Raw genomic sequence first — 107,375 nt, 5'->3', positions numbered from 1 at the left:
GCCGCCGAGCATGTTGGCCGTCGTGTTGCCGGCGCCGTACAGCGCGTTGGCCGCGCTCAGCTGGTTCTGGACGTCCTGATTGTACTGGGCCGCGATCACAGGCGCTTCCGCCGCCGCCACGCCGCGGCCATACGCCATCTGGTTGGCGCCGCTGAAGTCGCGCCCGGCAGCTGCAAACTGGCCGTTGATGGACGTGCCGACATCGTTCTGGATCTGCGCCAGTTGCGCCGCGAGCGCAGGATTGTTGCCGATAATGCTGCCATTGGCGTAAGGCGTCAGCTGCCCCTGCAACGTCTGCAGATTGGCCAGGGCCGCCGGCGCCTGCGCCAACGCGTTGCCGCCATTGAGCAGCGACTGCGCATAGGCCCCGATGCTGCCGGCATAGGGATTACCCTGCGCCGCGTTCTGCTTGAGCGTATCGAGCGCGCCAGTCTCGGCGCTGGTCAGCCCGGTATTGTTCAGGCCATTGCCGACCTGAGACAGGATGTTCTGCAACATCGGCTGCGCCGGCTGCCACGGCTGCGTCTGGGATTGCTGGGTCTGCGTGCTGGATGATTGTCCGCCCATTGGCGAGGAGCCTTCTTTTCTGAGAATCAATTGCCTAGCTGTTGATCGGATCAGCAGCTAACGCATCTCGAGCAAATGCCGGGATGGTTGAAGACTTCCATTTCACCAATAAGCCGGTCGCGACACGAGAGTGCGAACGCTGCGGCCATCTTGAGCAGACTGCGCCGAGGATCTTTCTGATTCCTGATCGACCGGACTGGTGTTTGTAGGCTGCGGAGCAGAAGTACCGCCCGCATGGCGGCCACTTACCCGCTTTTCGGCCCAGTCTCTGAGATAGCCGGCGGTCTTTCCTGCTAAGAACGGATTCGCCTTCATCGCGCTTGGCTTGAGTAACTGATCCAACGGTGTTGCAGGATCAGCCGTAAGAACAGATCTGGCACCACCTGCGCCGGCAAAGTGCGCGAGATACAAATTTCCGGGCGTCGTCGGCAGTCCCCACCTCTGAAGTTGTCTGCCGTTCTCGTGCAGGTACGCTTCCGTCATCTCGCGGGAAAGGTCGGGGTTGTTGCGGAGCGCTAGAAGTTCCTCCCGGCTTCCCCTGATCTCCGGGTGATAGCGAGCCATCAGCTCAAGCCAAGTCCCATCAATGAACTGTCCAAGTCCCGTAGCAGAGGATCGCGGGTTTTTAGCATTTGGGTTTCCACTGCTTTCAGCTCCGACGAATCTTTCCGTCAATGCTGACGGCGCAAGATGGTTATCACCCGCGGCAACTGGCTTGGAGACTTGCGGGCCCGCAATACCTTTCCGCGCTGTCGAGTCAAACGACGGAGGCGCGCTCGCACCTGTGGCTCCAGATGGCGCGTTTAGCCCCCTTGCCCAACCCAGCCGCTGCTGCTGACCTGAGTAGCCGCCCTGCTCCTGCTGCAGGCCGCGCATCCGGTCGATCAGCGCAGCCTGCGGATTTACCTCAGATCTGATATCGAAGCCGGGCCCTGCGGCGTTGCCTTGCTCCGGTACTGCCGGCTGCGACGGCATCAAACCCTGGAACGCCTTGAGCAGACCCTCGCCCCAGCTGCCATAGGTCTGCGGATCGAACTCGCTGTCGTCAAATCTCGGCATCACCTCGTCTCCTTTTCCATGATCACGTGTGTCTGCGCGTAGCCCTCGAGCACGCGCTGCCAGCCTTTGCGCCCGAAGATGCGGACGCGTTGGCAGCCTTCTGCCTTCGCGTAAGCCTCGATGCCGCCGATCAGCGGCAGCCAGCGATGCCGACGCCGGCCTTCGCAGGCGACGATCACGCACACCTTCCCTGCGTCGGTCTGTTCGATCCGGGTCGTCGCCACCGCATCGATCGCGACCTCGCCCTCGTCCCTGCTTAGCGCCAGCCACAGCAGCGCGCGGCCCTGGCGAATGTCACGCTCGACGTCAGCGAAGGCCGACAGGCCCGTGCGCGAGATGGCGCACTGCAGCCGCTGCGCCACCCGCGGCCAGATCAGTCCGACCTGGTCGGGATCGACGCAAGCGAGCTCAGCCGAGCAGCGCATAGAGAAACGTCCGCGTCGTGACTGCACTGCTGGCGTGGGTGAGCGTGAACGAGCCGTTGGCGACCGCGCTCACATAGATCGTCCCGTTGCCGAGCTCGGCCGCCGCGCTGGCGGTCACCGGCGTAAGGATCGGGGTCGAACCGGCTGCACAGTTCTTGTCGGCGACCACTGTCGCCGTCGTGCCCGCCGCCAGGGTGACGCTGCCGACGGCGTTGGAGCGCCCGGCGGCGAGCTGCTGCAGCGCCAAGATGATCTTCTTGAGATCGGTCTCGGTGATGCCGGGGACGTAGGCCGTCATAGCGTGCCGCTCACGGTGAGGTCCGGCACCACGCCCGCACAAAAGCTCCATGACGCGTCGGCCGGAATCCTGATCTTGAAGCGGGCATAGCGTGTGTCCTTGCGCAGGTCGCAGCGCCCCGTCCGCGTGTTGACCGAGACCTCTGCCCCCGCGACAGCAGCCGCCGACGGCTTGTCGCGCGAGGAGACCGATCCGAACAGCGAAGTCGCGTCGGTGACCGGCCGGAAGCCGCGGATCATGATCCGATTGTCGTCGGTGCCCTGCTCTGCGCTCTCCATTGTCGCCTCGAGATTGTTGCCCCGGAAGAAGCCGAGCACATGATTTGCCGAGAACTGCGCGATCTCGGGCTGGACAGCCGTCGCGTAGGCGTCGAGGCTCAGGGCCATTGCGTCGATCGACGACGAGATGCTGTCGAGATTCTCGAGCGTGAGGCCGGTCTGCGACATGCCGAGCAGATATTCGCCGGTTGCCGCGATCGAAAAGAAGCGGTCGAGCAGGAAATCATAGCCCAGCAGCTTGTCATAGGTGCCGACCGCGCCGGAAATCGACCTGTAGGACCAGAACACCCGCGTCGAGCGCGGATCGGCCGCCCCGATCAGCAATTGCAGATTGCCCTTGTCGAGATCGGCAAGGAAAGTGCGGTCGACCTTCTCGCGGCCGATCGGCTGCGGCAGGCCGCCGGGCTCGATCTTGTGAAAGCCCTGACCGGCATAGAAGAAGATCCGCTCGCCGGCACGGATGATCGAATACGGCGCGTAGAGACCCTTGTCCTGGGTGATGCGATCGATCTGAAAGATGATCGGCGATCCCGGCACGTAGGACATGCGCCGGATCGCCTGGTCCTGGAAGATGACGCCCGCTTCCCCGCCGGCAACGCCGCGGACGATGCCGCCGTCGGGAAAGTCCTGATGATCGGACCCAGCCGTCAGGCCGTCCCATGACGTCGCCGAATTGAAGTTGTTGAGACCCGACCATTGGACGCGATAGGGCGTCGACAGCAGGCCGGAGAGCACCAGGAAGCGTCCGACGACGCTGATATAGGCGGCCTGCGGCGGCGCGCCCAAGGCGTTATCGAAGACGGTCGACGATGTCAGATCGAACACCTGCAGCAGCGCATTCGCCTGGGTGGCGAACACGAGATTGCCGGTCTGTGCGAACTGCCACTGCGCTGCCGCGGACAGCTGCGCATAGCTGGTGCCGCCCTTCGAGACATCGAGCCAGGTGAAGTCCGTATTGTTGAGGCGGTAGAGCTTCGTCGATGTCGCGGCGAAGGTCACGACGGTGCCGTCCGATTTCAGAGCGTAGAACGCACCGCGGCACGGCTCCGGCAGAGCCGACGTGTAGGCCGAGAAGGACGGAAAGGGGCCATAGCCATCGCCGCGCGGAACGACGTTCTGAATGTTCCGGGTGGCCTGACCTTCATAGTCGCTCACGTCGGGCCGATATTCGCCAAAGGCAAGAAGAGGCATGTCACCTCCAATCATCGATTGCCGCCGGCGAACATCCGCCGCGGTCAAGAGAAAACAGAAAAGATCGGTAACGCAGATGGTGCCTGGGCCTTCAAACGGCTGCGTGCATCAGGCTTGAACAGATGATGACCACGACGAGGACATCATTCGCCCGTCCAGGGCGGCGCCGAAGGAGACAACGCATTCCACGAGATCGACGATGCCGAAACACCGAGCCAATGGTCGGCCACAGCTGGCGCCGGCAACCAGGCCTGCTCAGGATCGGTGCTGCTGCTCCAATCGATCGTCCCCACGCCGAGAGGATACCAGGCCTCGAAGCCGCGCCCGTAGCCGACGTCGTATCCGACGAGCTGATATGAGGTCTTCTGACCAGTCATTGCGCCAAGGAAGGCCGATGATTGGCCGTTGACGGTATGAGCCCGCCCCGCGGCCTGCATCGTGCCGGCCGTCGTGATGGAATTTCCCGCCGCGACGAAATCGCCGCGGGCGGCGAAAGCACCGAACGAATACAGGACCGAGGTGCCCGCCGTCAGCCAGCCGTTCTGCGCGGCGAGAAGACCGATGCGCGCACTCGCCGAGCCGCCGGCATAGACGAGCGCCGCGGTAATCTGAGTGAGTGCAGACTGGAAGCTGGCTGCGCGGCCTGCAAGCGTGACGGCGGCCGGACCCGCAACGAAGATCGTATTCGTTGCGGAGCCGCGCGGGAGTTGCGCGATCGCCAGCCTGCCGACGGCGTCGAATCCGAGCAGTGACATCAGTAGTACTCGTCGATGATGATGATGCCGGAACCACCAGCGCCGCCAGTCGTGCCGTTCGAACCCGCAGAACCGCCGCTGCCCGCTGCGCCGACCGAATACGCGTATGTCGCGGCCGGAGCAGCAATGTACTTCTCAACGTATCCTCCGGCGCCACCCCCGGCAGCACCGCGCCCGCCCGAACCGCCGTCGGTGCCTCCGCCTCCTCCGCCGCCGCTGCCGCTATTTGTCGCCGCCGCACTTCCCGCGGAGCCGATCCATCCGCCTGCTCCACAGCCGCCGAATGCAGAGTTGGCGCCATTCCTGCCTTGAAGCACCGCACCTGTTGAGCCGCCCGCACCATCGGTCGGCGTGCTGTGACTACCTCGGATATTGAGGTCACCGCCCGCCGCGCCACCACCACTCGCGTAAGCGTTGCCGTACGGGCCGCCGTTTGCTCCTCCTGAGGCGGTCAGGAACGACGAGCCGAACGTCGTGTCACCGCCGACGCCACCAAATGTCGCTCCCGTCGTGCCGCCGCCGCCCCCACCGCCCCCGCCGCCGACCATGCGGACCAGCAGCGCCTTGCATCCGGCTTTGAGAGTGTAGGTGCCAGATCCTGACGTCAGGACGGAGCGCGTCCAGTTGCCGGGACCTGCAGCCGCGGCGATATTGCTCCGCGCCTGCGCCTGCTGTGTGCTGGTGAAGGCGTTCGCCTCCTCGATCGAGATGAGATCTTCCTTCAGCGCGACGATCGCGACTTGTGGCGCAGCCGAAAAATTGATCTTCGCCGTCGTTCCGGCCGAGGTGAACAGAATCGTCGTCCGAGCGAAGGTGCCGGTCGACGAGGCGTAGGCGCCCTCGCCGATCTCCCATTGCGTCAGGTCGGCACTCTCGGCCCTGTATTTGTAGAGCCGGCCATTGACCGCGCCGGCTGCGGCCGGGCTCTGATAGCCCTGGACGGCCGCGGCATAGGTCCAGTCCGTCGTGCCGCCGGCGGTGGGCAGGAACCTGCAGATGTCGAGAAAAGCTGCCATGTCAGGTGATCGTCAGGATGCCGTTCACTTGGTCGAGGTCGACCGTGAACGTATTGCCGTTGGTAAGCGTGACCGAGGTGCCGTAGTCCCACCAGCCGATCAGTGGCTTGGTCGCCGATGTCGCGTTGTAGAGCACGGCGTATTGAAAGGGCCCGATCGAACCGCCGGCCGCGGTCCACGACGGATCGCTGCCGCCGATGAAGCGGAAGGTGCCGGAGGTCTGTCCGCCGGTGATCGCACCGATCGAGACGCCGCCTGCCGTGTAGCCGTTCCCGGTCGCCAGGTCGGCCGGCGTGTTGTAGACCGTATTGGTCGCGACCGGCGCCGTGCTGGTGAGATAGATCCTGTAGACATGCGATGTCCCGGTGAGCATGTCGTGCAGGGCGTGCGCGACATCCTGGACGAAGCAATTGAACTTGTTGAAGGCAGCCATGTGATCCTCTGTGTTGGACGGCGTCTCAGACGACCTGGCCCGATAGCCGCATCGCCATCGGACCGGCGTTGAAGGTCGACGTCAGGCCAAGAGCATTGAGATCGGCGAGCGCGCTGGTGAAGCCGAGCCCCCAGGTCTGAATCCGTCCGTCCTCTTTGAGATACGGCGCCGACTCCAGGAGAGCGCCGTAGAGATAGAGATCGGGTGCCAGCGTGAGCAGCCAGTTCGAATCGTTCGATGCCAGCGGCGGAATGGTCCGTCGGTAGACCATCTCGATCGTGTAGGCGGCGTCAGGCCGCGGCGCGAGCTCGATCTGGTCGCCGAAGACGGAGAAGTAGCGGGGCTGGCCAGTGACGTCCGAGACGCGAAAGCGATACTCGCCGAGTTGCACGCCGGACCTGAACTCCAGCGCAGGCTGGCCGCGCACGCTGGTCAGCCGTATCCGCCGCATCGACTGGAAGTCGGACGGCAGCGCGATGAACTCCGGCTCGCTCGCGCCGAGATCGACGACCGCAATGGCCCGCTGCTCCATCTGCCGCACGAACAGCTGCCGGTTGAACTTGGCTTCGGCGAGCTGGATGAAGCTCGGGATCCGCGCCACCAAGGTCGCGTCCTGGTCGCGCGCCAGGTATTCGGTCACTGCGGACTGCAACGAGGAATAGTTCGAGATCAGCGGCATGACGGCTCCGCCCTCCATCCACTCTGCAGCGCAGGCTTGTCGGTGCGCAGATAGGCCCAATCCGGATCATTCAGCTTCGTCTGCACGATCGCGTCGAACTCGGGCGTGAACAGGCGAAGCCGGGTGTTGCCCCTGGCATATTCCTCGTTCAGCCATTTGACGTAGATGACGTTCGGAATGCGCGCGACGTGGCGGCCCCAGTCGCTGTGCTGCTCGTCGCGGCGCGCTTCGCTGTTCCAGTCCAGGATGGGCGCGACATCCTGGAGATGCTCGATCACGAGGCCGGAGCCGTCGCGATCGAGATGCGGGCGAATGGTCAGCCCATCCATCACGACAGCTCCGTGATCCACAGCGTGCCGGCCGTCGCCGTGACCAGGCCATTGCTGGCCGCCTTGATAGCCGCGATGTTCTGCCCGGGCGTCACGGTGACGTATTCGACCGTGTTGGCCGGGAGAAAGACGTCGGACACGGTCGCAGTCTGGGCGCCGTCACCGATCCGGTAGCAGCAGGCCGAACTCGCGGCCAGGCGAAGCTGGAACGTGCCCGGACCGAACTTGTTGGTGGCCCCGACGCTGCCGTCGTAGGCGATGGTCTGCGTGCCGCCGATCCGGGATGAGGGCTGTTTGGGAAAGAACGACATCTCAGGCTCCCCTGACCGCAAGCGAAAAATGCATCGGCACTGATGTTCCCGACGCGCCGGAGGGCGACAGGGCGATGACATCGTCTTCGTTGAGGTAGACCGGCGACGCCGGCACCACCGAGAACAGCTGCCCCGCCGCGGAGCCTGACTGCGGGACAGCGAAGCTTGCGACCGGCGCCCCGTTCACCGTCACGGTGACAGTGCCGTCGGCCGTGGTGATGGCGCCGCCGAGGATGCCGGCGACTTTGAGCAGCCTGCCGCGGAAGGGCGCACGGACATAGGCGGCGACGGGACTGGCGCCGCAGGAAGGCGTGTAGGCCGTCAGATCGGCCGTGTTCAGGGGACGATTGCCGGGAAGCGGCATGAATGAACCTCCAAAAGAAACAGGCGGCCCGAGAGCCGCCTGCAGGTCAGGGTGATGAAAGATCGGACTATGCGGTGGTGTTGTCGAAGATGCCGCCGCTGGCCTTCTCGTTGCGCGCGACCAGCGCGTATTCGGCGAGGATCTGGCGCCGATCTGAATCGCCGGTCTTGGCCAATGGAATCGAGATCATGTTGCGACCGTTGAGATAGGCCACCGCCCACTTGTCCATCTCAAGCACGAGCACATCGCGCGCGCGCTGGAAGCGGCTGGCGACCACCTTCAGCTTGCCGAAATCGGACTCATAGGCATCGACGGAGGCGACGATCTTCTTCGACTTGGCCTCTTCGATCGCCGTCGAGCGGCCGGTGAAGGTCGAGAACACCTGCTTGTTGAACGCGCCGGTCAGGATCGTGCCCGGCTTGCCGCCGTTGATCCAGATCGACGACAGCACCGTCTTCAGCCGCGCCTCGGTGAAGGCGATCTGAGTACCGTCCGTACGGGTGCCCGAGCCGTCGGCCGCGGCCGGATCGGCCGCGCCGCCGGCGCTGCCCTTCGACGTGTTGGAGACGATCCATGACAGGATCGAAGCCGTCTTGCGCGGCGTCGTCGTGTTGCCGATCAGCTTGGCCTGGTTGGTACCGCAAAGAATGGTCTCGAGATCGCGCTTGAGCTCGAGACCCTTCAGCATTTCCTGATAGGCGAGCTCGTTGTCGCGACCGGCATGGTCGACCGCCTGCTGGGTGCCGGAGACGCGCGCGACCTTGTAGGAGATCTGGCACTGGTTTCCGAGCCGAACGGTCGGCGTGGTCACGTTGGTGTTGGGATCGTCGCCTTCGAGCTGGGCATTGGTGCCGTCGGCAGGCGCGAGCGCCTGGGTCTGCCACTCGTGATTGACGGCGGTCGCCTTCTCCTTGTCGACGCCGCTCATGAATGGGGTGTCGACCGGATCGATGCGATAGATCATGTCGCTGAGATCTTCGCGATTGCCGACCGCCTGATAGGTGACAAAAGTGGACGTAGGTGTGGTCATCGATGATCCTTGTTGATGGTTCGCCCAACGGAAGGCGTACGCCGCAATCGCACCGCCGTTGCGGTGGTCACGAGCGGACGTTTCGCCGATCGGCGCTGCGCAGTTCCGAAAATGGTCGAAGTCGTTCAGGTCCCGCCGGCGCGATGGCGCGGGAGATCGCTCCCGGTTCGGCTCGCGCGAGACGTCAATGCCGTAGCGCCCGTTGCGTGCAGGGTCGGCAGAACCGCCCATCGCGCACTCACCGCGTCTAACGCGGTGAAGCTCGACAGCACGGCACAGTCAATCGAAGCCGGGGATGTCCGCGGCTCGCAAAAAAGCCCGCGGCGGGGTCTCCGGCGCGGGCTTCATGTAAGTCTTTTGATGTTGCCTTTATGAAGGTGATTTGCCCGACGTGTCAATGGATCATGAGATGAACGTGAACGAGACATCGAGCTCCTCGCAGAGGCCCCCGACGCTGATCATCGTCTGACGGCGTGGGCGCCGGACCTGACCGTGCAGATCGAGAAGAGCGCGATCGAGATGAGGCTGGAAACGGTAACGAACGCACCCGCCGTCGCACCCGTCGTGACATCAAGACCAAACGAGAAAGACATAGCGATTGCTCCTGCAAACAATCACGAGCCACAGACTACAACGAGGGCCGGCCGCTATGCTGGGTGACTGCTGGTCCAAGTGCAGAGTAGCGAGGTCGCGCCTCTCTCTCCAGCATCAGAAACATGACATTCAGTTCCGCCAAAGTGGCCGCAAAAACAGCGAAACAAACGACACCTTCGCTGCCTTCCGGTACGACCGTCCCGAGCGACGCAAGGATGGCACCGCAGTAGAGCAGAACAAATTGGAGTAGGACGTCAAAAAGCCAGAGGCCATTTTCGAATCAAGTCGCTTACGGTGTCTTCCGACTTCTCACGGCTTCGGCTCCCGAGCAAATCTACTTTGCCGTGCGGCTAACCGGTCGTCTCACGGGGTGGCTCGTCGCGGCGCGGTCCAACCGCGAACCGACGGGATCCGCTGGAGTATCTCAAAACGATTCTTCACACCACTCCACCAATGCTTGTCCGCAGGACCATCCTCGCGCATTATTTCTGCTCATGGATATTTGGATGGTAATCTCTGCAATCTCTCATGGATCATAGATGACTTTCCCGAGGCGGTGCCGCGCGGCGAGCGCATCGACATCGTCTTGACTGGCGGGGTAGGCCTCATAGATGATCTTCGTCTTGAAGAAGACGTCGTACCGTGGATTGAGCGTCCACGCGACCCTCGAATAGATTCCGAACTGATCGTAGAGGTTCTGACCATCCGCCTCGTATAGGGACTGTCCGGCGGACCCTCGAACTGGGGCTTCACCGCTCTCTCTGCGTAGAACGCCTGCTCCGCACGAATGGCGGCTCTACTCTTTTGTTCCTGCTCGGAAGACGTATCCGGACAGGATATCCGCCGCAATCTCTTGCCGCGCCCATCTTCAGCGTCGCCAACCGATACACAATCCGTCCGCAGGTCATCTACGACGCGCCACGCAACGATGGAGCCACTCGTCACATAGGCCTGGTCCGACGAGATCAGCAGAAAGCTTGCGCACGCGGCCATACAATAATCGTAGACGACGACCGCTGCATGGCGGTCTCGTAGCAGGCGAGACAGGGTCATAGCCGTCGCAGCCTGTCCTCCGAAACTTCTGACCACGAATAGACCACCATATTGGAGATCGTGTATGGTGGAAAGATCCATGCCGTCATCGATCCAGCCGTCGAAACAAACGATACGCCGGTCAGGTCCGGAGGCAATCGGACGCTGCAGCGGCCCCCGGCAATACTCGACAGCAAGGTGCTCGAGATCCCAATTGGCCTCGCTTTGAAGCGGATCAGCCTTTCCTGGTGGGACGATGATCAGAACCATCGCCAGAACGACTAACCAGCGAGCAGTCGCAAGGGTCCATGAGCCGAATGGCATTCGGCATCCTTCCTGAATTCACCTTGAGGAGGATCGATCACCAGGATTGGCAGCCATGAGCCTGGTCAGCAGGTCGAGCAGACCCCCACTTCCGATCTGGGCGCCAGAAACCTGCGGCTGGCTCGACGTGCCGAGGCCGAACAGCACGGCCGGGCCCGCAGCGCGCGCGGCCATCGCGTCCATCTGTCCGCTCCCGCCCTTAGCCGCCAGTCCATCAGTTGGCTGCAGCTTTGCTGCCAGAGCAGGCGCCATCATCTGGAACGATCGGCTGGAGACACCTTGAGAGACCGGGGAAGGCGACTCCGGCCGGAGCGGCGCCTCGTTACGACGATAGAACCACGGCGATTTCTCGATCCATTTCGGCGCTGGCGGCGGCACATAGACGGGCCGGCGGTTTCGATAGAGATCCTCGAAACTCGGAACGGTCCAACGGTCGGCGTATCCGGAGGATCACCAGCGAAATTCGGATCAGGGACAATCGGCACGGAATGCAATGAAGCCTTGTCTCTCATTTTCCTACCTTCAAAAGAGCCTTGATGTTGATGACAATCCGGCGAGCTTGCCGATCATGGATCATAGATCACGTCGCGCGCGCCGAACTGGTTGGCCAATGCCGTCGCCTCCTCTTGCGACTGAGGATAGGCCTCGTAATTGATATCCGCCTTGAACAGACGCTTGAGCGAGGTCGGACTCAACATCCATCCGATCTCTGGAAAACGTCCTGTCTGATCGTAGAGCCGCTTCAAGCGCTTTCGGACATATTCGCTGTCCGGCAGCGGCTCGAAATGATACCGATCGACGACCCTGTCCTGATAAAATTGTCTGAGCACCGGAGCATCGCTCGCAAAAGAGAGACGCCATTCCTTTCCGTTCGGACACTCCGCACGCCACAATTTCGGAACGCTGGAATCATGCGGCTCACGAAACGTGACCTGGCAATCCGATAAGAAGTGCTGCCATACCACGATCGTATTCTTCACGACGTAGGTTCTCGCCGACGCCACGAAGTAATACTCCGCACAATGGTAGGCGCAGACGTCGAACACCACCACGGTTGCGTTGCGGCTGCGCAGCAGATCGGAGACGCTCATCGCGGTGTCGCGCTTGCCACCATAGCCGCTCAACACGAATAGCCCGTTATCAGCGATCTGGTTCACCGTCGACACGTCGACATCGAGGCCGGTCTTCGCGCTGAAGCAGACGATCGTTCGGTCAGGACTGATCGCCGTCGGTTGCGGGACGTCACCGCGACAATATTCAACGGCGCGATGATAGGCCTCGGGATTCGGTTTCGCGTCCTGGGCGGCCAGTCCGGTCGCATACAGAAGGAGAAAAATGGAGCCGGCCCACCGAAGCAATTTGCTGACCATCCGTGGCCCTCTGAACGGTCGCCGTCCTCTCTCCTGTCGTCCAGTCGCGCTCCAGCGCAGCCCACAACCTCGGTACTCGTATCGTGGCATTGTCGCTTCTCATCGTTTGCATTCTGGAGCCTGAACGGCCAAAAGGTGCGTGTTTCCGGAAACCTCCCTCCCAGCCACGTTCCTTGAAGTATGAGGTAACAGCCGTATTTGCTGAAGGAGAGGTTGTCGTTGGCACTCTCAAATTCCGGATACGGTAGCGAGAACGTTCGCCCACCAGCGCGATCGATACGCACGATTCCGCGCGTCGTGTGCCGGCAAAATTCTCCAAAAAATCGGACCGAGAACTTTCGCGAAGCTTAGAACAAACAAAGAACATGTCAATACAGCTTTTGATTGTTCTCCGTCAAACCACCCTACAGCACGCCGAACCGTTTCCTGCGCTCCGCCGTCCGCGCGAGCTCCCTCAGCTCCGCCTCCGCCAGCTTGCCGTTGGCGATGATCGCGCCGAGATGGTCGCGCACTTTGCCGACGATGTTGATGGCGAGGAACAGCTTTTCGCGGCCGGCGACGTCGTCGATCTGGGTCTGCCGCCAGGCCGCGCTGTAGCTCGCCTCCAGCACGTCGAAGGCGCCGGCGAGCAGTTCGTCGTCGAGCAGCGCCTTGGCGCGAGTCCCCCGCGCCGCCGTCTGTTGCAGGATGCTCTCGTCAGTCATCGTGCCGCTCCTTCTGCTCATCAGACGCGCGATTGGCATGAGCTGCAGTTGCAAGGCCCACGGCCGCTTCGGCAATCTTCAGCTCGTGAGCCGCACGCACCTGTTCGCGCTTCTGCGCCGCCTCGATCGACTTGAGGTGCGCATCGAGCAGCGCGATCTTGGCATCCAGCCCGGCCTTGATCTTGGCCAGCTCGATCTCCGCCTGCATCTTCACCTGCTGATGGACCATGTCGTTGTGCGTCTGCTGCTGCGCCAGCTCCGCCTTGTGCGCGGCGATCGCCTGCTCGGTCTGCAGACGCGCCTGCGCCGCGAGCAGCTTCGGATCGGGTGGCGGCTGCAGCGGCGCCGGCGGCGGATGCAGCGGCCGGCCGGTCTGCGGGTCGACCGCGGCCGGATCATTGAAGAACCGACCGGGATTCTTGTGCCCCATGATCCGCGTCAGCTCGGCCGCCGTGTTGTAGAGCTCGCGATCGCCGACCAGGTTGATCTTGCCGGCCATCGCCAGCTCCTTCTGGACGTTGGCAATCGCCATGGTCTGCGCGAACTGCTGCGCCTTGCCGCCAGAGCCGAGCCCGACCTCGATCGTCATGTCGTCGCGCGTCTTCCAGCTGCGCGGATCGATTTGGACCCAGGCATTACGCAGCCGTACGGTCTGGCGCTGCTGACCGTGCTTGCGGATCGTGCCATGCAGCAGGCCGAACATGTCTCGCACGCCCTCCGCCATGATCCGCGCGATCAGCTTGATGCGCATCTGCGAGGCGGAGAATACTTGCGCAACTGCCGTCGCCGACTGGTTCTGCAGCGCGTTGGCGTCGATGCCCTGCGCCTGCTTCGAGAGCCCCGAGCGGCTCTCAAGCTCGGCATCGATATATTGCAGCATCGGATAGATCGAGCTGGTGATGTCAGGCACCACCTGCCAGTTCAGCCCGCCCGCCGTCTTGGTGCGAACCACACCGCCTGGACGCGAGACCAGGAGATCGTCCAGCGTGTTGGGGCCGGCGTTCGCCTCGGCCACCTCGACGCGGGGATTGTTGTGCAGATAGAGATTGTCCAGCGCGCCGCGCTTCAACGCCGTCTTTTCGCGCTGCAGCGGCATCACCAGATCGGCGATCGAACGCCCGAAGAAGCGGTGCGTCATCGGCACCGGCGTGGTCGCGGCGAACGGGATCGCGTCGAACGGCGTGATGCAGTCCTGTCCATCCTTGCGCAGGATCTCGCCCTGGTCGCCACCGGTGATGATCTGGTACAGGCACGGCCTGCCGTCGCCTTCATAGTCGATCCGGACATAGTGCTCGGTGATGCGCACGAGCCTGGTGCCCGAATTCGATGCGCTCGACGATGCCCGTGAATGCTCGTCGACCGTATCGCGCGCAAGCGTTTCGACCTGCGTCGTCCCGGTGTAGTCGCCGAGCGACTTGATCTGCGCAGGGTCGAACCCTTCGGCAATCAGCTGAGCCTCCGTTTTGGTGACGATCTCGTGGAAGCAGTAGTTGCAGTCACGGATCGAGCGCGCGCCGCGCTCGATCCCGAACTCCTCCGGCGGCACGCCCATCACCCGCGCATGGGCGAATTTTCGCGTGGTGACGATGGTGACGTCGTGCGTGATCGGTTCCGGCACCGGTTGCAGCGGCGCCGGCGGCAGAGGCATGGTCATGGTCATGGACTCGTTGATGCTGGAGAATGGACAAATCGAGCCGGCGCCTAACGGCTTTCGCCCCGTGACGCTTCGGTCAGGAGGTAGTCCTGAATCATCCCGAGCAGACCGCCAACGGGAGTACCGGCCTGCCCGCTCGCGACGGTGCCGCCTCTTGAGGGAGATTCGCCTACGCCGGGAAAGCCTGCAGCAGAGGCACGAGCCGCGTCTCGGATGTAGGGAATGGCCGAAGCTCCGGCGGAAAACGCTCGATCGGCCTCGTTGCGCGAAACTGTCCCAGCTGACGGTTCGTCACGACCGCCAGGGTACCCGGACGCCCAGGGAGCGATTCTCGAACCGAAGTCGTTTCTGTTCAACGAGGAGCCGGCATAAGGCACGGGTGGTTCGGAGGCGGGCTCCGTTCTTATCCGCCCGCTCTGAAAAGTCGGCATGGATGCTGAAGGTGGCTTTTCCGACCTTACACCCAAAATGTACTTCTTGATGAATTCTGCGATCCGTGCCGGCGCGACCGTATAGTTCGCACCGAACCCCGGAATGGCGACGCCCGCCCCGATCGACGAAACTTTTGCGTTCCAAGGTTCAGGGATGCCGTATGTGTCCGGAATCGTGGCGTTGACATTCAAGGACGGCATGTTGACCGAAGCGCCGTATCCTAGAGTATCTTCGGAGGTCATGCCCCTTCTGAGATGAATGAGGTGAGCCCCTCCTCCGCCCATGCCGACGCCTCTCGTCAAGGTGACACTCGGCGCAGCTGGCGCGCCCGGATTCCAATAATATGCACCTCCCCAACCGATGAACGGCAGCTCGAGAGAGATGCCATCCGGGCGAAGGTTGCCTTTCTCGTTGACCGACACTAAATTATCCTCATCAAGCGGAATGAACATCGACTGTGATCTATAATTCTGTTTCCCCTTGCGAACATGTCCTACACGGCAATCGGCATCCTTCTGATCTGGACGATCGTCCGCCTGACGCTGTCGGCGCGATGGCTGAATGATCTTCGCATCATCCACAACCACATTGCTCCAGACGCTTCAGACATGAAGTACATGATGCCGAGTTATTACAGACGATGGTGGTTGCTGAGATTTCGTTTCTCGGCAATGGACCCGACGAAACTGACGGAGCCCGGTCGTGACCGTCTGAAGACCGCAATATGGAACGAGCGTGCGATATGGGCGTGGTCGGCCATCGGGCTTCTGTTGATCTTGGTGCTCGGCGCGCTGGGCTGAGCATCGTGTCGGAAAACTGCAGGCGGCCGCCTCTGAAGCGAACGGGAGACATCGGCTGAAGGCAGGGCTATCGACCGCGTTCGGCTCTTTCCCGCGATACCAGCCGTCAGGACCAAGTCGTCATCGGTCCTTCACTCCGCGACCGCGCGATACGCCGCCCAGCCGAAGGAGAGCAGTACAAGACGGCCAAACACCGGATTGCCGGCGGCAAAGAATCTCAGAAGAACAGGCAGGCTGCGCAGGGCAAGCCCATAGCTCTGTCGCCCTCGGCTCGGATTTCTGCTGGAGCCGTCGGCTCGAATGCGTGGGCCAAGAATGGATAGCGATGTCCCATCGTCCTGAAACTGCGGAGGAAGTGCGCCGTGGATGACGATCGGCTTCCTGTCATGATCGCATCTACTCAGCTCACGCGAGCCGATGCGCGTCGGCGCCTGGCACCGAGGCTCCACCCGACACCATCAAGCCGGTCGCCGACGGCGCTCTTCCTGAAGACTGGTGTAGGCCGTCTTCTCCCCCGCGCACGCTATGCGCAACGATCCTCATCGCCCCGTCGGAGTCCATGACCGACTGCGCCAGCAGCGCGAATTGGTCCTCGCTGAGATCGTAATACGTCTCGCGGCTCTCCTCCTCGCGTTCCTCCCACCACACCTTGACGACACCGACCTTTGAGAGGAGAGCATCCTTGATGAAGGAATACAGGATCATGAAGCCGGGGTTCTGCTGCATGAAGACGTGATTGACGTAATCGGTCTCCTGCGCCGCGGCGGCCTCGTCCTCCGGACCGACGGGCTCGAACCGCACAACCTCGTCGGATCCGGCGAAGATGTCCATCAAATGCGGCATCAGTCCTTCTACCGTATCGGCGACATCGGTCGAGACCGCCCGCGAGCGCCCCTCCTGCGCCGGCATGTCCTTGCGCATGTTGCCGAGATAATAGTCCATCGCATCGGCGCGCTCTTCCGCCAGCCGTGCGGCGGAGATGGCGGCCAGTGCATCCGCCTTCTCGGCGGCGAGCATCGTCTTGAGGTCGGCGTTCGACATTTTCGGCATGGTCAGAACCGTATCGTTGACATGATGTGAGCGATGAGATGGGCCGACTGGTGCCGGGCACTGGAGAGCGGCATCAACGGGAAGGCGCCAGACGCGATCGCCGCGAGGCCTGCTCGCAGACGCGCCGCAAATCAGCGCGACGGGCCCCATGGCGAGCGCCGACGCCGAGTCCCGGCCCAATCCTCCAAACCAGGCGATGCCTCTCCAAACGCCGGAATCTCGAACGGATAATCCGGCATTGCATTCCCGGTGAGCACACCGCCCGAGCCTGCCGACTCCGGCAACGGCAAGAACGGCTGATAGGGCGAGAGCGGCGCGGTCACATTGCCGGTCGACGCCCAGCTTCCGAAACGATCGTCGAACGATGGCGCTTGATCCCCGACGGGCAATTGATTGGGAGCAGTCCCGGACGGTCCGAGGCTTGCTGTTGGCAGCATCTGATCTGCGCGGCGGGAGCGCAGGATGCGGATGGGAGACTTGACCGGATCGGGGCCGCCTCCACTCGCGGCGAGGTCGGCCGGGTTCGGCGGCTCTCCTGCCCCTCCAGGAAACAGCAGAGACGGCGGTGGGGACCCTGGCTGAAGCGGCTGAGCGCCAGCCGCCTCCGCAGTCCCGCGTCGCGCGAGCTCACGCAGGAGCGGTGATTGTGACGCCGCGGCATCGCTGGTCGCAGGGGACCATCGGCCGAAGCGGTCGTCGAACCAGGCGGGAGCATCATGAGCAGCCGACGGCGCACGCGATCCGACGGGACCGACCCGGTTGTCCGGAGTCACCGGTACGTCCCCCGCGGGACCATCGGCCAGATCAGGCGCGGACCACTCGTCTTTCTCCCAGGCCTTATCCTCGAACGCACGCTTGGCATAGTAAGGCGTCGACTTGATCTGCTTGTTCACATACGTTCGATCGTGTGACAGGCCGTTGTAGAGCGAGTAGATGTTTTCGACGCTGGGATCGTCCAGCCGCTTTGCGATCCCTGCCAGCAGCTTCGCGGTGAGCTCGATGTTGTCTCGCGGGGAGTGAACGTCAGATCCGGGAATGAGCTTCTGCCAACTGGAATCGATGTTGCCTGGCAGAATCGTGCGAGCAATCACGTCATGATCGAGTTGGAACAGCGATCTCACCGCCCGGCCTACAGCCTCGCCCGGATAACCGTATTCGCCGCCTCTCGAGACTTCCGTGTAGATCACGGCTCTCACGAGATCGGGGTTTACCCCATGGCGCCCGGCGGCCTCCTCGATCAACTTATTGTACGTCTTGACTTGCTGAGCACCCCACCGATGGTTCTGCAAAATATTATTTATGGCAGGTCGCTTATCCTTCGGAATGTCGGAGAACTTCTGGCTTTCGAATTCGAACTTGGTATCCGGCACATCATCCAGGAGCGCCCGCTTTCTATCTTCCGCAGTTCGCAAATAGGTCGTCATTCAATTCCCCTGGAAACGTCCATGCATGACTTTGATGAAGAGGCTTGAAACGAGGAGGATGGCATAGAGCGCTGCGGCCACAGTAAGGATCTGGAGTAGATGGGACACGAGGAGGCTCTCCCGCGCCTTCATAAAAAGAGCCAAGAACTGCACCCATCCGCACTCGTCGCAGCGGTAGTAGATGTCGTACCAATAGGTTTCGAGCACCAGATAGAGGTGGACAGGCGGCGCAAGTGCCGCAGGTGCGAACAGTACAAACCACCAATTCAGCCGAGCTGTCAGCTTCACGCCAAACCTTCCTGACACGGCCGCCAGGGCAAGCAGAAGGATCGCAATCAGATAGCCAGTCACGACGACCGCCAGCGCAAGCTGCGGAAGGTTCGAAACAACTGAAAACTGAAGCGGAAACCAAGCGGCGAGAATGAGCGTTACGGAGCCATACTTTAGAAGCTTGAACAGAAGCTGCATGTCGGCCTTCACGAAGTTCGGAGTCAGCGGGCGTGTCAGGAACAAATAAAGAACGCCGACGATTCACGATTGTCAATGACGATCGCGAAGAGTGCGGCACGCAGGACGTCGTGGACCACCGGCTTTCCAACCCCTACGCCAGCTCTCGGCGCCGTTACCGCCACCCCGCATCCTGATATCGAATGGGACGGTTGAAGCTTGCGGCTCGCCCCGGAGCTTCGTAGCAGACCGCCATCAGTCCGAGCGCATCGGCGGCATGCGACGACCAGTCGTGCTCGGGGCCGAGCCCGACATTGCGTGTCTCATCCCGGCGCTCGTGATAGAAGCCGAGCGCCTCGCGCCCGGCTTCGGTCGCTGCCTCGTTGAACCAGAGCTGCGGACCGAGTCGTCGCAGTGCCTCGATCCGCATCATCGCCGCACCCGTGCCCTGGTTCTTGAGCGGCGGTTCGACAGCGAAGCCGGCGTCGCGCAGATGGTCGGCATAGCGCTTGCCGGTCACGGCGTTGGTCGCGAGGCCATCATGCGGAAGATAGAGGATCGCGTTCTGATAGCCGCGCGTGCGGAGCCAATTGACGTGGAAGGCGAGGACCTGGCCGACCGCCTCATAATAGTCGAGCACGCGAATTTCGTTGCCGACCCACTGCGCGATCCAGATCGTGAAGGCGTCGGCCGTGGCGCCGGCGCCCCCGATATCCACGAAGGCGCGCAACGGCAGCAGCGGATCCGCCGCCACCCTGCCGATCCGCCCGTCGCGCTTCGCTTGCGCCAGCAGATCGGCGAAATAGGCTCCTTCGAACGCGCGCACGTAGTCGCCCTCCCAAATGTGCTCGTAGCGATCCGGATAGAGCGCAAGGTCGAGCCGCCGCTCTTCCTCCAGCACCGCCGGAAGCCACGGGTTGTCGCGCCAATTCGCCTTGACCACGACCGCCCCATCCGGCTTGCGGCTGCGCAGGAAGTCGTCGACGGCATCCGACTTGCGGCGCGGATTCCAGCTCGCCCACAGCTCCGAGCGCGGCGCGCGGATCGTCGGCCGCAGCAGCGACAGCGAGCGCGCGCTCAGGGTCTGTGCCTCGTCGATCCAGGCGATGCGGAATCCCTCCAGCGACTTGATCGACTCCGCCGTGTGATCCTGCATCCCGCGAAAGATGATGAGCCCATCGCCCGGCGTCGCGATGCGATCGCTGAACGGCCGGAAGCCCTGGCCGAGGCCCAGCGTTGCGATCTTGCCCTCGATCAGCCGCTTCGAGGATTGCGCCAGCGTCCGCTGCGCCTCGCGGATGCAGACCGCGAGCGTACCCCGCTCGGCCTGGCAGGTCTCGACCAGCAGTTCGCCGAAGAAGTGCGACTTGCCCGAGCCACGGCCGCCGAACGCGCCCTTGTAGCGGGACGGCGCGAGCAGCGGCTCGAACACTCTCGCGGTGGGAATCTTGAGGGTGGACAATGGAAGGCCTCGCAGCAGTCGGTCTGCAGTTCGGCGCGGTGGATCATCGCGCTCGCGACAGTGCAGGGATCAGATCAAGTTGTCGCCAAGACCCACGCCGCTCAGACAGCATGTTCGGTAAAGGCGCTCCCTAGACAGCCGCGCTCATGTCGCGATGACCATTTTCTTGAGAAGCTCTTTGGGCGATAAGATGCTCGGTGCCCGCGCTCCGTTCCGCAGCAATTGCCATCACTCATCCACCTGCTCCTCATCGTGCTCATCCGGATGCACGATGACCCGCTCGATGCGGTGGATCAGCTCCAGTGCACCGTCCTCACCGTTCTGTAGCGCTTGAGGCGCTTTGCCCCAGCCGCGATCGAGGATGGCATTGGCGGCCGACACGCGGGCCGCATGGGTCGCCTTGGGCGAGCGCATCACACCGACCAGCGTGTTGATCGCCGTCTTGGTGTGGCTGCGCGCCATCGAGCGGATTTCAGTGATCGTCTTCGACATGGTCGCTTCCGGAATCTTGCAAAGTGGATTTGGAACGTGGTCACGACAGCGCATCGCCGGCGGCGATCGCGACGAGCCCTACCAGGGCGAGCGAAATCAGATAGACGGTCATCGTCCTGTCCCGATCGGTTGAAAACAGAAAGGCGCGGCGGATCGCGGCCAACGCGATCGCTTCGGGCGCGAACCTTATCCCTCGCGTGAGGGACCGCTGCGGGCACGACGACGATCATCGTGCCCGCGACCACCCCGTTCGCGCGGGACGGTCAACATCCGGATGACTATGAGAGCACACGCTGCCGAACAGCAAAATGAGGTGATCCGGAAGCAGTCGCGCCAGCATCCCCGAACAGGAGCCCACCGCTGTTGGCGGGCTGCGGCCACCGCAATTTCGGAAATTTCGATGCTGACATTTTGTCAGTGATTTGCCCGACGTGTCAAATTTGATCGAAATGCGGCGATCGGGTTTTCCGATTTCGATAACCACCGCGCGAATTCCTTTCCTGAAACATAAAAAGCCCGCTGCCGACTGATCGGCGCGGGCTCTATGATTTTTTCGACGTTGGCAAAATGCGCCTGATTTGCCCGACGTGTCAAGCGCCCAAATGCGCGCCGATCATCAGTTCATTTCGCAGCTCGTCGGGCTGAGCCGGAAGGAGGTTTCTTGATGTATGTCGTCGCAGTCGTTCTGGCCGCCTTGTCCGCGCTGTTCTACGCGGCCGCGCAGCATCAGCTCGGATCGGTCGGTGCCGACGTCTGCAGCTACGGCAGCCTGTTCTGCGATAAGCCACACTACATGATGACGGGTGCGCTGCTCGCGGGCCTCTGGGGCAAGTTCGTCAGCATGCGATAGCAGCGTCGACGATCAGTTCTTGATCGCGTAGAGCGGCGTTCGCACGGTCAGCTGATAGACCGGCTTCGGCGCCCATGCGATCTGCGCCGTGATGCCGAACAGGCGATTGTCGTCGTCATCCATGCGATCGAGATCGAGCCTGACCAGTGGCTGCGTGTAGGCCGCGATCGGCGCGAGGGCGAGCAGCTGCGCACCGCCGAACGACTGCAGCCCGACCCGCGCGGAGACCTTCCAGTTGTTGTCCCACTGATAGAAGCCGCCGACATAGCCGGCGGTGGTGTCGCCGATCCGCGCCAGAACGGTGTCGATCTCCGTGTGAGCATATTGGATGCCCGCCAGCCAGCCGCGCATCTCGTCGGGGTCGAGCGCGTATTTCGCCTCGACCACCGTATTGAACGACGTTGTCGCCAACGGCGAGTCCGGCACCGACCGCGTCAGCGTCGACTGCAGCGTCAAGGTCGGAAATGCGCCACCGTTCTGCTGATAGACATCGGCCTGGAAGCCGAGGAACCAGCTCGTCACCGCGACGTCAGACCAACCGGACAGGCCGTTGTAGGACGCGCTGCCGGTGAAGCCGCCATAGAGCGAGAGCGCGTCGCCGAGATCCGCCGTGAGCGGAACGTCGACGCCGACGCCCTGGTTGGTCGGAACCGAGAGCTGCGGGCGTCCCGGCAAGGTTGGCCGGTCGAGCAGCTTGCGCAAGGTTGCGAGCTGGGACAGCGTTCCGAACAGCGAGGTGTCGCCGAGGCCCGTCGACAACGCAGCGCCGGGCAGATAGGCGTAGTTCGTGCGGAAATCGATATAGACGTCGGCAAGACCCGCCGGCTCATCCGCCTCATCGTCCTTGGCAAGGGCACTGCCGCTCATGACCAGTGCCGCGCCCGCGACAAGAGCAGATATCCGCCGCTGCGTCCGACCGCCGCGCAGCCGCCATTCCTCGTGTGCCATGAGACTTCCCCCAGCACCGAAAATACGCCGGTCAAGCGCGATCCTTCAAGTGCTGATCGCGCGAAGCCGACCGGGGTCAGGGGAAAGCTGCCGCGCGTCTCATGCCGACGGCGCCGGCTTCGCGCCTGCCGCTCGCGTGGCCATGACATGGCGCAGCACGCGCGACAGCTCGTCGACCGAGTAAGGCTTCTGGATCAGGCTGAAACCGTGGCGGTCACCGTCAGCGAGGACATGACTGTAACCGCTGTTGAGCACGATCGGGATCATCGGCAACCGCCGGCGGATTTCCTGGCCGAGCGTCACCCCGTCCATGCCGGGCATCACGACGTCGCTGAGCACGAGATCGAAGCTCTCGGGATTCTCGTCGATCATCCGCAGTGCATCCGTTCCGCTGCGCGCAAGCACCGTCCGGTAGCCGAGGTCCTCGAGCAATTGCGTGGAAAATTCGCCGATCTCCGGGTTGTCCTCGACGACCAGCACGCTCCAGCGCGCAGCGAGCTGTTCGGCATCCTGCTCGCTCCGCTCGCGCGGTCCCAGTGGTTTGTCCGTCAGCGGAAGCAACAATGTCAGCGTCGTGCCCTTGCCGAGCTCGCTGTCGACCAGCACCCGTCCGCCGGACTGATGAACGAAGCCGTACACCTGGGACAGACCGAGGCCGGTACCGCGCCCCACGCCCTTGGTGGTGAAAAACGGCTCGAAGATCCGGTCGATCTGATCTGGAGGAATGCCGGATCCGGTGTCGCTGACCGCAATGGAGACGAACGACGACTGCCCGGACTGACCGCCCTCCCGGACGATCTCGCCGCGAATGCTCAGGACGCCCCGCCCCTCCATCGCATCGCGCGCATTGGCGACGAGGTTCACGAGCGCCGTCTCGAACTGATTGATGTCGACGTCGACCGGAAGCGGGCGCAAAGCGAGATCGAGCTCGATCACAGCCGGTGCGCCGAGCACGGTCTGCAGCATCTCCTCGATCCGCTCGATATGAACAGCGGCATCGAAGACGCGGCGCTCCATCGGCGTCCGCCGCGCGAAGGCGAGCAACTGTCCGGTGAGCTTGGCGGCGCGATCCGCCGTGTCCGAGATCGCATCCACGTAGCGCCGCATGCGCTCCGGGGACAGCTGGCGCCGGCGCAACAGGTCGGCCGACGACCGGATCACGGTCAGCAGATTGTTGAAGTCGTGCGCGACGCCGCCGGTGAGCTGGCCGATCGCCTCCATCTTCTGGGCCTGGCGGAACGCCTCCTCCGCCTTGCGCCGTTCGGTCAGCTCGACCGCCTCGGGCACGATGGCGGCCACCTGTCCGGTCTCATCCCGCACCGGCCGCATCTGGAAGTCGAACCAGCGTGAGCCGCCGACCGGCAGTTCGAGCTGCAACTCCTGGCGGGCCCCGTCGCCGCGAGCGACGGCGTCAACCAGGGATCTGATCACCTCGGGCATGCCGGGCGTACCCGCAAACCACGGCGTCTCCCAGAATGGCAGCCCTGCGACCTCGTGCAGCGGCGCAGCGATCGCTTCGAGCGAGGTCGCATTGGCGTCCAGAAGCGTCCCATCGGACGAGAGCAGCGCTTGGAACGTGTAGCTCGCCTCGAAGATCGTCCGCAGCCGCGCCTCCTTGGCCTGCAGCTCCGCGGTACGCTCGGAGACCTGCGTCTCCAGACGCTCGTTCAGCTCACGCAGCGTGATCTCGGCCTCGTGCCGCACCCGCGACAGATCGATGTTGGCGCGCACCCGCGCCAGCAGCTCGCGCGCGCTGAACGGCTTGGTGAGATAGTCGCTCGCCCCGGCATCAAGTCCCTCCACCTTGGCCTCCTCGCCGGCGCGCGCCGACAGCATGACCACAGGAATGTCGCGAAGCTGCGCATCGCCACGCAGCACTCTCAGCAGGCCGAAGCCGTCGAGCCCCGGCATCATAACGTCGGTCAGCACCAGATCGGGGCGGCGCCGTCGGACGGCCTCGAGGGCCGCGATGCCATCGCTGACCGCCTCCACGTCATAATCCTCGCCGAGCAAACGGCGGACGTAGTCGCGCATATCAGGATTGTCGTCCGCGAGCACCACGCGATCACGGGCCGATGCCGTCGCGGAGCGAACTCCGAGGTCATCGGATGACGACGGGTGAGGAAGCTCGAACCGCCCACCGCCGTTCAGCCATCCGAGCGCCTCCTCGATGTAGGCTTCGGCACGCACGTTGGTAACGGCCAGGACACGGGAAGGTCCGATCTGGCCCGCCGGCAGATGCGCCGAGCCTAGCGGAATTCGCACTGTGAAAACCGAGCCGCCGCCGAGTTCGCTGTCTACGGCGATCTCCCCGCCATGAAGCCTCACCAGTTCCTGAACGAGAGCGAGACCGATGCCGCTGCCCTCGAAGGATCGGCCGCGCGCACCTTCGATTCGACGAAACCGTTCGAACAAATGCGGCAGCTCACTGGGCGGAATGCCGGTGCCGGTGTCGCGAACCTCGAGCTCGGCATGATTGCCGTCAGTGGACAAGCCGATCGACACCGCGATTTCACCTTCGAGAGTGAACTTGAACGCATTCGACACCAGATTGAGAACGATCTTCTCCCACAAGTCGCGGTCGACATACACCGGCTCGGACAGGGGCGTGCGGTCGATGGTGAGACGCAGGCCGGCAGGATCCGTCGCCGAGCGGAAGTTGGACACGAGCTCGGCAGTGAAACCCGCAAGATCGATCGGCTCGAAATGCGCGGTCATGCGGCCGGCCTCGATGCGCGAAAAGTCGAGCAGCGTGTTCACGAGCTTCAGCAGACGAATGCCGTTGCGGTGGATCAGGCTGAGGGCGGATCGCGCCTCGGGGGTGAGTTGGGCCTCGGCGCGGCCGAGCAGCTCTTCCAGCGGGCTCAACATCAGCGTCAGTGGCGTACGAAACTCGTGGCTGATGTTGGAAAAGAACGTCGTCTTGGCGCGGTCGATTTCGGCCAGCGCTTCCGCCCGGCGCCGCTCTGCCTGATAGGCCCCGCCGTTGCTGACGGCCGCTGCAATCTGCCCCGCGACGAGGTTCAGGAAGCGGGCATAGCTCTCGTCGTAGAGGCGGAACGGATTGAGACCTGCGACGAGGAAGCCGCCCCGTCCGGCCTCCCCCGACGCGGGCAGCGGAAGCACAAGGGCGTGCTGTGGCGGCTGACGCCATCCGCCGGTCGGAAAGCTGAGACCGAACCGCCGCGGAAGGTCACGAACCAGCACCGCATCCTGCAGCTTCAGCGCTTCGGCCAGAGGCCACGTTCCTTCCGGCTGAATTCTCAGCCTCGGCTGAGCAGCGGGATGATCGCGGTCGATGCCGGTCAAGGCCTGCAGTCGCGCCGCCTCGCCGTCCGGGTCGGTCATGTAGATCATCGCGAACGGAAGGTCGCGCGCCTCCCGCGCCAACGCGTCCGCGCAGCTTGCGCAGGCCTGATCGATGCTGCGGGCCCCGGCCCCGGCATTTGCGAGTTCGCGCAGCAACGAGAGCTGGCGCTCGCTGATCACGCGCTGAGTGTCATCGGTGTTGGCGCAGAAGATTCCTCCAGGTGATCCATCGTCGTCCGGAATGGGACTGTAGGAGAACGTGTAGTAGGTCTCCTCGGGAAAGCCGTTGCGCTCCATGATCAGGAGTTGCGCCTCGACATAGGTGCCCTGGTCACCGCCGCCGGCCTTGGCCAGCAACGGACCGATGTCCTCCCAGATCTCGTGCCAGACTGCAGAGATCGGTCGGCCGAGTGCCCACGGATGTTTGCCGCCGATGATGGTCTTGTAAGCATCGTTGTAGAGATAGATCAGCTCCCTTCCCCAACCGATCCAGATCGGCTGTTGGGATGTCAGCATGATCCTGACGGCCGTCTTCAGGCTCTGCGGCCAATGCTCCGGCGGTCCGATCGAGGTGCTCTCCCAATCGAACCGCAACATCAGTCCGGCCAGCTCACTGCCTCCGGAAAAAAGCCTCTCGCGCTCGGCCATGCCGAGCTCCTGATCATGCCCTGTTTGCCGCTCGTCCGGCACGCGCTCCCCCTGGTCGAAATCCGACGTGATCTGGAACGCAGGTACTCTCCTCCGGTTCCGGAGCCGGGAACAAAAAGGGGGCGTGCGACTTCGAGACATACACCGCCGGGGGAGCGCTGCCATGGCCACGACCGTTGCATCTGAACCGAACACACCGAGACGGTCGCCCTGGAGCGTATTCCGGCTGTTGGGTCCAGGTCTCGTGACCGGTGCCGCTGACGACGACCCGTCGGGAATAGCAACGTACTCCCAGGCCGGCGCGCAGTTCGGTTATGGGCTGTTGTGGACGGTCTTTCTGACAGCGCCTTTCATGATCGCGATCCAGCTGGTGAGCGCGCGCATCGGCCGTGTCACCGGCAAAGGGCTGGCGGCCAACATCACCGCGCTTGCGCCACGCGGGATCGTCTTCGGCCTCGTCGCGCTGCTGGTCGGCGCCAACACCTTCAACATCGCAGCCGATATCGCGGCGATGGCGGAGTCGCTGTCGCTGGTGATCGGCGGTCTCAATCATGAGCACGCGCTCATCTTCGCCGCCGGGTCGACGCTGCTCCAGGTATTCCTGCCCTACCGCCGCTACGCACCTTTCATCAAGGTGCTGACCCTCAGCCTGTTCGCCTACGTCGCGACCGCCTTGATGGTCAAAGTGCCCTGGAGCACGGCGCTGCTCGCGGCGGTTTGGCCCAGCCTCTCGACGGAGGCCGACTATCTGCTGACGGTGGTGGCTGTGCTCGGCACCACCATCAGCCCCTACCTGTTCTTCTGGCAGGCCTCGCAGGAAGTCGAGGAGATGAACCAGGGCAAGGTCGACCGTCCCTTGCGCGAGCTGTCGAAGAAGGACCACCCCGACCTCCGCCGGATCAGGATCGACACCACGATCGGCATGATCTTCTCCAACGCGATCGCGTTCTTCATCATCGTGACGACCGCCACGGTGCTGCACGCGCATGGCATCACCAAAATCGACTCGGCGACGCAGGCGGCCGAAGCCCTGCGCCCGCTCGCGGGCGACTTCACCTTCCTGTTGTTCGCGCTCGGCATCATCGGGACCGGCATGCTGGCGATCCCGGTGCTGGCGGGCTCGGCCGCATACGCCGTCGCCGAGATCTTCGGCTGGCACGCGACCCTGGAGGCCAAGCCGGACGAGGCGGTCGGCTTCTACAGCATCATTGCTGCCGCCACGATCATCGGCTTCGGGCTCGGCTTCACCGGCATCGACCCGATCCACATGCTGGTGTGGAGCGCCGTGCTCAACGGCATCGCCGCCGTGCCGATCATGGCGATGATGATGGTGATCGTGTCCAATGCCGGGCTGATGGGCCGCTTCCGCGGACGGTCCTGGCTGATCGCCCTGGGATGGATGGGGACAGGCATCATGGCCATCGCCGTGCTGGCGCTGCTGTGGTCATTCGTCACGGGCCGCGCCTAGCGGCCATCGCATGTCCCTCTGCGTCGGCTGCAACGCAGTTGCACAACGTCATTGGTGCAACGCGGAACGTAAACTGTGTTAACAGTCCGTTCCCGCCATCCCGCCGCGATTGATGCCGATCAACGCCGGGCGCGCGCCGGTATGGCGGTGCTCGAACAAAGGACCTCGGAGACTGCCTTGACCCAGCCGCAACGCATGAGCGCATCGACGCTCCCCCCCTATTCTCCGCGCGGACTCGCGCTGCTGCGCGATCCGCTGCTCAACAAGGGCACCGGCTTCACCGAGCAGGAGCGCGATGCGCTCGGCCTGCGCGGCTTCCTGCCCGCCGGGGTCATGTCGATGCCGGCCCAGGCCGAGCGGATCCTGGTCAATCTTCGCAGCCTGTCCAGCGACCTCGAGAAGTATGTGGCACTGAACGCGCTGCATGACCGCAACGAGGCGCTGTTCTTCCGGGTGGTCTGCGACAATATCGACGAGATCCAGCCGCTGATCTACACGCCGACCGTCGGCCTCGCCTGCCAGAAATACGGTCTGATCTTCCAGCGTCCGCGCGGCCTGTTCATCTCGGCCAACGACCGCGGCCGGATCGCGGAGATCCTCGCCAACTGGCCGTATCGCGCCAGGCTGATCGTCGTCACCGACGGCGAGCGCATCCTGGGTCTCGGCGATCTCGGCGCCAACGGCATGGGCATTCCGGTCGGCAAGCTGTCGCTGTACTCGGCCTGCGCCGGCATCCATCCGGAAGAGTGCCTGCCCGTCATGCTCGATGTCGGCACCAACAACGAAGAGCTTCTGGCCGACCCCTACTACATCGGGCTGCGCCAGAAGCGCCTCACGGGCGAAGCCTATGACGCCTTCGTCGACGAGTTCATGACCGCGGCCCGCGCCGCCTTCCCGGGCGTGCTGATCCAGTTCGAGGATTTCGCCAACCACGCCGCGTTCAAGCTGCTGCACAAATATCGCGACGACGCCTGCGTCTTCAACGACGACATCCAGGGCACCGCGGCGGTGGCGCTCGCCGGCTTGTTTTCGGCGCTGCGCATCACCGGCGGCAAGCTCCGCGATCAGACGGTGCTGTTCCTCGGCGCCGGCGAGGCGGCCACCGGCATCGCGGATCTCGTCGTCTCCGCCATGATGGCCGAGGGCCTGTCCGAAGCAGAGTCGCTGCGGCGCAACTGGCTGACGGACTCGCGCGGCCTCGTCATCAAGGGGCGGGAGAACCTGCACGGCCACAAGCTGCGCTATGCGCACGACCAGGCGCCGATCGCAGACTTCCTGACCGCGATCAGGACGCTGAAGCCGACGGCGATCATCGGCGTGGCGGCCGTCGGCGGCGCCTTCACGCCGGAAGCGCTGCAGGCCATGGCCGAGCTGAACGAGCGCCCCATCATCTTTGCGCTCTCCAACCCGACCTCGAAGGCGGAATGCTCGGCGGAGTCGGCCTATCGCTATACCCAGGGCCGCGCACTGTTCGCCTGCGGCAGCCCCTACGATCCGGTCAAGCTCGACGGCAAGACCTTCGTGCCGCGTCAGGGCAACAACTCCTACATCTTCCCCGGCGTCGGCCTCGGCGCCATCGCCAGCGGCGCGCGGCTGGTGACCGACGAGATGTTCATGGCCGCCGCGCATACCCTGGCGAACTGCGTCACCGGCGCCGATCTCGAGCAGGGCAGCCTCTACCCGGCGCTGCCGCGCATCCGCGAGGTGTCTGCCCATATCGGCGCCGCGGTGGCCGGCGTTGCCTATCAGAACGGGCTCGCCACGGGCCCTGCGCCGAACGATCTGCTCGGTTTCGTCGAGTCGAAGATGTACGACGCCCGCTACTGAGCCCGAGATCGCGGATGCCTCGGGCTCACCGAGGTCGAGCGAGGAGGCATCCGCTCTATTGATCCGGAACGATCGCATTGGTGGGCGTCGGCCGGTCCGTGATCTGCTGACCGAACAGGCTCGCGATCAGTTCGACCGCGACGCGCGCAGTCTTGCCGCGCTCGTCGAGGAACGGGTTGAGCTCGACGATGTCGACCGAACGGACCAGGCCGGAATCGTGCAGCATCTCCATGATGAGATGCGCCTCGCGATAGGTCGCGCCGCCAGGTACGGTCGTGCCGACGCCGGGGGCCACCTCGGGATCGAGGAAGTCGACATCGAAGCTCACATGCAGGACGCCGTTCCGCGCACGAACCTTGTCGAGGATCCGGCGCATCAGCACGCCGACGCCGAATTCGTCGATGGCGCGCATGTCGGCGATGCTGATACGCCGGAGACGCAGCAGCTCCTTTTCGGCCCTGTCGATCGAGCGGATGCCGAACAGCTCCAGCTGATCCGGGGGGATGGACGCGCGTGCCTCGTCGCCGAGCAGGCCGTCGAGACCCGGCTCGCCGCACAAGAACGCGGCGGACATGCCGTGCATGTTCGCCGTGATCGTGGTGTCCGGCGTGTTGTAGTCGGCATGTGCGTCGAGCCACAGCACGAACAGCTCCCGCCCGATCTCGCGGCAATGGCGCGCGACCCCGTTCACCGACCCCATCGATAGCGAATGGTCGCCGCCGAGAAACACCGGAATGGCGCCGGTCCGGGCCAGGTCATGGCTGCGGCGCGCCAGGACCCGCGACCAGCGCTGGATCTGGCGATAGTGCTTGGCCTTCGCCGGCGGCTCGTCTGCAGACTCCGTCATGTCGACGATGCCGACATCGCCGTAGTCGGTAACGTCGAGCCCTAGGCTTTCAAGCACGTTGATGAGACCTGCGGTGCGCAGCGCAGCCGGCCCCATCAGCGTGCCGCGGACCGACGCGCCGAGATCGATCGGCGCACCAAGGACGGCAATGCGATGTGGCGCTGTAAGGTCTGGAGAAGCCAAGACGGAATCCTTTCATCGACGGCCGGCCGCCCAGCGTAGCGCGATTTTGCACCGCGTGCTTCGCCGGTGATGCGTCTTGGTCCACGGGAACCAATCGCATCAGACGGCATTTTCAGGAACGTCACATCCGCCCTCGGCCGAATCGCGTCGGCACGGGGGGGGCCAATCCGACGAGCCGCGGCAGGAAGGCGACCAAAGTGAGCAGCGAAACGTTCGAAACTCCTCCACAGCCGGGCGTCGCCGAACGCGCGCTCGACACCGCGACCGACATGTCGCGCACACTCGGGGAGATGGTCGGCACCTTGAGTGCGGCCGTCGACCGGCTCAGCGAAGCGGCAAGGGACGCGCGGCGGCCGGGGACCGCTCTGTCGACCGTCAGCGCGATCACCCGCGAGGCGCCGCTCGCGAGCCTGTTCGTCGCCTTCCTGTTCGGGGTCGCGGTCGCGCGCCGGCGCTGAAGGGTGGCGCTCAGAACAGCCGCGGTCCACGCCGGTCGAGCTGCGACTCCCAGGTCAGGAGCGTGGCGACCATGATCATGATCGCGATCCCCGCGACACTGATCAAAATTTGCATCGCGAACCCGCTCGCCACATCGGTCAGCACGACCTGGCCGAGAAAGGCCAGCAGCACACCCACGCAATAGATCGAGAGCGAGCTCTCACCGCACCTGATCATGGCCGTCGTCAGCGGACGGATCGGCCCCTTCCATTGCGGCGGCGCCAGCCGTGACACCACGAAGGCAAGCGCCAGGAAATGCAACAGCCGCACCGGCGCAAGGTGGCTCTTGTAGATCGGATAGATCAGGCCGCTGATGCCGGACGGGATCAGGCTCTCGAGACTCTTGAACTCCCAGCTGAGCGCCATCAGCAGACTGAAGACGAGATAGCCGATCGCCACGACCAGCAGCATCGGCGAGTCGAGGAGCCGGCGCAGCCGCGTGGTGCCGGCATAGCTGTACCAGGCGCCGATCACGAACAGGAACTGCCAGGCGAACGGATTGAAATACAGCTCGCCGCTCGGCCACGCCGGCACCTGCCAGCTGAACAGCTGAACCATCATGTAGAGCAGGAATGAAAGCACCAGCGTCAGCGTCGCGCTGGTCATCATCAGCCACAGGATGACGGGAAAGCAGAAGTGCAGGATTGCGAACGTCAGCAGGATGTCGGTGTTGACCGGCGCGAATTGCAGCAGCGCCACATGCACCAGCGTGGGCCCGGGCTCGCGGAAGAAGAAGCCGGTGTTGGTCTCGTCGACGAAGCGCGTGCCGCCGCCGATCACCCAGACCAGCGCCGCATAGGCGAGCAGCAGGACCAGGAACGCCGCATAGATCTCCCAGGCACGCCGCAACGCCCGCACCACCGTGGTCGCCCAGCCCTGGTCCCGCAGCGCTCCGCCATAGGCCAGCATGCAGGTGTAGCCGGAGATGAAGACGAACACCTCGGAGGTGTCGCTGAAACCGTAATTGCGCAGCGTCAGCCACGCCAGCGAGTTGTCTGGAACATGATCGATGAAGATGAACCAGAGGGCGAGACCCCGGCACGCGTCGACCCGGAGGTCACGCCGTCCGTTGCTGTTCCCGTTGCCGGCTGCCACGCTATCTGTCTTCGCCAGCTCTTGATCATCGGCAAACAAGATGGACCTCGTCTCGGGATGGCGGACCAACATCGACTCCGGCATGTCGTGCCTTAATATCTCCTGCCGGTCATCGATCGGAACTCGAATCCGAAACACGCGTCGTCCGCCCTTCCGGCAGATTCCGGGCCCTCGAACGCGCCCCCCGTCTTCGTCTTCAGGTTGCCCCGCGCGATTTCAGCGGATTGTGCACGGCCGATATCCGCACTGGAAAAGTGTGCACGGAAGCCGGGTACCTGCGGAACATTGTCGGCATGGTGGTGTTAACCATCTCACCAACCGCGGAGCTGGCAATTGTTCCAGTCCCGTATTTGCCCGGATTGATTGTAGATTGGTTAGACGTTGACTTTGAGTGGAAGTGTTGACAGGGGGGTTCCGTGATCCACCGAGGTGTCCAATATACGGTCGTGGCGACTGCTGAACCGGACATTTGGGAATGGCGGTACGAGTTTGGCGATCAGATCAAGACCGGACGCACCCAGACCAGACTCGCCGCGCTCGCGGCGCGGCGCGTGAAGTCGAAGATCGATGCGGCCCTCCGTGCGGCCCAGACGGGTTCCGTGTCCACGGTGAACGTCGCCGAACGGATCGACAGGGCGAAGGCTGTATCGCATAGCCTGACCTGACATTCTGTTCCCTGGCAGTCCGGCGAGCGCCGGTCGGCTCATCGTCTGTTGAGACAGATCAAGGCATCGATGCCGGCATTTGTCATGTTCAGACTATGGAAACTCTCGTTTTTCGCTGCTCCCAGACGGGATCGAACGTTCAGATCGGCTTGGCCACACCGGCTCTTGCCGACCAGTTCGACGCCTATGAGGCGGCCGCATGCCCCGCATGTGGCGGTACGCACCTCGTCAACAGGCTGAGCGGAAAGATGCTGAGCGACAGGGAGGGCTCGACATGTCCTACGTTGCGGAAGAGTTGACGACCACCGCCTCGCCCGACGTGTCTCGCCCGACCGATATGTCTTGGCTGCGCCGTGCGACCGCGCTCCTGAAGGCGATCGTCAGCCGGATCGACCTGTCCCACTTTCCCAAATCGTGCTGTAATTGACGTCGAGATTCATCGACGCGCCGCGTGCCTGCGCGGCGGAACGGCCAAGATCGCCCCTCTCCAGGGGCGAAACATTCCTTCATGAGCCGCTCGCCGCCACTTGGGCGAGGTGCGCCACCACCCAACAGACAAAGATCAGGAGTTTCTTGATGCACGCCTCGGTGATGAGAGTTATCGCGATCGCGATCGCGGCTGCGGCTTCGACACCGGCCTGGGCCGCCGATCCGGATCACGGCGGAGATCTGGCCCGTCGCTGGTGCGCCTCATGCCACCTCATCGAAGGGACGCAGAAGCAGGCCAGCGCGGACGTTCCCTCCTTCGCCCAGATTGCTAAGAAGACGGATTTCACGCCAGAGAAGATCGCGTTTTTCCTGCTCGACCCGCATCCGAAGATGCCAAGCTTTCCGCTCAACCGGCTGGAGGCAGCCGACATCGCCGCCTATATCGGCAGCCTGCGAAAATAGGGCTGGGCTCCTTCGCCCGTCTGGTCCGCCCGCGCCCATTCGGCGGCAGCGCTGCCGCCGAGCTCCGTCCATGCAGACCGTCGCTCCTGCGACGGCAAGGCTCGCGGTTCAGCTCTTGGGCTCGGTCGCCTTGCTCGCGGCGGACATGATGCTCGCCGTGATCGTCTTCATGTGTTCACCGGCGTTGGTGAACTGGCTGCGCAGGAACTCGGACTGGATCCGCATCGCCTCCTCGAGCTCAGTGGCGTGAACGAGCTTTCGCGCGTGCTCGAAAGCCGTCTTGATGTTCTGCTCGGTGAGAGTGAGCGCCTGCTTGGACATGTCCGCGGCTGGGCCCGGAACCGTGCCGATCGATTTGCCGGCTGCGTCGAAGAACATCTCGAACGCTTTTTCCGCCTGCGAGATGGTCTTTTCGGCCAGGTCCCGCAGTTCAGCGGGCACTTCGAGTTTGGTTTGGGTCATCGTTGCGTCCTCCACGACAGATCCAACTACCACATCCGACTCCCTGCGTCGCCGTGCAAATGGATGCGGAAAGAGGGCGGCAAGCGCCTGTCAGAGCGCGGCCAGACGTTGGCGCGCGACCTGCAGCGCGCGCTCGATCGAAGCGAGATGACGATCATAGGTCAGCCGCGCGCGCTCGTCCGAAACGAAGCCTGAGAGTTCTCGCGCATGCTGCAGGGCAAGATCGAGGAGGAGGACAGTTCTTCTCACATCTTCCCTGACGCCGAATGCACCGGCTCGCACGTTGTCCGTGTGGACGGCCCCGGCCACCACAACCGCGGCCTTCGCTTGCGCCCTTGCAAAGGCGGCGTGAGGCAAGAGTACTCTCGTGCGAAAGGGAACGATGTTGGTCATTGGCCTTTTCCCACTGCTCTGCAGGGGCGGATCTGCATCGAATTTTCAGCGTTTTACCCGTGGCATTTTACGGAAGCCTTAGAGCGATCGCACACTTCATGGCCGCTCTGGCCGCAACGCGAGCGACGGGATTAACTTGAAGGCAAAGGGAGCGGCCTCGACTCCGGCGAAAAGTGTCAGCCGCGGTTGCGGCAAGCGCCGATCAACCCGAAAAGCGACGCCGATACTCCGACGGCGACACACCGAGATGCCGCAGGAACGCCCGCCGCATGCGCTCGTCGTCGCCAAAGCCAGCCCGTTTGGCGATTTCGACCACGTTTTCGACCTGGCGGCTTTCGAGTAGGAGGCGTGCCGTCTCGACCCTGAGCGCCTCGACTCCCTGTGCCGGTGTCATCCCGGTGCGGCTGACATAGGTGCGGGCAAAGGTACGCGGCGTCATGCCGGCTCGCGCGGCCAGCGCCTCGACCCGCAGATCGCTGGCGATGTTCTCGATGATCCAGGCATGCAGCGCACTGAACCGACCCTCGACGTCGGACGCTTGCGCCGCCAGCACGGTCGAAAACTGACTCTGGCCGCCCGGACGCTTTAGGAAGACGACGAGCCGGCGCGCCACGTCGAGTGCGATCGTATGACCGAAATCCTCCTCGATCATCGCCAGCGCGAGATCGATGCCGGCGCTCACGCCTGCGGATGACCAGACCCGGCCGTCCTGCACAAAGATGGCGTCGGGCTCGACCTTCACGTTTGGAAAGCTGTCCTGCAGGCGCGGACAATAGCGCCAATGTGTCGCGGCCCGCCTGCCCTCCAGCGCGCCGACCCAGGCCAGCGCAAAGGCGCCCAGGCAGACGGATGCGATGCGCCGGGCGCCGGGAAGCACCTGGCCGATCCACTGCATCACCGTCTCGTCCTGCCGCAGCTTCCAGATGCCGGGCCCCCCCGGAATCAGCAGCGTATCGACCTCCTCCGGCCTCAGGGATGAGAGTGGCGCAGTGTCGATCATCAGGCCGACATCGGTCGGCACAAGCCCGCCTTCCTTGGACACGTAGCTCAGCACATAGCCCGGCGCCGGCAGCTCGATCTCGCTGAGCTCGGCAAACACCTGTGCCGGGCCGGAGACGTCGAGCAGTGTCACTCCGGGAAAGGCGAAGATCGCCAGCCGCCTTTCGGCACCATCTCGACGCACCGCAGCACGCCGGGGAGAGTTGGCAGAATTCGAGGGCATATTGTCCTTTAAGCCATCGGAGCCCCGCCTGTATAGCTCGACCTTGCAGTGCTGGAGTTCACGCGATGTCGCGCAACCTGGACGGCCGATACAAGACGGTCGCCTCGCCCTGGGACGACTACACCGTCTACAGCTTCTCCGATGCGTCGGAGATCCAGCAGCCTGATCGGCAGCCGATCATGGATGCGATGAATTCGATCATTGCCATTAACTGGAAAGCAATCGAACCCCACTGGACCGCGACCTCGTCGCCATTCGACAGCAAATACAGCCTCGTTCTGGTCTACGATTACATCGGACTGGTCGCGTTCTCGGTCTATCGCGTGATGACGATCGCGCAGCGGCTGGCCATCTACCGCAGTGGGACCGAAGTACTACCCGCGCATCAGGGCCGTGGCCTGTATGGGTTCTTTACGTCGCAGATCCTCAAGCATCCTGGGTCGGCCACGCCCGGCGAGGAAATTCTGTACGGATGGCGAACGCGCAACCCGATCGTGTGGGCGGCCAACGCCAAGATTTGCGAGAGAGTCGCGCCGTCGCTGCTCGACGAGTCCGCGGATGCCGAGCTGCAGGCCGCCTGCGTCGAGATGTGTGCGACCATCTATCCGGGCAAGCAGCTCGAGGTGCCCCACATGATCATGCGTGGCGCCTATGGACACATCCAGCACATCAGGCAGGACTATCACGGCAGGGCCTCGCTGGTTGAGACCGCGATGTCGCGGATCATCCCGGATTCCGCCGACGCCCTGTTCTCCGTCGGCTACGCGAGGGTGTGATGGCGGCGCTTGGACAACAGGCGGTCGCGTCCTCTCCGCTCCGGTTCTTCGATCGCGCCTATGTCGCGTGGGGAACGGTCGCGTTCGCCTACGCCATCGCCTTCCTGCAGCGGATGTCGCCGCAGACCGTGGGCCTCGACTTCATGCGGGACTTCGGCACCGACGCCTCCGGCGTCGCGATGCTCGCCTCCAGCTACTTCTGGGGCTACACATTGATGCAAATCCCCGCGGGCGTGCTGGTCGACCGCTACGGTGTGAAGCGCGTCGTGCTGTGCAGCATGACGGCATCCGTGCTCGGCAGCGCCGCCTTCGCCCTGTCGCCCACCCTGCTCGACGTCTTCATCGCGCGCGTGGTCGTGGCCTGCGGCGACGCGCTGGTGTTCACGGCACTGCTGAAGCTCGTCGCGCAGAGCTTTTCCGACCAGCGTTTCGGCCTGATGTCCGGCGTCTCCCAGGTATCGGGCTATGTCGGCGGCGTCCTCGCCACGACTCCGCTCGCTGCTGCGGTCAGCGGCTTCGGCTGGCGCGCCTGTTTTCTCTTCATCGCCTGCGTCGGCGTCGTGAACTTCGCCTGCGCGTCCGCGACCCTGAAATCCGCACCGGCGAACTACACCAGCAGGACGCTGAAGAGCGTCCTGGTCACGAGCTGGCATGCGCTCGGGTCGGCCGCGACCTGGGGCTGCGCCATGAGCTTCGCTGCGCATTTCGCGGTGGTGACCACGCTCGCCGGCGTATGGGGCATCCCGATGGTCGCGCATTATTTCGGCATCTCGCCCTCGGCGGCCGGCGGCCCCCTGCTCGCCTTCATGGTCGGCAACGCCATCGGATCAATCTTTCTCGGCCATGCCGCGGACCGGATGCAGTCGCTCAATGCAGCTCTGATCTCCATCACCTTCCTGCGCATGCTGCTCGTCGTGATGCTGTTGCCGGCACTGGCGCACAGCTTCGGCTTCTTCTATGTCGGCGCGGTGTTCGCCCTGCTCGGCCTGGTGGCCGGGGGCACCGTGCCGCTGATCCTGAAAAGCACCAAGCATCTCTACACGGCGGAGCGCATCGGCGTCGGCGCATCGATCAATACGACGGCCGCCGGCATTTTTGCCGGACTGGCTCAGCCGGTGATCGCCTTTGCCATGGTGAGTGCGAGCGGCCTCAACCCCGACATCGGATCAAGCCTGCGCAGTGCTGCCAGCGATTCCGGCTACGCAGCCCTGATCGAGATTCTTCTCCTGATGTCGCTTCCTGGACTGCTTGGGCCGCTGATGATGAGGCGCAAATTGATACTTCGTACTTAAGCATAAAAAACAGAGAGGGTCAGTATGTCGCGTTTGTATTTGAGAAGGGACGAAGTCCGATCCGGCCATCAGGCCGGAAGCTGGCAGAGCGTCCTGTTTTCGGAATTCGAGGCTCAGATGAGCAGCGAAGCAAGACCCTTTCCGTGCGTATACGGCGTCGCGGGCTATCGTCACGATCAGCTTCGCTATCTGTTTCTCGACCCCATCGACATCGATGTGCTCGGCCAGCAGCTCGCCTTGTTCGTCTCCGAGAGCCGCTCGCACGGGCCCAACACCTCGCTGGTGCTGTTCACCCGCCCGCGCCCGGTTCAGACCATCGACTCCTACTACAAGAAGTTCTGGAAGATCCTCGATCAGTTGGCCCGCGTCGACAGCCAGCCGTGGCCGGCCGAAATTCCCGAGACCGTCGATCATCCGATGTGGGAGTTCTCGTTTGCCGGAGAGCCGATCTTCGTGGTCTGCAGCACACCCGCGCATGTGATGCGGCAAAGCCGTCGCTCGAGCGCATTCATGCTGACCTTCCAACCGCGCTGGGTGTTCGAACGGATGCTCGGCACCGATGAGGCCGCCGCCAAGGCCTTCGGCGAGGTGCGCAAACGGCTGGTCCCGTTCGACACGACGGCGCCGTCGCCCCAGCTCGGACGCTACGGCAATCCGGAGGGCCGGGAGTTCAAGCAGTATTTCCTCTACGACGACAACCAGCCGCCGCCGGCCTGTCCCTTCCACAAGCTGGCGCAGACCAAGCCATCGTCCATCGCAGACAAGGAGCAGGCCGCATGACCCAGATCATCGCTGGAACGAAGACCAGCTTTGCGATCGATCCCGACATCCTGGCGCTGTTGCCGACGCAGGGCTGCATCGAGCTGCAGCACGATGCGGCCGGCAAGGTTCACGCCTTTCATACCCACCCGGTCGACGAAATCCTCGTCGTGATCCGGGGACGGCTCACGTTTCGTTGGGAAGGCGGCGAGCGCATCTGCACGGCCGGCGACAAGATTCTGCTGCCGGCCGGGACGCTGCACGAATCGGAAGCGCTGGATGATGCAATCTACGCGATCGCGACGCGACCGCCCGCAACCATTGCATGCAATCGGGAGGGATGAGCTCAGGACAGAGGGCGATCGGTCTCCGAAAGGGACTCCGCGGTCAACCGCTCAACCATCTCGATCACCTCGATGCGCTGGCCCGGAGCCAGCTTCAGGAATGCCTTCAGCAGACGAAGGCTTTCCACGGCTTCGCTCGATGGGGCTCCGAGCTTCGTGTGCAGCTCCGCGATGAATGTTGAATTCTTCATCTCGCACCTTTGGCAGGAAACAGTAATGCCAGTCCTTAGCAAACGTGAAGGCCTTGCACGCAAGGTAGATACTGCAGCAATCGAGGCTGAAAGTCTTGGTCTGACGACTGCGACCCTGATCCTCAGGATGGCCCGCCTGGAAATCGACCGTGCGGAACCCGAAGAGGTTGAAAGTATGCCAGCGAACAACTCTTGCAGCAAGCCGAACTGACCGGTTGGTTGATTTCGGCGTCACAATTTGAGCCTTCTGGCAGTTTCTGGCTGACGATACCAGTGGAAACGGTCGTTTACCGAACGAGGCGGGGGGATTACGGCAGCGGTAAGCTTGTCCTCCACATTAGAGGTCTTCTATAGTTTGCTTGGGGGAAGAATGGGTTGCGGATCCCGTCCGGGATCCGTGCCCACTCCCGCGACACAGCGGCTGCAGGAAGACCATGCGCACTTATTATTTCGATATGAAGGATGGCATTCCGACCAGAGACCGGACCGGCCTGGAATTTGCGACGAGTGCAGGGGCGATCGAGCACAGCCGGGATTTGGCCCGGCGCCTCCGGCACGACCCGCGCATCACCGACCGCAGGCTGTCCATCGTCGTCGTCGACGAATCTGGCGCGGAGGTTCACCGCGAGCCGGTTTATCCGGCCGCAGTGAAAGCCAGCCTGTCCTGATTTTTTCATAGGCGTGCCAGCAGTGACTGCGCGCCGACTGCTTTTTCTACTTTTCGTAGAGGATACGAAAAGCCGAACAACTCTTGAGTGTGCACATCGGGCGCGCGATCGGGCCGCTTCGGCATCAAGAGCCCCCTGAGTGCCAGACCCGCCGATCGACTCGACCGGCTCTCCCTTTCCTCGGCCTCCAACGCACGCCGCCGCTGCACCACCGAGGGCCTATTGCTGCTTCTCCCAGAACGAGAGCAGGCCCTGGGAGGCCGAACCGCCGATCACGCACGGGATGCCGACGGCGACCTGCCCCAGCGCTGCCGCCGAGACACAACCGAGCGCAAGGGCGCCGACGCCGAGCTGTCCCCAGAAATCCATGTTGCGCCGGGCATCCGAGCCCTTGGTCTTCAGCTCCTCGACGGCGGCGACGGCATCCTTGCGGACGGCGCCGAGCTGCACCGTATCGGCGGCCTCGACCACCTCCCTGAGCGGCTCCTTGACCGGTCCCGACTGCCGCGCCAGTTCCTCCCGGAGATAGTCGCGCAGGCTGGCATCGCGCACCGAGTAGCTGGCAAGCGTATAGCGCGCCATGCTGCCGATCGTCAGCTTGTCGACCGTGTCGCGGCTCTTCGACCAAGGCAGCATCTGGACGATACGCTGGATCGGTACGCGCGAGCCGGTTGCGAAGTAATAGCCCCAGAGGATGTCGAGCAGATCCTGGTGGGTCGCGTAGCTGAGCCGCGTGTCGAGCTTGCGTTCCTCCTTCTTGAACGGATTCTGCGTCAATGCGCCACGCAGCTTGTCCATCACGCCAGGCTTCGTTTCCTCCAATGGGATGTCCATCAAGGTCGGCTGTGCGCCGCTGAGATAGCCGTCGATCATCACGCGGCGGCCCGGCATCTTCGGCGCCACCCTGCGCATGAGATTGCGCCAGTCAGGCAGACCTGAATAAGCGATGGCTCGCACGACCACCCACTCCTCCTCGGGAGGCACGGGAAAGAAGCTGTTGACGAGTTGTTCGGCCTTGGCGGGATTGGAGCCGATCGCCCCCGCGATGAAGCCGAGATAGATGCCCGCGTTCTCCGGCTCCTTGAACGTCTGTGAATGGAATAGCACCCGGACCGCCGCCGGCACATGGGCGTAGTCGGGTTTGGTGCGATAGTTGTAGATCCAGTTCTGGACGACACCGAGCGACGCGCGTGGGTCGATCTCCGGGACGACCGCAGCAGCAAGAGCTGATTGAACGAAAGTGCAAGCGATGAGGGCCAAGGCGATCGCGCGCATGGTCTGCTCCCGACAAACGTTCGCCGCATCAGCATCTGCTGGCGCGTACGGATGAGGACGATGCTGCACGCCGTTTGAATCGACTCTGCGTCGAATCTGCGGCCGTGCTCGGTTCCCTGCCGGTCACCCTTCGCAGGCGTGATCGCAGGCCGCCAAGTCTCCACGGCCTCGACATGATTTGGCCGTCCACCGGCTCTTGCATCTGGGCATGACGAGCAGGCAGATGCGTGCATGTTGACCGCCCGGAACAGCCGTCACCGCGGAGACAGCAGATCGCGACACGTCGCATTGATCGTTGCGACACTGTCGGTGCTGACGTCTGCGCCGCCGGCCGTAGCGGGCGAAGCCCTTGCAGTACAGGGCAATCGGCGCGTCGATGCCGACACCGTGCGATCCTATTTTCACGCTGACGTCAACGGGCGATACGACGCCGCCGCGCTCGACGCCGGCTTGAAGGCGCTGGTTGGGAGCGGACTGTTCGACGACGTGAAGATCAGCCGTGCCGATGGACGGACCGTGGTCCGCGTCTCGGAAGCAAAAGTGCTCGATCGCGTCGCCTTCGAAGGTAACAAGAAGGTGAAGGATGCGGAGCTCACGGGCGCGGTGCTATCAAAGCCGCGAGCCGGCCTCCAGCGCGCAACTGTCCAGGGCGACGTCGCCCGCATCATCCAGGCGTATCATCGTGCGGGACGCGACGACGTCCGCGTGGTCCCGGAGATCATCGATCGCGGCAACGACCGCGTCGATCTCGTCTTCACGATCACCGAAGGCAGGAAGACGCCGGTCAGGGCGATCAGCTTCACGGGCAACCGGGCCTACGGCGCACGGCAATTGCACGCGGTGATCAAGACCTCGGCCACCAACGTGCTGAGCTTCGTGACCGGCGGCAATGTCTACGACGCCGATCGCGTCAACGAGGACCGCGAACTGCTGCGGCAATACTATCGTAACCACGGCTACGCCGATGCCGAGGTCACGAACGTGAGCGTCGACTATGACGCGGCAAATGGCGGCTACAACCTCACCTTTGCGATCGAGGAAGGCGTCCTCTATAGGATTGCGGTGGTCGACATCTCCTGTAACGTGCAGGGGCTGACGTGCGAGCGCCTGCGTCCGCTGGTGCTGGCGCAGCAGGGCGACACGTTCGACCAGAGCAAGATCGACAAGACCTCCGAGGTCCTGACGGCCGAGCTTGGCAAGCTCGGCCTTCCGTTTGCGCAGGTCGAGCCCAGGATCAATCGCCATGCGCAGGATCGGCTGGCCGACGTCACCTTCCAGATCGAGCAGGGACGCCGCACCTATGTCGAGCGCATCGAGATCCACGGCAACACGCGCACGCATGACGACGTGATACGACGCGAGTTCGACGTCAGCGAGGGCGATGCCTACAACAGGACGCTGATCGACCGCGCCGAACGTCGCCTGCGCAACCTCAACTACTTCAAGACCGTCAAGATCTCGACGCGGCCTGGCTCGGCCAGCGATCGCGTGGTGCTGGACGTCGAGGCCATCGATCAGGCGACCGGCGACTTCAACGTCTCGGGCGGCTATTCGTCCACGGACGGACTGCTCGCCGAGGTCAAGATCGGTGACCGCAACGTGCTCGGCACCGGCAACACTGCGCAGGCCACTTTCACCTACGGCCAGTTCGCGCGAGGCGCCAGCCTGTCGTTCACCTCGCCCTACGCCCTCGGTCGAACGACACCTGGCATGGAGCTATTCGCGCGACAGAGCATGGTCAGCACGTTCCAATCGTTCGGCAGCAACACCTATGGCGGCGCCCTCACCCTGGGCATGCCGGTCAGCGAGCAGACGGCCATGCTGTGGCGCTATTCGCTCTATGACCAGAGGGTGGTGCTCGCACCGGGGATCTCGCCAGCGGCGGTGTCCCTGCCGGTTCGCCAAGCGGTCGCAGCCGGGCGGCAGACGGTGTCCTCGCTCGGCAATACCGTCACCTACAGCACCCTCGACAACAACAAGGTGCCGACCAGCGGCATCCGCTCACAGTTGACGCAGGATCTCGCCGGCCTCGGAGGCGACGTTCGCTTCTTACGGACCACAGGCGACGTCCGCTATTATCGATCGATCAACAGCGACCTGACCGGCATGGTGCGCGCGCAAGGCGGCTATATCACCGGATGGGGCGGCCAGCAGGCGCCGCTGCTCAACAGCTTCTTCGGCGGTCCTACCATGGTGCGCGGCTTCGCGCCGGGCGGCTTCGGACCGCGCGATCTGACGCCGGGATCGACGATGGACAATGTGGGCGGCAGCCTGTTCTGGGCGACCACGGCGGAGCTGCAGGGCAACATTCCCGGATTGCCGCAGGAATACGGCCTGCGTGCATCGGCCTTCGTCGACGCCGGGACCGTGTTCGGCTATCGCGGCCCGACCCAGAATGTCCAGGTGGCGAACAGGAACGTGCTGCGGTCCTCGGTCGGCGTCGGCATGACCTGGGCATCGCCGTTCGGACCGCTTACCGTCGACTACGCGGTCCCGATCAGCAAGGCGGCGTATGACGTCGTGCAGCCGCTTCGTTTCAGCGCCGGTGGCTTCTGAGCCAACGCCGCAACGTCGACGGAGCGTCGCGTCAGTACGGATAATAGTAACCGCGCGGGCCGTAATACGGGTGACCGTAATACGGGCGAACATAGTACGGCCGCGGTGCGTAGTACACCCGCGGCGGCCCGTAATAGCCGGGGCCGGGATAATAGCCGGGCCCATAGTAATAATAGTCGTCGTTCTGATGCGCGGCGATTGCGCCGAAGGTGCCGATCATTGCACCCATGATGGCCAAGCCAGCGGCTGGATTGCCCCTGTAGACGCGGCGGTAGCGCCGGCGAGCGCTGAGATCGGTCAAATCGCCGGCTGTCGCCGTCGCGACCGCCGGCTTGTTGGCCGGACCCGCCACCCGCGCATGGGCCGGCGCCGGCGCGCTTGCCACCACGGCGATGGCTGCGACGGCCGCAATCGCGATTTTTCCACCGGCCGAAGGAGATCGATATTTCCCGCTGAACATGGCATCACCCTTCACTTCACTCATTCCCGAATACAACATGGCCGGGCGTGCAGCTTGACCTGTGTCAACTCAGGACGAACCAGCCGTCCGGCGGCACGTACGCATCCCGCAATCGTGCTTAGACGCGACGTCACGCCCCCTGGTTCAGCCCACCGCCGCATCGATTTCTGCGAACCGATGGCCGCCCGTCGGGAACCAATGGCTGCACACCGACGCCGTCCATCATGCCGTCGGCAACAGGAGTCCTCATGCCTTCCAGACTGACACGCCCATTCTTCAGCGCCGTCGCCACGCTGGCGCTCACCGCTTCGATGGCGAGCGCTGGCGACAGCGCGACCTCGCTGTTCAAGGTGGTGACCGTCAAGGATGAGATCGTCATCGGTCTCAATAGCGAAGAGCTGGCTACGATCGGCGGGAACGATGCCAGCGCCGTTGCGCGCGCATTGGCGCAGAAAGGCGACCTCGCAGCCTGGCAGTACAACGTTCATCGCGGCCCGAACGGCGAGCTGCAGATGGCACCTTCGGCCAAGATTGCTCTGCTGTCGCATGCCTCGCTGCGCGTCGAGCCCTACAGCACCACTTATGTCGTGGCGCCCCATCCCTGAACCAAACGATTGTCCGACCGGCGCTCGTACCGTCGACGACGGAACGAGGCCGGTCGGACCAGCCGTTAGCTCTCGCCCCGATGGCCCGATCGCACGGCCCCATCGCATGTCCTGGGGACCCTGTCGGTGGAAAACCCGTAGACCACGGCCAGCCGGTCCAGGCACTCCTTGAAGCGGCGGGCGAAATAGTCGTTCCAGCGCTGGCTGGCGAGCCCCCGCTTGTGTCCGACCTGCTCCATGGTCAGGCCGTGCACCAGGATGTCATGGGTAATCGCCGCGCCGTCGGCGCCGAGCTCGCGCTCGGCGCGGTTGAGCCGCAGCACCGCCCGCCTCTGGCCTTCGGTGACCGGCTCGCGCCCGCGGGCGCCGTCAACGTGCTCGCGCGAGGGATCGATCGCCTGCGGGCCTCGCTCGGCCCGCTCCCAATCGTTCTGGAACGCCCGTCCGGCCCGGTATTGGGCGTCATCGAGCTGCTTGTGCGCGTGCAGCCGGCCGAGCGGGTCGCTGCGGACCGATCGCAACGCGACGATCTTTTCGCCGGGCTCAAGCGCCAGCGGGTCGTCGATCTCTACGGGAATCACGTCTGCATTTCGCGGCAGGTCGTGAGCTCTGCGGTCGTGGGTCTTGGACATGCGATGGGGCTTGCTGCGTCGGGGGCGCGCCATGTCTCGTCTCCGGAAAATGAATGGGGTCGGTTCGGGTCGGGCTTGCCGCGCTCTACGCGGCCGCGACCAGCCGCAGGATCAAACGTCCGGCGGGACGCGAAGCGGTTTCCTCGGGCGGAAGCCGCGTGAGATGGTAATGCGGCGTGCAGTAGCAGGAGCCGGGCTGGCGCGGATGACCGCAAAAAGTGATGGGATCGTCGTCCCGGTCGCCGCCATAGGGGTAGCGGCAATCGTTGCGCTCGAGCTGGTCGAGGGACAGCAGGCGCGGGCTGATGCCGACGCAACGCAGCTTGACGGCCGCCGCGGGTTTCGCCGCGGATGGCATCGGCCGGGCCGCCGCGTCCGGGCTCCGCCGTCCGGTTCGGGACGCCGCGGACATCGGCCGGGGCGTGGATCGCGCGGCTTTCGGCCCGCCCGGCGCGGCCAGCCCGATCCGCTTGCCGCGGCCAAGCGTCGCGTTCCGGGTATAGGCGGTTCCGAACTGCGCATTGAGCGCGCGCGCGATCTCGGCATAGGACCGCCCCTGGGCATGAAGCTCGCACAGCATCTTGGAATGCTGGTCTGGCCAATCTGTGGATTGCATTCTCGCCTCTTCCTTCTGGGTCGGGGCCGCCGGACCCGCCGGCTCACCCGACGGCCAAATCTTCCGATATTCCGAAGAAAAAGTCAAGCTTGAGTTCTGATTATTCGAAACATATAATGTCTTCCGAGATTCGCAAAAGAGGTCAAAGCCATGTTGGACGTTGCCATGATCGAGCGTGCACTCGAGAAGCCAGGAAAGACGAAAGGAGGGTTGGCCCGCGCCATGGGCGTGCGGCCGGGCGCGGTCTCCGAGATCCTCGGCGGCCAGCGCCTGATCAAGGCGGCCGAGATTCCGCTCATTACGGAGTATCTCGAGCTCAATTCCGTCCCCATCATGGGCCGGGTCGGCGCCGGCTCGGTGATCGAGCCCGATTACGAGCAGGTGCCCGTCGAGGGCCTCGGCGAGGTCGCCCTGCCCTTCCCGATCTCCGAGGAGACCATCGCCTTCGAGGTAACGGGCGATTCGATGCTGCCGAAATACGAGAACGGCGATGTGATCGTGGTCTACCGCGAGCAGCGCCACCCGCTGTCGAGCTTCTACGGCGAGGAGGCGGTGGTGCGCCTCAAGTCCGGCGAGCGTTACCTGAAGACGATCGAACGGGGCAAATCGCCGTCCGTGGTCAATCTGAAGAGCTTCAACGCCAAGCCGATCGTGGGGGTCAAGCTGGACTGGATCGGCGAGATCTTCGTCACCCTGCCGCGCGGCCAGATCTCGCGGATCCGCGCCAAGGCGGCCGCCAAGTCGCGCGCCCGCGCGGCAAACAAGTAAGACTCGAGGCCGGATGCAGGGGACGCCGAGGCGCTCCCCCTGCATCCCCTCCCTCCAGTGGAGGGTGGGCACCGCGCCTGTTGCGCCGTCGTGATCGACAATTCTGAGCGACATATGGGGATGTGCGTCCATGGTCTCGCGGCGCCCCAGGCGTCCGAGTGATACAGTGGTCTCACCCTCTTCAAACGAGAGGGTGCAGGGAAGGCCGGACCTCGACTGAGGCCCGTGGCCCGCCTGCTCAAAAAATGCAGGCGGCAGGTACCACAGGTCCAGCCGGAACGATCCGGCCCTCCCTGCGCGATGGTTTTCACGGCTGCTTCGCGTTCTCCCCGGTGCGCCGGGCTGTCTGGTCACCGTCACCCGCGCCGCGCCATTGGCGCCAGCGCAGGCTTGATACTGGCATCGGAGTATCAGGACCACGCGACTTGACCGTGCGGGCCGATGTTGTTCGTCCGCGCGAATGACCACGCTGCAAACCGGCCCGCCCATCACTCCCCGCCTCCACGTGTCGTGACGACCGCGATACGCCCTCTCCATGAGGCGGGATGCGCCTAGACAATCACGAATTCTGAAAAAGAGAAAGAAGAATTTTTCGGCCCGGCGGGCCGGATCGGGGCAATGCGTTGAAGCCTCTCCCAAAACAAGCGTTTCCGCACACGTCGTCTGCAGGCGATCGAAGGCCATGAAACGGACCATCGTGCGGGCGCATCGCCCCTGATTCGCCCGACGGGCGTGACGCCTTGCCACCAGCCGCGCCTGGCGCCCGGATCAGTCCTCGACCCGCAGCTCCTCGCCATCTCTCGCGGAAGGCAGCCCAATTCGAAAGCGCCTGAACGCTGCAATCCTCGATACGAGGCAGAGCGACTGGTGGGACAGGCTGGTCTTGCGCTATCTCGGCTCCAAGCGGTGGCCCGCCCCGACGATACACGCGCCCGCCAGCGAGCCGGACCTGCTGCGCCGTCGCGTGATCGCCGATGTCCGGCCGAGGTCGACGACGTCGCGCAAGCGGATTGATCCCGATCAAGGACCAGGCGCCGCGCCGGAGCAAACTCACCATCAACCTGTGGCTGCACAGGCAGGACATGGGGAAACGCCATCATGGGAAACGCCATGCGGAGATATCTTCTTGCCTTTAGCTTGGTGATCGCCGCACTCGGCTTCACGTCGTCGGCGCGTGCGGGATGCTGGCCGAACGAAAACTTCCACCTCGTGTGCTGGCTGGATACCTATGGAACGGCGTGCGAAGCGCACCACGCGCTGACCAGCGTCAGAGCCGTGCTGTATCCGGAGCCGCGCTACTCGTACTATGAATTCGAGGTTTCCCACTGGTGGACGGCCCACAAGACCGTGGCCTGTCCGCCGAATCAAAAGACGACGTTCAGCGGTGTCTGGGACCGGGAAACCGGAAAGGCGGAGGAAACGGCGACCACCGGCATTTCGTCGGTGACGAGGCGAGTCTACTGCAGCAACAATCCCTGGACGGGCCAGGGGCCGCCAACGGTGCCGATCTGCTCATATCCGGCCGATGATCCGAACGTGGGACTGCCCGTCACCTCGGCGATGCTCACGCAAAGCCAGCGAGACGATCTGCTTCGCGTTCAGGAGCCGTTGCATACCCGTTGCCAGCAGATCAAGCCGCTCGAGGACGAGGTGTCGTGGCTGAACGGCCGCCCCATCGTCGAGGTGGTCGCGTCCCACCATGAATATCAGAAGCTCGAATGGCATCTGTGGTTCATGGACTTCGGCGAGTTCGGACCATGGCATGAGGTCGCGGCACCGAAGCCGAAGGGCCCCTTGATCTGGAAGGGCACGACCTATACCGAGCGTCGCATTGCGACATCGAGGCACAGATATTGGCTGAACAAGCCCGGCCGCTGGAAGGTGGTTGCGAAGCCGAAGCCGACCGCGGCGGCGGCGCAGGCGATCCCGATCAGCGTGACCACCGAATGTCCCGGCGCGACGTTCAACGTGCAGTAACGGGCGATGACGCGGTCTTCATGGCGTGCGGGAACATGCTTCCGGACGCCACGCTACATCGCCTGGACTATTTCCGCGGCTGATGCCGGTTTGGTGATGGCCGCGCAGGCTGGGATGGAGTCGGTGAGGCGAGGGTGGACCGAATCAGTCTTGACAAAATTCTGATTTAAAGAAATAATGTAGCATCACAGTCAGCCGAAGGCGAACCGGCGCTCCATGCAGTATTTCGTCGTGATGATCGACTACGGCCGGCGCGGACGCGAGGCCGTGGTCGATCCTGAGATGACCCGGCGCGACGTCGTGGCGCGCATCGCGTCGGGCGAATATGCGAACGTCAGCTTCATCCACGAGATCGTCGACCGATCGGTTGCCGACGTCACCGCCGACATCATGTCCGAAGCCGCCCTGCCCGAGATCGATGGGCGGGACGCCGACCTGCAGGCCGTCCGGTTCGATCACCTCCACGACCTGCGCAAGCACGAGCAGGTTTGATCCGGCTGCGCCAGATCAGACCAGAAAGACGGTCGAACCGGTCGTCTTGCGTGCCGCGAGATCGGCGTGGGCCCGGGCCGCCTCCTTGAGCGGATAGGTCTGGTTGACCTCGATCTTCACCGCGCCCGATTTGACCACGTCGAACAGCTCGTTGGCCATCGCGACCAGGCTCTCGCGCCTGGCGGCGTAGGTGAACAGCGTCGGCCGGGTCACGAACAGCGATCCCTTCTGGGCGAGCAGCCCGAGATTGAGCGGATCGACCGTGCCGGAGGACTGGCCGAACAGCACGGCGTAGCCGAGCGGCGCGAGGCAATCGAGCGACTTGAGGAACGTGTCCTTGCCGACGGAATCATAGACCACCGGCACCTTCTTGCCGCCGGTGATCTCGCCGACGCGTGCGACGAAGTCCTCCCGCGTATAGATGATGGTGTGCTCGCAGCCGTGGGCCTTGGCGAGTTGCGCCTTGTCGTCGCTGGATACGGTGCCGATGACGTGAACGCCGAGATGCTTGGCCCATTGGCTGAGGATGAGGCCCACGCCGCCGGCCGCGGCATGCAGCAGGATGGTTTCGCCCGCCTTCACGCGGTAGGTCTGCCGGATCAGGTACTGGGCGGTCAGGCCCTTGAGCATCATCGCGGCGGCGGTCTTGTCGTCGATCTCGTCGGGCAGCTTCAACAGCAGCGCGGCCGGCATCAGCCGCGCCTCGGAATAGGCGCCGAGCGGGGACGAGCCGTAGGCGACGCGGTCACCCACCTTCAGGTCCGTCACCCCTTCGCCCAGTTCCTCGATCACACCGGCGCCCTCGCTGCCCAGCCCGCTCGGAAGCTGGACCGGATAGAGCCCGGAGCGATTGTAGATGTCGATGAAGTTGAGCCCGACCGCCGTGTGGCGAATGCGCGCCTCGCCGGGGCCGGGCTTGCCGACCTCGATCTGCTCCCAGGCGAGAACCTCGGGACCGCCGGTCTTGTGGAAACGAATGGCGTTCGTCATGGGTTGTCATCCTCCCTGTTCGGATTGCGCGACGCCGCGCCGCCCGGTCGCGCGCCGGCCCCTTGCGGGCCGTTCGAGCCTGCGCTTCTCCGCGACCGAACCTCGGTCTTCCGTAGCCGCAGTCGGCTGGGTTTGGCAATCGGCTTTGCCAGCCGGCACAGGAACAACGATCACCGTTCCAGCGTTCATCGGCCATAGCGTGGAGTCCGAGCCCATGCCGCCCAAACGACGCAGCGCAGTAGTCAATCCGGCCATCCTGATCGAGCTGGCCTGCCACACCTTGATGGGCGTCGCCATGGGGCTCGGCTTCGCCTTCGGGCTGACCCAACTGGATGCGTTCGGCATCGCGACCCTGATCGCCCACAGTGTCGATCCGCACGTGACGTTCGTGATCTTCGTCGGTGTGTTGACGCTGTCATTTGCCGTCGGCGCGACGATGACGGGCTTCGTGTTCACGATGATGGAGGAGAGATAGAAAGCCGCGCGCCGATGGCTGCATGGGCGCCCGCAATGTCATCAGCGCGTCGCGCAAACCATGCAGATGGAGATCAGGTTCGACCGGCGCGGAGACGACCAGATGGCCGGACTGATCGGTGCAAGCGATCCGCGGCTTCGCGAAGCAGGCTTCAGAGCCGCGGGCGTTGTCGCGCGCCTGGGCGCACGGCCGTCATGAACGGCTGGCTTGCTCTGTTTGCGGCTGGAATGCTCGAGATCATCTGGGCGCTCGGCCTGAAGCATTCCGACGGCCTGACACGCTTCTGGCCCAGCGTCGCGACCGTGACCGCGATCCTGCTCAGCTTCGCGATGATGTCGCTTGCGCTGCGCTCACTGCCGTTTGGCACCGCCTATGCGGTATGGACCGGCATCGGCGCGGCCGGGAGCATCCTCGCCGGCATGGTCCTCTACAGCGAGCCGGCGGATCCGACGCGACTGTTCTGCCTCACGCTGATCATCACCGGCATGATCGGGCTGAAGCTGAACTCGCCGGTCTGACACCGTCGACGGCCTCCGGCAGGATCGTGACAGCTCGACGCTGCCGAATACGATGAGGGCGATCACGAACGGCAGCAGGTGATAGAGCGCACGGAAGATCAGCAGCGCCGCGAGCAGCCGCTCCTGATCAACGCCGCCCAGACCCAGCAGGATCGTTGCATCGAACAGGCCGATGCCGGCCGGGGCATGGCTGGCGAATCCAAGCAAGGTCGCGGCGATGAAGACCGCCATCAGCCGCGCGAGGTCGATGCCGAGCTCGGCCGGCATGAGCACATACATTGCCAGCGCCGCGGTGCTGAGCTCGAACAGCCCGACCGCGATCTGCATCAGCACAGCAGGCCCGGACGGCAGCCGCACCGGCCATCGTCTGCTTCGCCGCCCCGGCCAGCTCCACACCACGAAGGCGGTGACGGCGCAGAGCAGCGCGGCCGCAACGACCCGGTTGAGCGCCGGCGGCCAATACTCCACCCAGCCGAAGGCGTCCGGATCGATCATCAAGCTCAGGCCGAGGGCGGTGAGATTGCCGAGCCAGAAGGTCAGCCCGGTCAGGAAGCTGATATTGGCGATGTCGATCGCCCCGAGCCGGTACGGCGCGTAGATCCGGTATCGAACCAGCGGCGAGATCAACGCGACCGCGCCGATGCCGTGCGCGATCGGATAGCTCGTGAAGCTGCCAAGCGCGGCCGCGCGATAGGGAATGTCGCGGCGGCCGATCGTCCGCAATGCGAACAGGTCGTAGAGCGTGAGGCTGGCGTAGGAGAGGAGGACGAATGCCAGAGCCGCCGCGATCAGATGACGGTCGGTGGCCTCGACGATCGACAGGACATGGGCAAAGTCGAGCTTCTTGACGGCTCGTGTGAGAACGTACACCGCCACAGCCGCGATCGACAGGCTCAAGGCCAGTCCGCCCAGGCTGCGCCACCAGATTCTGCGGTTCGACGGCAGCGGCGGAACGTCGATCAGGTCAGCCATTCAACGTGTTTTCGCTTCAAGCCTGCGCCGGCCGATTCGAGCAGGACGATGGCGCCGTGTGACACACCGATGTGACAGCGGCGTTACCATTGTGCGCTGCCCCCATGCCTTAATTATTTGTTAACGACGGACGATCGTTCACCGCTACCAACACGGCGAGCTGCAATGCAGCACCACATTTGCGATCATTCAAATTTGAATTAATCGCGGACGGGTTCGAGCGTAATGACGTGGACCGTATCAGTACGGATGCATGAAGGTCGCATCTTCGTCACGCGGACTTTCTAAGACGGGTGCGGGACGCCAACATTCGAGGCAGCATGAACGCGGAATTCGAACACGAACTCACGCCGGACCAATGGGAGACGCTGAAGGCGCTTCGCATTCCCGCGCGTGAACGCCGCAGGCTGAACGGCATGATTGTCGACGAGCTCACCGCATTTGGACTCGTCTCTATGGACAATGGCGCGGCGACACTCACGATGGCCGGCCGCAAGGTGCTCGTCAGGGGATCCTCACGCCTGCTCGATGTCGCAGCCTGATGTTTCGGAGCGCGGCCCGCCCTTCGAAGCGCCACGCGCCGAACTCACCACATGGATTTCCGCGCACGCTCGGGCCACTCGCGATCGTACGCCGCGCCGTCGATGTCGTTGGCCGTCATCGCCGCGAGAATCTGCCCCGGCGTCGGCAGTTGCTGCGGATCGACACGCCTATCCGGGTTCCAGAGATCGGCACGAACGATCGCGCGGGCACATTGGAAGTAGATCTCTTCCACCGTCATGATGAGGACGGAGCGCGGCAGCTTGCCTTCCATCCGGAACGACTCCAACAGATCGGGGGCCGTCGACAGATGACCATGCCCGTTCACACGTAGCGTGTTGCCTGATCCCGGAATCAGGAACAGCAGAGCGATCCGCGGGTCGCGCACGATGTTGCGCAAGGAATCCACGCGATTGTTGCCGCGGCGGTCCGGCATCATCAGCGTCTTGTCGTCGTGGATGCGGGTGAATCCGGGGAGATCGCCGCGCGGCGAGCAATCGAGACCTTCGGGACCACATGTCGCGAGCGCCACGAACGGCGACTGCTCGATCATGATCCGGTAGTGCGGCGTCACGCGATCGGCCACCTTCGCCGTCGAGGCCAGCCCCGTCTCGCCATAGATCGCCTCGAGCTGTTCAATCGTGGTGACGATCGACATGGCCGCTGCCTCCGTTTGATCCGATCGGTTCTGCGTCAATCGGCCGCTTGATGATGTCCGCCAGCCGGTGACCGTGCGGCTCGGGGTCTCCGACATTGACGATCGTGACATCCGCTACGGCGTCTTCGGTCACCGCGCGGTGGAGACGCTCGCCGATGTCGCCGTCACTCGGACGGTGCCGCTTGCCGAGCCGTTCGGCGAGAACATCCGCGGGCGCGGTGATGGCGACGACGATGACGTTGGCATAATCCCGGCGCGCGGCGGGAATGATCGTTCGCGAGACGTTCACGACGACGGTGCGGCCGGCCAGGATGTCATCCTTGATCGCGCGCGGCACGCCGTAGTCATGACCATGGGCCTCCCAATGCAGCGCGAACTCTCCAGCACTGAGCGCCTGACGAAAGGCGGACACGCTCATCTCGAGATTGTCCTCGAAGGCCGAGGCTTCGCGCGTGACGATCCGCCGCGGAAAGACGACCCGGTCATCGCCGGCGCATTCGCGACGCGCCACGTTGAGCAAGGTGTCCTTGCCCGCGCCGCTCGGCCCGACCACCAGGATCAGGCGTCCCGGACCAAGCTTCCCGGATGTCGTCGCTGAGGCAGGCTCGATTCCGCTCATGCCACCCGCAATCCTTCCCGCCAGACGCTGCGCACGACCGACAACTGGCCCGCGACATGAACCCGGATCAGGTCCGCACGCTTGCCCACGGCGATCTCGCCGCGATCATGCAGGCCGACGGCGTCCGCAGGCGCCTTGGTGACGGTGCGGACGGCGGCGGCAAGATCAATGGACGGCACCCGCTGCGGCAATTGCAGCGCGCCCATCAGCAGACTCGACGGCACATAGTCCGACGACAGAATGTCGAGCAGGCCCTCGCGCGCGAGGTCCACGGCTGCGATATTGCCGGAGTGAGATCCGCCGCGCACGACGTTCGGCGCGCCCATCAGGATGCTGATGCCCGCCTGGTGAAGGCCCCGCGCGGCCTCCATCGTGGTCGGAAACTCCGCGACCGCGATGCCGTCCTTGATTGCGTCGGCGACGTTCTCCTCCGTCGTGTCATCGTGGCTGGCCAGCGGCACGTCATGGGTCTTTGCCAGCGCAATGATGTCGCGCATGTTCGGCGCCGCGTAGGCCTGCTGATAGGCGAAGCGGCGCGCGAACATCACGTCGAGCTCGGCATCGGTCTTGCCGCCGCTCTTGCCGCGATAGTAGTCGCGCAGCTTGCCTTCGTCGCGAAACTGGCGCTGCCCGGGCGTATGATCCATCAGCGACATCAGCCGCACATCCGGACGCCCCGCCAGTTGCCGCGCCTCCTCGACCACGGTCGGCATCGGCACTTCGCAGCGCAGATGCAGGAAGTGATCGGACCGCAGCAGGCCGCCGTCGCGCGCCGTCGCGATCGCCTCCGCGAGCACATTGGCTTGACCGTCGACGCCCTCGGCGCCTTCCTCGCTCCACACGCGCAGCGAATCCAGCACCGTCGTGATGCCCGCGGTCGCAAGCTGCCCGTCATAGGAAATGACCGCAGCGACGGGGTCCCAATAGACCTTCGGGCGCGGCACGAAATGCGCTTCGAGGTGATCGGTATGCAGTTCGACCAGTCCGGGCATCAGCAGGTCGCCGCCGGCGTCCAGGCTTCCGGCCGGCGCAGCCCCTTCGCCCAATTCTGCGATCCGGCCTCCCGCGATCGCCACCCAGCCCTGCTCGACGACGCGGTCGGCGAGGACCAGCCTGGCATTGCCTATCACGATATCGGACATGTTCGCGCTCATCTGCAATGTCTACCTCTATGCCGCCGCGGCGAATGTCGTGACGTCGACCGTGCGATCCGCAATCTGCGCGCGGATCTCGTCATCATGGACGATCGCGAGCATGGCCACTCCATCCTTCTTCTTTGCCGCGATCAGGTCGACCACGACCGCACGGTTGGCCGCGTCGAGCGACGCGGTCGGCTCGTCGAGCAGCAGCGCCGGAAGATCGGAGATGAAGCCGCGGGCGATATTGACCCGCTGCTGCTCGCCGCCCGAGAAGGTCGATGGCGGGAGCGACCACAGCCGCTCGGGAATGTTCAATCGCCGCAGCAGCGCGCCTGCCCGCACCCGAGCGTCCTCGCGCGGCAGGCCGGCCGCGAGCAGCGGCTCGGCGACGACATCGAGCGCAGGGACGCGCGGCACCGCGCGCAGGAACTGGCTGACATAGCCGATGGTCTGCCGTCTCGCATTCAGGACCAGGCGCGGCTCGGCGCCGGCGAGATCGGTCATCGCGCCCACGTGCCGGACGCCGATGCGCCCGCCATCGCAGCGGTAATTGCCGAAGATCATCTTCAGGATCGACGACTTGCCCGCGCCGGACGGTCCCGACAACACGACGCATTCGCCGCACCTGACCTGGAACGACACGCCGCGCACCACGGGCAGCGACACGCCGCCCTGCAGATGCATGGTGAAGGTCTTCTCTGCATTCTCGACATCGATCATCACGGTCATCGCGTTGGACTCTTGCATCATGGCGGCAGGATCGAGGACACGAGAAGCTGCGTGTAAGGCTCACGCGGATCGTCGAGCACCTGGTCGGTGAGGCCGGTCTCGATCACCCGCCCCTCCTTCATGACCATCACACGATGCGACAGCAGCCGCGCCACCGCGAGATCGTGGGTCACGACGATGGCCGCGAGGCCGAGCTCGTTGACGAGGCTGCGCATCAGATCGAGCAGGCGCGCCTGCACGGAGACGTCGAGGCCCCCGGTCGGCTCGTCCATGAACACCAGCCGGGGCTCGGTCACCAGATTGCGCGCGATCTGCAGCCGCTGCCGCATGCCGCCGGAATAGGTCCGCGGCGCATCGTCGATGCGGGCGACATCGATCTCCACGCGATCGAGCCAGGACGAAGCCGTCTGCCTGATCCGGCCATAGTTGTTCCAGCCGACCGCCATCAGCCGCTCACCGACATTGGCGCCGGCGGAGACCGCCATGCGCAGGCCCTGCGCCGGGTCCTGATGGACATAGCCCCAATCGGTTCGGAACAGAAAGCGGCGCTCCGCCTCGCCAAGCCCGGCAAGATCGCGCAGCACGCCGTCGCGCATGCGGTAGGACACGCGGCCCAACGTCGGCGCCATTTGCGCCGACAGCATCTGCAAGAGTGTCGATTTGCCCGAGCCGGACTCGCCGACGATGGCGAGCACCTCGCCGGGATAGAGCACGAAGGAGACATCGCGGCAGGCTGCCAGCCGGCCGTAGCTCTTCGCAAGCCCTTCCGCGACGAGCAGCGGCTGATCGGATGCGCTGATCATCTCAGCCATGGGCGCTCTCCTTGTGCGGGGGGACGCTCTGCGCGCCACGATGTCCGGATGCCTGGCGGCCCTCGCAGTAGTCGGTGTCGGAGCAGACGAACATGCGGCTGCCCTTGTCGTCGGTCACGATCTCGTCCAGGTAGGACTCCTCCGCGCCGCACAGCGCGCAGGGCGCGTCGAACTTGTAGCGCGTGAACGGATGGTCCTCGAAATCCAGCGAGACGACCGACGTATAGGGCGGAATGGCATAGATTCGCTTCTCGCGTCCCGCGCCGAACAATTGCAGCGCCGGGCAATTGTCCATCTTGGGATTGTCGAACTTCGGCGTCGGCGACGGATCCATCACGTAGCGCGCATTGACCTTGACTGGATAGGCGTAGGAGGTCGCGATGTGACCGAAACGCGCGATGTCCTCATAGAGCTTGACGTGCATCAGGCCATACTCGGCCAGCGCATGCATGCGGCGGGTCTCGGTCTCGCGCGGCTCGAGAAAGCGCAGCGGCTCGGGGATCGGCACCTGATAGACCAGCACCTGTCCCTCGTGAAGCGGCGCCTCGGGAATGCGATGCCGGGTCTGGATGACGCTCGCCGCTTCCGTCGAGGTCGTGGTGGCGACACCCGCGGTCTTGGCGAAGAACTTGCGGATCGAGATCGCATTGGTCGTATCGTCCGAGCCCTGGTCGATGACCTTGAGCACGTCGCCCGGACCGAGAATGGCAGCGGTGACCTGCACGCCGCCGGTGCCCCAGCCATAGGGCATCGGCATCTCGCGGCTCGCGAACGGCACCTGATAGCCGGGAATCGCGATCGCCTTCAGGATGGCGCGGCGGATCATCCGCTTGGTCTGCTCGTCGAGATAGGCGAAGTTGTAGGCCGGTGCGTTCATTCCGCAGCTTCCTTCAATTCGGGAGCGGCATTGGCCTCGGCGAACTCCCGGCGCAGCTTGCGCAGCAGGCCGAGCTCGGACTGGAAGTCGACATAATGCGGCAGCTTCAGATGCTCGACGAACCCGGTCGCCTGCACATTGTCGGAGTGCGACATCACGAACTCCTCATCCTGCGCCGGTGCAACCATGTCCTCGCCGAGCTCGCGCGCGCGCAGGGCACGGTCGACCAGGGCCATCGACATCGTCTTGCGCTCGCTCTGCCCGAAGGCGAGGCCATAACCGCGGGTGAAGCACGGCGGCTCGGTCGCCGAGCCCTTGAACTGGTTCACCATCTGACATTCGGTCAGCTCGACCGATCCGAGCGGCACCGCGAAGCCGACCTCCTCGGCCACGAACTCGACCTCGACGTCCCCGAAGCGGATTTCGCCGGCGAAGGGATGGTTGCGGCCATAGCCGCGCTGGGTCGAGTAGCCGAGCGCGAGCAGAAAGCCCTCATCGCCACGCGCCAGGTTCTGCAGCCGCAGATCGCGATCGGCGGGAAAGCTCAGGGGATCACGGGTGAGATCGCCGACCGGCGCGCCGGCCTCCGCCTGCGGCGACGGCTCGATCAGCCCGTCCTGACCGAGAATGTCGGTGACACGCGGCGTCGGCGCATTCGGCGCCTCGGCGCGGGCCGGCAGCTCCGGCTCGACGCCGGCCGCCAACTGCGGATCGAGCAGCCGATGCGTATAGTCGAAGGTCGGCCCGAGCACCTGGCCGCCGGGAATGTCCTTGAAGGTCGACGAGACACGCCGCTGCACCCGCATTGCGCCGGTATCGACCGGCTCGCTCGCGCCGAAGCGCGGCAGCGTTGCGCGAAAGGCGCGCACCAGAAAGATCGCCTCGATCAGATCACCGCGCGCCTGCTTGATCGCCAGCGCCGCGAGCTCGCGATCGTACAGCGAGCCTTCGCTCATCACGCGATCGACGGCGAGCCCCAACTGCTCGGAGACCTGCGCCAGCGACAGCTCCGGCACATCGCGATCACCCCGGCGCTCATGCGCCAGCAGCCGGTGCGCGTTCTCGATGGCGCGCTCGCCACCCTTGACGGCGACATACATGCCTCACTCTCCTGCGGAAACGAGCCGGGTCGTTCGCGGGATGGCGACGATGGACGAGCCATCGACCAGCACGACGTCGACACCACGCGGAAACAGCCTCTCATTGATCGACAGCCGCTCGAACAGGTCAGTCGGCGCGACCGTCGCACGGAACGATGTCGTCCCGTCGATGCCCGGACCACGCAGCTCGAACGCCGGACCTCTGGACAAGCTCGGCACCTGCAGGACCAGCGTCGTCGAGCGATCGGGATATTCGGCACTGCCGAGCGCGAATGAAGTCAGATCGGGAAGCGCGTCCGGGTCTGCCGCCACCGCAAAGCAGGCAAGCGCGGCATCGGCGACGATCGGCGCCCCCGTGTGAAACTTGAGCCAGGCGCCGACCTCGGACGTGCCGGCGAGCGGCGCATCAAGCCAGATCGGCGTATCGTGATCGAAGAGGGTCAACGCGATCGCGGCGGCACCTGGCATCAACGACGACGGCCGGCCGACATTGCCCTCGACCTGTCGCAGACTTCCCGGACGCGCCATGGCCTCCATGACGATACGGAAGGTGGATTGCGCGGACAGCACATTGTCGGCGAAGCCGGGCTGCAGATCGGAAGCGGCGGCACCCATCAGCCTTCTCCTCGCACCATCGTATAGAAATCGACACGCGTGGCCGCAGCCTGCTCCGCGCGGTGGGCCCGCGATGCACGCATCTGCGCCTGCAGCGGTGCGACCACCTGCGTCTCGATCGATCGCACATGGCTTGATGACTGGATCATCGCGTCACACAGCGCGATCAGGCGCGCCTTGCCGGCGTCGCGTCCCAGCACATAGCCGAACCCGACCTCGCCGCTCTCGAGCCGCACCGCGGCGCGCGACACCGTCGCCTCGCCGACATTGAACGGCGCACCGTCGCCGCCGATCCGTCCCCGCAGCATCACCAGGCCATTCTCCGCCGGACGAAGATCGCGATACTCAGGCACCGCGAGGTCGTTCAGCCTGGCGCGGATGTCCGCATGCGAGGCATGCGCCAATACCCGCATCGCCGCCCTGCGCCGGTCCTGAATCGTGGTCTCGCCGTCCATCGTCATCCCGATCTTGCCGTCTCGAAGTTGTCTATGTTAATAGACAACTTCGTAGCGAAGCGCCATGACTGTTTGATGACATGGGCGTGATTTCAGGCCGGACAGCGGAGAGCCGTGGATGAGCATGCAAGGCGCCGACTCGGGCGTGGCGCTGTGGCGGCGGGTGGCCGACGGCATCGAGCGCGACATCGCCGACGGCCGCTTCGCGGCCGGAACGCGCCTGCCCGGCGAGACCGAAATCGCCGAAACCTATCGCGTCAACCGTCATACGGTGCGTCGCGCGCTCGCGACCTTGGCGGAGCGCGGCCTCGTGCGCGCCGAGCGCGGCAGCGGCACCTATGTCGAAGCGCCTCGTCTGTCATATCCTCTGAGATCGCGCACCAGGTTCTCCGAGATCGTGGGGGCCGGCGGGCGCGAGCCGCGTGGACAGCTGATCGCAGCGTCCGAAGAGCCCGCGACGCGCGAGCTCGCGCGCGAGCTGCGATTGAAGACGGGCGCACCATTGGTGCGGATCGAGGCGCTGCGTCTCGCCGACAAGACGCCGATCTGCGTGAGCACATCCTGGCTGTCGGCCGAGCATTTCCCCGAGGCCGGCCACATCTTCGCGTCGGTGCGCTCGATGACCGCCTTGCTCGCCCATTACGGCATTCGCGACTATCGCCGCGGCGCGACCAGGATCACGGCGGCGATCGCCGACGCGAGCGACGCCGCGCGGCTCGACCTCGCGCTTGGCCGTCCGGTGCTGGTGGTCGACAGCACCGATGTCGATGCCGACGGGACGCCGCTCGTCAGCAAGCGCTCGCGTTTCGCCGCGGAGCGCGTGACGTTCGAGGTGGAGAGCTAGACCAGACGTCCGCTACTCCCCCGTGCGCGCTCAGTCGATGAGCGAGCCGTCCTGATTGAAGAACGGATGCGGCCCGTCGAAATCGCCGATCGACACCTGATGGGTGACGACCGTTCCGAAGCCCGGTCCTGGAAACCAGGCATGAAGGTGAAAGGCCGGCGGCTCGACCCGGAAGGATGGCGGGCGCAGCTCGGCCAGATCGAGCGCGACGGCATGGTTCGGCGCTGGACAGATCGTGCAGGGAATGCCCGCAAACCGGGTCAGCGTCGCGCGATGAACGTGACCGCATCCGATCAGTTGCACCCGCGGATGGCGCGCGAGGATCGCCGCGAGATCGTCGGCATTGCGCAGGTTCTGCCGGTCCATGTGCCAGATGCCGGTGGTGAATGGCGGGTGGTGCAGGAACAGCAGGGCCGGCCTTTCGCTGGAGGTGGACAGCCTGGCATCGAGCCATTGTAGACTCGCCTCGTCCAATTCGCCATGCGGATGGCCGGGCACGCTGGAATCGAGCAGAAGCAGATCGAGACCGGCCAGTTCCACATGCTGGTTCAGTGGCGCCGACTGCTCATGAGCAGCGCCGGGAAACGCCGCGCGCATCAGTTCGCGGGAATCGTGATTGCCTGGTACGGCGGCGAATGGAATCTCGAGGCCGGCAAGAAGATCTTTCAGATGATCGTACTCGGCCGGCGACGGCGTATCGGCGAGATCGCCCGAGATCACCACCAGATCGAGCTTCGGCGCGAACCGGTTGAGCTCCATGATGCAACGGGCCAGCGCACGCGCCGTATCGACGCGGCGGTAGGCGAGCCGGCCGGGCGCCTTGATGTGCAGGTCGGAGATCTGGGCAATGGTGACGGGGCTCTTGGTCATCGGCTGATCAACCCTTCTCCGGCAGCAGACGAATGGACTCGGGCGCAATCCGCAGGCCGATCCGCTCGCCCGCAGCGACCCTGATCGTATTCGGCGCGTCCACGGTCAGTGCGATCGAGGCGGCATCGCGGACAACGATCCGCTGCCGGTCGCCGGCAAAGCGGACGCTGTCGACGACGCCGGTCAGACTCGATGCCGCGGCGTCGACGATCGCGATCGTTTCCGGCCGAACCATCGCCACCGCCAGGTTGCGTGGACCGGGATCGGCGATCGGCTGCCGGCCTCCCGGCAGAACGAGCTGGCCGCCGTCGAGCGGCGCCTCGATGATGTTGGCCGCGCCGACGAACTCCGCGACGAAACGATCGGCCGGCGCAAAATAGACCTCTTGCGGCGTCCCGATCTGGGCGATCGCGCCCTTGCGCATCACGACGATGCGGTCGCCGAGCTCCATGGCTTCAGCCTGATCATGCGTGACGTAGATCGCCGTGATGCCGAGCGTGCGCAACAGGCCGTTGAGCTCGCCGCGCAGGCGCTGCCGCAAGGCGGCATCGAGTGCGGTGAGCGGCTCGTCGAGCAGCAGCACGCTCGGGCGGATGGCGACTGCGCGCGCCAGCGCGACGCGCTGACGCTGACCGCCCGAGAGCTGATCGATGCGCCGGTCTTCAAGACCGCCCAGATTGGTCAGCGCGACCAGCTCGGCGACGCGCGCGGCGCGCTCCGGCTTGGCCACGCGGCGGATCTTGAGCCCGTAGCCGATATTGTTCGCGACCGTCATGTTGGGGAACAGCGCGTAGGACTGGAACACCATGCCGACATTGCGCTTCTCGATCGGCTGTCGCGTCAGATCCCTGCCGTCGAACAGCACGCGCCCGCCCGCATCGGGCGTTTCGAGCCCGGCCACGATCCGCAGCAGCGTGGTCTTGCCGCAACCGGACGGCCCCAGCAGCACCAGCGTCTCGCTCTGCGCGATGTCGAGCGTGGCGCGCGCGAGCGCGCACGTCCCGTCGGCAAAGGTCTTGCCGCAATTCTCCACCTTGAGGGCGGCTCCATGCCGGGTCATCGTGCTCACCGCAGGCTTCCTCTCTCGCCGACCCATTGCATGGCCACCAGCAGCGGGATGATCATGACGAAGAAGATCAGCGTGTAGGCGGATGCGACCTCGAGCCGCATCGATGCGTAGCTGTCGGCGAGACCGACCGGCAGTGTCTTGGTCAACGGCGTATGCAACATCCAGGTCAGGTTGAACTCTCCAAGAGATAGTGTCACCACCATGAGGCTGCCCGCCAGGATGCCGGGCGCGGCGTTGGGAACGATGACGTCGATGAAGCGGCGCCATGGCGCGGCTCCGACCGATGCGGCGCCTTCGTCGAGCGATGTCACGTCGATCGTCGAGAACACCGCCATGACGGACCGCACCATGAACGGCATCGTGAAGATCACATGGCCGACGAGGATGAACAGCCACGAGCGACGGAAGCTTCCGGCCCCGCCATAGGTGAGCAACAGCGCCAGCGCGATGGCGAGCCCGGGAATCGCGAGCGGCAAGGTGATGATCTCCTCGACCAGCCGCGCCAGCCGTCCGCCGCGAACGTACAGCGCGTAGGCCGCGGGAACACCGACCACGAGCGTGACCGCCAGCGTGCCCAGCGCGATCAGGATCGACGCCATGATCGTGCCCGCGTAGAGCTCCCAGACCTGGGCCACCCACTGCAAGGTCACGCCGGACTGAATGCCGCGGAAGTAGTTGACGGTCACGCCCGCCACGATCGAAAGGCCGGCCGGCACGGCCAGGAAGGCAGCGACCAGCAATGTGAACAGCAGTTGAAGGATGAAGATGGCTCTGTCGCGCACGTGCCTACCCTGCCGCTGCCACGGAGCTGCCGGCGAAGGAGCGCGCCAGTGCCAGCATCAGCCAGGTCATCAGGCCAAGCCCGACCGAGAGCGCCGCCGAGGTGGCCAGGTTTCCGGCCAGCGTGAACTCCGTGTAGATCAGCATTGGCAACACGTCGATGTTCGTGGCCAAGGTGAATGCCGTTCCGAACGCGCCCATCGCCGTCGCGAACGCGATCGCGCCGGACGCGATCAGCGCCGGCGTCAGGGCCGGCAGGATCACGTCGCGCAGCACGGCCCAGGGGCCGGCGCCGAGCGAGCGCGCGGCCTCCTCCAGCCCCGGATCCAATTTCTGCGCGGCAGCCATGATCGTGAGGATCACCCGCGGAATCGAGAAATAGAGATAGCCGAGGAACAGCCCGTAGATCGAATAGGCGAATACGAGCTTGTCGCCGGTGAGCCGGGACGAGATCTCGCCGATCAGCCCCTGGCGGCCAGCCAAAAGGATGATCATGAAGCCGACCACGACGCCCGGGAACGCGAGCGGAAACGTCAGGATCGCGACCAGGAGCGCGCGGCCCGGAAACCGGTGACGCTGCAGGAACAGGCCGGCGATCGTCGCGATGACCAGGGTCGCGATCGTGGTGGCCGCCGCCAGCGCCAGCGTGTTGAGAAGTGTCGTGCGGTAGCGCGGCTCGATGATGATCGCGAGATATTCGGCCAGACCGTGCGGTCCCTCGGCGCCGGTGACGAGCAGCCTCGCCATCGGAAGCAGGAAGAAGGCCGCGGTGACGGCTGCCAATGGCAGCAGGCAGAGCCGGACGAATGAACTGTGCGACATGTGATCAAGTGCGCCTCCGCCGGATCCTCTCCGGCGGAGGCGCGGTGCTCCTTCAGCGGACTTCGGACAGATAGCGATCGACGAAGCCCTTTTGCGCGGCTTCCATATCGCCCCAGTTCACGCTCTTGGCGCGGGCGTAGTCGCTGTCCGGCAGGAACTTGTTCTTCACCGCGTCCGGCAGCTCGATCGGGCGCGCCGGGCGCAGATAGGCATTGGTCCAGATCGCCTGGCCCTTGTCGGAGAGCAGATAGTCGATCACCTTCTTCGCCTTGTCCTTGTCGGGTGCGTTCTTCACCAGGCCGACGACGTAGGGGAAGACCACCGAGCCTTCGCAGGGAATCACGAACTCGAAATTGCCCTTCTCGGTATATTTCGCGCGGTAGGCGTTGAAATCGTAGTCGAACAGGATCGGGATCTCGCCCGAGACGACACGCGCGTAGGACGTCTGCTTTGGCACGATCGGATCGTTCTTGCGCAGGTCCTTGAAGAACGTGACGGCAGGTTCGAAATTCGCTTGCGAACCGCCGAGCGCGAGATTGACGGCGACGGCGCCGACATAGCCGACGGCAGCCGAGCTCGGGTCGAGATAGCCGACCATGCCCTTGTAGTCCGGCTTGAGCAGATCCTTCCAGCAGGCCGGGACCGGCTTGCCGCCAAGCGCATCCTTGTTCACGAACAGGCCGAGCGTGCCGGAGTGGATCGTGGTCCAGTAGCCATCCGCATCCTTCAAGCCGGCGGGGACCTGATCCCAGTTCGCCGGCTTGTAGGCCTCGAGCGCGTCCTGCGTCTTCGCCTTCATTCCGAAGGTGACTCCGAAATAGCCGATGTCGCCGACTGGGTTGCTCTTCTCGGCAAGGATCTGCGCCAGCGCCTGGCCGGAGTTCTTGTTGTCGTGCGGAATGTCGTAGCCGAGATCGGTCTTGATCGCCTTGAGCATCGAGGCCCAGTCGGCCCATTCCGGCGGGCAGTTGTAGCAGATGACGTCCGCAGCCTTGGCCGGCTGCCACGATGCGGCGACGCACAGCGCGAGCAGCGCGAGAACGAGGCGGGTGAGCTTCATGAAGATAGACTCCGTATTCCTGGCATCACGGCCAGTTCCGGAGCTTCCCCTAAAGGCGGCACATGAAGGATTTGCGACACCGGGTGCAGCACACACAGCTGACGCCGCACCCTGATCGTTCGTAGGCAAACGATCGCAACCTTCGGATGCCACGCCGTTCAAGCGATGGCGCGGCGGCCGATGATCGCAAACCGCAGCTTGCCCGAGATCCAGTCGATCGCGGCCACCGCCACCAGGATCATCAGGATCAGGAACGACACCTTCTGCCATTCCAGCACGCGGATCTGTTCGGCGAGTTGCAGTCCGATGCCACCGGCGCCGACGATGCCGATGATCGTCGCCGAGCGCGTGTTGGATTCGATGAAGTAGAGCACCTGCCCGGCAATCACGGGAAGAACCTGCGGCAGCAGGCCGAAGCGGATCTCATGCAGCGGGCTGCCGCCGGCAGCGCGAACGCCCTCGACCTGCCGCCGGTCGGCCCCCTCGATCGCCTCCGAGAACAGCTTGCCCAACGCGCCGAAGTCGGACACGGCAATCGCGAGCACACCGGCGAACGGACCGAGTCCAACGACGTTGATCCAGACGAGCGCCCAGATCAGCGTATCGACGCCGCGGATGCTGTCGAACAGCCGCCGTACCGGAAAGCGGAAGATTGCGGACGGGACGATATTGCGCGCCGCGAGCAGGCTGACGGGCAGCGCGAGCACGGCCGCGAGCATCGTGCCGAGCATGGCAATCGACAGTGTCTCTCCCATCGATTTCAGATAGGTCGGAAGCGATGCACCGGGATCCGGCGGCAGCATCATCAGGGTGATCCAACCGAGTTGACTGATGCCCGCCAACAACCTCGTCGGCGAGAAGCCGAGATCGACGAGCCCGAACACGAAGATCCCCATCGCGGCAACGGCCGCCAGCGGCGTCGCCAGACGGGCGGACGCCGGCCGCTCGAACACGCCTGGGTATCGCGATCGCAGCGCGGCGGTATCGATCTCGTCCAGCTTTCGCATCATGCCCGGCCTTCGCTGCCGAAGAGACGGCTGCGCAGCAGCCCCGTGCCAATGTCGATGACAAACACCGTCAAGATGATCAGAACGAGGATCGCGCTGACGTCGGAATAGTAGAACTTGCGGATCGCGACGACGAGCTCCTGGCCGATGCCACCCGCACCGACGAAGCCCATCACCGACGCCTCGCGGACGTTGATCTCGAACCGCAGCAACGTGTAGCTCGTGTAGCCTGCGACGACCTGTGGCAGGACGGCAAAGCGCATGCAGGATAGCCAGCCGGCACCGGTCGCGCGGACTCCCTCGACCGGCTTCATGTCGACGTTTTCGACGACCTCCGAAAACAGCTTGCCGAGCGCACCGCAGGAGTGGATCGCGATGGCGAATACGCCGGCCATTGGCCCCAATCCGAAGGCCATGACAAAAATCAGAGCGAACACGATGCCCGGCACCGTGCGGGCAAACTCGAGCAGGCGCCGGACCGCGAAGCGCAGCCAGGATGCAGGAGAGGTGTTCTCGGCCGCGAGGAAATTCAATGCAAACGCCAGGACGGCGCCGAGCATGGTTCCGACATAGCTGATCAGGATCGTCTCACCGAGAAGCCGCGTCCATTTGCGCAGGCCCCAGAGCCATTCCGGCAGGTTGGTCCACACGCGGTGTCCGTCGTCGAGCGTGAAGAGCCGGTCGAAATAGCTGAGGAAGTTGCCGAGATAGGTGACGAGCGTTCGGAGGTTGACCTCCGAACCGATGGCTGAAACGAACAGCACGAGGCCGGACGCAACCAGCACGACGACGGCACGCAGACGCTTGCGCGCCACCGCTTTGCGGTAGGCGCGCTGCAAAGGTTCGAGCTGCTGTTCAGGCAGGATGGCGACGGCTGACGACATGTTTGTCGGTGCAAAGCGCAAATAGGCCGGCGGGGCTTCGATGACGCGGTCCCCCGCCGGCCCGGTGCAACGCTTACGAGCCCTTCTTGCGCAGAGAGTCGACGAATTTGATCAGCTCGACAGTCTTGTTGTAGTCCTCCGTCGAGATCGCCTCCCACGGCTTGTTCTTGCCGTCGGACAGCTTGGCGAAGGCTTCCGTATCCTTCTTCGCCGCGTCGAGGAAGGCCTGCTTGATTGCGGCCTTCATGTCGGTGGGCAGGTCGCTGAGATAGGCGTAGGGCGAGTTGATGATCATGTCCGACTTGCCGATGATGCGGAAATCTTCCTTCTTCAGCGGCGTGCCGTCGGCCGACTTCACCATGTTCTTGGTGAGCATGCGGGTTAGGTTGGAGTCATCTCCGTTGTTCCACCAGTTTGCGGCGACGTCGACGGTTCCTTGCGCCAGGGCAAGCACGGCGTTCTCGTGGCTGCCCGTAAAGATGACCTGGGAGAAATAGGTGTCGGGGTCGATGCCCATCTGGCTCATCTTGAAGCGTGGCATGTTGTTGCCAGAGGTCGAGTTCGGGTCCACCAGGCCGAGATTCTTGCCCTTCAGATCCTCGAGCTTCTGGTACGGGCTCTTGGCGAGCACGTAGAACACTGAATAATAGCCCTTCGAGCCGTCCGAGTTGACGTCGATCACGAAAGCGTCCGTCTTGACGCCCGTCACGCGCGCGCGGGCGAAGGAGGCCGGACCATAATAGCCGATGTGAATGTTGCCGGCGCGCTGGCCCTCGATGACCGCGGCGTAGTCATTGGCGACGCGCAGCGTCACCTTGACGCCGAGCTCCTTGGAAAGATAGTTCACGAACGGCGTGTAACGCTCGACGACACCCGAGCCGTTTTCGGCCGGGATCGCGGCAAAGGTGATCTCCGGATATTTGGTTCGCCAGTCCTCGGCCGAGGCGGACGAAGCGAACGACAGAGCGGCCAAACCGGCCAGAATGAGACGACGATTGATCATGGAACGTCCTTCAAGTTTCAGGGGACGATGTCAGGATTGACACGACAGATGCGCCCGCAGCACGCAGGCAATCAGGCGACGGCAACTTTGCCGACAGCCGGAACGGATTCGGGAGCTTTGGGCATTGCCGGCGGCATCACCTCGTCGGCCTCCAGATCGTACAGCTCGCGCGCGATCTGGCCGGTGAGCGCCGCCGGCAGATCGTCGAACACGACCCGACCATTCGCCATTCCGATCAATCGGTCGCAATAGCTGCGCGCCAGATCGAGCGAGTGCAGATTGCAGATCACGGTGATGCCGAAATGCTTGTTGATGCGCAGCAGCGCGTCCATGACGATCTTGGTGTTGCGCGGATCGAGCGAGGCGATCGGCTCATCGGCCAAGATGATTTCCGGATTCTGGACCAGCGCGCGCGCGATCGCGACGCGCTGCTGCTGCCCGCCCGAAAGCTGATCGGCGCGCTGCGCGGCGAGGGAGGCCATGTCGAACTGCTCGAGCGCGGACAGCGCCATGGCAACATCCGCCGCCGGCCAGAGCTGCGCCAGAGAGCGCCACGACGGGATTTCGGCGAGTCGCCCCATCAGGACGTTCGTGAGCACGTCCAATCGGCCGACCAGATTGAACTGCTGGAAGATCATCGCCGAGCGCGCGCGCCACTGCCGCAGGTCGCGGCCGCGCAGCGCCGTCACATCGAGATCCTTGAAGAGAATGCGGCCGCCGCTCACAGGACTCAGGCGATTGATGGACCGCAGCAGGGTCGACTTGCCCGCGCCGGAACGCCCGATCACGCCGACGAAGCTGCCGGGTGCAACAGAGAAGGACGCATTGTCGACCGCGGCTTTCATGCCAAAACGGCACGTCAGGCCATCCACCACCAGCATTGAATTCTCCAGACGCCTCGCTTTGGCCTATCGCTAACGTCTCGATTCTACAGTTATGTGACAGCAACACTGCGGCGCCACATCCGTCCACATGCCGGTCGGCAGTCATGTAGATGTCACGCATCTGTCATAGGGGAGACCCAACACCTTCACAGGCGTAGAGACAGGACGCGAGATGGCCGGCAAGCTGCTTTCGATTGAACCTACCGTTGACCCTTCGGCCAAGCTCCAGGACGTGACGCTCGGCGCCTATTGCGAGATCGGCGCCCGCACCATCCTGCAGGAGGTGACGATGGGCGACTACTCCTACGTGGTCAACGATTCCCAGATCACCTACACGACGGTCGGCAAGTTCTGCTCGATCGCGGCGATGACCCGGATCAACCCGGGCAACCACCCGATGCAGCGGGCGACGCAGGCCCATTTCACCTATCGCGCCAGCGCCTATTTTCCAGGCGAGCCCGACGATGCCGAGTTCTTCGCCTGGCGGCGAGAGCATCATGTCCGGATCGGACACGACGTCTGGATCGGCCATGGCGCGATCGTGCTGCCGGGCCGCAACATCGGCACCGGCGCGGTCGTGGCGGCTGGCGCCATCGTCACCAAGGACGTTCCGGCCTATACGATCGTCGCCGGCAATCCGGCGCGCCCGGTCAAGCGCCGGTTTCCGCGCGAGGTCGAGCAGCGGCTGCTCGATCTGGCGTGGTGGGATTGGAAGCACGAGGCGCTGCGCGCGGCGCTGCCCGATTTCCGCAAGCTCGAGATCACCGCGTTCCTGGATAAATACGAGGCCGCTCTCGACGCCCTCGTCCCGGTACGGCAGAGTGCCGCCCCATGACCGATATCTCAATCTCGCGGGGCCGCTGCCTCGTCGACACCGACCTCGCGGACACCTCCTTGATCATATCCGGCGACGTCATCGCCGGCATCGGGACACCGGGATGCCGGTCGGGTCTCGAACTCGATGCGGAGGGGCTCACCGTGCTCCCCGGCATCGTCGACATCCACGGCGATGCGTTCGAGCGCCAGATGATGCCGCGCGCCGGGGTCGATTTCCCGACCGACGTCGCGCTGATCGACAGCGACCGCCAGGCCGTCAGCAATGGCATCACCACGGTCTTCCACGCAACGACCTGGTCATGGGAGCCGGGCCTGCGCAGCGCCGACAATGCGCGGCGGCTGCTCGAATCGATCGAAGCGCTGCGCCCGCAGCTCGCGGCCGACACGCGCTTTCATCTGCGCCACGAGACCTTCAATCTCGACGACGAGGAGGAAATCGGCCAGTGGCTCGCCGATCGGCGCGTCGACCTGTTCGCCTTCAACGATCACATGGACTCGACGGTCGCGAGCCTGGACACGCCGCACAAGCGCCAGCGCATGGTCGACCGCACCGGCCTGCCCGGCGCGGAGTTCGACCGGCTGGTCGCGCGCATCGCCTCTCGCGCGGATGCCGTTCCAGCCTCGATCGCGCGGCTGGCCGACATCGCACGCAAGGCTGGCGTCCGCATGCTGTCGCACGACGACGACAGCCCGGCCATGCGCAAGGCGTTTCGCAGCCAGGGCGTGACCATCGCGGAATTTCCGGTCAACGAGGAGACTGCGCGCGAGGCCGCTCAGGGCGGAGACACGATCGTCTTCGGCGCGCCCAACGTCGTTCGGGGCGGCAGCCATACCGGGTGGACGCGAGCCAGCGACATGATCGCCAAGGGCCTCTGCTCGGTGCTGGCCTCCGACTACTACTATCCAGCGCCGCTGCTGGCGGCGTATCGGCTCGCGGCGGACGGCGTTCTGCCGCTGGCACGCGCCTGGGATCTGATCTCGGGCGGCCCCGCACGCGCGGCCGGACTGGCGGACCGCGGGACGCTGGCCGAAGGCCGCCGCGCCGACGTCATTCTGGTCGATGACCGCGTGCCGTTGCGCCCCCGCGTCGTCGCCGTCATCGCGTCCGGCCGGCTGGTCTATCTGGCCGAGACCCATCGGCTGAGCGCAGTGCCCGTGCGCACCATCGCGGCGGAGTAGCAGATCATGGTCGATGCGCCCCGCTACGCGATCTACTACGCCCCGGCGGCGACGACGGGCTTGGCCGGATTCGGCGCGAGCCTGCTGGGTTACGACGCCTGGAGCGGCGACGAGCCGAGCTTTCCGGAAGAAGTCGTTCGCGCGGTTCCCGATTGGGCCGAGCTGAGCGCGGACCCGCGCAAATATGGCTTCCACGCCACTTTGAAGGCGCCGTTCGAACTGGCCGATGCGCAGAGCGAAGCCTCGCTCCGCGACGCCTGTGCGGAGTTCGCGGCAAGGCCGCGCGCCATTCCGATCATTCGTCCCATCGTGGACTCGATCAGCGGCTTCGTCGCGATGATCCCTGGCGAGCCCTCGCCGGCGCTGCAACAGCTCGCAGCCGATTGTGTCCGGACGTTCGAGCCGTTTCGCGCGCCGATGACCGCCGAGGACCGTGCACGGCGCAAGCCGGACCTGCTGACACCACGACAGCGCGATCATCTCGATCGCTGGGGCTATCCCTATGTCATGGAGGATTTCCGCTTCCACATGACGCTGACCTGCCGGCTGTCCGACGAACGACGCCGGCCGATCCTGACGATGATGCAGCAGAGATTTGCGGCGCTGTCGCTGACAGAGCTCCGGATCGACCGGATCGTGTTGTTCCGCCAGCCCAACGCCCGCCAGCGGTTCGGCATCATCGGAGACTGGCCGCTCACGGCCGTCCAGCGCATCTAGGGACGTCAGTTCGGCATGGCCGCATGGTGCGGCCGCGCCTGCCGGTCGAACAGCGCGACCGGCAATCTCGTCGGACCTACACCGCCTTCGTCAGGGCGCCATCGATGATCAGATTGGTTCCCGAAATGCGGCTTGCGAGCGGGCTTGCGAGCATCACGACGCCGTAGGCCACCTCCTGGGCTGTTCCCATGCGCCCCGTCGGATTCAAGCCCATTGCGGTCTTGAACAGGTCAGGCGATCCATTCTCGATGTTCTGCCAGATGCCGCCCTCGAAATAGGTGTTGCCCGGCGACACCGCGTTGACGCGAATGCCTTTGCCGACCAGTTGATGCGCGAGGCCCTTGGCGTAATGGATCAGCGCACCCTTGATCGCGCCATAGGATCCGGCGGCGAAATCGACTTCAAAGCCCGACACGCTGGAGATGATGACGATCGAGGCCGACTTCGACTGCTCCAGGTAAGGAATTGCTGCCGCGATCGCGTTGACCGTATGCATCATGTCGGTGCGAAAGGACTTCTCCCAGGTCTCCGGAGAGTCGCCCACGGCGAGCGCGCTGACGTTGCAGACCACGCAATCGATTCCGCCCAGCTCCCTTGCCGCGCCGTCGACCCAGCCCTTCAGCGCCACGGGATCGGCGACGTCGACGCCCTGCCCCCACGCCTTCACGCCTTTCGACGCAAGTGTCGTCACGACCTTGCCGACTGCGTCGCCGTCGCGCGCACAGATCGCGACACCGGCGCCTTCCTCGGCGAACAATTCCGCGATCGCAAGGCCAATACCCTTGCTGCCGCCCGTCACCAGCACGCTCTTGCCGGCCAATCCCAGATCCATGATCGTCTCCTTTCAATCAGTTTCGGTTTTCAACCGTGATAGCCGGCGAGCAGCGCCTTGTTGACCTTGCAGATGTAGGTGTATTTCGGATTGACGACCTGGGTGCAGCGCGCCTCGGCGACCTGGCCGAGCAGCATGTAGGCCTCCGGCGCCGGAATCCTCCAATCGTCCTCCAGCCAGTTGATCATCTCCTCGAACGCGATCCGCATCGCGTCCTCGAGCGGGCGCGCGCAGCCCAGCGTGCAGATGTGCGTCGGCGTCTCGATCCGCGGATGGTTCAGCCGCGCCGGCGCGGCGGCGAGCGAGACCTTGACGGTGAGGTTCGCGGCGATCTCGATCGCGCCCATGCCGTTGGCTTCGCCGTCGCCCTGGATGGCGTGGCAATCGCCGAGGAAAAGATGCGCGCCGTCCTTGTTGACGCGGAAGAACACCGAGTTGCCGGAGGTGATCTCCTGAACGTCGAGATTGCCACCATGCGGCCCGTTGTCCACCGTCAGCACCGCGCCATGCACCGGCGCGACCCCGGCAACGCCGATCATCGGCCGGACCGGAAGCTTCACATGCTCGTTCCACAGCACGTGGCCGTCCTCGACCGCGACGACGCGGGTCTGGATGCCGAACTCCTTGCGCCGGACCCAGTCCGGAAACATGCCGATGCCCGGCCACAGCGCGGTGAAGCCGAGCCGGTCGAGCTCCATGTCAATGATGTCGAGCCGCAACATGTCGCCAGGCTTGGCGCCGCGCACCTCGATCGGACCAGTCGCACCGTTGACGTAGGGCAGCGTCACGTCGCTCTCGACCAGTTGCTGGCCGAGCGCGCGGATGGTGCCATCGTTGACATTGATCGCGCATTCGACGACGAATATCTCACCGGGATCGACGGTCGCGATGAACTGATTGTCGCCCGAGAGCGCGTATTTGATATTGCCGGCCTTGCCGATGCGCTTTGACATGATCACTTCCTGCTATCTCCAACGTCGTTGCATCATCGCGGCTGCCGCCGCCACGGCATCAACAGTTGCTCGATCTTGCCGACCGCAAAAGTCAGAACCAGCGCCAGCGCGATCGTCGCAACCAGCGCGGCGAACACCTTCGGAATGATGTAGAGCGACCCGGCCTTGAAGATGGCGTGCCCCAGCCCTTCGGAGGAGGACATGAACTCGCCGACGATCGCGCCGATCAGGGCAAAGCCGACGGTGAGCTTCAGCCCCGCGAAGATGTCCGTCAGCGACGCCGGCACCACCAGCTTGCGGAAGATCTGGAACTTGGACGCGCCGAGAGTGCGGAACAAATTGATCTGGTCGGGATCGACGCCGGTGGCACCCTTGTACGAGGTCACCAGCGCGACGATCACGACCGACAAAGTCGACATCGCGACCTTCGAGATCAGCCCGGTGCCGAACCAGATGATGATGATCGGTGCGAGCGCGATGATCGGAATCGAGCCGAGCGCAATCACGAACGGCTCGACCACGCGCGAGACGAAGCGCGAATACCACAGCGACAGTCCGATCAATGTGCCGATGCAGTTGCCGACGAAGAAGCCGAGCAGCGTCTCCAGCCCGGTGACGGAGGTGTCGCGCCACAGGCTGCCGTCATAGGCCATCTGCGAGAGAAACTTGAGGATGGCGGACGGCGAGCCGAACATGAAGGCGGCAGCCTTGTTCTGCCCGGTCGCATATTCCCAGAAGGCGAGGAAGGCCGCCAGGACGAGAAGCTGGGTGACGAGCACGGCAAGCGTGGTGCGCAAATGCAGCCATCGCCGCCCACGTGTCGGCGCCCGAACCGCCCGTGCCTCGGAGACCGGTGCCGGTGCCGAGCGGACCGGCGGCGCGTCGATGTCGGCGGTCATTGCAGCACCACGTCGAGATCGGCCCAGATGCTGCGGACGTAGTCACTGAAGCCTGGCGTCTGCCGCACCGAGATCACGTCGCGGCGCTCGCTGCCGAGCGCAATGTCGTAGACCGCCTTGATCTGCGTCGGCCGCTTGGACAGCACGATCACCCGGTCGGCGAGTGACACCGCCTCCTCGATGTCGTGGGTGATCAGCAGCAGCGAACGGCGCCCCTGCCGGACCAGGCCCACCGTGTCGTTCTCGATCAGGAGCTTGCTCTGGAAATCCAGCGCGGCGAACGGCTCGTCGAGCAGCAGCACGTCGGGCTCATTGACCAGCGTGCGCGCGAGCGCCACCCGCTGGCGCATGCCACCGGACAGGGTCGCGGGATAGTGGTCGGCAAAGCCGTGCAGCCCGAGCTGGTCGAGCAAGGCCCGGCAGCGGTCCTCCGCTTCGGCGGCCGGAACGCCACGTATCTCGAGTCCCAGCATGGTGTTGCCGAGCGCGGTCCGCCACGGCAGCAGCAGATCCTTCTGCAGCATGTAGCCGACATTCTGCGGTTGGCCGGCGACCTCGCGGCCGTGCCAGCGGATGCGGCCGGCATCAGGCGTCAACAATCCGCACAGCGTGTTCAGGAGTGTCGTCTTCCCGCAGCCGGACGGGCCGACGATGCTGACGATCTCCCCCTCTCGCAATGTCAGGCTGAGATCGCCGATCACCGGCACCACGCGGCCGCCCTCGAGCTCGTAACTCTTGGCAACATGCTCGACGACGAGCGGCGGCGCAGGCGCTGCGATGGCGCCCGGCGCGGCCTGCATCATGCCGGTCACCTCGGTCATTTGAGGCTGGCGATCGCCTTCTCTGCAAAGGAGTTGTCGATGATCTGATCGAACGGCACCGAGCCCTTGGCGTTGCCGAGATAGACCTGCATCTCCATCAGGTTCGCCCACTGGTCCGTCTTGGTGATCACCGACTGCGCCGGAATGAGATATTTCAGCTCGGCGTCGATCGCCTTGTCGACGACCTCGCCGGGAAGGTCCGGGAACTCCTTGCGTGCGACTTCCTTGGAGAAAGCGGGGTCGGCGTAGGTCTTGCGCGAAGCTTCCTCGAACGAGGTCACCAGCGCCTGCACCATCTCGGGATCCTTCTGGATCGTGGTCGGCAACACCATGATCCCCGTATTGCAGAACGGACCGATGTAGTTCGAGAAGTCGAACACCACCTTGGCGCCCTGCGCCTCCGCCGCGGCGACGCTGGGCTGATAGGCGATCGCGACGTCGGCCTGGCCCGCCAGCATCGCGGCGATCTCGGTGCCGGGGTTGACGGGGACGATGGTCGCATCGACGCCGACCTTCAGTCCCGCTTTCTCCAGAAGGCGCTTCGCCACGCTGTAATTGGTGTTCGGCTCGGGCGAGGTCACGATCTTAAGGCCCTTGAACGCCTTGGGATCGGTGATAGGCTCGAGTGTCTTGGAGACGCCGAAATAGTGCGCCCTCTGCACCACCGTCCCGACCACCACGCCAGGACCGCCGTTCTCGCGCGAGATCTGCGCCATGGTCGCATCGCCGATGGCGAAGTCGGCGGAACCGCCGAGCACCGCGGCGAAGGTCTGGGTGTCGCCGCCGGCGGCGCTCACCTGCATGTCCAGACCGTTCTTCTTGAAGATCCCGGCGTGCATGCCGACGTAGAGATTGATGTAGCCGAGATTGTGCACGGCCTCGCTGAAGCGCACTGTCTTCAGGCCCGCCGCCATCGCGCTCTTGGTTCCGAGCAGCGAGGACGCTCCCAATCCTGCAGCGAGCGCGGCTGACGTCGTGAGAAAACGCCGTCGATTGATCGACAGGCTCGCGCTAGCATTTGATGCCGAGACAGTTTCGCTCATGGTGATGAACTCCTCCCAGGCCGATGAAAATCTGCGAGGAGACTATGGTCGGGTCGTCGTGCAGCAAGGCGAAATAACAGACGCGATCTGCTGAAAAGCTGACAACACTGTGCGCTGTGCAACACCTTGCGCCGTGCCGCGCCGCGATCTGCCGACGGCTTGTCGCCTTGCTGCCGCTTCAGGAGTCGCCGTGGTCAAACGTGCATCGCAACAACGGCGATAATGTCAATTTTGCCACTTGGGCCGCACAAAGAAATTGCACGTCGGCCGTCGGCTCGACCGTCAATACGAGGTCGCGCGGCGCCCAGACCAGGCGGGACGTCAACCTCCTGTTGCCGAGACAACGTTGCGTGCCCTCCGGCTGCCGTCGCTCAATGTCGGACCACCATGTCGCGAAGCCGACGTTCGAAACCGCCCAAGCGGGCAGCATCTGCAAGCTCCCCGCCGCCACGTCCTCGCATTTGCAGCACGGCGCCGCCGAGTGTCGAATTTTCGACAATGCACTGATACTAAAAACGAATGGCATATCGCTTGCAATGCACAATGCGCCTCGCTATTGCAGCGCAATAATTTTCTTGGAGTGCGAAATGCTCGGAATTGGAAGCAAGCTGCCATCGTTTGAAATCGTCGGCGTGAAACCCGGCTTTCATCTGCAGGAGGAGAAGGGCGAGAGCGCCTTCGAAACCCTGACCGAGACCAGCTTCCCTGGAAAGTGGAAGATCATCTTCTTCTATCCGAAGGATTTCACTTTCGTCTGTCCGACCGAGATTGCCGAGTTCGCGCGCCTGGCGAAGGACTTCGCGGACCGCGATGCCGTGGTGCTCGGCGGCTCGACCGACAACGAGTTCTGCAAGCTCGCCTGGCGCCGCGACCACAAGGATCTGCACAAGCTGCCGATCTGGCAGTTCGCCGACACCAAGGGCGCGTTGGTCGACGGCCTCGGCGTCCGCTCGCCTGACGGCGTCGCCTACCGCTACACCTTCATCGTCGATCCCGACAACACCATCCAGCACGTTTATGCGACCAACCTCAATGTCGGACGCGCTCCGAAGGATACGCTGCGCGTGCTCGACGCGCTGCAGACCGACGAGCTCTGCCCGTGCAACCGCGAGGTCGGCGGCGAGACCCTGAAGGTCGCTTGATCATGTCGATCGAGCAGCTCAAGGACCAGATCCCGGACTTCGCCAAGGACGTCAGGCTCAATCTGTCGTCCATGGCGTCCGACGAGACGCTGTCGCCGCAGGCCAAATATGGCCTGTTCGTCGCCTGCGCGATTGCGACTCGCAATCCGAGCGTCGTGGCGGCGTTGGAGTCGGTTGCGGCCGCGCAGCTGTCGCCTGCCGCTTTGGCGGCGGCGAAATCGGCCGCCGCGATGATGGCCATGAACAACGTCTACTACCGCTTCGTGCACCTTGCCTCGAACAAGGAGTACGCGACGATGCCGGCCCGGCTGCGGATGAACGTCATCGCCAACCCCGGCGTCGACAAGGCCGATTTCGAGCTGTGGTCGCTCGCGGTGTCCGCCATCAACGGCTGCGGCACATGCATCGATTCGCACGAGAAGGTCCTGCAGGATGCGGGCGTGCCCGCGGCCACGATCCAGACCGCCGTGCGCTTTGCCGCCATCATCCAGTCGGTTGCCGTTGCGATCGAAGCCGCTTGTGTGTCCGTCGCGCTGGCGGCGGAGTAAAAATCGATCGGATATGTGAATGCGGCCGGCATTGTCCGGCCGCATTTGTTTTTCACCACCTCTCGCCTAAGTTGCAGAATTTCCCGGCGCGCCTGCAATTCCTCGGCCCGCTAAGCCCCTGACCTCGCGGCAAAGTCGAGATGGTTGCGGCATCCAGATACTCCATCCGATCTTTCTGCAAAGCGCAGAACTCGCCCCGGGTCTCGCGCATCGCGAGCAATCACCGATGCGGCGCGCCGGGAAATTTCCATCAAATAGCCTTACCTGCTCACCCTTCCCGACAAGAACATTGATCAGCTTAGAGACCAAGCAACATCGATTGTGACCAGGGCGCGCGAAAACGATGGCGCGCATGTCGGAAGGAAACCGGACCTGTCGGTCTCGACGGAAGCGTTGATGCAATGTCCCCGATGTCGCATCATGTGCGCTTCGGTTGGACCGCGCGCGCCCGACGTCCTGAAGCTATCTCCCACGACCCGTTCGTCGGAGACAGGAGGCTAGTGATGAGTGCTCCAGATCAGAACGATCCGGCGAAGCCACCGCCGCCCTGGGCGAACGAAGAGCTCCGCAGATATGCGCCGCGCCGCCGCCAGACGGAGGCCGGCCCGACGACGTTCGATCCGCCTGCCGACGGCGTGCCCCTGCCACATCATCTGGTGTCTCGGCCAAACTCCCTGCCGGCGCGGCCGGCGGCCCTTGACCTCGACGATGAGGAGGTGCATCGCGCCTGGAGCGCGAAGCTCGATCCCGTCGTGATGCCGCTGCCGCCGGAGGATCCGGACAAATCGTTCCGGCTGGGCAGCATCATCAAGATCGGTGCCGCCGTCGGCATCGCGGCCTCCATCGCCATGATGGTGGTCAACATGGTCTCCTTCGAGAACGGCGGGCCGACACCGAGCAGCAAGAGCCCGATCATGCCGACCGCCGTGCTGGAAAGCCTGGCCCAGATCGATCCCGCGGAAGCCAAGGTTGCCCAGGAAGATCCCCCGCAGACGGTCGCCGCGCTCGCGGCTCCCAGCAGTACAGAACTGGCGATGCGGCCATGGCCCTCGACGCCGACGTCGCCAGCGCCGGCCGCCGCAGCGCCGGCGGTCTCCCCTCCCTCCCCTGCGCTGCCGATGGCCTCGCCCCGCCCGACCGTTCCGCTGCCGCGAGACGAGGTCGACGGGCTGATGAAGCGCGGACGCGACCTGCTCGCCGCGGGCGACGTCGCCAGCGCGCGGCTGATTCTGACGCGGCTTTCCGACGCCGGCATTGCGGACGCTTCCCTCCTGCTCGCGCGCACCTACGACCCGGCCGAACTGACGAAATCACGGTTGCTCGGTGCCGTTCCCGACGCAGCCAAAGCGCGGGCCTGGTATCTCAGGGCTGCGGAGCAAGGATCGCCGGAAGCCAGCCGACGCATCTCGGCTGCACGCTAACGCATCAATCTCGGAGCGCTCGAGACGCGACCCGGACCGCTCCCGGCGAGAAGGGCGGCCGCGATCTGCTGCGCTCGAGAACCACATATCGATGGGAGGACTGGTGATGCAGGGCATCCATGCTGCAGCTCGCGCCGGCTTGGCCGCTAGATGGAGCCGACGTCGCAAACCACGGGATGCAACGAACAGCCGCTCTCGAACAGCCGCAGGCCTCGTCCTGGCTCTGTCCGCAGCACTGGCGCTGGCCGGGCATCGAGCGGTCGCCGCCGACAACGAGATCCGCATCGGCAACACCATGCCCTATAGCGGCCCGGCTCTCGCCTATGGTGTCATCGGCAAGACGATCGCGGCCTACTTCAACAAGATCAATTCCGAGGGCGGCATCAACGGCCGGCGCATCAACTTCATTTCCTACGACGACGGCTATGCGCCGCAGAGGACGGTGGAGATGACGCGCAAGCTCGTCGAGGAGGACAACGTCCTGCTGATGTTTGCGAGCCTGGGCACGGCTCCCAACCTGGCGGTGCGCCCTTATCTCAACGCCAACAAGGTCCCGCAATTGTTCGTGGCATCCGGCTCCTCGCAATGGGACCAGCCGCACGACTTTCCGTGGACCATGGGCTTTCAGCCGAGCTACCAGGCCGAGGCGCACGTCTATGCCCAGTACCTGCTGGAGACCCACAGCCGCGGCAAGATCGCGATTCTCTACCAGGACGACGATTTCGGAAGGGACTACGTCAAGGGATTGAAGGACGGCCTGGGCGGCAAGCTTCCGATCGTCGCGGAAGCCGGCTACAAGGTGACGGACGCCAACGTCAATCAGCAGATCGCCACGCTGAAGGCCTCCGGCGCCGACATCTTCTTCGACGTGACCACACCCAAATTCGCCGTGATGGCGATCCGTCGCGCGGCCGAGCTCGGCTGGCATCCGGACCACATCATCTCGACGGTCTCGGAATCGGTCTCCGCCGTGATGCAGCCGGCGGGCCTGCAGAATGCCGAAGGCATCCTGTCCGCGGGCTACTACTACGAGGGCGAGGAGGCCGCGGCGGCGGGCGATCCATCCTACCGCGAATGGTCCGCCTTCATGGACCGCTATCTGCCCGACGTACCGAGAAGCAATGGTCTTGCGACCTTCGGCTACCTCGCGGCAAACGCGATGGTCGCAGTGTTGCGGAGTTGCGGCGACGACCTGTCGCGCGACAACATCATGAAGCAGGCGGCATCCCTGAAGAGCCTCAAATTGCCGATGCTGACGCCCGGCATCACCGTCAACACCAGCCCCCATGACCACGCGCCGCTGGAGCAGATGCAGATGATGCAGTTCAGCGGCGGGAAGTGGCAGCGCTTCGGTCCGGTGCGGAGCGGTATCGATCCCGGCAGCATCAGCGATTCCTTCAAGACCATTTTCCGTTACGGTACGGCGAAGCGCGATCTGGCCAACCAGCTGAATGCCAATACCGTCACGCTGATGACCGGCTCGTTCGGCAGCACCTACGCCAACATGGGTGCGGACCTCGCATCGGCGCTCGACAAGGGGACGGAGCTGCGCATCCTTCCCGTGATCGGCCGCGGCTCGGTGCAATCGGTCGCCGACATCCTGCTGCTGCGCGGCGTCGACGCCGGCATCATCCGCAAGGACACCCTGGCCTTTCTCGAGCGCAAGGACTTCGCCAACAACATCCGCGAGCAACTGGTCTATGTCACCAAGCTGTTCAACGAGGAGATGCACGTGCTGGCACCGAGATCTATCACCAGCCTGAGCGAGCTCGACGGCAAGACCATCGCCGTCGACCTGCCCGACGGCGGCACCTTCGTCACCTCGATCAACGTGTTCGAGCGCCTCGGGATCAGGCCGCATCTGCTCTATATCGAACCGCGGCTGGCGCTGGACATGCTGCGCAAGGGCGACATCGACGCGATCATCACGGTCGAGGGCAAGCCGGTGCAATGGCTGAGCCAGGTCAGCGATCCCAATCTGCATCTGGTGCCCGTCGACTACGACAAGGCTCTGCACGACGATTATCTGCCGGCGCAATTGTCCGCCGAGGACTATCCGAACCTCGTCGGCGCCTCGGCACCGGTCAACACGATCGCGGCCGAGGCCGTGCTGGCGTCGTTCAACTGGCCGGCCGGCAGCGACCGTCACCGCCGGCTGTCTCTGCTGGTTGAAGCCTTCTTCAGCAACCTGCAGGCCCTGCAACGGCCGCCATATCATCCGAAATGGCAGGAGGTGGCGCCGCTTGCGCCGATCGCCGGCTGGACACGCTTCAAGACGGCACAAGACTGGCTCGATCGCAATACGCCACCCGCCCAGATGCTGGGGGCGAATGCACAGGCCACCGATCTGCAGGCGAGCGGCGTTTCGGCCGATCCCCGGTTGTTCCGTGAGTTCATGGAATGGCGAGCCAACCGCCAGAAGCGCGCCGCGCCCCGCCACCCACAGTAGCCGGGTCGTGCGGTCAAGCCGTGGCTGAGGCAGGGCTGATCCGCACCTGCACGTCGCAGGGACGTGAGAGGTAGGGCGCCGAGGTGACCAGCACGTCCGCCCCCGCGGCGGCATAGGCGGCGGCGTTCTGCGCATTCACACCCCCCGCGGCCGCAATGATCGGCCGCCGCGGCAACGCCGCGCTGATGGCGATACGCTCCGCCAGCGCAGCGATCTCGGCAGGCAGAAATTTCTCGGCCTGGATCACGTCGAAGCCGGCCACGGCAGCGGCGACCGCCTGCTCGACCGTGGTGACCTCGATCACGATCCGCTTCTCCGGCGCGCTCCGCCGCAACCGCTCGGCAACATCGGCAAGCGGCGCATCGCCGAGAAACGCCCGGTGTTCCGGAAACACCAGCACCGTCTCCGACAGGCCCAGCCGATGCATCACCGCTCCGCCCGCCTTCACCGCGGCGACGGCGAACGGCTTGGTACCGGGCACGTTCTTGCGGGTACAGGCGACCGCAACGCCGGGCCTGATCGCGCGCGCCGCGCCGACGATCGCAGCCGCCCCGGTGGCGACGCCGGACCAGATCTCGATGAGCGTCTGCGCCACCTTCCAGCTCCGCAACAGGCCTGCCGCCGTGCCCTCTGCACGGAGGATCGCAGCTCCTTCCTCCAGCACCATTCCGCTACCGGCGAACAATTCGACATGGCAGCCCGTGAGCTCGATCAAGGCCGCCGCGTCCTCGGCCAGGGCCAATACCATGCGGCCGCGCGCAGCGAAGTGCATCAGGCCCGGCTCGGCGCCGATCCCGAGCGTCTCCGTCGTCAGGTCGCCATAGGGGACATCGTCGCGGAGCAGCGCTTCGAGATCATTGTGCGTAGCGGTGGTCGACGCGCGCGACATCTGCTCTTTCTCCACAGGCTGCATCCTCTATATAAACCCTGGTCGCTGCCCGTCTCCGATCGCCAGGCCCCGCATGATCCCGCACGATCTTCCTGCCCCCGTTGAGCTCAATCAGCCCCGTCTCGCCGCGATTCTCTATGGACCGGGCGACGATGCCGATGCCTTGCTGGACGCCTTTGCCCAGGAGCTGCTGCGACGGGGCGTCCGGGTCGGCGGCATCGTTCAGCGCAATACGAGAGACGAGGTCGGCAAGAAAAGCGGAATGGACGTGATCGATCTCGGCAATGGCGACACGATCTCGATCTGCCAGGACCTCGGCGCCGGATCGACGGCCTGCAAGCTCGACACCGCGGGCCTTGCCGAAGCCGGCATGGCCGTTCACCGCGCGATCGCAGCCCATGCCGACCTCATCGTGATCAACAAGTTCTCCAAGCAGGAGGCTTCGGGGAGCGGATTGCGCGGCGAGCTGGCCGACGCGATCACGTCGGGAATTCCGGTACTGACGGCCGTGCCACAGAAATGCATCGACGACTGGCGGAGCTTTGCGGGCGATTTCGGCACGCTGCTGCAGCCGTCACGTTCGGCGATGGAAACCTGGTGGCTCGGCCTGCGCGCACGCCGCGCGACGACAGGCTGATCGCGCGGCGATTCGACACCACATCCTATTTGCCGATCATCACATCCGACGACTTGATGACGGCGGAGACGCTGTCGCCGACGGCGAGCGCGAGCTCCTCCACCGCCTCATTCGTGATCGCCGAGAAGACCGTGAGTCCGGGGGCCAGCTCCACCTTGACGTGGGCGGTGGTCGTTCCTTTCTCGACCGAGATGATCTTTCCCGGCAAGACGTTTCGTGCGCTCAGCTTCACGTGCTGTCCCTCATCCATCGCAGCCTCGTTGCTGCCCCAGGATGTAAGCAGAACGTGCGCCCAAACTCAATGACCTATATCAATACCAATATAGGATCGATGATCCGGCTCCGGTTGCGGCATCTCGTCGACCAGCGCGATCCGACGGACGTCAGCCGAACTTGAACAGCACGCCGTAGCCGCCGCGCGGATAGCTCCACTCGATGTCGCCGCTGGCCTCGCCGATGACCCGGCAGGTGCCGCATTCGATGCAGCCGTCGACCGTGATCTCGACCTGGCCCTTGTCGTTGAGCTCGTAGCAGCGTGCCGGGCAGGCCTTGAGAAGCGCCTTCAACTGCGGCGTCGGCGTCGTATGCGGACGGACCTTGATATGGGCCCGGCCGGGATCGACCTGATAGCGATTGTAGAACAGCTTGTCTTCGACCCTGACTGCGACGTCCGTGCTCATGTCTGATCTCCCTCGCTTAAGCTGTTTCGTTCATTCACCAATCATCGCCACGCCCGGGCAAACCTGAAGGCGTCGCCGAACAGGCCGGTCCATGACCTTGCATTCACGAAGGAGCGCACGGTGCTGCTCTCTTTCTCCTTCTTCGGCGTCCCGTCGACGCGCACGAAGTTCTGCATCGCCTTGGAGACGAGCTGCGGGTAGGTCAGGAAGAAGTTCTGCGACTGGTTGTGCAGCAGCGCCGGCATGTCCTTGTATTTCTTCAGATCCTTGATGACGAAGGAGTCCTCCAGCATCTTCTTGTAGAGCGCGAGGTTCTCCTTGGTCATCGGATCACGGCGCGACTTCACCTGGAAGATCGCCTCGGCCGCGATGCGCCCCGAGGTCATCGCGAGATTGGAGCCCTCGCGGTGAACGGCATTGTTGAGCTGGGCGGCATCGCCGACCACCACCCAGCCATCACCGCAGAGCTGCGGGATCGCGTTGTAGCCTCCCTCGGGAATCAGGTGCGCCGAGTACTCCTTGACTTCCGATCCCTCGATCAGCGGCGCGACCGACGGATGCTGCTTGAACCGCTCGAGCAGGCCGTAGGGCGTCTCGCCGGTCTTCTGGAAGTCGGAGACGAGACAGCCGATGCCGAGCGAAATGCACTCCTTGTTGGAGTAGATGAAGCCCATGCCGGTCATGCCGCGTGAGATCGTACCGACGGCCTCGATGACAGCGCCTTCGTCGCCCTTCAGGTTGAAGCGTGCCTCGATCGTTTCGCGCGGCAGGAAGTGCATCTCCTTGACCGCGAGCGCGACGTTCTCCGGCTTCGGCCGGTCGCGCAGGCCGGCGCGGGTCCCGAGCAGCCCGTTGACGCCCTCGGCCAGCACGACGACATCGGCATGGATCTCGCCATCGCGCCGATCGGTCTTGACCCCGATCACCTTGCCATAGGCGTCCTGCGCCAGCTCGGTGACGGTGGTCTCGCACAGAACGGTGGCGCCGGCCTCCTTGACCTTGGACGAGAACCATTTGTCGAACTGCGCGCGGATGATCGTATAGCGGTTCGGCTTCTCCTCGTTGAAGTCGTCCGACTTGTAGTGCAGGCCGACATGCGACTTGTCGTCGAGCATCCAGAAGCGCTGCTCGACCAGATGCCTTTCCAGCGGCGCTTCCTCGCGGAAGTCCGGAAGCAGCTTCTCCAGCATGTCGGCGTAGAGGATCGCGCCCTGCACGTTCTTCGAGCCGGAATACTCGCCGCGCTCGAGCTGCAGCACCTTCATGCCACGCTTGGCCATGGTCAGCGCAGCCGCATTGCCGGCCATGCCGGCGCCCACGACGATCGCGTCGAAACGTTCCTCGATCATTGCCCTGCTCCCTCTCTGGTGCCTAGCTTGCGATGCGATCGCGCGAATGCGGCGACAGGCGCGCGCGGAATGCCTCCGTCAGCGCCGGCAGCAGCCGGATCGCGTCGGTGACGATGCCGACATGCGCGAAGTCGAAGATCGGCGCGTTCTTGTCGGTGTTGATGGCGACGATCAGGTCGGCGCCCTCGACGCCGACCCGATGCTGGATCGCGCCGGAAATGCCAGCGGCGATATACAGCTTGGGCCGGATGGTCTTGCCGGTCTGGCCGATCTGCCGATCCGAGGACACCCAGCCCTTCTGCACCAGCGGCCGCGAGCAGCCGAATTCGGCGCCGAGCACCGAGGCAAGCCCCTTGACGAGCTGGAAATTCTCCGGCGAGCCAAGCCCGAGCCCGCCGGCCACGACGATGTCGGCATAGGCGAGATTGGACTTGGCGGAATCGCGATCCGGAATGAAGGACAGCACCTTGGTGACGATGTCCTCCTCGACGAGACCGAGCTTGTGCTCGATGACGCGGCTCGCAGGCTTCTCGACGCGGTCCGGCATCGGCATCACGCGCGGGCGGACGGTCGCCATCTGCGGCCGGTAGTTCAGCGTGTAGATCGTGCAGAGCAGCGAGCCGCCGAAGGTCGGCCGCGTCGCGGCCAGGGAGCCGTCGGCATCGACGTCGAGCTCGGTGCAGTCGGCGGTCAGACCCGTGAGCAGCGTCGTCGCGACGGAGCCCGCGAGGTCGCGGCCGAGCGTGGTGGCGCCGAGCAGCAGGATCTCCGGCTTGAAGGTGTTGACGACGTCGGTCAGTGCCTTGGTATAGGCTTCGTTGCGATAGTCGGTAAGAACGCCGTCCGCGACGATGTAGGCGAGATCGGCGCCATAGCAGAACGACTCCGCGGCAGCGTGCCGCACGGCTTCTCCGGGAGGACCGATCACCACGGCCGCCAGATCGACCTTCAGCTTGTCGGCGAGCTTGCGGCCGGCGCCCATCAGCTCCCAGGACACCGGGTGAACCTGGCCCCGCTCCTGCTCGATGAACACCCAGACGTGCTTGTAGGCCTTGAAATGCTCCGGCAGCTCCTTCTTGGTCGCGGCGCGACCGGCTGCGGCGGGCGGTGCTTTGGTGGGTTCGCTCATGATCGTCGTCCCTTGGTCCGTCAAAAGCCGTCTGGATCAGAAGCCGTGTGCTGACGTCGTCAGCTCGGCTTCGAGCTTCGGCTGCCGCTTGAACAATTCCTCGATCAGCGCGTCGGCCGGCGCGCGGTTCGAGAAGTCGACCATGGTCGCCTTCTCCGCCCGGGCCGACGGCGCGAAGACCCGCTTCACGATGGTCGGCGAGCCCTTCAGGCCGCACTTCGAGATGTCCTCGACGCCGGCGTCCTTGGCGCTCCAGGTCACGATCTGAGCGCGCGCCGCACGGAGCGCATCGGCCATGGCGCCGCGGCGGATCTCGTTGGTCGCCTCCAGCATCGTCACCAGGCACGGCAGCCTGGTCTTCAGCACCTGAACGCCGCCCTCGGAGCGACGCTCGGCTTCGATGGTGCGCGCGACGGGATCGACCTCGTTGATCTTCGCCACATAGGTCAGTTGCAGCAGGCCCAGACGCTTAGCGATGCCCGGGCCGACCTGCGCGGTGTCGCCGTCGATCGTCTGCTTGCCGGTGAACACGATGTCCGGCGCTCCGAAGGTCTCGCTGATCTTGCGAATGGCTGTCGCCAGCGCATAGGTGGTCGCCAGCGTATCGGCGCCGGCAAAGAAGCGATCGGTCAGCAGCACGGCGCGGTCGGCGCCGTAGGTCAGTGCCCGGCGCAGCGAGTCTTCGGCGGACGGCGGCCCCATCGTCAGCACCGTCACCTCGCCGCCGAACTTGTCGCGCAGTTGCAGCGCCGCCTCGAGCGCGAACAGGTCGTAGGGGTTGATGATGGTCGGCACACCCTGGCGCATGATGGTGTTGGTCACCGGATGAACGCGGATCTGCGCGGAGTCCGGAACCTGCTTGATGCAGACGACGATATGCATGCGATCACTCCGGGTGTGTAGGCCTGCGATCAGGACAGCAATTGTCGTACCAGTTTCGGCCGTGATGATTATCGGCACGGATTCAACACCTTGGCGCATGAACCTGAACTGCTTCTGAGAACTCGCCGCCGAGGTCCGACACGTCGCAAGCAACACGCGTCGGGAATGCGACAGGACTTTGAGAGCGCACCGCTCGCCTGAAAGCAGAAGCGCCGCCAGTGGTGCTGGCGGCGCTTCTGGGAGCGATCGTTAGTTCATGCGTTACTTGAGCGTCGTCAGCGACACGAATGGCTTGGGAGCCGGCTTCGGCGGCGCCACCGCCTCCTTGAGCACCTTGAACACCCGCTGATCGAGCGGCGTCGAGACGAGGAAGTCCTGATAGGCCTGCTCGAGGTACGACTTGCAGCGGGCTGCGACGTCCTCATTGGAAACGCCGGAGAAGTCCTCGCTGACGAGGTACTGCCCCATCCGGCGGAGAATATGCAGCCGGCAGACATTGAGGATCTTGGGATCGTAGTCGACACCGAGCAGCTTGAAGAATTCCTCGGCAGCAGAGGTCTGCTTCAGTTCGTCCAGAACGTTCGGCGTTGCCACAGTCATTGCTTTGCTCCTTGACTCGAAATCGGATCAACCTCGCACAACGAGGTCGGCGCCGGAGGCGGCGGTCCCTGGCGCACCTTCTGTCTGATGTGAGCGAGCTGCGCTTCGAGAAACTCGATCCGGTCCAGCATCACGGAAAGGGCCTCACCGACCGGATCAGGCATCAGATGATGATCCAGATCGATGCGTCCGACGGTCCGCCGATGGGTGAATTCAGGCCGCACCACCTTGGCAGGGATGCCGACCACGGTGACGTCGGGCGGCGTGCTCTGGATGACGACGGAGTTGGCACCGACGCGGGTGCGCGGGCCGATCGTGATCGGGCCGAGAATCTTGGCGCCGGCGCCGACGACGACACCGCTGTCCAGCGTCGGATGCCGCTTGCCTGGCGACCACGACGTGCCGCCCAGGGTGACGCCGTGATAGAGCGTGACATCATCGCCGATCTCGGCAGTTTCGCCGATCACGACGCAGGCCCCATGATCGATGAAGAAGCGGCGGCCGATCTCGGCGCCCGGATGAATGTCGACATTCGACAGGAAGCGTCCGAGCCACGACAACAATCGTGCCGGAAAACGCCAGCCGCGAATCCACAGCCGATGCGCCAGGCGATGCCAGATCAGCGCGTGAATGCCGGGATAGGTTAGCAGGGTCTCGATTTCGCTGCGCGCCGCCGGATCGCGCGAGCGGACACAGCCAATGTCCTCGCGGATCAGGCGGAGCAGCGAGGGCCGGCTCGCCTCGACGACGATCGGCTTTGCAATGGGGGTATCGACGATGTCGCTCATGATCAGGCAAAGCTCGCCAGCGGGTGATCGCAGACTTCGCGCCAGATGGCCGCAACGGCCTCTTTCGGCACCGGCCCCTTGTGAACGACGGCATGCCTGCGCACGCGCGCCAGGATGTGCCGAGCCTGGTCGGCGCTCGCCGGCAGGCGCAGATCCGACAGCAGCGAGGTGATCGCCGACAGCCCGGAATGCTTCCCGATCACGATCCGGTTGGAGCGGCCGAACAGCACCGGATCGAGCGCCTGGTAGGTGCGCTGATCCTTCAGCAGGCCATCGACGTGAATGCCGGATTCATGGGTGAAGACGTGCTCGCCGACGATGGCCTTGTTGAGTGGAATGGCGCGCGCCGCAGCGGCCGCCACGACATTGGCGACGTGATCGAGTTCGGCCAGCACGATGCCGGTCTCGCGCCGGTAGAGCTGCCGCAGCGCGACCGCGACCTCCTCCAGCGGAGCATTGCCGGCGCGCTCGCCGAGGCCGATCACGGTGACCGATGCATGGGTCGCGCCCGCCTTGACCGCCGCCAGCGTGTTGGCGGTGGCAAGACCGAGATCGTCATGGCCGTGAAACTCGATCTCCAGGTCCGTGGTCGCGCGCAAGGCGCCGACCAGAGCTGACGTCGCGTCCGGATCGAGCACGCTCAGCGTATCGGCGACGCGGAAGCGCCGGGCGCCGACCGACTTTGCGGTCGCGATCACCTCGGCGAGAAAGCCGACATCGGCGCGCGAGGAATCCTCACCGCCGACGGCAACGGCCAGTCCGCGGCTCCGCGCATAGCCGACCACGCGCTTGAGCAGTTCCAGCGCGGCACTGCGGCTGCCGCCGAGCTTGGCGGCGATCTGCACGTCGGATGTCGGGATGGAGACATTCACCATCGAGACGCCGGCCGCGATCGCCGCATCGACATCCGCCTCGCGCATCCGGCACCAGCCGATGATGGTCGCGGGCAGACTGGCCTCGACGATCGCCCTGATGGCAGCGATCTCGTCGGCCCCCATTGCCGGCGTGCCGGCCTCGATCTCGGGAACGCCGGCTCGCGCCAGCGCACGGGCGATCGCGACCTTCTCTCCGAGAGCGAAGGCGACGCCCGGCGCCTGCTCGCCGTCGCGGAGCGTGGTATCGTTGAGGATGACCCGGGGCATCGGGCTCCCCGAGACCGCGCTCCCGTTGGCAGAGCCGGCATCTCGGGCATTCCTGGACCCGCGCTGTCCGGAGACGTCTGGCATTCACTCGCTCCGTCGCAACCTGTGTGTGGCCGCCAGAAGCACGACGCTCCGTTGCGGCCTGCCATTCACTCAGCAACGGCCATGCCACCGCCGGACACCACGCCAACCAATTGAATATCCGATTGTTTTTCCAACGTCCCGGATTGTCGGATTCGTGACAGCGTCGGACATCGAACGTCGACGCGGAGAGACATGCCAGCGCCGCGCCTGGACCGCGCGGCGACCAGGGCTGCCGTCAGGCGTGGCGCCTGCGGCGCAGGTGGATGACGATGTCGATCCGCTCCATGCCGTAGCCCGGCAGCGGCTCGGGCAACTGCTCGAACGCGACCTGTTCGGGCACGTCGACGAGCTCGCCTTCGTCCTCATAGAAGAAGTGCGGGTGCACGGTCGTATTGGTGTCGAAGAATGATTTCGAGCCGTCCACGCCGATCTGCCGCAGCAGTCCGAGCTCCACGAACTGGTTGAGGGTGTTGTAGATGGTGGCCTGCGAGATCTTCATGCCCGAAGCAACGGCAGCGGCATAGAGCGCGTCGGCGGTGATGTGGCGGTCACCGCCGCCGAACAGAATCCGGCTCAGTTGCTGACGCTGCTGGGTGGGACGCAACCCGGCCCGGCGCAGCGCGTCCTCGCATCGACGCATCAGGATCTCGCCAGCTTCGCAGGTCTCCGCCTGGGGACAACGTCCGCTGTCGGAGTTGCACGGGAATCCAAGCTGGCTGTCCATCAACATCGTCACGGTCCTCGAACTCACATCGCGGCGCCCGCCGCCTCCTGCAGCGCCACCTCGCGCCGCCGTTCGGCCATCCGGCTCTCGCCGCTCTCCTCGCCGAAGCAGAGCTGGAAATCGTTGCACTGGGTACAGACCGGCGTCGTGCACATCACGAAGCCGTCGTCCTCGCACAGCATGCGGTAGAAGAAGCGCTTCCAGCGCATGTTTCTGGCGTTGCGACTCGCCAGCGGCGCGAAGTGGCGCATCAGCAGCCGCGACAGCTCGGACCGCTCGCGCAGGCCCAGGTCTTCCCAGAGATGGTTGGGCTCCATCGCGCGACGCGCCACCATGGCCGCGAGCCAGCGGCCGACCTCGCCGTCCGTGGAGCGCTGCGCGGCGAGCAGATCACGGACCATCGTGATCTCGTCGTCGACCGGCGCGGCCACGGCCCCGGTGATCGGCAGCCATGAGGAGTCGATCGCGGCTGCCGGAAACAACTGCGCCAGCAGGGCGATCAGGTCGACGGTCGAAAGCCCGGCGCGCTCAGCCAGCGCGCCATGCTCCATCGCTGAGACGGCGAGAATCGATGCGATCACGTGACGGTCGAAACCGATGTTACTGTCGATCAGCGCCTCGTCGGGATCGACGCCGGTCAGCAGGCGGTAAATCTGGCGGCCGTGATGCCGCTTGTCCTCTTCGAACGAGCCGTTGCTCGGCGATTTTTGCAGGCCGGCCGCGACGGGTTCCGGGACGCTCACGATTGCGATGGTCATAGCGCGCTCCCCTGCCGCCTCCCGGTGGGACATGCGATGAGGTACCGGCCTTCCGACGGGAGGAAGGCCGGTACCAAGACTGCTTAAGCCGTTGCGGCGAGATCGGCGGCAGTCTTTCCGATTTGGCTCTCGTCCACGGCCTTCATGATGCCGTGCTCCATCAGCATGTCCTCGAGCTCGTCCATCGTGATCGGCGTCGGGATGATGCCCTTGCCGCCGTTGGCGTGGATCTTCTGCGCCAGCGAGCGGTAGTGGCCGGCCTGGACCGAGTCCGGCGCGTATTCCAGCACGGTCATTCGGCGCAGCTCGGCGTGCTGCACGATGTTGTCGCGCGGCACGAAGTAGATCAGCTGCGTGCCGAGCTTCTTGGCGAGTGCTTCCGCCAGCTCCAGCTCCTTGTCGGTCTGGCGCTCGTTGCAGACCAGGCCGCCCAGGCGCACGCCGCCGGAATTCGCGTACTTCAGAATGCCCTTCGAGATGTTGTTGGCGGCATACATCGCCATCATCTCGCCGGACATCACGATGTAGATCTCCTGCGCCTTGTTCTCGCGGATCGGCATCGCGAAGCCGCCGCAGACCACGTCGCCGAGCACGTCGTAGGACACGTAGTCGATGTCCTCATAGGCGCCGTTCTCTTCCAGGAAGTTGATCGAGGTGATGACGCCGCGGCCGGCGCAGCCGACGCCCGGCTCCGGACCGCCGGACTCGACGCAGCGGATGTCGCGATAGCCGACCTTCATGACCTCCTCGATCTCGAGATCCTCGACGCTGCCGGCGGCGGCGGCCAGGCTGAGAATGGTGTCCTGCGCCTTGGCGTGCAGGATCAGACGGGTCGAATCCGCCTTGGGATCGCAGCCGACGATCAGGATCCGATGACCCATCTCGGCGAGCGCCGCGAGCGTGTTCTGCGACGTCGTCGATTTGCCGATGCCGCCTTTGCCGTAGAATGCGATTTGTCGCAGTGATGACATTCTGCTCTCCATCAACCGATTGCCTATGTCGCGCCCGCGCTGTTCGCGAGGCGTGACCGCGTCCTCTCTGTGTCCGAACCGGCAGACGGGTTGTTGGGAAGGAGAGCATCGCTCGTCCGAAGCGTCGGCGTGCACTCAGCCCTCAACCATTGCCTGCGCCCAGTTTTGCAACGGCTGTGCCAGCACGCGCACGGCGTCAAAAACAGTCATGATTTAAAGGAGATGCGGAGCATTCCGTGCGCGATGGCGGGTTGTTGCAAACCCGACATCGGAATGCTTCGCAAGATGCGACGACGCGCGGTGCTGTCCGAAACGACACAACGGCGGCGGCTTTTCAGCCGCGCGGCGCCCGGAACGAGATTTGCTAGGTCCTCTCCGCAGCCCTGCGGCACAGACGCTGACAACGTTGAGGAGGATGCAATGCAGATCGGAGTGGAGACGGCCAAGGCCGTGGACCAGCGGCGCGTGTTCGTGATCGACGACGACGAGATCACGCGCGCGGCCCTGCAGTTCATGTTGCACGACGAGATCGAGACACATGAATTGGCGACTCCCGAGGAGGCGTATGAGAAGGGCGTCGACTGGCTGGCGCCGAACGTGGTGCTGCTCGGGGTTTCCTTCCTGAAGCAACGCGGCCCCGAGCTCGTCCGCGAGATCCTGGCGAAGTTCAAGGGCGTGCGGATTCTGATCGTGACCGCCAAGGCGGACGAGGCGATCGCGATCGAGGGTCTCAAGGCCGGTGCGCATGGCGCCGTGGTCAAGCCGCTCACGATCGAGGCGGTGCGCAAGAAGGTCGACACCATTCTCGGCCGCGCCGGCGGCGCGCAGCTCGTCCAGCTCGGCGGCGCCTGACGTGACGACCGTCGTCTTCTACGAGAAGCCGGGCTGCGGCACCAACGCCCGGCAGAAGCTGATGCTGACGCGCGCCGGCCACGATGTCGTCGCCAGGAATCTCTTGACCGAGCCCTGGACCGGCGAGCGGCTGCGCGCATATTTCGCCGGGACTCCCGTCTGGGCCTGGTTCAATCCAGCCTCGCCGCGCGTGAAATCAGGAGAGATCGAGCCAGAGACGATCGAAGCCGTCGCGGCCATCGACCTGATGCTCGAGGATCCGCTGCTGATCCGCCGGCCATTGATCGAAGCCGGCGGCCAGTGCTGCGCCGGCTTCGATCGTGAACCCGTGATCTCGCTGCTTCGGCAGTACGACGATCTGGACGACGTCCAGGGCTGCACGCGTCCGGAGGCGTCGACACCTTGTCCGGAGCCGCGCTGAGCGGCTCCGGTCAGCACGTCAGCGTTTCAACACCATGACCAGGCGATCGACACGCTTGCCCTGCTTGAAGTGGGATTCGACGATCTCGTCGATATCCTCAGCGGTGGTCGGCCGATACCAGACGCCGTCCGGATAGACCACCATCATCGGTCCGGCGCTGCAGAAGCCGAAGCAGCCGGCAGCGGTGACGCCGATGTCCGTCAACCGCTGCGCCTCGATGGTCTTGGTCAGCCGGTCCCACAGCGGCTGCACGCCGAGCGCGCCGCAGCTGCCGCGCGGATGTCCGGGCGGGCGCTGCGTCAGGCAGACGAAGGCGTGGTGTTTGTAGAGCTGCGGAATCTCGAACGCGTCATCCGCCTCGGCGACATCGGCATCGCTCATGACGCAGGCGCCTTGATGCCCTTGTCGGCGAGCAGGGTCGCGAGCTCACCGGCCTGGAACATCTCGCGGACGATGTCGCAGCCACCCACGAACTCGCCCTTCACGTAGAGCTGTGGAATGGTCGGCCAGTTGGAGAACTCCTTGATGCCTTCGCGAATGAAGGGATCGGCGAGCACGTTGACGCTCTCGTAGGCCACGTCGAGCTTGGCCAGGATCTGCGCCACCGCGGCGGAGAAGCCGCATTGCGGCGCGGCCGGCACGCCCTTCATGAACAGCACGACATCACTGCCGTCGATCAGCTTCTGAATGCGTTCGGATGTCGACATGGACTGGATCCTTTCCCTGAATGCGACCGATCAGCCGGGCCGCAACGATCACTTCGGCAATGACGTTTCGAGCGCCAGCGCGTGCAGCACGCCGCCCATCTGGCCCTTGAGAGCCGAATAGACCATCTGATGCTGCTGCACCCGGCTCTTCCCAGCGAAGGCCTGTGAGGTGACGCGCGCCGAATAATGGTCGCCATCGCCTGCCAGATCCTCGATCACGACAACGGCATCCGGGAACGCCTCCTTGATCAGACGCTCGATATCCGTTGCTGCCATCGCCATCGCTGCTGCTCCGCTGGATTGATGACGGCATCATGCAAGCTCCGAACCAGTCATTTGCGCGCCGCAATCGCCGGCTCGCCGGCATCTGACGACGTGTCCACGCCAAATCGCGCAAGCGTCGCGTCGTGTTTGCGACATCGGCTGCGGGGCGGCGAGGAAGCGGCGTTCAAAATCCAACATCGGCCCGTTCTTCCACCCGCCTCGTGCCGGCTTCGACACTGCTGCGCCCGCGCGAAAACGGTCCGTGTCTTGCAGTGATTTGATCGAGGTCAATGCAGATGCTCGAACTCGTCAGCGAACCCGACACGATCAACTTCGGCGATCTGCCGCAAGAGATCGATGCCCTGTTGCAACAGGGCGTGGCGGCGTACCGCCGCGACCACGCGCAAGCGGATCGGCTGTTTCGCCAGGCGCTGGCGGCCGCTCCGCAGCAGCTTCCGACCTACTTCTGCCTATATAAGATTCACACCTATCAGGGCCATCTCGACGAGGCAGAGGCGGTCGCCGAGCTGGGCCTTGCCGAAGCGGCGCGCCAGGCCGGCTGGCCACGTGATTGGCGGCATTGGACGCCGCATGATCCGCTGCCGGACGGCGCCGGCCGCTTCGCGCTCTACACGCTGAAGGCCCTCGCCTTCATCCATCTGCGCAAGACTGATTCCGAGGGTGCAGCCGAAATGCTCGCGGCGCTGCGGCGACTCGATCCCACCGGCGCCGTCGGATGGCCGGTCGTCGCCGCGCTGGCCGAGGGGCTCGGTCCGGAATGAGGCGACGCCATGCACGAGCGAAGCGAAACATGACTCGAATTGCAACGACCATCCCCCGGTGCGAACCAGGATCATGAGAGGAACCAACGCATGATGACCATGCACGCCCCGCCCCCTCCTTCCCCGGCGCAGACCGCCGTAGCGACCGGCTCCCAGAGTGCAGCCGAGAGCGTGATTGCGGCGTTGCGAACGGTCTATGACCCGGAGATTCCGGTGAACGTCTACGATCTCGGGCTGGTCTATCGGATCGCGCACGAGGGCGGCGGCGCCGTCGAGATCGACATGACCCTGACGGCGCCCGGCTGCCCGGTCGCGAGCGAGATCGTTCGCATGGTGGAGGACGCCGTGCAGGCCGTCGACGGCGTCGCATCGGTGAAAGTCACGCTCGTGTTCGAGCCGCCCTGGGACAAGTCGCGCATGTCCGAAGAGACCGCGCTGGAGCTGGGTTTGTTGTAACGCGCGCCAACCGCGCAACGGAAGCAGGAGCATCACATGCCTACGGAGAGCACGATCAAGCTGACCGCCAGCGACGGCCATACCTTTCAGGCGTTTCGTGCCGATCCCACCGACGCGCCGAAGGGGGCGATCGTCGTCCTGCCGGACGGCGCTGACGCTGCCGGCAGGCTACGCAAGATCGCCGATGCCTTTGCGGCCAGCGGATATGTCGTGATTGCGCCGGAGCTGTCACCTCCGGCGGCGATCGAATCGACGGTGGAGGGCGAGCCGGCCAAGTCCGTGCCGGATCCGGCAACGCCGCTGCTCGCCGAAGTCCAGTCGACCGTCGACAGCGTCAAGGACTGCGGCAAGGTGGCGGTAGTCGGCTTCGGCGCCGGCGGCGGTCTGGCCTATGACGCGGCCAACCGCGTCTCCGGCGTGGCCTGCGCGGTGAGCTACTACGCGACAGGTGTCGTCAATGCGGCCGGCGCCAAGCGCAAGATTCCGACCCTGCTCCATTTCGGCGAGGCCGACATCGTCGTGCCGTTCGCGGAGGTGACCATGTTCCGCGCCTATCATCCCGAGGTCAGCGCATTCTCCTATCCGAATGCCGCGCATGCGTTCGACGGCAACGGCGAGACCTATGATGAATCTGCAGCCGCGCTGGCACATGAGCGGACACTGGCGTGGATCTCGCAATACGTCGTCGGCCAGCCGCCGATCACGCTGAAGAATGCCGGCGCCTACGCGCTCGCCAAGACCGACAAGAAAAAGAAGAAGAAGGCCGACGACGACATGGGACCGCCGACCGATTGAGAATCCGATGGAGTGAGAGCGTCGCGATGCTGCCGACCACCATCCTGATCGACGAGCGGCCACGTTGCGTGGTGCGCCCCAACGACACCAAGGATCTCAACCGCTTCATCCGCAACGGCAAGCCTTTTCTGCTCGCCGAGCATCCGGACGGCAAGATCACCCACCGCAACGCCAGCGGCACCGAGCTGGTCCAATGGCAGAACGCGCTGGCGCTGCACCGCGCCTGGGGCGGCGACGACGAGAATTTCTTCGGCGTGCCGTTGTATTAGTTGGGTACTAGTTGTGGTCCGATGGACTACAAGAACCTTCGGATCACCTACAAGCTCGCTGCGCGATACAGCGCCCTCTCCCCTTGTGGGAGAGGGCATGCAGGACAGCGCAGCAGACTCAGTTGGGTGAGGGGTCTCTCTCGCCGGGCGCCACCTCGCAGAGAGCCCCCTCACCCGACCAAATATGTGGAGAGGCCGGCGATGCCCTCTCCCACAAGGAGAGAGGGCCCATTCTTGAGCACCGCGGCTTACCTCTCAGCTCACGGTCGCGCGGCCCGCGCGTCGTGCGGATTGCCGGCCTGGTTGCGCATCCAGTCGGCAAGCTTGGTCATCGCGGCGTCGACATCCTGGCGGGCCTCGATGTCGCTGACGGTCTCCTCGAGCGCGCCGCGCATGCAGAGCAGCCAGGCGTCGCGCTCGGCATTGCCGATGGGAAAGCCCATATGGCGCTGACGCAGCCGCGGATGCCCCTTCTCAGGTGAATACAGCTTCGGGCCGCCGAGCCATTCCGAGAGGTATCGCTTCAGGATGTGCTTGATCGGCCCAAGATTGGTGCCGTGCATGTCGCGGATGGCCCTCGCCTCGGGCAGAGTATCCATCCGGTGGTAGAACGACTCGACCAGACGATCGACCACGACGGCGCCGCCAATTCGTTCATAGGGCGTGACGACCGGTCCCGCTTCTGAAGTCCCGGTCTCTGAAGTCCCAGCATCCGCCATCGGTCGTTCCTGTCTCTACTCGTCCAAGCTCGGCTGCAGGATGACCTCAGCCGGCGCCCCCGGGCCCTGCTGGTCCACGAGCTCCAGCGCATCGACACGCGACAAACCGCCGCCACTGTCCATCAGCACGATAGCGTCCTTCGGCATGCTGGCAAGAGCCTCGATCAGCTTGGCGACAGTCACGGTCCCTCCCGCTCACGCAGCGTCGTGCGCGGCCACAGGCGCGCCGGTCTCGTCGAAATTCAGCGTCACCGGATCCTCGTCGAGCATCACGATCTCGGCCCGGCTCAGCGCCCCATTGGCATGGTAGCTGTAGCAGTGCGTGAGCTCGATCTCGCCATAGACGATCTTTTCGAACCCGGTCAGTACGCCTTCGGCATCGAAATAGCCGCGGATGAACGTGTTCCGGTTCGAGAGCTGCTCAGGCGCGATCGCAGTCACCAGCCGCAGCGGCAGCTTGACGCCGGTGTAGGAGACGAAGAATCGACACGCCTGTCCCGCATCCGCGCTCATGCTGCCGCTCGCATCGAAGGTCACACCGCCGCCGTCACGAGACGGCTGCGGTCTTCAGGGCCTCAATCTGGTCACGGTCGACCTTGAACACACCGCGGCCGCCGGCAAAGGTCTGATAGGCCTTCATGCCGATCGCAGCACTCAACTTGTCGAACCATTGCTGCGGCGTCAGGTCCCCGGGGCGCTCGCTGATCTCGGCGACAGTGCCGTCATTGGCGAAGCGGACATGCAGCGTCAAATTGTCCATGGTATCCTCCTCTTACAGGCCTGAACCGAAGCCGAGCAGCTCGATCTTGACGTTCTCGGTGCCAAGGATGGTCGCCTGGCAGGCGAGGCGCGACTTCGAGCCGACGCCGACGATGGTGTCGAGCTTCTCGTTCTCGAGCTTCGTCACCTTCGACACGCCCTTGCGTCCCTCCTGCAGGAAGATGTGGCAGGAGCCGCACTTTGCCTGGCCCTCGCATTTGTGCTGGATCTCGACCTCAGCGCCGAGCAGCGCTGCCAGAATGGTGGTGCCCTCGCCCACCTCGATCGTCTTGCCGGAGGGCATGACCGTCAGAGTTGCCATTGAATGTCTCCTTTGCTGGGTTGAGTTCAACTGGTGTCAGTAGATCGCGGCGCCCGCCCCGACATTGACCGAGGCGTCCTTCATCGTCGCAACGATGAAGGCGATCTGGTCCGTGGTGAGATGGACGTGGAACGGCAGGGCCACCACACGATCGGCCACCTTCTCCGTCACGAGATAATCGCCACGGCGATAACCCATGTCGAAATAGTGTCGCTGCAGATGCAGAGGATTCGAATAGGCCACCGCCTCGACCTGCTCGACCCTGAGATCCTCGACGATCGAGTCCCGGCTCGACTTCGAGAACCGGGTGCCGAGATGGACCTGGTAGAGGAACCAGTTCACCTCGGTGACATCTGGACCGACATAGGGATCCTTGATGCCCTCGAACGACTGCACCTCGCTGTAATAGATCTGCTCGATCAGCTTGCGCCGCTCGAGGATCTCGTCGATCCGCCTCAGCTGCGCCAGCCCGAGCGCGGCGGTCACGTCGCTCATCACGGCCTGGTGCGACGCGCTGCTGCTGACCACGACCGATGCGCGCTCGTCGAGCCGGTGCGACCGGTGCCGACGCACGGCCACCGCGATGTCGACGTCGTCGGTGACGACCATGCCGCCCTCGCCGCAGGTCAGCGCGAAGGGCTGCGAGAAGTCGAACACCGCGGCCGTACCGAATGTGCCGACCAGCGCCCCCTTGTATCTCGAGCCGATGGCCTCGGTCGAATCCTCGATGACAGGCAGTTCGTGGCCTTTCGCGATCGCCTGCAGCTCAGACCATTTGGCCGGGTGGCCGTTGGTGTTGCCGGCCAGGATCGCCTTGGTGTGCGCCGTGATGCGCGCCTCGATCTTGCTCGGGGCCAGCGTGCCCGAATAGTAGTCGATATCGGCAAACACCGGCTTGGCGCCGGCGATGCTGATCGCATGCGCGATCTCGCGGAACGAATACGACGACGCGATCACCTCGTCGCCGGGCCCGATCCCCATCGCCTTCAGAATCAGCAGCAGACCGAGCGTTCCGCTCGGGACGGCGATGGCATATTTGCGCCCGAGATAGGCGGCGAACGTTGCCTCGAACTCCTCCACCAGCGGACCGCAGGACAGCCGCGGCGAGCGAAGCGTCGCCTCGACCGCCGCGATCTCCGCCGTCGTGATGTCGGGATCGGACAGCGGGATGAAGTCGGAGCCAACCGGCGTAAGTTCGGTCTCGTCCTGCTCCTGTCGATCCGCATCGTGCACCAGAACGGGATTGATCATGATCAGCTCCGCCTGGCGAGGATCAGGCCGGTGGCCTTCGCCGGATCGTCGGTGACCCCAGCGCAATGTTCGCTGGCGTCGAGCAGATGCAGATCGAACGCCGGATAGCTGCGGAACGGCGCCTCGGTCACGTCGGAGGCATCACACCGCGTCAGCGCCAGCTTGGGAAACCGACGGCGCAGTTCGCCGAACGCCGCGCTGCCGGCATCTGGTCCGGTGAGGACCTGCTCGATCTCATTCAGTTCCTGCTCGGCAAGAGCCATGTCACCCGTCCTCTTTGCTACTGCCAGAATATCCGCTCGGGATCGGCGTTCAGTTCGTCAACCGCCGCGGTCAACCGCCGGTGCACGCTGTGCAGTTCCCAAATCCCCCGACCGTGATCTCTCCAGAACAGCTTCCACATTGCGTTCGCGGCGTCATGACGCAGCAGCGCGACGTCGATCACCCCGCCGTCCTTGTCGATGTTGCGCGAGCAGCACGGACTCTGGACGTGATAGCCCTCAGTCGCCGGCGACACCGTCGGCTCGACGTAGCGATAGCGCTTGCGCGACTTCAGCGCGCGTTCGATCCGCTTGCGATCCAGTTCGTTGGGATGCGCAGGCAGGACGACGCTGGGCTCGAGCGCGGCTGCGATCATGGCAGAACATCTCCCTAGACCGGGACGATCTCCTCTTCGAGACAGCCCACGACGAGCTGCTCGCCGAACTCGACGAGATAGATCGGCATGTTCGCCTCGGTGTGAGTGCCGACCTGGACGATCTCGCCCATGTCGCCGACGCCGACCAGCTTCGCCTCGGCCGGCGCGTTCGGAAACGAGCCGTCGTTGACCAGATCGATCAGCGCCTTCACCCGCTGACCCCATTGATATTTCGGCAGGCGTGGCTCGATCATGACTTGTATGCTCCCGGCAGCGGCAGCTCGTCCTCGGCCTCCCCGCGGGGAACGGTGGCCTCGAGCTCCTTGCGCTTCATGCCGACGCGGTTTCCGCTCTCGAGAAACTCGACGCCGTAGATGTAGAACTGCTGCAGGAAGGTTCCGATCGAGACGACGTAGCCGACCTCGCCCTTCTTCGCGAGGATCTCGCCGATCTCCTTGCCTGCATAGGTGCCGTCGTTGCGGATCGTACGCTTGGCCTTGACCTTCTCGCCGAACGCGAAATACGGCGGCGCGGACAGCTCCACGACCTCGCTGTCACGAACGATGTTGCTCATGCCGGTTTCTCCATCGCAGCTCCGGAACGATTGTCGAGCCGGCCGCGCGCCATCTCCTGCACCAGCGGATCCTCGTCGCGCGCCAACTCGCCGAGCTCGCTGAGCGCGATCCGGCTCGCAACCTCGTGACGCACCCGCCAATCGGCGTCCTTGCGCATCGCGGTGAGGAGATCAGGCACGAGGCGCTCGGCGATCTCGAGCCGTACCCGTGGATCGGGGTCGCTGATCATGCCGAGCAGCCAGTCGCTCGGGATGCGCCGCGCGACGACGCGGCGGACCTCGGCCTCCGGGTCCCCCATCATGCGGCCGAGCACAGACGGCACGATGCGGCGCGCCACGACGAGGCGGACGTAATAGTCGTCGTCCATCATCATCGGCATCAGGTCTTCCGGATCGAGCACGGTCGCGATCCGAATGCGGACCTCGCGATGCGGATCATGGCGCAGCCGCAGCACCAGCCGCTTCGGCAGCCGCCGCGCGGCGTTCCAGCGCACCGTCTCCTCGGGATCATCGAGCAGCGGCGGCAGAAAGAACGGGCTGGCATGCTTCGCCGCGATCGCACGAACCTCGAAGTGCGGATGCTTGACGTAGCCGTTGGCGAGCGCCGGATTCCAATTGAAGAAGCGGTCGATGCGACGGGCGTAGCGATCGTGCACGCAGGCGTGCCGAAGGCGACATCCGCCGGATGCGTTGAGCGGCGCGTGTTCGCAGCCCGCGCAACTGATCTCGTTGCCCTGCCAGTCGATGGCCTCGTCGATGTCGTCATTCATCGTCGAGCTCCACCCGGTCGACCACCTCGAGCAGGACGCGTGCGCCGATCTTGTCGCTGGGATCGAGCTCGAGCAGCTTCTGCACCGCAAGCCGTCCCTCGACGAGATTGCCGAGGCGCATCTGCAAATAGGCGTATCCCTTCAAGGTGAACATGAAGAAGCGCGGCAGCATGTTGTCATAGCTGCCGAACTCGGCATGACCGGCGCGAACGTCGCGCCAGTGCGGTGGCAAGCGGTTTTCGACGGCCGCCTTGGCGAGGCACCGCTTGGCGATCCGCAGCGCGTCAGCGAGCCGTCCCTTGTAGAAATAGAAGCGGTAGAAGCCGATCAGGACCGCCGCATGCCCAGGCGCCAGCGCGTCCGCCTCCTTCAGATGCGTCTCCGCAACCTCGTCGAGATGATAGCTCTGGCCCGCCTGCCACAGATGATACTCGGCTTCCTCCGGCAGGCCGCCGCCGAGCAGCGCGTCGGCGAGCAGCGCGTCCTCGATGGCAGTCTGAGAGCTGGGCCGGGCATCGGTGGGCATGGCGAGCTGTCCTAGTGCTCCAGCGCCTTCAAGGCATGGGTCGAGCACGAGACCTGTTTCGGATCGTGAAACACGAGGCCGGTCTGCGTCGCGGTATCCGCGAAGTCGATGGTGACGCCGTCCAGCAGCAGCCGGCTCTCTGCCGGCAGGAACAGCCTGACGCCGTCTCGCTCGACCACCGCATCGCCGGGCTGGGGTGCGGCGAGGACGCTGATGTCGGCGGCGAGCCCGGAGCAGCCGCCGGGAGAGACGGCGAGCCGGAAGCCGGAACCCGCAGTGCCGTCGGCCCGCAACATCATGCGCATGAATTTCTGCGCGGCCGGCGTGAGCGTGAAGTTCATCTCGGTCTCCCTCAAGCCGGCGGCTGGTAGCGCGGGAACGAATTGTCGATCACGCAGGTGTTGTCGACCGGGCAGACCGCCGCGCATTGCGGCTCGTCGAAATGGCCGATGCACTCGGTGCACTTCTTCGGATCGATCACGAAGGTGCCGTTCTTCTCCGAGATCGCCACGTTCGGACATTCGGGTTCGCAGGCCGAGCAGCTCGTGCACTGCGAGGCAATGATCTTCAAGGTCATCAAAGGCTCCTGTCGAAGGGACCCGGCGGCGGGATCGCGCCGCCGGGGTCTGATGTCACGCCGCCGAGATCAGGGCGCCCTGGCGAATTTCGGCGTCGCCGCGCACGACGTGCTGGATCTCGCCGCTGTTCACCTTGTCGAGATAGCTCTTGAACCAGGCGATCGCGGACTTCTCGATGAACTCGTGCGCGAACTGGTCGACCGGCTCGATGCCCGCCGCCTGCAGGTCGCTCTTCGGGCAGCCGCCGATCTTGGCCACGAACACCGCATGGCAGTCGTTGATGGCGCGGATGACGGTCTCCAGGCTGTCCTCGTCGCCATAGCCGCCCTGGCAGTACAGGTCGACGCGGCGGTGACCAACGAACTTGGCACCGGCCGTGGAGAGCTCGTAGACCTGGAACTCCTTGGCGTGACCGAAATGCTCGTTGATCAGGCCCGAGCCCTTGGTCGCGACCGCGATCAAGAGCTTGATGTCGCTCGACTGGCCGGCGAGCGAGGCGAGCTCTTCCTGCTTCGCCACGACCTTGGCGACGCGCTCGCTCTCGACCGCCTCCTGATAGGCCTTGCGGCTGTCGATGTCGTAATTCACCTCCATCGCCATGATCTTGTCGGTGGTGAACTCGGCCGAGCGATCCTCGCCGAGCAGGCCCACGGCGTCGGCGCGGCACTGGCGGCAATGCCGCATCATGTTCATCTCGCCTTCGCACTCGTCCTGCAGCGCCTTCAGCTCCTGCGCCGTCGGGCCGCGCTGGCCGGTCAGGCCGAACACCGTGCCGTGCTCCGGCGACGAGATCAGCGGCATGATGTTGTGCAGGAACGCGCCGCGCGATTTCACCGCCTTGTTGACCTCGACGAGGTGCTTGTCGTTGACGCCCGGGATCATCACCGAGTTGACCTTGCAGAGGATGCCGCGCTCGGTGAGCATCTCCAGGCCCTGCAGCTGGCGATCGGTGAGCAGCTTGGCCGCCTCGACGCCGGTGTAGCGCTTGTGCTTCCAGAACACCCAGGGATAGATCTTGGCGCCAATTTCAGGGTCGACCATGTTGATCGTGATCGTGACATGATCGACGTTGAATCCGGCGATGGTGTCGACATGGTCGGGCAGCGCGAGGCCGTTGGTCGACAGGCAGAGCTTGATGTCCGGGGCGGTCCGGGCGATCAGCTCGAAGGTCTTGAACGTCTTCTCCGGATTGGCGAGCGGATCGCCGGGACCGGCGATCCCGAGCACGGTCATCTGCGGAATGGTCGAGGCGACGGCGAGCACCTTCTTGGCGGCCTGCTCCGGCGACAGCTTCTCGCTGACCACGCCCGGACGCGACTCGTTGGCGCAGTCATATTTGCGGTTGCAGTAGTTGCACTGGATGTTGCAGGCGGGCGCGACGGCGACATGCATGCGCGCGTAGTGATGATGCGCCTCCTCGCTGTAGCAGGGATGGTTCTTCACCTTCTCCCAGATCTCCGGCGGAAGGTCGTTCTCGCCTGCGCCCGAGCCGCAGCTCGCCTTGCCGCTGCCGCCCGAGGTGCCGCAACCCTTGTGTTCCGCGATGGTCTGCATCACCGAGCTCAGCTTGTCGCCGTCCGGTATCGTCGCCTGTTCGTGCTGCACTGACGCGTCCATGTCCGCTCCTTACGTTGCTGGCGAGCCGCAAACCGCCTTGACGATGGTTCAGCAACTCGCGTGCCACGCCGCGGAAGCGGTCATTTCGCCGGACTATCAACGTGTTAGTGAGATGATTGCGCCTGTCGCCTTGCCAACATGCGAGAGGCTCGCGATCGCGCGGATGTTAGAAACGTTACAGACTCGGCCAAGGCCTCAAGCCGAATAGCAAGACAGCGCGGCATGCGACCGCGCTGTCCGATCCGATCGATTGGTTGTATTCAGCCGCCGATGATGATCTCGGTGGCGCGGACCAGCGGAATCGCGATCGGCGTCAACCGCTCGGCAATGAAGAACTTCAGCTCGTTCTTCGACAATGAGTCGGGCTCGACCAGGACGTAATGCTCGGCGCCGGAGCGCTTGATCACCTGGCGACCATAGGTGCGCAGCAGCTGGTCGTTGAAGCGGCAGCCGATGAACAGGAAGCTGCGGTCGGTGCGCCGGTCCTTGACCGTGTCGGGTATCGGCGTCTGGATGTCGATGTCGGTCAAGACCTCGACATAGTCGGCATCGGTGATCAGGAAGTTCTTGGCCGGCGTGATCCCGCCATGCGGCTTGTAGAGCAGCGTGGTCCAGCTTGCAGCCTTCTCGCGATCGCTCTCGGCGCCCGCGGCGTCATAGAAGCGATACCAGCGGTCCTCGCCGATGCCGGCACGGGTGATGCCCTGCACCTCGCCCCAGTCAGTACGTCCAGCCAGCGCCGTCCGCATGGCGCCGTCATACCAGCTGTCGACGATCATCGGCAGCGGCAGCGATGCCAGATGCTGCTGCAGCGGTGTCGGCGCGACCGGCGCGGCAAAGGCTTCAGCCATCAGCGCCGTCACCGTCGAGCGGTGGCGCGTGCTCTCGATGTGCTGGGCTGAAGCCCACGCATTGCCCTTGGCGCGGCGCGGCAGCGCCACCTTGGTGCCGAAGAACGCGGCCAGCGCTTCAGGATTCATCGGCACGTCGGCGCCGGACTGCTCCGACACGGCGGGACCGAGGAACGGGACGACCTTGCCGGCCTTCAGTCCGGCGACAACGTCCTTGAGCAGGGCCTCGGCATCGGCCTGCTTGACGATGTCGATATGAGGAAGCGGCGCGTTCATTACTCGTCCCCTTCGCCACCGCGCTTGCGCGCATTGATCGTGATCGGCAGCCGCGTGTCGGCGGCCATCTGCGGCAAATCCAGCACCCAGCCATTGGCGATGCGGATCCAGCCGCCCCACAAGGACTCGTGCTCGGACTCGACGATGGGCTCCTCGAGGTCCTTTTTGGGGACGTAGATCGACAGGCCCGTTTCCGGCGAGCGGCGGATCATGACTTTCATTGCGTGAGCTCCGTGGATCGAAGGGGGTCCGCCGATTGCGGAGGATGATGCTGCAGCCAGTCCGGCGAGGTCTCGCGCAACCTGGCGACGATATCGGGCAGAACCTGCAGCACGCGCTCGATGTCCTCGGTCGACGTGTCGCGCGACAAGGAAAAGCGGACGGCGCCGCGCAGCAGATCGGCCGGAACGTTCATCGCGCGCAGCACATGCGACGGCTCCATCGAGCCGGACGCGCAGGCGGAGCCGAGCGAAGCCGCGATGCCGGCCTGGTTCAGGCGCATCACGATCGGCTCGCCTTCCAGATGCTGGAAGGCGATGTTGGAGGTGTTCGGCAGGCGATGGTCCGGATCGCCGAGCACGGCGCAATGGCCGACGCTCTGGATGATGTCCTGCTCCAGCCGGTCGCGCAGACTGCGCACCCGGCCCTGCTCATCGGCCAGATGTCGGCCAGCGAGCTCGGCCGCCTTGCCGAGCCCGACGATCGCGGGCACGTTCTCGGTGCCGCCACGTCGCCGGCGCTCCTGCGGGCCGCCGCGCAGAAGCGGCACGAACGGCGTGCCCTTTCTGACATACAGCGCACCGATGCCCTTGGGACCGTGCAGCTTGTGGCCCGACAGCGACAACAGGTCGATATCGGCGCTCTTCAGATCGATCGCGATCTTGCCGACCGCCTGCACGGCGTCGGTGTGGAATAGCGCGCCGGCCTCATGCGCGAGCTTGGCCAGCTCGGAAACCGGAAACAGCGTGCCGGTCTCGTTGTTTGCCCACATCACCGAGGCGATCGCCGTGCGCGGCCCAAGCGCGCGCCGATAAGCCTCCAGATCGAGGCGGCCGGCGGCATCGACGCCGATCAGATGCACCGCGACGCCCCGCTTGTCCCTGAGGTATTCGACGAGCGACAGGATCGCGGGATGCTCCACCGCCGTCGTGACGATCTCGTTCCGGCCCTCCTGCGCGTCGAGCGCCGACAGGATCGCGGCATTGTCGGATTCCGTCCCGCCCGAGGTGAAGACGATCTCGTGGTCGAAAGCGGCGCCGAGCAGCGCCTGCAGGCTCTTGCGCGCCTGCCTCACGGCCCCGGCGACCTCGCTGCCGAACGCATGCGAGGACGACGCATTGCCGAACTGGTCCGTGAAGAACGGCAACATCGCGGCGACGACCTCGGGATCCGCGCGGGTCGTCGCGTTGTTGTCGAGATAGACCGGACGCAAGACCGCTCCTTAATGCCGCGCCTTGGCTGCGCCGGCCACCGGAACGAGGCGAACGAACTCGCCGAGCTTTTCGATCATGCGCGC

The 107,375-nt window shown here is 64.5% G+C and carries 130 protein-coding genes (2 of these 130 cut by a window edge); 37 read left to right on the top strand and 93 right to left on the bottom strand.

Annotated features, from left to right (window positions below; translation table 11 throughout):
• The 17 genes from ACQR10_RS08785 to ACQR10_RS08705 all read right to left on the bottom strand — a co-directional run.
• A protein-coding gene (locus ACQR10_RS08785) for a tail fiber domain-containing protein (RefSeq protein WP_316216933.1) crosses the window boundary here: on the bottom strand, nt 1-567 show its 5' portion. The gene continues 300 nt to the left of window position 1, outside the view; the window shows 567 of its 867 coding nt (coding positions 1-567); it begins with the start codon at nt 565-567; its stop codon lies beyond the left edge, outside the window.
• Nucleotides 568-669: 102 nt separating this feature from the next.
• Nucleotides 670-1,626 carry a transglycosylase SLT domain-containing protein gene (locus ACQR10_RS08780; RefSeq protein WP_316216934.1) on the bottom strand — a complete coding sequence of 319 codons (957 nt, stop codon included), beginning with the start codon at nt 1,624-1,626 and terminating at the stop codon, nt 670-672.
• Nucleotides 1,626-1,988 carry a hypothetical protein gene (locus ACQR10_RS08775; RefSeq protein ID WP_316216935.1) on the bottom strand — a complete coding sequence of 121 codons (363 nt, stop codon included), beginning with the start codon at nt 1,986-1,988 and terminating at the stop codon, nt 1,626-1,628. The genes ACQR10_RS08780 and ACQR10_RS08775 overlap by 1 nt, the downstream gene beginning before the upstream one ends.
• A 46-nt stretch (nt 1,989-2,034) precedes the next feature.
• Nucleotides 2,035-2,349: a hypothetical protein gene (locus ACQR10_RS08770; RefSeq protein WP_316216936.1), complete on the bottom strand. Its 315-nt coding sequence runs from the start codon at nt 2,347-2,349 to the stop codon at nt 2,035-2,037.
• Nucleotides 2,346-3,818, bottom strand: a complete 1,473-nt coding sequence (locus tag ACQR10_RS08765) for a hypothetical protein (protein ID WP_316216937.1) — start codon at nt 3,816-3,818, stop codon at nt 2,346-2,348. Before ACQR10_RS08765 ends, ACQR10_RS08770 begins: the two co-directional genes overlap by 4 nt.
• A 143-nt stretch (nt 3,819-3,961) precedes the next feature.
• Entirely contained in the window at nt 3,962-4,573 is a 612-nt protein-coding gene (locus ACQR10_RS08760) for a hypothetical protein (protein ID WP_316216938.1), read from the bottom strand.
• Nucleotides 4,573-5,589, bottom strand: a complete 1,017-nt coding sequence (locus ACQR10_RS08755) for a hypothetical protein (protein WP_316216939.1) — start codon at nt 5,587-5,589, stop codon at nt 4,573-4,575. The genes ACQR10_RS08760 and ACQR10_RS08755 overlap by 1 nt, the downstream gene beginning before the upstream one ends.
• A 1-nt stretch (nt 5,590) precedes the next feature.
• The gene (locus tag ACQR10_RS08750; RefSeq protein ID WP_316216940.1) at nt 5,591-6,022 is read right to left on the bottom strand and encodes a hypothetical protein; all 432 of its coding nucleotides are present in this window, start codon (nt 6,020-6,022) and stop codon (nt 5,591-5,593) included.
• A gap of 25 nt (nt 6,023-6,047) precedes the next feature.
• The gene (locus tag ACQR10_RS08745; RefSeq protein ID WP_316216941.1) at nt 6,048-6,701 is read right to left on the bottom strand and encodes a phage adaptor protein; all 654 of its coding nucleotides are present in this window, start codon (nt 6,699-6,701) and stop codon (nt 6,048-6,050) included.
• Complete coding sequence (locus tag ACQR10_RS08740; RefSeq protein ID WP_316216942.1) at nt 6,692-7,030, bottom strand: hypothetical protein; 339 nt, start codon at nt 7,028-7,030, stop codon at nt 6,692-6,694. The genes ACQR10_RS08745 and ACQR10_RS08740 overlap by 10 nt, the downstream gene beginning before the upstream one ends.
• On the bottom strand, nt 7,030-7,341 hold the full coding sequence (locus ACQR10_RS08735) for a hypothetical protein (RefSeq protein ID WP_316216943.1): 312 nt from the start codon (nt 7,339-7,341) through the stop codon (nt 7,030-7,032). Before ACQR10_RS08735 ends, ACQR10_RS08740 begins: the two co-directional genes overlap by 1 nt.
• A gap of 1 nt (nt 7,342) precedes the next feature.
• The gene (locus ACQR10_RS08730; protein ID WP_316216944.1) at nt 7,343-7,705 is read right to left on the bottom strand and encodes a hypothetical protein; all 363 of its coding nucleotides are present in this window, start codon (nt 7,703-7,705) and stop codon (nt 7,343-7,345) included.
• Nucleotides 7,706-7,772: 67 nt separating this feature from the next.
• The gene (locus tag ACQR10_RS08725) at nt 7,773-8,735 is read right to left on the bottom strand and encodes a DUF5309 domain-containing protein (RefSeq protein ID WP_315739071.1); all 963 of its coding nucleotides are present in this window, start codon (nt 8,733-8,735) and stop codon (nt 7,773-7,775) included.
• Nucleotides 8,736-11,251: 2,516 nt separating this feature from the next.
• Nucleotides 11,252-12,055 (bottom strand): hypothetical protein, encoded by an 804-nt coding sequence (locus ACQR10_RS08720; protein ID WP_316216945.1) that lies wholly within the window; start codon nt 12,053-12,055, stop codon nt 11,252-11,254.
• Nucleotides 12,056-12,459: 404 nt separating this feature from the next.
• Nucleotides 12,460-12,759 (bottom strand): hypothetical protein, encoded by a 300-nt coding sequence (locus ACQR10_RS08715; RefSeq protein WP_316216946.1) that lies wholly within the window; start codon nt 12,757-12,759, stop codon nt 12,460-12,462.
• Entirely contained in the window at nt 12,752-14,413 is a 1,662-nt protein-coding gene (locus ACQR10_RS08710) for a portal protein (protein ID WP_316216947.1), read from the bottom strand. Before ACQR10_RS08710 ends, ACQR10_RS08715 begins: the two co-directional genes overlap by 8 nt.
• Nucleotides 14,414-14,460: 47 nt before the next feature.
• Nucleotides 14,461-15,297 (bottom strand): hypothetical protein, encoded by an 837-nt coding sequence (locus ACQR10_RS08705; RefSeq protein ID WP_434837760.1) that lies wholly within the window; start codon nt 15,295-15,297, stop codon nt 14,461-14,463.
• A 36-nt stretch (nt 15,298-15,333) separates the two neighbouring features.
• On the opposite strand from ACQR10_RS08705, the gene ACQR10_RS08700 reads away from it, so the two are divergent.
• Nucleotides 15,334-15,645 carry a hypothetical protein gene (locus ACQR10_RS08700; protein WP_316216949.1) on the top strand — a complete coding sequence of 104 codons (312 nt, stop codon included), beginning with the start codon at nt 15,334-15,336 and terminating at the stop codon, nt 15,643-15,645.
• A gap of 405 nt (nt 15,646-16,050) precedes the next feature.
• On the opposite strand, the gene ACQR10_RS08695 is transcribed toward ACQR10_RS08700, so the two are convergent.
• The 6 genes from ACQR10_RS08695 to ACQR10_RS08670 form a co-directional block, all read right to left on the bottom strand.
• Nucleotides 16,051-16,695, bottom strand: coding sequence for a portal protein (locus tag ACQR10_RS08695; RefSeq protein WP_316216950.1), 645 nt, complete (start codon nt 16,693-16,695; stop codon nt 16,051-16,053).
• Nucleotides 16,696-16,826: 131 nt separating this feature from the next.
• Nucleotides 16,827-18,119: a hypothetical protein gene (locus ACQR10_RS08690; RefSeq protein WP_316216951.1), complete on the bottom strand. Its 1,293-nt coding sequence runs from the start codon at nt 18,117-18,119 to the stop codon at nt 16,827-16,829.
• Nucleotides 18,120-18,587, bottom strand: a complete 468-nt coding sequence (locus tag ACQR10_RS08685; protein ID WP_316216952.1) for a hypothetical protein — start codon at nt 18,585-18,587, stop codon at nt 18,120-18,122.
• A gap of 154 nt (nt 18,588-18,741) precedes the next feature.
• Nucleotides 18,742-20,028, bottom strand: coding sequence for a PBSX family phage terminase large subunit (locus ACQR10_RS08680; RefSeq protein ID WP_316216953.1), 1,287 nt, complete (start codon nt 20,026-20,028; stop codon nt 18,742-18,744).
• A 228-nt stretch (nt 20,029-20,256) separates the two neighbouring features.
• A complete protein-coding gene (locus ACQR10_RS08675; protein WP_316216954.1) occupies nt 20,257-20,520 on the bottom strand; it encodes a hypothetical protein in 264 nt (87 codons plus the stop codon).
• Nucleotides 20,521-20,560: 40 nt separating this feature from the next.
• Entirely contained in the window at nt 20,561-20,683 is a 123-nt protein-coding gene (locus ACQR10_RS08670; RefSeq protein WP_316180034.1) for a hypothetical protein, read from the bottom strand.
• A gap of 501 nt (nt 20,684-21,184) precedes the next feature.
• On the opposite strand from ACQR10_RS08670, the gene ACQR10_RS08665 reads away from it, so the two are divergent.
• Nucleotides 21,185-21,370: a hypothetical protein gene (locus ACQR10_RS08665; protein ID WP_315803600.1), complete on the top strand. Its 186-nt coding sequence runs from the start codon at nt 21,185-21,187 to the stop codon at nt 21,368-21,370.
• Nucleotides 21,371-21,382: 12 nt separating this feature from the next.
• Here the strand turns inward: ACQR10_RS08665 and ACQR10_RS08660 are convergent, their stop codons facing one another.
• Both ACQR10_RS08660 and ACQR10_RS08655 read right to left on the bottom strand, forming a co-directional pair.
• Nucleotides 21,383-22,318 (bottom strand): hypothetical protein, encoded by a 936-nt coding sequence (locus tag ACQR10_RS08660; protein WP_316216955.1) that lies wholly within the window; start codon nt 22,316-22,318, stop codon nt 21,383-21,385.
• A gap of 99 nt (nt 22,319-22,417) precedes the next feature.
• Nucleotides 22,418-26,275: an ATP-binding protein gene (locus ACQR10_RS08655; RefSeq protein WP_316216956.1), complete on the bottom strand. Its 3,858-nt coding sequence runs from the start codon at nt 26,273-26,275 to the stop codon at nt 22,418-22,420.
• A 163-nt stretch (nt 26,276-26,438) separates the two neighbouring features.
• Here ACQR10_RS08655 and ACQR10_RS08650 point away from each other — a divergent pair, with 163 nt between their 5' ends.
• Both ACQR10_RS08650 and ACQR10_RS08645 read left to right on the top strand, forming a co-directional pair.
• Nucleotides 26,439-27,743: an NRAMP family divalent metal transporter gene (locus ACQR10_RS08650; protein WP_315803603.1), complete on the top strand. Its 1,305-nt coding sequence runs from the start codon at nt 26,439-26,441 to the stop codon at nt 27,741-27,743.
• A 195-nt stretch (nt 27,744-27,938) separates the two neighbouring features.
• Nucleotides 27,939-29,570, top strand: a complete 1,632-nt coding sequence (locus ACQR10_RS08645; RefSeq protein ID WP_434911954.1) for an NAD-dependent malic enzyme — start codon at nt 27,939-27,941, stop codon at nt 29,568-29,570.
• A gap of 55 nt (nt 29,571-29,625) precedes the next feature.
• Here ACQR10_RS08645 and rocF read toward each other — a convergent pair whose 3' ends face one another.
• A complete protein-coding gene (gene rocF / locus ACQR10_RS08640; RefSeq protein ID WP_434872622.1) occupies nt 29,626-30,600 on the bottom strand; it encodes an arginase in 975 nt (324 codons plus the stop codon).
• Between the two features lie 197 nt (nt 30,601-30,797).
• Between rocF and ACQR10_RS08635 the strand changes: the two genes are divergently transcribed.
• Complete coding sequence (locus tag ACQR10_RS08635; protein ID WP_315803605.1) at nt 30,798-31,058, top strand: hypothetical protein; 261 nt, start codon at nt 30,798-30,800, stop codon at nt 31,056-31,058.
• Nucleotides 31,059-31,068: 10 nt separating this feature from the next.
• Here ACQR10_RS08635 and ACQR10_RS08630 read toward each other — a convergent pair whose 3' ends face one another.
• Complete coding sequence (locus ACQR10_RS08630) at nt 31,069-32,265, bottom strand: OpgC domain-containing protein (RefSeq protein ID WP_434911953.1); 1,197 nt, start codon at nt 32,263-32,265, stop codon at nt 31,069-31,071.
• A 344-nt stretch (nt 32,266-32,609) separates the two neighbouring features.
• Between ACQR10_RS08630 and ACQR10_RS08625 the strand changes: the two genes are divergently transcribed.
• From ACQR10_RS08625 to ACQR10_RS08615, 3 genes are all read left to right on the top strand, one after another.
• Complete coding sequence (locus ACQR10_RS08625) at nt 32,610-32,858, top strand: hypothetical protein (protein WP_315803607.1); 249 nt, start codon at nt 32,610-32,612, stop codon at nt 32,856-32,858.
• A gap of 274 nt (nt 32,859-33,132) precedes the next feature.
• Nucleotides 33,133-33,285 carry a hypothetical protein gene (locus ACQR10_RS08620; RefSeq protein WP_434911913.1) on the top strand — a complete coding sequence of 51 codons (153 nt, stop codon included), beginning with the start codon at nt 33,133-33,135 and terminating at the stop codon, nt 33,283-33,285.
• Nucleotides 33,286-33,434: 149 nt separating this feature from the next.
• A complete protein-coding gene (locus ACQR10_RS08615) occupies nt 33,435-33,749 on the top strand; it encodes a c-type cytochrome (RefSeq protein ID WP_316216959.1) in 315 nt (104 codons plus the stop codon).
• A 108-nt stretch (nt 33,750-33,857) separates the two neighbouring features.
• Here ACQR10_RS08615 and ACQR10_RS08610 read toward each other — a convergent pair whose 3' ends face one another.
• The 3 genes from ACQR10_RS08610 to ACQR10_RS08600 all read right to left on the bottom strand — a co-directional run bounded on the left by ACQR10_RS08610 (nt 33,858) and on the right by ACQR10_RS08600 (nt 35,826).
• The gene (locus ACQR10_RS08610) at nt 33,858-34,211 is read right to left on the bottom strand and encodes a phasin (protein ID WP_315713636.1); all 354 of its coding nucleotides are present in this window, start codon (nt 34,209-34,211) and stop codon (nt 33,858-33,860) included.
• A gap of 90 nt (nt 34,212-34,301) precedes the next feature.
• Nucleotides 34,302-34,604: a hypothetical protein gene (locus ACQR10_RS08605; RefSeq protein WP_434837754.1), complete on the bottom strand. Its 303-nt coding sequence runs from the start codon at nt 34,602-34,604 to the stop codon at nt 34,302-34,304.
• A 202-nt stretch (nt 34,605-34,806) separates the two neighbouring features.
• Complete coding sequence (locus tag ACQR10_RS08600; protein WP_316216960.1) at nt 34,807-35,826, bottom strand: GlxA family transcriptional regulator; 1,020 nt, start codon at nt 35,824-35,826, stop codon at nt 34,807-34,809.
• 65 nt (nt 35,827-35,891) lie between these two features.
• Between ACQR10_RS08600 and ACQR10_RS08595 the strand changes: the two genes are divergently transcribed.
• From ACQR10_RS08595 to ACQR10_RS08580, 4 genes are all read left to right on the top strand, one after another.
• Nucleotides 35,892-36,602 carry a hypothetical protein gene (locus tag ACQR10_RS08595; RefSeq protein ID WP_434911912.1) on the top strand — a complete coding sequence of 237 codons (711 nt, stop codon included), beginning with the start codon at nt 35,892-35,894 and terminating at the stop codon, nt 36,600-36,602.
• Nucleotides 36,602-37,894, top strand: a complete 1,293-nt coding sequence (locus tag ACQR10_RS08590; RefSeq protein WP_316216962.1) for an MFS transporter — start codon at nt 36,602-36,604, stop codon at nt 37,892-37,894. The genes ACQR10_RS08595 and ACQR10_RS08590 overlap by 1 nt, the downstream gene beginning before the upstream one ends.
• Nucleotides 37,895-38,011: 117 nt before the next feature.
• Nucleotides 38,012-38,674, top strand: a complete 663-nt coding sequence (locus tag ACQR10_RS08585) for a YqcI/YcgG family protein (RefSeq protein WP_315803614.1) — start codon at nt 38,012-38,014, stop codon at nt 38,672-38,674.
• A complete protein-coding gene (locus ACQR10_RS08580) occupies nt 38,671-38,997 on the top strand; it encodes a cupin domain-containing protein (RefSeq protein WP_315803615.1) in 327 nt (108 codons plus the stop codon). The genes ACQR10_RS08585 and ACQR10_RS08580 overlap by 4 nt, the downstream gene beginning before the upstream one ends.
• A 2-nt stretch (nt 38,998-38,999) precedes the next feature.
• On the opposite strand, the gene ACQR10_RS08575 is transcribed toward ACQR10_RS08580, so the two are convergent.
• Nucleotides 39,000-39,188: a hypothetical protein gene (locus tag ACQR10_RS08575; protein WP_315712988.1), complete on the bottom strand. Its 189-nt coding sequence runs from the start codon at nt 39,186-39,188 to the stop codon at nt 39,000-39,002.
• Here ACQR10_RS08575 and ACQR10_RS08570 point away from each other — a divergent pair.
• Both ACQR10_RS08570 and ACQR10_RS08565 read left to right on the top strand, forming a co-directional pair.
• On the top strand, nt 39,169-39,399 hold the full coding sequence (locus tag ACQR10_RS08570) for a hypothetical protein (protein WP_315803616.1): 231 nt from the start codon (nt 39,169-39,171) through the stop codon (nt 39,397-39,399). The two genes, ACQR10_RS08575 and ACQR10_RS08570, sit on opposite strands and share 20 nt — an antisense overlap.
• Nucleotides 39,400-39,622: 223 nt before the next feature.
• Nucleotides 39,623-39,856, top strand: a complete 234-nt coding sequence (locus tag ACQR10_RS08565; protein WP_315712992.1) for a DUF6894 family protein — start codon at nt 39,623-39,625, stop codon at nt 39,854-39,856.
• Between the two features lie 219 nt (nt 39,857-40,075).
• Here the strand turns inward: ACQR10_RS08565 and ACQR10_RS08560 are convergent, their stop codons facing one another.
• On the bottom strand, nt 40,076-41,131 hold the full coding sequence (locus tag ACQR10_RS08560) for a hypothetical protein (RefSeq protein WP_315803617.1): 1,056 nt from the start codon (nt 41,129-41,131) through the stop codon (nt 40,076-40,078).
• Nucleotides 41,132-41,365: 234 nt separating this feature from the next.
• On the opposite strand from ACQR10_RS08560, the gene bamA reads away from it, so the two are divergent.
• Nucleotides 41,366-43,687 (top strand): outer membrane protein assembly factor BamA, encoded by a 2,322-nt coding sequence (bamA, locus tag ACQR10_RS08555; protein ID WP_434911952.1) that lies wholly within the window; start codon nt 41,366-41,368, stop codon nt 43,685-43,687.
• Between the two features lie 31 nt (nt 43,688-43,718).
• On the opposite strand, the gene ACQR10_RS08550 is transcribed toward bamA, so the two are convergent.
• Nucleotides 43,719-44,147 carry a hypothetical protein gene (locus ACQR10_RS08550; RefSeq protein WP_315803619.1) on the bottom strand — a complete coding sequence of 143 codons (429 nt, stop codon included), beginning with the start codon at nt 44,145-44,147 and terminating at the stop codon, nt 43,719-43,721.
• 248 nt (nt 44,148-44,395) lie between these two features.
• Here ACQR10_RS08550 and ACQR10_RS08545 point away from each other — a divergent pair, with 248 nt between their 5' ends.
• Entirely contained in the window at nt 44,396-44,752 is a 357-nt protein-coding gene (locus ACQR10_RS08545) for a hypothetical protein (RefSeq protein WP_316180018.1), read from the top strand.
• A gap of 65 nt (nt 44,753-44,817) precedes the next feature.
• On the opposite strand, the gene ACQR10_RS08540 is transcribed toward ACQR10_RS08545, so the two are convergent.
• Both ACQR10_RS08540 and ACQR10_RS08535 read right to left on the bottom strand, forming a co-directional pair.
• Nucleotides 44,818-45,417 (bottom strand): DUF6456 domain-containing protein, encoded by a 600-nt coding sequence (locus tag ACQR10_RS08540; protein ID WP_316216966.1) that lies wholly within the window; start codon nt 45,415-45,417, stop codon nt 44,818-44,820.
• A 52-nt stretch (nt 45,418-45,469) separates the two neighbouring features.
• Nucleotides 45,470-46,000: a GcrA family cell cycle regulator gene (locus ACQR10_RS08535; protein WP_316216967.1), complete on the bottom strand. Its 531-nt coding sequence runs from the start codon at nt 45,998-46,000 to the stop codon at nt 45,470-45,472.
• A 150-nt stretch (nt 46,001-46,150) separates the two neighbouring features.
• Between ACQR10_RS08535 and ACQR10_RS08530 the strand changes: the two genes are divergently transcribed.
• From ACQR10_RS08530 to ACQR10_RS08520, 3 genes are all read left to right on the top strand, one after another.
• Nucleotides 46,151-46,768, top strand: a complete 618-nt coding sequence (locus ACQR10_RS08530; RefSeq protein WP_315713004.1) for a LexA family transcriptional regulator — start codon at nt 46,151-46,153, stop codon at nt 46,766-46,768.
• Between the two features lie 1,110 nt (nt 46,769-47,878).
• Nucleotides 47,879-48,745: a hypothetical protein gene (locus ACQR10_RS08525; protein WP_316180016.1), complete on the top strand. Its 867-nt coding sequence runs from the start codon at nt 47,879-47,881 to the stop codon at nt 48,743-48,745.
• 216 nt (nt 48,746-48,961) lie between these two features.
• Complete coding sequence (locus tag ACQR10_RS08520) at nt 48,962-49,237, top strand: hypothetical protein (protein ID WP_316180015.1); 276 nt, start codon at nt 48,962-48,964, stop codon at nt 49,235-49,237.
• Nucleotides 49,238-49,252: 15 nt separating this feature from the next.
• Here ACQR10_RS08520 and ACQR10_RS08515 read toward each other — a convergent pair whose 3' ends face one another.
• Nucleotides 49,253-50,227 (bottom strand): quinone oxidoreductase family protein, encoded by a 975-nt coding sequence (locus tag ACQR10_RS08515; protein WP_315803625.1) that lies wholly within the window; start codon nt 50,225-50,227, stop codon nt 49,253-49,255.
• A gap of 214 nt (nt 50,228-50,441) precedes the next feature.
• Here ACQR10_RS08515 and ACQR10_RS08510 point away from each other — a divergent pair, with 214 nt between their 5' ends.
• The 3 genes from ACQR10_RS08510 (at nt 50,442) to ACQR10_RS08500 (ending at nt 52,734) form a co-directional block, all read left to right on the top strand.
• On the top strand, nt 50,442-50,702 hold the full coding sequence (locus ACQR10_RS08510) for a hypothetical protein (RefSeq protein ID WP_434863739.1): 261 nt from the start codon (nt 50,442-50,444) through the stop codon (nt 50,700-50,702).
• Between the two features lie 194 nt (nt 50,703-50,896).
• Nucleotides 50,897-51,220 (top strand): DMT family transporter, encoded by a 324-nt coding sequence (locus ACQR10_RS08505; protein ID WP_316180013.1) that lies wholly within the window; start codon nt 50,897-50,899, stop codon nt 51,218-51,220.
• Between the two features lie 1,292 nt (nt 51,221-52,512).
• Nucleotides 52,513-52,734, top strand: a complete 222-nt coding sequence (locus ACQR10_RS08500; RefSeq protein WP_316180012.1) for a hypothetical protein — start codon at nt 52,513-52,515, stop codon at nt 52,732-52,734.
• A gap of 44 nt (nt 52,735-52,778) precedes the next feature.
• On the opposite strand, the gene ACQR10_RS08495 is transcribed toward ACQR10_RS08500, so the two are convergent.
• Genes ACQR10_RS08495 through phnG form a run of 9 tightly spaced genes read right to left on the bottom strand, consistent with a single transcriptional unit; the run spans nt 52,779 to nt 59,736 of the window.
• Nucleotides 52,779-53,390, bottom strand: a complete 612-nt coding sequence (locus ACQR10_RS08495; protein WP_316216970.1) for a pyridoxamine 5'-phosphate oxidase family protein — start codon at nt 53,388-53,390, stop codon at nt 52,779-52,781.
• Nucleotides 53,368-54,009 (bottom strand): phosphonate metabolism protein/1,5-bisphosphokinase (PRPP-forming) PhnN, encoded by a 642-nt coding sequence (phnN, locus tag ACQR10_RS08490; RefSeq protein WP_316216971.1) that lies wholly within the window; start codon nt 54,007-54,009, stop codon nt 53,368-53,370. Before phnN ends, ACQR10_RS08495 begins: the two co-directional genes overlap by 23 nt.
• Complete coding sequence (locus ACQR10_RS08485; RefSeq protein ID WP_316180007.1) at nt 54,006-55,163, bottom strand: alpha-D-ribose 1-methylphosphonate 5-triphosphate diphosphatase; 1,158 nt, start codon at nt 55,161-55,163, stop codon at nt 54,006-54,008. The genes phnN and ACQR10_RS08485 overlap by 4 nt, the downstream gene beginning before the upstream one ends.
• A gap of 15 nt (nt 55,164-55,178) precedes the next feature.
• Nucleotides 55,179-55,877, bottom strand: a complete 699-nt coding sequence (gene phnL, locus ACQR10_RS08480; RefSeq protein WP_316216972.1) for a phosphonate C-P lyase system protein PhnL — start codon at nt 55,875-55,877, stop codon at nt 55,179-55,181.
• A gap of 17 nt (nt 55,878-55,894) precedes the next feature.
• A complete protein-coding gene (gene phnK, locus ACQR10_RS08475) occupies nt 55,895-56,689 on the bottom strand; it encodes a phosphonate C-P lyase system protein PhnK (protein WP_316216973.1) in 795 nt (264 codons plus the stop codon).
• Nucleotides 56,682-57,566, bottom strand: coding sequence for an alpha-D-ribose 1-methylphosphonate 5-phosphate C-P-lyase PhnJ (locus tag ACQR10_RS08470; protein ID WP_316216974.1), 885 nt, complete (start codon nt 57,564-57,566; stop codon nt 56,682-56,684). Before ACQR10_RS08470 ends, phnK begins: the two co-directional genes overlap by 8 nt.
• A complete protein-coding gene (locus ACQR10_RS08465) occupies nt 57,563-58,666 on the bottom strand; it encodes a carbon-phosphorus lyase complex subunit PhnI (RefSeq protein ID WP_316216975.1) in 1,104 nt (367 codons plus the stop codon). Before ACQR10_RS08465 ends, ACQR10_RS08470 begins: the two co-directional genes overlap by 4 nt.
• 3 nt (nt 58,667-58,669) lie before the next feature.
• Nucleotides 58,670-59,281, bottom strand: a complete 612-nt coding sequence (gene phnH / locus ACQR10_RS08460) for a phosphonate C-P lyase system protein PhnH (protein ID WP_316216976.1) — start codon at nt 59,279-59,281, stop codon at nt 58,670-58,672.
• Nucleotides 59,281-59,736 carry a phosphonate C-P lyase system protein PhnG gene (gene phnG / locus ACQR10_RS08455; protein ID WP_316217071.1) on the bottom strand — a complete coding sequence of 152 codons (456 nt, stop codon included), beginning with the start codon at nt 59,734-59,736 and terminating at the stop codon, nt 59,281-59,283. Before phnG ends, phnH begins: the two co-directional genes overlap by 1 nt.
• A gap of 118 nt (nt 59,737-59,854) precedes the next feature.
• On the opposite strand from phnG, the gene phnF reads away from it, so the two are divergent.
• On the top strand, nt 59,855-60,580 hold the full coding sequence (phnF, locus tag ACQR10_RS08450) for a phosphonate metabolism transcriptional regulator PhnF (RefSeq protein WP_316216977.1): 726 nt from the start codon (nt 59,855-59,857) through the stop codon (nt 60,578-60,580).
• Between the two features lie 30 nt (nt 60,581-60,610).
• Here phnF and ACQR10_RS08445 read toward each other — a convergent pair whose 3' ends face one another.
• The 9 genes from ACQR10_RS08445 to phnC all read right to left on the bottom strand — a co-directional run bounded on the left by ACQR10_RS08445 (nt 60,611) and on the right by phnC (nt 68,956).
• The gene (locus ACQR10_RS08445; RefSeq protein ID WP_316216978.1) at nt 60,611-61,450 is read right to left on the bottom strand and encodes a phosphodiesterase; all 840 of its coding nucleotides are present in this window, start codon (nt 61,448-61,450) and stop codon (nt 60,611-60,613) included.
• A gap of 7 nt (nt 61,451-61,457) precedes the next feature.
• Nucleotides 61,458-62,510 (bottom strand): ABC transporter ATP-binding protein, encoded by a 1,053-nt coding sequence (locus tag ACQR10_RS08440; RefSeq protein WP_316216979.1) that lies wholly within the window; start codon nt 62,508-62,510, stop codon nt 61,458-61,460.
• 5 nt (nt 62,511-62,515) lie between these two features.
• Complete coding sequence (locus ACQR10_RS08435; protein ID WP_316179992.1) at nt 62,516-63,301, bottom strand: ABC transporter permease; 786 nt, start codon at nt 63,299-63,301, stop codon at nt 62,516-62,518.
• Between the two features lie 4 nt (nt 63,302-63,305).
• Nucleotides 63,306-64,121 carry an ABC transporter permease gene (locus tag ACQR10_RS08430; RefSeq protein ID WP_316179991.1) on the bottom strand — a complete coding sequence of 272 codons (816 nt, stop codon included), beginning with the start codon at nt 64,119-64,121 and terminating at the stop codon, nt 63,306-63,308.
• A gap of 52 nt (nt 64,122-64,173) precedes the next feature.
• Nucleotides 64,174-65,181 (bottom strand): ABC transporter substrate-binding protein, encoded by a 1,008-nt coding sequence (locus ACQR10_RS08425; RefSeq protein ID WP_315803640.1) that lies wholly within the window; start codon nt 65,179-65,181, stop codon nt 64,174-64,176.
• Nucleotides 65,182-65,339: 158 nt separating this feature from the next.
• A complete protein-coding gene (gene phnE / locus ACQR10_RS08420) occupies nt 65,340-66,188 on the bottom strand; it encodes a phosphonate ABC transporter, permease protein PhnE (RefSeq protein WP_316180162.1) in 849 nt (282 codons plus the stop codon).
• Entirely contained in the window at nt 66,188-67,072 is an 885-nt protein-coding gene (phnE, locus tag ACQR10_RS08415; protein WP_316216980.1) for a phosphonate ABC transporter, permease protein PhnE, read from the bottom strand. Before phnE (ACQR10_RS08415) ends, phnE (ACQR10_RS08420) begins: the two co-directional genes overlap by 1 nt.
• Nucleotides 67,073-67,145: 73 nt before the next feature.
• The gene (gene phnD, locus ACQR10_RS08410) at nt 67,146-68,075 is read right to left on the bottom strand and encodes a phosphonate ABC transporter substrate-binding protein (protein WP_316216981.1); all 930 of its coding nucleotides are present in this window, start codon (nt 68,073-68,075) and stop codon (nt 67,146-67,148) included.
• Between the two features lie 71 nt (nt 68,076-68,146).
• A complete protein-coding gene (gene phnC, locus ACQR10_RS08405) occupies nt 68,147-68,956 on the bottom strand; it encodes a phosphonate ABC transporter ATP-binding protein (protein WP_316179986.1) in 810 nt (269 codons plus the stop codon).
• Between the two features lie 175 nt (nt 68,957-69,131).
• Between phnC and ACQR10_RS08400 the strand changes: the two genes are divergently transcribed.
• The 3 genes from ACQR10_RS08400 to ACQR10_RS08390 are packed head-to-tail and all read left to right on the top strand — an operon-like array spanning nt 69,132 to nt 71,692.
• Nucleotides 69,132-69,794 carry a DapH/DapD/GlmU-related protein gene (locus ACQR10_RS08400; protein ID WP_316216982.1) on the top strand — a complete coding sequence of 221 codons (663 nt, stop codon included), beginning with the start codon at nt 69,132-69,134 and terminating at the stop codon, nt 69,792-69,794.
• On the top strand, nt 69,791-70,975 hold the full coding sequence (locus tag ACQR10_RS08395; protein WP_316216983.1) for an alpha-D-ribose 1-methylphosphonate 5-triphosphate diphosphatase: 1,185 nt from the start codon (nt 69,791-69,793) through the stop codon (nt 70,973-70,975). Before ACQR10_RS08400 ends, ACQR10_RS08395 begins: the two co-directional genes overlap by 4 nt.
• A 6-nt stretch (nt 70,976-70,981) precedes the next feature.
• Nucleotides 70,982-71,692: a DUF1045 domain-containing protein gene (locus ACQR10_RS08390; protein WP_316216984.1), complete on the top strand. Its 711-nt coding sequence runs from the start codon at nt 70,982-70,984 to the stop codon at nt 71,690-71,692.
• A gap of 76 nt (nt 71,693-71,768) precedes the next feature.
• Here ACQR10_RS08390 and ACQR10_RS08385 read toward each other — a convergent pair whose 3' ends face one another.
• Genes ACQR10_RS08385 through ACQR10_RS08365 form a run of 5 tightly spaced genes read right to left on the bottom strand, consistent with a single transcriptional unit; the run spans nt 71,769 to nt 76,240 of the window.
• On the bottom strand, nt 71,769-72,524 hold the full coding sequence (locus tag ACQR10_RS08385) for an SDR family NAD(P)-dependent oxidoreductase (RefSeq protein WP_316179981.1): 756 nt from the start codon (nt 72,522-72,524) through the stop codon (nt 71,769-71,771).
• A 29-nt stretch (nt 72,525-72,553) separates the two neighbouring features.
• The gene (locus ACQR10_RS08380) at nt 72,554-73,477 is read right to left on the bottom strand and encodes an acetamidase/formamidase family protein (protein ID WP_316216985.1); all 924 of its coding nucleotides are present in this window, start codon (nt 73,475-73,477) and stop codon (nt 72,554-72,556) included.
• 32 nt (nt 73,478-73,509) lie between these two features.
• Entirely contained in the window at nt 73,510-74,376 is an 867-nt protein-coding gene (locus ACQR10_RS08375; RefSeq protein WP_316216986.1) for an ABC transporter permease, read from the bottom strand.
• A complete protein-coding gene (locus ACQR10_RS08370) occupies nt 74,373-75,176 on the bottom strand; it encodes an ABC transporter ATP-binding protein (RefSeq protein ID WP_316217072.1) in 804 nt (267 codons plus the stop codon). Before ACQR10_RS08370 ends, ACQR10_RS08375 begins: the two co-directional genes overlap by 4 nt.
• 17 nt (nt 75,177-75,193) lie before the next feature.
• Nucleotides 75,194-76,240 carry an ABC transporter substrate-binding protein gene (locus ACQR10_RS08365; RefSeq protein WP_316216987.1) on the bottom strand — a complete coding sequence of 349 codons (1,047 nt, stop codon included), beginning with the start codon at nt 76,238-76,240 and terminating at the stop codon, nt 75,194-75,196.
• Nucleotides 76,241-76,827: 587 nt separating this feature from the next.
• Between ACQR10_RS08365 and ACQR10_RS08360 the strand changes: the two genes are divergently transcribed.
• The 4 genes from ACQR10_RS08360 to ACQR10_RS08345 all read left to right on the top strand — a co-directional run bounded on the left by ACQR10_RS08360 (nt 76,828) and on the right by ACQR10_RS08345 (nt 81,800).
• Complete coding sequence (locus ACQR10_RS08360) at nt 76,828-77,382, top strand: peroxiredoxin (RefSeq protein ID WP_315713058.1); 555 nt, start codon at nt 76,828-76,830, stop codon at nt 77,380-77,382.
• A gap of 2 nt (nt 77,383-77,384) precedes the next feature.
• Nucleotides 77,385-77,930: a carboxymuconolactone decarboxylase family protein gene (locus ACQR10_RS08355; protein ID WP_316216988.1), complete on the top strand. Its 546-nt coding sequence runs from the start codon at nt 77,385-77,387 to the stop codon at nt 77,928-77,930.
• Nucleotides 77,931-78,433: 503 nt separating this feature from the next.
• Entirely contained in the window at nt 78,434-79,351 is a 918-nt protein-coding gene (locus ACQR10_RS08350; RefSeq protein WP_316216989.1) for a sel1 repeat family protein, read from the top strand.
• Between the two features lie 106 nt (nt 79,352-79,457).
• A complete protein-coding gene (locus ACQR10_RS08345) occupies nt 79,458-81,800 on the top strand; it encodes an ABC transporter substrate-binding protein (protein ID WP_316216990.1) in 2,343 nt (780 codons plus the stop codon).
• A 13-nt stretch (nt 81,801-81,813) separates the two neighbouring features.
• On the opposite strand, the gene modD is transcribed toward ACQR10_RS08345, so the two are convergent.
• Nucleotides 81,814-82,689, bottom strand: coding sequence for a ModD protein (gene modD, locus ACQR10_RS08340; RefSeq protein ID WP_316216991.1), 876 nt, complete (start codon nt 82,687-82,689; stop codon nt 81,814-81,816).
• 73 nt (nt 82,690-82,762) lie between these two features.
• On the opposite strand from modD, the gene ACQR10_RS08335 reads away from it, so the two are divergent.
• Nucleotides 82,763-83,326, top strand: a complete 564-nt coding sequence (locus tag ACQR10_RS08335; RefSeq protein WP_316217073.1) for a DUF2478 domain-containing protein — start codon at nt 82,763-82,765, stop codon at nt 83,324-83,326.
• Between the two features lie 25 nt (nt 83,327-83,351).
• Here the strand turns inward: ACQR10_RS08335 and ACQR10_RS08330 are convergent, their stop codons facing one another.
• The 11 genes from ACQR10_RS08330 to nifH all read right to left on the bottom strand — a co-directional run bounded on the left by ACQR10_RS08330 (nt 83,352) and on the right by nifH (nt 92,433).
• Nucleotides 83,352-83,558 carry a TOBE domain-containing protein gene (locus ACQR10_RS08330; RefSeq protein WP_316217074.1) on the bottom strand — a complete coding sequence of 69 codons (207 nt, stop codon included), beginning with the start codon at nt 83,556-83,558 and terminating at the stop codon, nt 83,352-83,354.
• Between the two features lie 151 nt (nt 83,559-83,709).
• Nucleotides 83,710-84,006 carry a ferredoxin family protein gene (locus tag ACQR10_RS08325; protein ID WP_172112536.1) on the bottom strand — a complete coding sequence of 99 codons (297 nt, stop codon included), beginning with the start codon at nt 84,004-84,006 and terminating at the stop codon, nt 83,710-83,712.
• Between the two features lie 41 nt (nt 84,007-84,047).
• Entirely contained in the window at nt 84,048-85,355 is a 1,308-nt protein-coding gene (locus ACQR10_RS08320; RefSeq protein ID WP_316216992.1) for an FAD-dependent oxidoreductase, read from the bottom strand.
• A 22-nt stretch (nt 85,356-85,377) separates the two neighbouring features.
• Nucleotides 85,378-86,484, bottom strand: coding sequence for an electron transfer flavoprotein subunit alpha/FixB family protein (locus ACQR10_RS08315; RefSeq protein WP_316216993.1), 1,107 nt, complete (start codon nt 86,482-86,484; stop codon nt 85,378-85,380).
• Nucleotides 86,485-86,520: 36 nt separating this feature from the next.
• Nucleotides 86,521-87,366 (bottom strand): electron transfer flavoprotein subunit beta/FixA family protein, encoded by an 846-nt coding sequence (locus ACQR10_RS08310; RefSeq protein WP_315803658.1) that lies wholly within the window; start codon nt 87,364-87,366, stop codon nt 86,521-86,523.
• A gap of 261 nt (nt 87,367-87,627) precedes the next feature.
• Nucleotides 87,628-87,966, bottom strand: coding sequence for a nitrogenase stabilizing/protective protein NifW (gene nifW / locus ACQR10_RS08305; RefSeq protein WP_316179967.1), 339 nt, complete (start codon nt 87,964-87,966; stop codon nt 87,628-87,630).
• On the bottom strand, nt 87,963-88,754 hold the full coding sequence (gene cysE / locus ACQR10_RS08300; RefSeq protein WP_316216994.1) for a serine O-acetyltransferase: 792 nt from the start codon (nt 88,752-88,754) through the stop codon (nt 87,963-87,965). The genes nifW and cysE overlap by 4 nt, the downstream gene beginning before the upstream one ends.
• A gap of 2 nt (nt 88,755-88,756) precedes the next feature.
• Nucleotides 88,757-89,896 (bottom strand): homocitrate synthase, encoded by a 1,140-nt coding sequence (nifV, locus tag ACQR10_RS08295; protein WP_315803661.1) that lies wholly within the window; start codon nt 89,894-89,896, stop codon nt 88,757-88,759.
• Between the two features lie 319 nt (nt 89,897-90,215).
• Complete coding sequence (irr, locus tag ACQR10_RS08290) at nt 90,216-90,710, bottom strand: Fur family transcriptional regulator Irr (protein ID WP_316216995.1); 495 nt, start codon at nt 90,708-90,710, stop codon at nt 90,216-90,218.
• Between the two features lie 17 nt (nt 90,711-90,727).
• A complete protein-coding gene (locus tag ACQR10_RS08285) occupies nt 90,728-91,462 on the bottom strand; it encodes a nitrogen fixation protein NifQ (RefSeq protein WP_316216996.1) in 735 nt (244 codons plus the stop codon).
• A gap of 83 nt (nt 91,463-91,545) precedes the next feature.
• Nucleotides 91,546-92,433, bottom strand: coding sequence for a nitrogenase iron protein (gene nifH, locus ACQR10_RS08280; protein ID WP_315740985.1), 888 nt, complete (start codon nt 92,431-92,433; stop codon nt 91,546-91,548).
• Between the two features lie 420 nt (nt 92,434-92,853).
• Here nifH and ACQR10_RS08275 point away from each other — a divergent pair, with 420 nt between their 5' ends.
• Complete coding sequence (locus ACQR10_RS08275) at nt 92,854-93,285, top strand: response regulator transcription factor (RefSeq protein WP_315713088.1); 432 nt, start codon at nt 92,854-92,856, stop codon at nt 93,283-93,285.
• A gap of 1 nt (nt 93,286) precedes the next feature.
• Nucleotides 93,287-93,706, top strand: coding sequence for an ArsC/Spx/MgsR family protein (locus tag ACQR10_RS08270; protein WP_316179962.1), 420 nt, complete (start codon nt 93,287-93,289; stop codon nt 93,704-93,706).
• An 18-nt stretch (nt 93,707-93,724) separates the two neighbouring features.
• Here the strand turns inward: ACQR10_RS08270 and ACQR10_RS08265 are convergent, their stop codons facing one another.
• Genes ACQR10_RS08265 through ACQR10_RS08255 form a run of 3 tightly spaced genes read right to left on the bottom strand, consistent with a single transcriptional unit; the run spans nt 93,725 to nt 94,695 of the window.
• Entirely contained in the window at nt 93,725-94,087 is a 363-nt protein-coding gene (locus ACQR10_RS08265; protein ID WP_315803666.1) for a (2Fe-2S) ferredoxin domain-containing protein, read from the bottom strand.
• Entirely contained in the window at nt 94,084-94,413 is a 330-nt protein-coding gene (grxD, locus tag ACQR10_RS08260; RefSeq protein WP_315803667.1) for a Grx4 family monothiol glutaredoxin, read from the bottom strand. The genes ACQR10_RS08265 and grxD overlap by 4 nt, the downstream gene beginning before the upstream one ends.
• 48 nt (nt 94,414-94,461) lie before the next feature.
• Complete coding sequence (locus tag ACQR10_RS08255; RefSeq protein ID WP_006609694.1) at nt 94,462-94,695, bottom strand: BolA/IbaG family iron-sulfur metabolism protein; 234 nt, start codon at nt 94,693-94,695, stop codon at nt 94,462-94,464.
• A 272-nt stretch (nt 94,696-94,967) separates the two neighbouring features.
• Between ACQR10_RS08255 and ACQR10_RS08250 the strand changes: the two genes are divergently transcribed.
• The 4 genes from ACQR10_RS08250 (at nt 94,968) to ACQR10_RS08235 (ending at nt 96,979) form a co-directional block, all read left to right on the top strand.
• A complete protein-coding gene (locus tag ACQR10_RS08250) occupies nt 94,968-95,459 on the top strand; it encodes a hypothetical protein (protein WP_315803668.1) in 492 nt (163 codons plus the stop codon).
• Nucleotides 95,460-95,552: 93 nt separating this feature from the next.
• Nucleotides 95,553-95,915 carry an iron-sulfur cluster assembly protein gene (locus ACQR10_RS08245; protein WP_315803800.1) on the top strand — a complete coding sequence of 121 codons (363 nt, stop codon included), beginning with the start codon at nt 95,553-95,555 and terminating at the stop codon, nt 95,913-95,915.
• A 36-nt stretch (nt 95,916-95,951) separates the two neighbouring features.
• Entirely contained in the window at nt 95,952-96,710 is a 759-nt protein-coding gene (locus ACQR10_RS08240) for a dienelactone hydrolase family protein (protein ID WP_315803669.1), read from the top strand.
• Between the two features lie 26 nt (nt 96,711-96,736).
• Nucleotides 96,737-96,979 (top strand): hypothetical protein, encoded by a 243-nt coding sequence (locus ACQR10_RS08235; protein ID WP_315803670.1) that lies wholly within the window; start codon nt 96,737-96,739, stop codon nt 96,977-96,979.
• 260 nt (nt 96,980-97,239) lie between these two features.
• Here the strand turns inward: ACQR10_RS08235 and ACQR10_RS08230 are convergent, their stop codons facing one another.
• From ACQR10_RS08230 to ACQR10_RS08140, 19 genes are all read right to left on the bottom strand, one after another.
• Complete coding sequence (locus ACQR10_RS08230; RefSeq protein ID WP_315803671.1) at nt 97,240-97,698, bottom strand: group II truncated hemoglobin; 459 nt, start codon at nt 97,696-97,698, stop codon at nt 97,240-97,242.
• A 15-nt stretch (nt 97,699-97,713) separates the two neighbouring features.
• Nucleotides 97,714-97,881, bottom strand: coding sequence for a hypothetical protein (locus ACQR10_RS08225; RefSeq protein ID WP_315803672.1), 168 nt, complete (start codon nt 97,879-97,881; stop codon nt 97,714-97,716).
• Nucleotides 97,882-97,893: 12 nt separating this feature from the next.
• The gene (locus ACQR10_RS08220) at nt 97,894-98,211 is read right to left on the bottom strand and encodes a DUF6156 family protein (RefSeq protein ID WP_316179957.1); all 318 of its coding nucleotides are present in this window, start codon (nt 98,209-98,211) and stop codon (nt 97,894-97,896) included.
• A gap of 34 nt (nt 98,212-98,245) precedes the next feature.
• Nucleotides 98,246-98,458, bottom strand: a complete 213-nt coding sequence (locus tag ACQR10_RS08215) for a hypothetical protein (protein WP_315803674.1) — start codon at nt 98,456-98,458, stop codon at nt 98,246-98,248.
• Between the two features lie 12 nt (nt 98,459-98,470).
• Complete coding sequence (locus ACQR10_RS08210; protein WP_315713113.1) at nt 98,471-98,779, bottom strand: 2Fe-2S iron-sulfur cluster-binding protein; 309 nt, start codon at nt 98,777-98,779, stop codon at nt 98,471-98,473.
• Between the two features lie 36 nt (nt 98,780-98,815).
• On the bottom strand, nt 98,816-100,030 hold the full coding sequence (locus tag ACQR10_RS08205) for a DegT/DnrJ/EryC1/StrS family aminotransferase (RefSeq protein ID WP_316218886.1): 1,215 nt from the start codon (nt 100,028-100,030) through the stop codon (nt 98,816-98,818).
• Nucleotides 100,031-100,032: 2 nt separating this feature from the next.
• Entirely contained in the window at nt 100,033-100,293 is a 261-nt protein-coding gene (locus tag ACQR10_RS08200; RefSeq protein ID WP_315803676.1) for a hypothetical protein, read from the bottom strand.
• A 17-nt stretch (nt 100,294-100,310) separates the two neighbouring features.
• Nucleotides 100,311-100,667 (bottom strand): DUF3024 domain-containing protein, encoded by a 357-nt coding sequence (locus tag ACQR10_RS08195; RefSeq protein WP_315803677.1) that lies wholly within the window; start codon nt 100,665-100,667, stop codon nt 100,311-100,313.
• 14 nt (nt 100,668-100,681) lie between these two features.
• Nucleotides 100,682-100,921: a nitrogen fixation protein NifZ gene (locus tag ACQR10_RS08190; RefSeq protein WP_316218887.1), complete on the bottom strand. Its 240-nt coding sequence runs from the start codon at nt 100,919-100,921 to the stop codon at nt 100,682-100,684.
• Entirely contained in the window at nt 100,918-101,241 is a 324-nt protein-coding gene (locus tag ACQR10_RS08185) for a nitrogen fixation protein NifZ (RefSeq protein WP_316218888.1), read from the bottom strand. The genes ACQR10_RS08190 and ACQR10_RS08185 overlap by 4 nt, the downstream gene beginning before the upstream one ends.
• Complete coding sequence (locus ACQR10_RS08180) at nt 101,238-102,011, bottom strand: 4Fe4S-binding leucine-rich repeat protein (RefSeq protein WP_316218890.1); 774 nt, start codon at nt 102,009-102,011, stop codon at nt 101,238-101,240. Before ACQR10_RS08180 ends, ACQR10_RS08185 begins: the two co-directional genes overlap by 4 nt.
• A complete protein-coding gene (locus ACQR10_RS08175) occupies nt 102,004-102,537 on the bottom strand; it encodes a hypothetical protein (protein WP_315803681.1) in 534 nt (177 codons plus the stop codon). Before ACQR10_RS08175 ends, ACQR10_RS08180 begins: the two co-directional genes overlap by 8 nt.
• Before the next feature lie 11 nt (nt 102,538-102,548).
• A complete protein-coding gene (locus tag ACQR10_RS08170) occupies nt 102,549-102,878 on the bottom strand; it encodes a HesB/IscA family protein (protein WP_315803682.1) in 330 nt (109 codons plus the stop codon).
• An 11-nt stretch (nt 102,879-102,889) separates the two neighbouring features.
• Nucleotides 102,890-103,114, bottom strand: a complete 225-nt coding sequence (locus ACQR10_RS08165) for a YfhL family 4Fe-4S dicluster ferredoxin (protein ID WP_006609676.1) — start codon at nt 103,112-103,114, stop codon at nt 102,890-102,892.
• A gap of 55 nt (nt 103,115-103,169) precedes the next feature.
• Nucleotides 103,170-104,732: a nitrogenase cofactor biosynthesis protein NifB gene (gene nifB / locus ACQR10_RS08160; protein ID WP_315803683.1), complete on the bottom strand. Its 1,563-nt coding sequence runs from the start codon at nt 104,730-104,732 to the stop codon at nt 103,170-103,172.
• A gap of 260 nt (nt 104,733-104,992) precedes the next feature.
• Nucleotides 104,993-105,859 (bottom strand): SIR2 family NAD-dependent protein deacylase, encoded by an 867-nt coding sequence (locus tag ACQR10_RS08155; protein ID WP_315803684.1) that lies wholly within the window; start codon nt 105,857-105,859, stop codon nt 104,993-104,995.
• Nucleotides 105,859-106,080: a putative nitrogen fixation protein NifT gene (gene nifT, locus ACQR10_RS08150; protein WP_316218892.1), complete on the bottom strand. Its 222-nt coding sequence runs from the start codon at nt 106,078-106,080 to the stop codon at nt 105,859-105,861. The genes ACQR10_RS08155 and nifT overlap by 1 nt, the downstream gene beginning before the upstream one ends.
• Nucleotides 106,077-107,291: a cysteine desulfurase NifS gene (gene nifS / locus ACQR10_RS08145; protein ID WP_316218893.1), complete on the bottom strand. Its 1,215-nt coding sequence runs from the start codon at nt 107,289-107,291 to the stop codon at nt 106,077-106,079. Before nifS ends, nifT begins: the two co-directional genes overlap by 4 nt.
• A 9-nt stretch (nt 107,292-107,300) precedes the next feature.
• Nucleotides 107,301-107,375, bottom strand: the 3' end of a protein-coding gene (locus ACQR10_RS08140; protein WP_315713137.1) for a NifU family protein. Its footprint extends 216 nt past the window's final position; the window shows 75 of its 291 coding nt (coding positions 217-291); the start codon falls outside the window, past its right edge — the gene reads right to left on this strand; it ends in the stop codon at nt 107,301-107,303.

This window comes from Bradyrhizobium sp. HKCCYLRH2060 (assembly GCF_051168135.1).
Lineage (GTDB): Bacteria > Pseudomonadota > Alphaproteobacteria > Rhizobiales > Xanthobacteraceae > Bradyrhizobium.
Note: the sequence above shows the minus strand (reverse complement) of the source record. Positions and strands in the feature narration are given on the sequence as shown.

Coding starts and splice junctions, on each gene's coding strand:
- ACQR10_RS08780 (WP_316216934.1), bottom strand. CDS start 1,626: ATGCCGAGATTTGACGACAGCGAGTTCGATCCGCAGACCTATGGCAGC.
- ACQR10_RS08770 (WP_316216936.1), bottom strand. CDS start 2,349: ATGACGGCCTACGTCCCCGGCATCACCGAGACCGATCTCAAGAAGATC.
- ACQR10_RS08765 (WP_316216937.1), bottom strand. CDS start 3,818: ATGCCTCTTCTTGCCTTTGGCGAATATCGGCCCGACGTGAGCGACTAT.
- ACQR10_RS08760 (WP_316216938.1), bottom strand. CDS start 4,573: ATGTCACTGCTCGGATTCGACGCCGTCGGCAGGCTGGCGATCGCGCAA.
- ACQR10_RS08755 (WP_316216939.1), bottom strand. CDS start 5,589: ATGGCAGCTTTTCTCGACATCTGCAGGTTCCTGCCCACCGCCGGCGGC.
- ACQR10_RS08750 (WP_316216940.1), bottom strand. CDS start 6,022: ATGGCTGCCTTCAACAAGTTCAATTGCTTCGTCCAGGATGTCGCGCAC.
- ACQR10_RS08745 (WP_316216941.1), bottom strand. CDS start 6,701: ATGCCGCTGATCTCGAACTATTCCTCGTTGCAGTCCGCAGTGACCGAA.
- ACQR10_RS08740 (WP_316216942.1), bottom strand. CDS start 7,030: ATGGATGGGCTGACCATTCGCCCGCATCTCGATCGCGACGGCTCCGGC.
- ACQR10_RS08735 (WP_316216943.1), bottom strand. CDS start 7,341: ATGTCGTTCTTTCCCAAACAGCCCTCATCCCGGATCGGCGGCACGCAG.
- ACQR10_RS08730 (WP_316216944.1), bottom strand. CDS start 7,705: ATGCCGCTTCCCGGCAATCGTCCCCTGAACACGGCCGATCTGACGGCC.
- ACQR10_RS08725 (WP_315739071.1), bottom strand. CDS start 8,735: ATGACCACACCTACGTCCACTTTTGTCACCTATCAGGCGGTCGGCAAT.
- ACQR10_RS08720 (WP_316216945.1), bottom strand. CDS start 12,055: ATGGTCAGCAAATTGCTTCGGTGGGCCGGCTCCATTTTTCTCCTTCTG.
- ACQR10_RS08715 (WP_316216946.1), bottom strand. CDS start 12,759: ATGACTGACGAGAGCATCCTGCAACAGACGGCGGCGCGGGGGACTCGC.
- ACQR10_RS08710 (WP_316216947.1), bottom strand. CDS start 14,413: ATGACCATGCCTCTGCCGCCGGCGCCGCTGCAACCGGTGCCGGAACCG.
- ACQR10_RS08705 (WP_434837760.1), bottom strand. CDS start 15,297: ATGTTCATTCCGCTTGATGAGGATAATTTAGTGTCGGTCAACGAGAAA.
- ACQR10_RS08700 (WP_316216949.1), top strand. CDS start 15,334: ATGTCCTACACGGCAATCGGCATCCTTCTGATCTGGACGATCGTCCGC.
- ACQR10_RS08695 (WP_316216950.1), bottom strand. CDS start 16,695: ATGCCGAAAATGTCGAACGCCGACCTCAAGACGATGCTCGCCGCCGAG.
- ACQR10_RS08690 (WP_316216951.1), bottom strand. CDS start 18,119: ATGACGACCTATTTGCGAACTGCGGAAGATAGAAAGCGGGCGCTCCTG.
- ACQR10_RS08685 (WP_316216952.1), bottom strand. CDS start 18,587: ATGCAGCTTCTGTTCAAGCTTCTAAAGTATGGCTCCGTAACGCTCATT.
- ACQR10_RS08675 (WP_316216954.1), bottom strand. CDS start 20,520: ATGTCGAAGACGATCACTGAAATCCGCTCGATGGCGCGCAGCCACACC.
- ACQR10_RS08665 (WP_315803600.1), top strand. CDS start 21,185: ATGTATGTCGTCGCAGTCGTTCTGGCCGCCTTGTCCGCGCTGTTCTAC.
- ACQR10_RS08660 (WP_316216955.1), bottom strand. CDS start 22,318: ATGGCACACGAGGAATGGCGGCTGCGCGGCGGTCGGACGCAGCGGCGG.
- ACQR10_RS08655 (WP_316216956.1), bottom strand. CDS start 26,275: ATGGCCGAGCGCGAGAGGCTTTTTTCCGGAGGCAGTGAGCTGGCCGGA.
- ACQR10_RS08650 (WP_315803603.1), top strand. CDS start 26,439: ATGGCCACGACCGTTGCATCTGAACCGAACACACCGAGACGGTCGCCC.
- ACQR10_RS08645 (WP_434911954.1), top strand. CDS start 27,939: ATGAGCGCATCGACGCTCCCCCCCTATTCTCCGCGCGGACTCGCGCTG.
- ACQR10_RS08630 (WP_434911953.1), bottom strand. CDS start 32,265: ATGTTGGTCCGCCATCCCGAGACGAGGTCCATCTTGTTTGCCGATGAT.
- ACQR10_RS08620 (WP_434911913.1), top strand. CDS start 33,133: ATGTCCTACGTTGCGGAAGAGTTGACGACCACCGCCTCGCCCGACGTG.
- ACQR10_RS08615 (WP_316216959.1), top strand. CDS start 33,435: ATGCACGCCTCGGTGATGAGAGTTATCGCGATCGCGATCGCGGCTGCG.
- ACQR10_RS08610 (WP_315713636.1), bottom strand. CDS start 34,211: ATGACCCAAACCAAACTCGAAGTGCCCGCTGAACTGCGGGACCTGGCC.
- ACQR10_RS08605 (WP_434837754.1), bottom strand. CDS start 34,604: ATGACCAACATCGTTCCCTTTCGCACGAGAGTACTCTTGCCTCACGCC.
- ACQR10_RS08600 (WP_316216960.1), bottom strand. CDS start 35,826: ATGCCCTCGAATTCTGCCAACTCTCCCCGGCGTGCTGCGGTGCGTCGA.
- ACQR10_RS08595 (WP_434911912.1), top strand. CDS start 35,892: ATGTCGCGCAACCTGGACGGCCGATACAAGACGGTCGCCTCGCCCTGG.
- ACQR10_RS08590 (WP_316216962.1), top strand. CDS start 36,602: ATGGCGGCGCTTGGACAACAGGCGGTCGCGTCCTCTCCGCTCCGGTTC.
- ACQR10_RS08585 (WP_315803614.1), top strand. CDS start 38,012: ATGAGCAGCGAAGCAAGACCCTTTCCGTGCGTATACGGCGTCGCGGGC.
- ACQR10_RS08580 (WP_315803615.1), top strand. CDS start 38,671: ATGACCCAGATCATCGCTGGAACGAAGACCAGCTTTGCGATCGATCCC.
- ACQR10_RS08570 (WP_315803616.1), top strand. CDS start 39,169: ATGAATGTTGAATTCTTCATCTCGCACCTTTGGCAGGAAACAGTAATG.
- ACQR10_RS08575 (WP_315712988.1), bottom strand. CDS start 39,188: ATGAAGAATTCAACATTCATCGCGGAGCTGCACACGAAGCTCGGAGCC.
- ACQR10_RS08565 (WP_315712992.1), top strand. CDS start 39,623: ATGCGCACTTATTATTTCGATATGAAGGATGGCATTCCGACCAGAGAC.
- ACQR10_RS08560 (WP_315803617.1), bottom strand. CDS start 41,131: ATGCGCGCGATCGCCTTGGCCCTCATCGCTTGCACTTTCGTTCAATCA.
- ACQR10_RS08550 (WP_315803619.1), bottom strand. CDS start 44,147: ATGTTCAGCGGGAAATATCGATCTCCTTCGGCCGGTGGAAAAATCGCG.
- ACQR10_RS08545 (WP_316180018.1), top strand. CDS start 44,396: ATGCCTTCCAGACTGACACGCCCATTCTTCAGCGCCGTCGCCACGCTG.
- ACQR10_RS08540 (WP_316216966.1), bottom strand. CDS start 45,417: ATGGCGCGCCCCCGACGCAGCAAGCCCCATCGCATGTCCAAGACCCAC.
- ACQR10_RS08535 (WP_316216967.1), bottom strand. CDS start 46,000: ATGCAATCCACAGATTGGCCAGACCAGCATTCCAAGATGCTGTGCGAG.
- ACQR10_RS08530 (WP_315713004.1), top strand. CDS start 46,151: ATGTTGGACGTTGCCATGATCGAGCGTGCACTCGAGAAGCCAGGAAAG.
- ACQR10_RS08525 (WP_316180016.1), top strand. CDS start 47,879: ATGCGGAGATATCTTCTTGCCTTTAGCTTGGTGATCGCCGCACTCGGC.
- ACQR10_RS08520 (WP_316180015.1), top strand. CDS start 48,962: ATGCAGTATTTCGTCGTGATGATCGACTACGGCCGGCGCGGACGCGAG.
- ACQR10_RS08515 (WP_315803625.1), bottom strand. CDS start 50,227: ATGACGAACGCCATTCGTTTCCACAAGACCGGCGGTCCCGAGGTTCTC.
- ACQR10_RS08510 (WP_434863739.1), top strand. CDS start 50,442: ATGCCGCCCAAACGACGCAGCGCAGTAGTCAATCCGGCCATCCTGATC.
- ACQR10_RS08505 (WP_316180013.1), top strand. CDS start 50,897: ATGAACGGCTGGCTTGCTCTGTTTGCGGCTGGAATGCTCGAGATCATC.
- ACQR10_RS08500 (WP_316180012.1), top strand. CDS start 52,513: ATGAACGCGGAATTCGAACACGAACTCACGCCGGACCAATGGGAGACG.
- ACQR10_RS08495 (WP_316216970.1), bottom strand. CDS start 53,390: ATGTCGATCGTCACCACGATTGAACAGCTCGAGGCGATCTATGGCGAG.
- phnN (WP_316216971.1), bottom strand. CDS start 54,009: ATGAGCGGAATCGAGCCTGCCTCAGCGACGACATCCGGGAAGCTTGGT.
- ACQR10_RS08485 (WP_316180007.1), bottom strand. CDS start 55,163: ATGAGCGCGAACATGTCCGATATCGTGATAGGCAATGCCAGGCTGGTC.
- phnL (WP_316216972.1), bottom strand. CDS start 55,877: ATGACCGTGATGATCGATGTCGAGAATGCAGAGAAGACCTTCACCATG.
- phnK (WP_316216973.1), bottom strand. CDS start 56,689: ATGGCTGAGATGATCAGCGCATCCGATCAGCCGCTGCTCGTCGCGGAA.
- ACQR10_RS08470 (WP_316216974.1), bottom strand. CDS start 57,566: ATGAACGCACCGGCCTACAACTTCGCCTATCTCGACGAGCAGACCAAG.
- ACQR10_RS08465 (WP_316216975.1), bottom strand. CDS start 58,666: ATGTATGTCGCCGTCAAGGGTGGCGAGCGCGCCATCGAGAACGCGCAC.
- phnH (WP_316216976.1), bottom strand. CDS start 59,281: ATGGGTGCCGCCGCTTCCGATCTGCAGCCCGGCTTCGCCGACAATGTG.
- phnG (WP_316217071.1), bottom strand. CDS start 59,736: ATGGACGGCGAGACCACGATTCAGGACCGGCGCAGGGCGGCGATGCGG.
- phnF (WP_316216977.1), top strand. CDS start 59,855: ATGAGCATGCAAGGCGCCGACTCGGGCGTGGCGCTGTGGCGGCGGGTG.
- ACQR10_RS08445 (WP_316216978.1), bottom strand. CDS start 61,450: ATGACCAAGAGCCCCGTCACCATTGCCCAGATCTCCGACCTGCACATC.
- ACQR10_RS08440 (WP_316216979.1), bottom strand. CDS start 62,510: ATGACCCGGCATGGAGCCGCCCTCAAGGTGGAGAATTGCGGCAAGACC.
- ACQR10_RS08430 (WP_316179991.1), bottom strand. CDS start 64,121: ATGTCGCACAGTTCATTCGTCCGGCTCTGCCTGCTGCCATTGGCAGCC.
- ACQR10_RS08425 (WP_315803640.1), bottom strand. CDS start 65,181: ATGAAGCTCACCCGCCTCGTTCTCGCGCTGCTCGCGCTGTGCGTCGCC.
- phnE (WP_316180162.1), bottom strand. CDS start 66,188: ATGCGAAAGCTGGACGAGATCGATACCGCCGCGCTGCGATCGCGATAC.
- phnE (WP_316216980.1), bottom strand. CDS start 67,072: ATGTCGTCAGCCGTCGCCATCCTGCCTGAACAGCAGCTCGAACCTTTG.
- phnD (WP_316216981.1), bottom strand. CDS start 68,075: ATGATCAATCGTCGTCTCATTCTGGCCGGTTTGGCCGCTCTGTCGTTC.
- phnC (WP_316179986.1), bottom strand. CDS start 68,956: ATGCTGGTGGTGGATGGCCTGACGTGCCGTTTTGGCATGAAAGCCGCG.
- ACQR10_RS08400 (WP_316216982.1), top strand. CDS start 69,132: ATGGCCGGCAAGCTGCTTTCGATTGAACCTACCGTTGACCCTTCGGCC.
- ACQR10_RS08395 (WP_316216983.1), top strand. CDS start 69,791: ATGACCGATATCTCAATCTCGCGGGGCCGCTGCCTCGTCGACACCGAC.
- ACQR10_RS08390 (WP_316216984.1), top strand. CDS start 70,982: ATGGTCGATGCGCCCCGCTACGCGATCTACTACGCCCCGGCGGCGACG.
- ACQR10_RS08385 (WP_316179981.1), bottom strand. CDS start 72,524: ATGGATCTGGGATTGGCCGGCAAGAGCGTGCTGGTGACGGGCGGCAGC.
- ACQR10_RS08380 (WP_316216985.1), bottom strand. CDS start 73,477: ATGTCAAAGCGCATCGGCAAGGCCGGCAATATCAAATACGCGCTCTCG.
- ACQR10_RS08375 (WP_316216986.1), bottom strand. CDS start 74,376: ATGACCGCCGACATCGACGCGCCGCCGGTCCGCTCGGCACCGGCACCG.
- ACQR10_RS08370 (WP_316217072.1), bottom strand. CDS start 75,176: ATGCAGGCCGCGCCGGGCGCCATCGCAGCGCCTGCGCCGCCGCTCGTC.
- ACQR10_RS08365 (WP_316216987.1), bottom strand. CDS start 76,240: ATGAGCGAAACTGTCTCGGCATCAAATGCTAGCGCGAGCCTGTCGATC.
- ACQR10_RS08360 (WP_315713058.1), top strand. CDS start 76,828: ATGCTCGGAATTGGAAGCAAGCTGCCATCGTTTGAAATCGTCGGCGTG.
- ACQR10_RS08355 (WP_316216988.1), top strand. CDS start 77,385: ATGTCGATCGAGCAGCTCAAGGACCAGATCCCGGACTTCGCCAAGGAC.
- ACQR10_RS08350 (WP_316216989.1), top strand. CDS start 78,434: ATGAGTGCTCCAGATCAGAACGATCCGGCGAAGCCACCGCCGCCCTGG.
- ACQR10_RS08345 (WP_316216990.1), top strand. CDS start 79,458: ATGCAGGGCATCCATGCTGCAGCTCGCGCCGGCTTGGCCGCTAGATGG.
- modD (WP_316216991.1), bottom strand. CDS start 82,689: ATGTCGCGCGCGTCGACCACCGCTACGCACAATGATCTCGAAGCGCTG.
- ACQR10_RS08335 (WP_316217073.1), top strand. CDS start 82,763: ATGATCCCGCACGATCTTCCTGCCCCCGTTGAGCTCAATCAGCCCCGT.
- ACQR10_RS08325 (WP_172112536.1), bottom strand. CDS start 84,006: ATGAGCACGGACGTCGCAGTCAGGGTCGAAGACAAGCTGTTCTACAAT.
- ACQR10_RS08320 (WP_316216992.1), bottom strand. CDS start 85,355: ATGATCGAGGAACGTTTCGACGCGATCGTCGTGGGCGCCGGCATGGCC.
- ACQR10_RS08315 (WP_316216993.1), bottom strand. CDS start 86,484: ATGAGCGAACCCACCAAAGCACCGCCCGCCGCAGCCGGTCGCGCCGCG.
- ACQR10_RS08310 (WP_315803658.1), bottom strand. CDS start 87,366: ATGCATATCGTCGTCTGCATCAAGCAGGTTCCGGACTCCGCGCAGATC.
- nifW (WP_316179967.1), bottom strand. CDS start 87,966: ATGACTGTGGCAACGCCGAACGTTCTGGACGAACTGAAGCAGACCTCT.
- cysE (WP_316216994.1), bottom strand. CDS start 88,754: ATGAGCGACATCGTCGATACCCCCATTGCAAAGCCGATCGTCGTCGAG.
- nifV (WP_315803661.1), bottom strand. CDS start 89,896: ATGCCCCGGGTCATCCTCAACGATACCACGCTCCGCGACGGCGAGCAG.
- irr (WP_316216995.1), bottom strand. CDS start 90,710: ATGTTGATGGACAGCCAGCTTGGATTCCCGTGCAACTCCGACAGCGGA.
- ACQR10_RS08285 (WP_316216996.1), bottom strand. CDS start 91,462: ATGACCATCGCAATCGTGAGCGTCCCGGAACCCGTCGCGGCCGGCCTG.
- nifH (WP_315740985.1), bottom strand. CDS start 92,433: ATGTCATCACTGCGACAAATCGCATTCTACGGCAAAGGCGGCATCGGC.
- ACQR10_RS08275 (WP_315713088.1), top strand. CDS start 92,854: ATGCAGATCGGAGTGGAGACGGCCAAGGCCGTGGACCAGCGGCGCGTG.
- ACQR10_RS08265 (WP_315803666.1), bottom strand. CDS start 94,087: ATGAGCGATGCCGATGTCGCCGAGGCGGATGACGCGTTCGAGATTCCG.
- grxD (WP_315803667.1), bottom strand. CDS start 94,413: ATGTCGACATCCGAACGCATTCAGAAGCTGATCGACGGCAGTGATGTC.
- ACQR10_RS08255 (WP_006609694.1), bottom strand. CDS start 94,695: ATGGCGATGGCAGCAACGGATATCGAGCGTCTGATCAAGGAGGCGTTC.
- ACQR10_RS08250 (WP_315803668.1), top strand. CDS start 94,968: ATGCAGATGCTCGAACTCGTCAGCGAACCCGACACGATCAACTTCGGC.
- ACQR10_RS08245 (WP_315803800.1), top strand. CDS start 95,553: ATGACCATGCACGCCCCGCCCCCTCCTTCCCCGGCGCAGACCGCCGTA.
- ACQR10_RS08240 (WP_315803669.1), top strand. CDS start 95,952: ATGCCTACGGAGAGCACGATCAAGCTGACCGCCAGCGACGGCCATACC.
- ACQR10_RS08235 (WP_315803670.1), top strand. CDS start 96,737: ATGCTGCCGACCACCATCCTGATCGACGAGCGGCCACGTTGCGTGGTG.
- ACQR10_RS08230 (WP_315803671.1), bottom strand. CDS start 97,698: ATGGCGGATGCTGGGACTTCAGAGACCGGGACTTCAGAAGCGGGACCG.
- ACQR10_RS08220 (WP_316179957.1), bottom strand. CDS start 98,211: ATGAGCGCGGATGCGGGACAGGCGTGTCGATTCTTCGTCTCCTACACC.
- ACQR10_RS08215 (WP_315803674.1), bottom strand. CDS start 98,458: ATGGACAATTTGACGCTGCATGTCCGCTTCGCCAATGACGGCACTGTC.
- ACQR10_RS08210 (WP_315713113.1), bottom strand. CDS start 98,779: ATGGCAACTCTGACGGTCATGCCCTCCGGCAAGACGATCGAGGTGGGC.
- ACQR10_RS08205 (WP_316218886.1), bottom strand. CDS start 100,030: ATGATCAATCCCGTTCTGGTGCACGATGCGGATCGACAGGAGCAGGAC.
- ACQR10_RS08200 (WP_315803676.1), bottom strand. CDS start 100,293: ATGGCTCTTGCCGAGCAGGAACTGAATGAGATCGAGCAGGTCCTCACC.
- ACQR10_RS08195 (WP_315803677.1), bottom strand. CDS start 100,667: ATGATCGCAGCCGCGCTCGAGCCCAGCGTCGTCCTGCCTGCGCATCCC.
- ACQR10_RS08190 (WP_316218887.1), bottom strand. CDS start 100,921: ATGATCGAGCCACGCCTGCCGAAATATCAATGGGGTCAGCGGGTGAAG.
- ACQR10_RS08185 (WP_316218888.1), bottom strand. CDS start 101,241: ATGAGCAACATCGTTCGTGACAGCGAGGTCGTGGAGCTGTCCGCGCCG.
- ACQR10_RS08180 (WP_316218890.1), bottom strand. CDS start 102,011: ATGAATGACGACATCGACGAGGCCATCGACTGGCAGGGCAACGAGATC.
- ACQR10_RS08175 (WP_315803681.1), bottom strand. CDS start 102,537: ATGCCCACCGATGCCCGGCCCAGCTCTCAGACTGCCATCGAGGACGCG.
- ACQR10_RS08170 (WP_315803682.1), bottom strand. CDS start 102,878: ATGAACTTCACGCTCACGCCGGCCGCGCAGAAATTCATGCGCATGATG.
- ACQR10_RS08165 (WP_006609676.1), bottom strand. CDS start 103,114: ATGACCTTGAAGATCATTGCCTCGCAGTGCACGAGCTGCTCGGCCTGC.
- nifB (WP_315803683.1), bottom strand. CDS start 104,732: ATGGACGCGTCAGTGCAGCACGAACAGGCGACGATACCGGACGGCGAC.
- ACQR10_RS08155 (WP_315803684.1), bottom strand. CDS start 105,859: ATGAACGCGCCGCTTCCTCATATCGACATCGTCAAGCAGGCCGATGCC.
- nifT (WP_316218892.1), bottom strand. CDS start 106,080: ATGAAAGTCATGATCCGCCGCTCGCCGGAAACGGGCCTGTCGATCTAC.